Below are 115,343 nucleotides of genomic sequence, written 5' to 3' on the forward strand. Positions count from 1 at the left end.
GCCCTCCAGCAGATGGATATCAAGGACAGTTGAGCCCCTTGCCACCATCAGAGCCCATATCACTCCGCCTTCCGCAAACTTGGGGTCAAAAACCGCACCCAGGCGGTCATCGCCCTCCAGCAGATGGATATCAAGGACAGTTGAGCCCCTTGCCACCATCAGAGCCCATATCACTCCGCCTTCCGCAAACTCGGGGTCAAGCACCGCACCCAGGCAGTCATCGCCCTGCAGCAAATGGGCATCAAGGACGACTGAGCTCGTCCCCGGCTGGCTCGTAACAAGCCAGCCACAACCGCCTCCCAGAAGACTCTCTGGCCCCCCGCGGCAGCCGGAAACGGCCTCCCTGCACCATTTGCGGCTCGACAATTAGCACGGTCGTACTTTATGCTGCCAGCCCAGAGAGAGGAGAGCCGGATGAGCAAGGGACGTCTGACCCGCGACACCATTTTGCAGACTGCATTCGAGCAGGCGAGCCAGCAGGGGCTTGAGAGCCTCACCATAGGCTCCCTCGCAACGGCCTGCGAAATGTCAAAAAGCGGTCTGTTCGCCCACTTCCAGTCCCGCGACAACCTCCAAATCGCCGTGCTCACCCATTCCGCCGAGGTATTTCGGGAGCGGGTGATCCAGCCGGTGCGCCAACAGGGACACGCCACCCAGCAGGAGAAACTGCTCGCCCTGTTGCAGGCCTGGCTGGCCTGGAACCAGAGTTTTGCCGGCCGCTGCATGTTCCTCGATGCCTGGACCTCCGCCCAGGAGGGTGAGGTCCAGCAGGCGGCACGCGAGCTGGTCCGTTTCTGGCTCGACTACCTGGCACGCCAGGTAGTGCAGGGGCAGGCCAGAGGGGAGTGGCGCAGCGATCTCGACCCCTGGCGCGCCGTCTATCGCCTCTATGGCCTCTATCTCGGGGATCAGGTGTTCCATGCCCTGGGGCTCAGCGAGGATCCGGCCCGCCACTTCTGGCCCGAGGTGGAACAATTGCTGACCAGCTGGCGCTGACCCGACGGGCTCTTCCTTTTAAAAACTCGCAAAAAAGCACGACCGTTCGCACACAAAAGACACAGGATGACCATGAGCAGCAAGATCTACTTCAACACACGCCGCTTCAGCCCGAGCAAGTTGCTGCTGGGCCTCGGCACCCGCCTGCATCACGTGCTCGCGCCCACCCACGCCAAGCGCACCGCCAGCAAGCTGCTGCTCACCCCGCAGCGGGCGACCCGGGACGTCGCAGCCCCGGCCGGCGTGGTCGAGCAGGCCATCCACACCAGTGAAGGGACCCTGATGAGCTACCGGCTCGGCCAGGGGCCGGTCTGGCTGCTGATGCACGGCTGGTCAGGCAGTGCCAGCCAGTTCTATCCGCTGATGAGTCACATCGCCGCCCAGGGCTATACGGCCCTCGCCTACGATCACCCTGCCCACGGCCGGAGCGAAGGGAACAGGGGTCACCTGCCCCGCTTCGTGCGCGCTTTCGACGAGATCCTCGAGCGGGTCGGCCCCGTCCAGGGCGTCATCACCCACAGCATGGGGGGCGCCGTCACCCTCAGCAGCCGTCACCCGGCAATCGATGCGCTGCCGCTGCTGCTCATCTCCCCGGTGCTCGACTACGTGCCCCAGCTCTACGGCATGGTGGCGCGCTCCGGCTACTCCATCCGGCTGTTCGATGCGGTGGTCAAGGAGATAGAACACGAATACCAGCACCCGCTCAGCACGGTTGACCCCCTTGGCCGGCTCGCCCGGCGCAGCGGCGCCGCCCTCATCGTGCACGATGAGGAAGACCGCTTCGCTCCCCATGGCGACTCCCTGCGCGCGGCCCAGGATGGCCGCACCCGGCTGGTGAGCACCCGGGGGCTCGGCCATGGCCGTATTCTGGCAAGCCCTCCAGCCTTCGCCGCCTTCGATCAACTGAGCCAGACGCCCTTGGCAAACTGAAAATGAAACGGGCCGCAAAAATTGAGCGTGCGGCCCATTTTTATCCGGTATACAACGTCTTATAGTTGAATTGCGCGGTGGCAACCCGCCCTGGCGATCACGATAAGGCGCACCCTCATGGCCAGACCCAATACTGCTCTTCTGCTGACTGGTGGTGGTGCCCGCGCCGCCTATCAGGTCGGCGCACTCAAGGCGGTGGCCGAACTCTACCCCCGCAACATCGGCATCCCCTTCCCCATTTTGTGCGGCACCTCGGCGGGGGCTCTCAACATCACGGCGCTGGCGTGCTACGCCTCCTGTTTCCATCTGGGGGTGCGCAAGCTGGAGTGGGTCTGGCGACGATTCGAGACCCACCACATCTTCGACTTCCACCCTTGCCAACTGCTGTGGCGCACCCTCTATCAGGGCTCGGCCGGCCTCATCACCCCCCAGAGCAACCGAGCCTTTCACCTGTTTGACAACGCCCCCCTGCGCCGTCTGCTGGATCAGCTCATCGACTATCACCGCATCGATGACAACATTCTCTACGGCAGCCTGGAGGCCATCGCCATCACGGCCTCCGACTACGATGACGGCCTCTCCACCACCTTCTTCCAGGGGCGGGCCGAACATCAGCCCTGGGAGCGCGCCAGACGACGTGGCCTGCGAACCCTGCTCACCTCGGATCATCTGCTGGCCTCGTCGGCGCTGCCCTTTGTCTTTCCCGCCACCCCCATCGGCGATCGCGTCTACGGGGATGGCTCCATCCACCAGCTGAGTCCGCTCAGCCCCGCCATCCATCTGGGGGCGGAGCGGATACTGCTGGTGACCCTGGACTCCCCTCACAGGGAGAACCCGACTCCCCGCCAGGGGCACCTGACCAGCTCCAACATCGCGAGCCATCTGCTCAACACCGTTTTCTCCGACACCCTCAATTCGGATCTGGAGCGGCTCGGGCGCATCAACCAGACCCTTTCCCTCATTCCGGCACGGGAGCGCAGTCGGCTGAAACTGCGCCAGGTGGAGACCTGCGTGATCCGCCCCAGCCAGGATCTCGACCTCATCGCCCTCGAATACCTCCCACGGTTGCCGACCCAACTGCGCCGTCTGCTGCGAGTGCTCGGGGTCAACGGCGAAGAGAGCAGCAGCCTGGCCAGCTTCCTGATGTTTGACCCCGGCTATTGCCAGCGGCTCATCAAGCTGGGATACCAGGACGCGCTGGATCACCGCCAGCGCATTGAGGCCTTCCTCGACCTGCCGGGCAGCGGGAAGCAGGAGCAGTTTCGCGAAGAGGCCTGAGGGGCCTTCTCCCATGGCAAGGAGATCCTAGCGTCCCTCCAGCAGGCGCTGCTCCGCCTGTTCCATGGCCACGGCCGTGCCGAAAAGCACCAGGGTATCTCCCGCCGCCAGCACCAGCTCGCGCCTGGGATCCAGGCTGCGCTCCCCGCGATGAATCGCCTTGATGCGCACCTCTCCCAGGGCGAGATCCCGTACCCTGTGTCCCACCGCCCAGGCCTGGTCGTGCAGCAGCACGGGATGTAGCCGCTCGAGCTGTTGATCCGTCTCCAGATTGCCCGCACTCTTGCCGCCCCAGTAGAAACCGTGCAGAAAGCGATACTGGCTGCTGCGCTCGTGCTCCATGCGCCGGATCACCCGGCCGATGGGAATGTCGCAGTTGAGCAGCAGGTGGGAGACCAGCATCAGGGCTCCCTCCTGGGATTCGGGGATCACCTCGAAGGCGCCGGCCTGCTTGTAGTGTTCAAGGAAGCTGTCATCCCGGGTGCGTACCAGCACCTTGATCTCCCCCGCCAGCTCCCGGATCAGCGTCAGCATGGCATCGACCCGCTTGCGATCGTCGAAGGTGATGATCACCAGCCGCGCCCGCAGCAGACCGGCCGCCAGCAGGATGTCGCGCCGGCTGGCATCGCCGAACGCCACCTGCTCCCCCGCCAGCTTGGCCTCGCTCACCCGCTCGGGATCGAGATCCAGGGCCAGGAAGGGGATCTCTTCGAGCTTGAGAAAGCGGGCACAGGTTTGGCCGGTGCGTCCGAACCCGGCGATGATGACGTGCTGGTGTTTGCTCAGGCCCGACTGGGCCACCTCGGCGCGAGAGAGCAGGGCACTGTCGGTGAGGGAGTGGGCAAGTCCCAGCGCCCGCAACACCAGCCAGGGGGTGAGGGCGATGGAGATGACACCGATGCCGATGAGCAGAGAGACCAGCTGGTGATCCAGCAAGCCGTGATGACTCGCCAGCGCCAGCAGCACAAAACCGAACTCCCCGACCTGGCTCAACATGATGCCGGCGGCCATGGCGTCGCGCTTGCGCTCCCCCATCAGGCGGCCCGCCAGCAATATGAGCAGCGACTTGCACAGGATGAGCCCCGTCACACAGGCCAGCACCTGCCACCAGGCGCCCGCCACCAGCGCCCAGTCCATGGTCATGCCGATGGTAATGAAGAAGAGCCCCATCAACACGTCGCGAAACGGCTTGATGTCCACTTCGAGCTGATGACGATAGTGGGACTCCCCCAGCATCATGCCCGCCAGAAAGGCACCGAGCGCCATGGAGAGCCCCATCCACTGGGTCAGGGAGGCCGCCAGCAATGCCACCAGCAGGGCACTCAGTACGAAGAGTTCGTCTGAACGTGCGCGCGCCACCTCGAAAAACAGCATGGGCAGCAGCCACTTCCCCACCGCCAGCAGCACGGAGAGCGCAAACAACCCCTTGAGGGAGGCCCAGGCGACCTCCGCCAGCAGGGCGCTGCCCTGCACCTCGGGCTGGGCCAGGATGGGGATCATCACCAGCAGGGGCACCACGGCGAGATCCTGGAACAGCAGCACGCTCACCCCGAGCTGGGCTCGCCGGGTATGGAGCTGCTTGAGCTCGCCGAGCTGCTTGATCACCACGGCGGTGGAGGAGAGCGCCAGGGTGCCTGACACCACCAGCGCCTGGGCCAGGCTCAGCCCCCACCACCAGCCGAGCCCGAAAAACAGCAGTGAGGTGAGCAGCACCTGCAGGCTGCCGACCCCCAGCACCAGCTTGCGCATGGCGAGCAGACGCGGCAGGGAGAACTCGAGCCCGAGGGAGAACATCAGAAACACGATGCCAAGCTCCCCTATGGTCTGCATCATGGCCTGACCCGTGACGATGGCCACGCCATGGGGACCGAGCAGCATGCCGGCAAACAGATAGGCAAGGATCACCGGCTGGCCGAGGCGCCGGAAAATGGCCACCAGCACAACGGCGAAGATCAGCAGGATCAACACATCGGCGTACACCCATCCCTCTCCTTCATCTGCCCGGCGCCCTCTTCCCTGACGCAGCAAGCACAGCGCCCGCTCCCCATATGGCACGGCACTCGCTCAGCGGCAGGGATTTCCCCTCCCGTTTCATCCCGTTAAGCCTAGCCAGCCCCCTTGTTTTTCATCGGACATATTTTAGGCACAGGGCTTGCAAGAGCCTGCGCAATGAATGGAGAGGTGTAAGGGCTGTAACGTGGAAAACACATCGTCATTGAACGGCTTCGGACATGGCATAGAGCAGTGGGTACAGCAGATGGAGCGGCTTGCGCCGTTGACCGGGCAGGACCGCTATCAGCAGATAGAGCAGTTGCTGGGGCAACGGGATCTTGACGCCCTGCTGGCAATCTTTGCCGAGCGGGTGGCAAACATTGTCCGGATCTACTCGCTCCAGTTCGACTGTGGCCAGCCCCATCCCCTCATCTCGCACCCGCCCCAGGCCAGGCTGACCCTGCATGCCTATCGCTTCGAGCTGCGGGGACGACACGAGCAGTTGCTCGGCCAGTTGCACTACGAGCTGGAGCACCCCCTGAGCGACGGCCAGAGGCGGTTGCTTGAGCAATATCATCAGCTGTTCAGCCTCCCCCTGCCCCTCTATCTGCGGCTGGATCGGCTGGAGCAGCAGGTGCGGCTCGACCACCTGACCGGGCTTGGCAATCGCGCCTACTTCGACGAGGCCATCGGCAGGGCGGTGGAGCAACACAGCCGGGAACCCCACGGCCTGGTGCTGGTGCTGCTGGATCTCGACAGATTCAAGCAGGTCAATGACACCTGGGGCCACCCGGTGGGCGACCTGGTGCTAAGCCGCTTCGCCCAGTTGCTGCAGGGGTGCATTCGCGGGACGGATCAGGCGTTTCGCCTCGGCGGGGACGAGTTTGCCCTGCTGCTGCAACCCGCGGACCCCGAGGCCTGGCGCCCGGTCTGGCTGCGGTTGCAACATGTGCTCCACAGCCACAAGGAGCTCAGCGCCTTCTCGGTGGGGTGCAGCCTGGGAGCCGCCAGCTGGCAGTCGGGCATGAATGTGCAGCGCCTCTACGAGACGGCCGATACTCATCTTTACGCCCGCAAGAAAGCCGGGGGCTCCGGCCTGCCCGAATAGGGCATCACCCTTTCGCCTCCCGGCCCCCTGTCACTCTGCGATGTCACTCCGCATCCGGGATGACGGTGGGCCGCCACTCCCACGCCATCCCCTCTTCTGGCGCCAGAAATCCGTCGCAGACAAAGAGCCCGGCCACCAGTGCCACCTGTTCACCGTAGTAGAGGATGGGAATGCGCCCCCGTTGCCAGGAGGGCACCCCGTACTCTTGCAGCAGCTTCTTGAGCCGCCGGCTGCCCACCCGCCCCACCGGTTTCAGCATGACGCCGGGGGCGACCTGAAAACGCACAGAGAGCGGCTCGTCCCCCCTCGGTGTCCGCAACCCTTCGCCATCCGTTCTCCAGAGCCTGAACTGCCCGAGCCCGTCCGGCAGAGTGAGCGTCTCTTCCATCCCGATGGGCAGCACCTCCTCGCGGGGGGCGAGATCCGGCGCCACCAGGTACAGACGCCCCTGATAGCGGCGACACGCCAGCCCTTGCAGGCTCAGCCTGGGGTTGGCGTCATCGCGCGCCAGCGCCACCTCCTGCCACAGCAGGCCCAGCAGCTCGCGGGAGGGCATCTCTCCCCCCTGGCGGCGGATCCAGTGGCGCAGCAGGTTGTTGCGCCGCACGGGGGAGAGGGAGAGGAGTCCGTCAATGCGCAGCCCTTCCCCCTCACCCACCGCCTGCCAGTCCGCCTCGGCCAGCTCGCTGATGAGCGCCTCCTGCTCGGCACACAGGGCCATGGTGCGCGCCGTCGTCCGGGCCATGGCGGGCCAGCGGTCCTTGAGCAGGGGAATGATCTGCTGGCGCAGGAAGTTGCGGTCATAGCTCGGGTCCTCGTTGCTCTCATCCTCTACCCAGCCATAAGGAAGTGACTGCGCGGCTTGCGCTAGCTCGGCCCGGCTCATGTCGAGCAAGGGGCGCAACAGATGGCCTGCGGCAAAAGGCTGGCTCGCCACCATACCCGCCAGCCCGCGCAGACCGGCCCCCCGCTTGAGCGCCAGCAACAGGGTCTCCAGCTGATCGTCCTGATGGTGAGCGGTGAGCAGCCACTCCCCCTCCCCCAGGTGGGCGGCGAGTCGCTCATAACGCGCCGCCCGCGCCTGGGCCTCCAGGCTCTCCCCGTTGCCTCGACAGAGCTGCACCCGCTCCACGATGAGGGGCACCGCCAGTTGCCGGCACACCCCTTCGCAGTGAGCCACCCAGTCGTCGGCATGTGGGCTCAGGCCGTGATGAACGTGCAGGGCGTTCAGGGCGAGGCCGTGGGCGCGGGCAAAACGGGCCGCCAGCACCAGCAAGACGGTGGAGTCGAGCCCGCCGCTGAAAGCCACCAGCAGACCGCGGGAACCTTCCGGCGCGGGCAGGGTCTGACAAAAACGAGAATAAATACGAGAAATCATAGGCTTCCCCAATACGACCAGGCCGATCTTAGCAGAGTCGGGCTTATCAAGCGCTAACCCGGCTGCTAGAGTGAATCGCTCCCTGCGTGGGCAAGGAAGCCATATAACCCGAATTGGAATAAAACCATAATGAACAACAAGAAACACATCCTGGCCACCCTCGTCGGGCTGGCCCTGCTGGCCGGTTGCAGTCAGGCACCGAGCCAACCGGACAAACACTCCGGCCTTGCGCTGGCCAACATGGACACCAGCGTCAAGCCTGGTGACGACTTCTTCCGCTACGTGAACGGCCACTGGCTCGCCACGGCCAAGATCCCCGATGACAGGCCCGCCGACGGCGCCTTCTACCTGCTGCGGGACAAATCCCTGGCGGACGTGCGGGTGCTGGTGGAGGGGCTGGATGGCAAAGCCGCCGCCGGTACCCCGGCCCAGCAGATCCACGACCTCTACCAGAGCTATCTGGATCAGGCCGCCCGCAACGCCAAGGGCACCACGCCCCTGCTGCCAATGCTGAGCGAGATAGAGCAGATCAGCACGCCGCAGGATCTCGCCCGGGCCTTCGCCCAGAGCGCCCGCACCGGTGGCGGCTCACCCTTCGGTTTCTGGATTGACGCCGACGCCAAGGCCCCTGACAGCTATGCCGTCTACCTCTACCAGGCCGGCCTCGGCCTGCCGGATCGGGACTACTACCTCAAGCGCGACCCCAACAGCCAGGCGCTGCTGCACAAGTACGAGCAACACATCGCCGCCATGCTGACCCGCTTCGGTGAGACGGATGCCCAGGCCAAGGCGAAACGCATCCTGGCCCTCGAGACCAGGCTCGCCCAGATCCAGTGGGACAACGTGGCCCTGCGAGACAGAGAGAAGAACTACAACAAGGGACCGGTGAGCGAGCTGGGGCGCCTCGCCCCCGCCATCGACTGGGACGCCTACCTGGCCCAGGCCGGCCTTGCGGGGCAGCAGAGCCTGGTCATCGGCCAGCCCACCTACCTCTCGGCCCTGAACGAGGTGATGCAGCAGACCCCGGTCGCTGACTGGCAGGCCTACCTCAAGTGGCAGCTCATCACCGATTACGCCCCCTACCTCGACAGCCAGACCGATGCCCAGAATTTTGCCTTCTTCGGCACCGCTCTTAGCGGCACGCCCAAGCAGCGCGCCCCCTGGGAGCGGGCCCTTGGGGTACTGGACAACAACCTGGGGGAGGCGGTGGGCAAGCTCTATGTCGAGCGCTACTTCCCGCCAGCGGCCAAGGCCCGCATGGAGCAGCTGGTGGAGAACCTGCGCACCGCCTACGGCCAGAGCATCCAGGAGCTGGACTGGATGTCCCCGGCCACCAAGACCCAGGCCCTCGAGAAGCTCGCCAAGTTCAGACCCAAGATCGGCTACCCGGATAAGTGGAAGGATTACAGCGCCATCGCGATCCGCGCCGACGATCTGGTGGGCAACCTGCAGCGCGCCCGCGCCTTCGAATACGCCGACAACCTGGCGCGCCTCGGCAAGCCGGTCGATCGGGACGAGTGGCACATGTCGCCCCAGACGGTGAACGCCTACTACAACCCGAGCAACAACGAGATCGTCTTCCCGGCCGCCATTTTGCAGCCCCCCTTCTTCGACATGACGGCGGACGATGCGGTCAACTACGGCGCCATCGGCGGGGTGATCGGCCACGAGATGGGCCACGGTTTTGATGATCAGGGGGCCAAATCCGACGGTGACGGCGTGATGCGCGACTGGTGGACGCCGGCGGATCTCAAGGAGTTTCGCTTCCGCACCAGCCGGCTGGTGGCCCAGTACAACCGCTTCGAGCCCATCAAGGGCCAGTACGTCAACGGCCAGTTTACCCTGGGGGAGAACATCGGCGATCTCGGCGGCCTCACCATCGCCCACAAGGCCTACCTGCTCTCCCTGGATGGCAAGGAGGCCCCGGTGCTGGACGGTTTTACCGGCGAGCAGCGCTTCTTCCTCGGCTGGGCCCAGGTGTGGAAGGGCATGTATCGCCCCGAGCTGATGCAGATGCTGCTCGCCTCGGATCCCCACTCGCCGCCGGAATACCGGGTCAACGGCGTGGTACCGAACATCCCCGCCTTCTACGAGGCGTTCAAGATCCAGCCCGGCGACAAGCTCTATCTGGACCCGGCCAAACGGGTCAAGATATGGTGATGACAACCCGGGCAGGGGGCGGCCGACCAGCGGCCCCCTGCCCGCTTCCGACGTGGCAGGGAAGCGTCCCCTGCCCGTCACAGACACACAAGCAGCAACAAGGGTCCTCTCCATGAAAGCCTTATTCCTTACTCTCGGCCTGCTCAGCCTGCCCCTCGCCAGCCAGGCGGCGGACGGCTTCTTCAAACAGCTGACACTCCCCTCCGGCCAGGTGGTGACCGTCAGCGAAGGGCGCGGCGAGCCTGCCTCCACCGGCAGCTACGACGTGCGCCTCTACTCCGGTGCCAACCCGCAGTTTCCGCTGGATCAGTTCATCGACGGCAAGGTGCTGCCGCGCGATGGCAGCATCAAGGAGATCAAGCTGCTGGATCTCAACGGCGACAAGCAGCCTGAAGTCATCGTCGTGGTGGAGAGCGCCGGCAGCGGCAGCTACCTGAGCGCCGACGCCCTCACCATCAATCCCCAGGAGGGGCTGGAGAGCTTCAACCACGTAGAGGGACTGGCCCCCAGTGACGATGTGATTGAGGCCCTCAAGACCCCCCGCGACTGACCCCCCACGCCCCGTATCACGGGGCGTTTTTTTACCCCGCGCCTACCGATGCGGTGCCCACGGCCCCCCACAGGGCGGATGGACGACTGTTTTTTTCTGTGCCTATAATCGCCGCACCCTGCCATAACGAAACACAAGGAGGTAAAAAATGGTTATCCAAGCGTGTCCGATGTTCTCGGCTCGCCTGTTCGGCACATTCAAGTGCTCTTGCCTGCATACCATCGCGCTGCGATAGCGGGTTCGAGCAAAGCCGACTCCCTTCCATACCGAGACCTTTCTCGACTCTGCCGTTGTCGCCAGCGCTCCTGATGACAGGGATTTCCTATCCCGCGATTTAAGAGAGCAAGAGCATGACAACCCTGATGAGTACCCATTCCCTGCAGATGAGTGCGGGGCACCTTCCCTTATTTGACCACCTCGAACTCGGCATTCGCGCAGGCGACCGACTCGGCCTGATTGGCGCCAACGGCTGCGGCAAGAGCACATTGCTGGCGCTGCTGGCGGGCGAGCGCACGCCCCAGGCCGGCCGGGTCGTGCAGGCCGCCGCCTGCCGCTGCGAGTTCGTGGCCCAGCAACTGCCCGCCGGGCTTTCCACCCTCAGCACCCGCGCCGTGTTGCTGGATGCACTGGGCAATGACCCCGCCGCCGAATGGCAGGTGGACAAGCTGCTGGCCGAACTGCAGCTGGAGGCCCAGGCCACGTTGCCGGTCAGTGCACTGAGCGGTGGCCAGCACAGCCGGCTGCAGATAGGCCGCGCCCTGCTGCGCCAACCCAACCTGCTGCTGCTCGATGAGCCCAGCAACCACCTGGACTTGCCCGCCCTGCTCTGGCTCGAGCAGTTTCTGCTGGGCTGGCGCGGCGCCTTCGTGCTGGTCTCCCACGACGCTCGCCTGCTGGACCGCGTCACGGATCAGACCCTGATCCTGCGAGACGGCCAGTTGCACCGCTTCGCCCTGCCCTGCAGCCAGGCCAGGGCGGCACTGGCTGCCGAGGATGAGCAGGCCCGCCTGCGCCGGGCGGACGAGCAAAAGGAGATAGACCGCCTGAGCGCCAGCAGCAAGCGCCTCGCCATCTGGGGGCGGGAGCATGACAACGAGAAGCTGGTGCGCCAGGCCAAGTCCATGGAAAAACGCATCGCCCGCCTGCAGGAGGAGCAGAGCCAGGTGGCGGCGCTGACCCCCTGGCGGCTCGAGCTGCGCGGAGTGAGCCTGCCCGCCGACACCCTGCTGCGATTGGAGGCCCTCGACGTATCGCCGGCACCGGCACTGCCGCCGCTGCTGCGTGCCGAGGGGCTCTGGCTGCGGGCAGGGGACAGGGTCGCCCTGCTCGCAGCCAACGGCACCGGCAAGTCCTCCCTGCTGCGCCAGTGCTGGCGCGAACTGACTGACCTGAGTCCGCAGGCGGGCTGGTACTGCCACCCCGGCGCCAGCATCGCCTATTACGATCAGTCCCTGCAGCAGCTGGCTGACGACGCCACCCTGAGCGACGCGCTGTACCCCCTGGCCCCTCTGCCTGAGGTGACGCGGCGACAGGCGCTGATCCGGGCGGGCTTCCCCTATGCCCGCCACGGCCAGCAGGTGCACACCCTGAGCGGGGGCGAGCGGGCACGGCTGCTGTTCCTCGCCCTGTCCCTCGGCAGCCACCACATGCTCTGGCTCGACGAACCCACCAATCACCTGGATCTGGCGGGCAAGGAGGAGCTGGCCGACGCCATTGCGGCCTTCCCCGGGGGCGTGCTGCTGGTCTCCCACGACCGGGAGCTGATCGAGCGCAGCTGCAACCGCTTCTGGCTGATAAAGGACGGGCGCATCCAGGAGGCCCACAGTGCCGCGCGGGCCTATGCCGAGCTGCTGGGCGATGCCCCCTTGCCGCAGGCGGGCAGCCCGGCTCGATCAGGTGACCCGCAGACCGCGGCCTCCACGGGGGATGACGAAGAGGCGCTGCTGGCGCGCTGGTATGAGCTCGATGCCCTGCTCGCCGCCGATCTGGCCCGCAAGCCCAGGCACCAGACCCCGCGCCTGCAGCAGCAGTGGCGTGACGAGCTGGCGCGCCTTGCCGAGCGGCTCGGGTTTGCCTGACGCCAGCCCGGACCATCCATCTCTTGTTACGCAACACTCGCGGCCAACTCAGGTTGGCCGCAAGGAGCCACCATGACATCAACGCAACAACCTCACATCAGGCTGGATCCCGTCACCGACACCGACCTGCCTCACATCTATCGCGGCCTCTCCGATCCCCGGGTCGTCGCCTACTACGGCGTCAGCTACGACAGCCTGGCGGCATGCCGGGCACAGATGGATTGGTATGCCGAGCTGACCCGCACCGGCCGTGGCGCCTGGCACCTCATTCGCGACCGGCACACGGGCGAACCGCTGGGGGCCATCGGCTACAACGATGCCGACCCGACTCACCGGTGTGCCGAGCTGGGCTACTGGCTCTATCCCGAACACTGGGGCAAGGGGGTGATGAGCGCGGCGCTGCAACTCTGGCTCCCGCTCACTTACCGCACCACCGACCTGCACCGGCTTATGGCGGTGGTGGAGGAGCCCAACCACCCCTCCGCCCGCCTGCTGGAGCGGGCCGGTTTTCACTACGAGGGCACGGCGCGGGAGTGCGAGCGCAAGGGGGATGGCTTCATCTCCCTGCGCCACTACGCCATCTTGCGCAGCGACCTGCCCGCCAGCCTGTGACCCGCAACAAAAAGCCCCGCACTGCGGGGCTTTTTTTCGGGAGTTACTTGATGGCGCAAACACCCTCATCGGACGCCGAGCGGCGGCGTCTGCGCCGCCACAGGGAGAAGCCGCCATACCCCAGGCTCAGCACGACGGCATAGAGCACCTGGGTGGCGAGGGCCAGCAGCACCAGGGTGCAGAGCAGCACGCTGAGGCCCGCCAGCCCCTTGCCGGTCCCCGACAGCAAGCGCCAACCGGCCGCCATGCAGAGCAGATAGACCAGCACGAAGTTGCCATTGGCGTAGCGGATCAGCGCATCGAGGGGCAGGCGCAGCCAGAGGATCAGGGTGATGGAGACGAAACAGATGGCGAGCACCCAGGCAAGGGCATGCAGGGGAGCGCCCCGGGCCGAGAGGCGAGAGAGGGAGACCGGCAGTTTGCCCTCCCGCGCCATGCTCCAGATAAGGCGCGCAAAACCTTGCAGGTAGATGTTGATGCTGGCGAAGCAGGAGAGATAGCCCAGCACCGCCACCAGCCACTTGGCGGTGGGGCCGAACAGCAGGGAGAGCAGGGCCGGAATGGCGGTGGCATTGGTCGCCTCGTCCCCGTAGAGGTCATATTTGAGCACCACCAGCGAGTGTACCCAGTAGATGAGCCCCGCCAGCAGCACGCCCCCCAGCAGGGCAAGGGGGTAGTCCCGCTCTGGCCGCTTGAACTCCTCCCCCATGTGGGCGAAGGCCTCGAGCCCCACGAAACACCAGAACATCACCGCCAGCGCCGAGCCCATGGCGGGCCATTCGCTCGCCGTTGGCAGAGGCTGGGCGGCATCGCGCCAGCTGAGATCCCCCTTGACCCAGATAAGCAGGGTGAGCCCCAGAATGGCCAGGGCGATCAGCAGTTGCAGGTTGCCGGAGGAGCGCGCTCCCCGCAGCCCCAGCAGAAAGACCCCGAGCAGGGTGAGCAGCTGGATACCCCAGAGGGTCCACTCCCCCATGTCGAACAGGGCGTGCCAGAAACCGGCGGCGATGGTGAGGGCGGCAGGCAGGCCCACCGGCAGCACCGCCAGAAAGAGGAAAGCGGAGAAGCGCTCGGCGCCGTTGCCAAAGGCGAGGCCAATCAGATGGGGGGCGCCCCCCGCGTGGGGATAACGCCGCCCGAGGCGGGCGAAGGTAAAGGCGATGGGCAGCACCAGGGCAATCAGCAGCAACCAGGCCCAGAGCGACGCCCCTCCCGCCAGCGAGGCGGCGGTGGCCGGTACCACGAAGATCCCGGTACCGAGCAGGGAGGTGGCGAGCAGCCCCATCCCCTGCCAGAGCCCGAGATCCTTTTTCAACCCAGACATATCCTGTTGTCCCGTCTAGAAAAACATCCCGCCATGTTAGGCCGCCACCACCGCTTTGTTAAGCATTTGTGCCCATAAAAAAACCGCCCCGGGGGGCGGCTTTCTCACAGGGATGAACGCTGTCATCAGGCAATCAGCTTGTAGATGATGCCGGACATGGCGATGAGGCCGATGAGGGTGACGAAGCCGTTGCTGAGGTTGCCGGCATATTTGCGCATGGCCGGCACCTTGGCGATGGCGTACATCGGCATCAGGAAGAGCAGCATGGCGATGATGGGGCCGCCCAGATCTTCAATCATGCCGAGGATGCTCGGGTTGATGGTGGCCACGGCCCAGGTGGTCAGGATCATGAAGACCGCGGTCACCTTGTTCAGCTGCTTGACGTCGACGTTCTTGCCCTTCTCGCGCAGGGACTTGGCCATCAGGCCGTTCATGCCCTCTTGCGCACCCAGGTAGTGACCCAGGAAGGACTTGCTGATGGCAACCATGGCGATGAGCGGTGCCACGGTGGCGATCACCGGGTTGTCGAAGTGGTTGGCCAGGTAGGAGAGGATGGAGATGTTCTGCTCCTTGGCCGCCGCCAGGTCAGCCGGGGAGAGGCTCAGCACGCAGCTGAACACGAAGAACATCACCGTCATCACCATCATGACGTGGGCGCCCAGCAGGATGTTGCTGCACTTCTTCTCGGCGTTGGCGCCGTAGCGGCCTTTGTTGTCCACCGCGAAGGAGGAGATGATCGGGGAGTGGTTGAAGGAGAACACCATCACCGGGATGGCCAGCCACAGGGTCTTGATGAAGTCGCCGTTGAAGGCCTCACCCAGCGCCGGAGCTTCGGTGATGATGGCACCGTTCCAGTGCGGGATCAGGTAGAGCGCCAGGCCCATCAGGGTGACCACGAACGGGAAGACCAGCACGCTCATCGCCTTGACGATGACCTGGCCGCCCAGGCGAACGATCGCCATCAGACCCAGGATCAGCACCAGGGAGAGGATGGCACGGGGAGGTGCCGTCATGCCCAGCTGGTGCACCATCAGGCTCTCGACGGTGTTGGTGATGGCCACGGAGTACATCAGCAGGATGGGGTAGATGGCGAAGAAGTAGAGCAGGGTGATGAACTTGCCTGCGGTCTTGCCGAAGTGCTCTTCCACCACCTCGGTGATGTCGCCGTCACGGGTGGAGCCGGACAGCACGAAGCGGGTCAGGCCACGGTGGGCGAAGAAGGTCAGCGGCAGGGCCAGGATCAGCATGGCGACCAGCGGCCACAGGCCACCGACACCGGCATTGATCGGCAGGAAGAGGACACCGGCGCCGATGGCGGTACCGTACAGACCCAGCATCCAGACCACGTCGGCCTTGTTGATGCCACGGGAAGAGGCTTTGCTCAAGCTGCCTTCAACTGCAATGTTCATGTCAGACATAGGGGTGTTCCTGTCATCAAGGAAAGTGGGATCTTAACTTGTCAGTGGGCCTGGGCCCGGTTCCTTTCCCTGGAACTCCAGCTATTCGTCCTGTTTGTTCCTCCGCCCCGGCCATCCGGCCGCCACTCCCTGTGGCAACCTGATTGCAACAAACACGGGCGGGGAGTCGTAATACAGAGGGGATCGTGCTCGCTCGTTAACAACGGGATAACGCTCACCTCATCCGATGAGATGACTCTAGTTAAAAGGCACTATTAATCACAGCGTTTTTTTGAATTAATCAACCAAAGTTTGATTGGAATCGCCTTTCCGTCGCTTCAGATCACACTTGAATCGCCATATTGCGATTTTTTTTTAACATATAAACTTTTTGGTGTGATCCACCTCACCTTGAGACGCGCAACAATTTTGTCACAACCCCCTCATTGCCCCCCGATTGTCTCCCGTCGCCCCATGGCGTACCCTTTGTGTCCGCCCCTTTTCTGCGTACCGACCATGACCCTCTCCCGCACCGATCTCGCCGAGCTGGCCGTGTTTGCCGCCGTCGCCCGTCACCGCAGTTTCAGCAAGGCCGCCCTCGAGCTCGGGGTCTCCGCCTCGGCCCTGAGTCATGCCCTCAAAGGGCTGGAGAGTCGCCTGGCCGTCAGGCTGCTCAATCGCAGCACCCGGGCCGTGGTGCCGACCGAGGCGGGCGAACGGCTGCTGGCCCAGGTACTGCCGACCCTGGGGCAACTGGAGGCGGCACTGGCGGAGCTGACGCGCCACGCGGGCGAACCCGTGGGCAGGCTCAGGCTCTGTGCCCCCCGAGCCGCCATCCAGGAGGTGCTGGCCCCGGTGCTCATCGACTATTTGGTGCGCTACCCGCGCATGCAGGTGGAGGTGGAGGAGCTGGAGCTGATGCCCCGCCTCATCGAGGATGGCTACGACGCCGCCCTCTTCTACGGCGACCTGCTGCCCCAGGAGATGATCTCGGTTCCCCTGGGCCCGCAGCAGCGCTATCTGGTGGTGGGCTCCCCCGACTATCTGGCACGGCGTGGCACCCCTCGCCACCCCTCGGATCTGCGCCAGCACGACTGCATCGGTTATCGGCTCACGCCCCATCACCACTATCGCTGGGCCTTTGCCGCCGAGGGGGAACTGCTGGAGATCGAAGTGACGGGCCCGCTCACCACCAGCACGCCCGCGCTCTACCTGGGGGCGGCCGAGGCGGGGCTCGGGCTCGCCTACTGCCATGAAGGGGAGGTGTTCGACGCTCTGGCATCGGGGCGGCTGGTGAGCGTGCTGGATGACTGGAGCCCCAGCTTTGCCGGGTTCAACCTCTTCTATCCGGGCCGGCACCAGCTGGGGCAAGGGCTGCGAGCCCTGATCGACATGCTGAAGGAGTATCACAGGATCCGTTGATTGATGAGCTTTATTCAGCAATTCATCAAATGAAAGCCTGATTATCAATTAAACCATAAGAAACTAGACTGTCTGCTCGATTCCGGCCCTTTTCCCGAGTACAGATATGTCCGCCTACTTCCGCCTGCGTCAACGGGCCATGGCCCGCCGTTTCTGGGGCTATGCCCTCCCCTCCGTCATGGCCATGCTGGTCTCCGGCGCCTACTACCTGGTGGACGGCATCTTCGTCGGCCACTACGTGGGGGCCGCCGGCCTTGCCGGCATCAACCTGGTCTATCCGGTCATCATGGTGCTCATCGGCCTCGCTGCCATGATCGCCATGGGGGCCGCCACCGCCATCTCCTTCCAGCAGGGCGCCAGGAACCTCGCTCTGGCCCGCCAGGCCCTGGTCAGCGCCCTCTGGCTGCTGCTGATCCTGGGCACGGTAGCGCCGCTGCTGCTGCACCACTGGCACACCGATATCCTGCAGGCCCTGGGAATGGCCCCCGGCACCGACACCTGGCAGCAGGCCAGCGACTACCTCACCTGGATTGGCGGTGGCACCCTGCTGCTCGCCAGCAACCTGGCGGTGCCCTACCTGCTTCGCAACGACGGCCGCCCTCGCCTCGCCATGGTACTGGTGAGCGGCGGCGCCCTCCTCAACATCCTGCTCAACTACATCATGGTGGGCCGGCTCGGGCTCGGCCTCACCGGCACGGCCCAGGCCACCCTCCTCTCGGAGGCCGTGGTCAGCCTGCTCGGCCTGGGGTACTTCTTCACCCGCCACGCCCGGTTGCGGCTGACCTGGCGCCAGCTGGTGCCCCGCTTCCCGGCCATGCCCGGCCTGCTCTTTACCGGGCTGCCGAGCCTCATCGCCCAGTTCAATCTGGGGCTGCTGTTGCTGCTGCACAACAGCCAGCTGATGGTGCACGGCACGGTCAAGGATCTGGCGGGCTTCACCGTGGCGGGGTACACGGAGGCGGTCTTCATCGTCATCCTGCAGGGACTGGCGTTTGGCATCCAGCCCCTGGTGAGCCAGGCAGCCGGGGCCGGGCGCCATCGCGACCTCCAGTTCCTGATGGCGATGGGGCTCAAGATCACCCTGGTCTATGGCCTGGGGGTCTGGCTGATTGTCCAGCTGCTGCCGCAGCCGGTCGCCATGCTCTACACCGGTGATCAGGACGCAGAGCTGCTCGCCGCCGCCATCAGCAGTCTGACCCTCAACCTCGCTGCCCTGCCCCTGGAGGGGATCGTCATGTTCGGCATCGTGCTGTTGCAGGCCATGGCCCGCACCCGCCAGGCCCTCGTCATCTCCGTGGCCAAGACGGTGCTGCTGCTGCCCCTCATCTTCCTGCTGCCCCTCTGGTGGGGGCGCGACGGGGTCTTGATGGCACAGCCCGCCACCGTGCTGCTGCTGACGCCCCCCCTGTGCTGGCTGCTGTGGCGGGAGTGGCGGGCCCTGAGCCCTGCCGGAGGGCGTGCTTCCGTCCGTATGCAACGGGCGCTGACCGCCCCCTGAGACCCGCCCCCGGCGTCCCCCACAAACGTCGCCCATAAAAAAAGTCCCCGCATGCGGGGACTTTTTATTGGAAGCGGCAGATCAGCAGTAGCCGTAACCCAGCAGACGCTGGTAGCGCTGCTCCAGCAGTTGCTCGCTGTCGAGGGGGCGCAGGGCATCCAGATCCTGCTTGATGCGCGCTTTCAGGTACTTGGCCATCTTCTCCACGTCGCGGTGGGCACCGCCGAGGGGCTCCTCGACGATGTTGTCGATGAGCTTCAGCTCCTTCAGGCGCTGGGCGGTGATGCCCATGGCATCCGCTGCCACCGAGGCCTTCTCGGCGCTCTTCCAGAGGATGGAGGCGCACCCTTCCGGGGAGATGACGGAGTAGGTGGAGTACTGCAGCATGTTGACCCGATCGCCCACGCCGATGGCGAGGGCGCCGCCGGAGCCGCCTTCACCGATCACGGTGCAGACCACCGGCACGGTCAGGCCGGCCATGACTTTCAGGTTGCGGGCGATGGCTTCTGACTGGCCACGCTCCTCGGCACCCACGCCGGGGTAGGCACCCGGGGTGTCGATGAAGGTGATGATCGGCATCTTGAAGCGCTCGGCCATCTCCATCAGGCGCAGGGCCTTGCGGTACCCTTCCGGGCGCGGCATGCCGAAGTTGCGCTTGATCTTCTCCTTGGTCTCGCGACCCTTCTGGTGACCGATGATCATCACGGGCTCGCCGTCGAGACGGGCGATGCCGCCGACGATGGCCTTGTCATCGGCATAGGCGCGATCCCCGGCCAGCTCGTCGAAATCGGTGAAGATCTGCTCGATGTAGTCGAGGGTGTAGGGGCGCTGGGGATGACGTGCCATCTGGGATACCTGCCAGGCCCCCAGATCGCCGAAGATCTTCTTGGTCAGCTCTTCGTTTTTCTTCTCCAGCCGGCGAATGTCTTCGCTGAGATCCACGGCACTGTTGTGCTCGCTCACATGGCGCAGTTCATCGATCTGTGCCTGCAACTCGGCGATCGGCTGTTCAAAATCCAGAAAAAGACTCATAGGGACAATAGATCCTCTAATCAAAAACCAATTCAACCCGCTCTCGTCCAAGCAGGACTCGCAAGTCATCTATCAGTTGATCGGTGGGCGTCACCCGCCACTCGGTACCGAGCGTCAATCGCACCCGGGAACCGGGGCGACGATAGTTTACCTGAACCGGACAGACTCCGGCACGGGCGGGCTCCAAAATCTCGCACAAACGCGGGAAAAAGCGCTCGTCAATGCGTTGTTCATCGAGGGAGATGCGGATTGCCCTGGCAAAACGCTCCCTCGCATCGTTGATATCCAGCAACTCGCGGGCCGACATTTTAAGGCCACCGGAGAAGTCATCAAAGCTGACCTGTCCAGAAACCACTAAAATACGGTCTTTTTGCATCAATTCTTCGTATTTTTCCAGCGCTTCACTGAAAAGGGTCACATCCAGACGGCCGGATCTGTCGTCCAGGGTGAAGATCCCCATCTTGTTGCCGCGCTTGGTCACCATGCTGCGCGCCGCGATCACCAACCCCGCCGCCGTGGTCACCGTATCCCGGGAGGTGGGATGCAGATCGCACAGTCGGCCCGAGGTGTAGCGCCGCAGCTCGCTGCTGTACTGGTTGATGGGGTGACCGGTGAGGTAGAGCCCGAGGGTCTCGCGTTCCCCTTCCAGCCACACCTTGTCAGGCCAGTGCGGCACGTTGGCGAACGCCTTCTTGACGTCGTCGATCTCTTCGGTGAGCACACCGAACATGTCGACCTGCCCCACCGCCTGGGCCTTGGCGTGCTGCTCGGCGGCGCGCATCGCCTCCTCCAGGGTCGCCATCAGGGCGGCGCGGTGGGGGCCGAGCCTGTCCATGGCGCCGGAGAGGATGAGCTTCTCCATCACCCGCTTGTTGAGCTTCTTGATGTCGACCCGGTTGCAGAAATCGAACAGGTCGCGGAACGGACCGTCCCGATCCCGCGCGTCCAGGATCGCCTCGATGGGCCCTTCCCCTACCCCCTTCACCGCGCCGATGCCGTAGACGATGTGGCCGTCCTCGTTGACGCTGAAGCGGTAGCGACCGGTGTTGACGTCCGGCGGGATCACGGTCAGCCCCATGCGCTGACACTCGTCCACCAGGGTCACTATCTTGTCGGTGTTGTCCATGTCCGCGGTCATCACCGCCGCCATGAACTCCGCCGGGAAATGGGTCTTGAGCCAGAGGGTCTGGTAAGAGACCAGCGCATAGGCAGCGGAGTGGGACTTGTTGAAGCCGTAGCCCGCAAACTTCTCCACCAGATCGAAGATCTTCATCGCCAGTTCGCCGTCGACGCCGTTCTTGACCGCCCCCTCCTCGAAGCCCGCCCGCTGCTTGGCCATCTCTTCGGGTTTTTTCTTGCCCATGGCCCGGCGCAGCATGTCCGCGCCACCCAGGGTATACCCCGCCAGGGTCTGGGCGATCTGCATCACCTGCTCCTGGTAGAGGATGATGCCGTAGGTGGGCTCGAGTATGGGTTTGAGGCTTTCGTGCTGCCACTTCTCGTCCGGGTAGGAGATGGCCTCCTTGCCGTGCTTGCGCTCGATGAAGTTGTCCACCATGCCCGATTGGAGCGGGCCCGGACGGAACAGGGCCACCAGCGCGATCATGTCTTCGAAGCAGTCGGGCTGCAGCCGCTTGATGAGGTCCTTCATGCCGCGGGATTCGAGCTGGAACACCGCCGTGGTCTCGAAGCGCTGCAAGAGGGCGAACGACTTCTTGTCATCGATGGGGATGGCGGCGATGTCCACCGGCGGCTTGCCCTCTTTGGCAAGACGGGGGTTTATCATGCCAAGGGCCCAATCGATGATGGTGAGCGTTCGCAGCCCCAGGAAGTCGAACTTCACCAGCCCGGCGTACTCCACGTCGTTCTTGTCGAACTGGGTGACCGGGTGATGCCCCTCGTCGTCGCAATAGAGCGGCGCGAAGTCGGTGATCTTGGTGGGCGCGATCACCACGCCACCGGCGTGCTTGCCGGCGTTGCGCACCACCCCTTCCAGGCGGCGGGCCATGTCGATGAGGTCCTTGACCTCCTCGTCCTGCTCGTAGAGCTCCGGCAACTTGGGCTCGGCTTCGAACGCCTTGGCGAGGGTCATGCCGGGGTCGGGCGGGATCAGCTTGGAGATGCGATCGACAAAGCCGTAGGCGTGGCCCAGCACCCGGCCGACGTCCCGCACTACCGCCTTGGCCGCCATGCTGCCGAAGGTGATGATCTGGGATACCGCCTCCCGACCGTACATCTCGGAGACGTGATCGATCACCTCGTCGCGCCTGTCCATGCAGAAGTCGACGTCGAAGTCGGGCATGGAGACCCGCTCGGGGTTCAGGAAACGTTCGAACAGCAGGTCAAATTCCAGCGGATCGAGATCGGTGATCTTGAGGGCGTAGGCCACCAGCGACCCCGCCCCCGAGCCCCGGCCCGGACCGACGGGAATGCCGTTGTCCTTGGACCACTGGATAAACTCCATCACGATGAGGAAGTAACCCGGGAAGCCCATCTGGTTGATCACTTTGAGCTCGATGTCGAGGCGCTCGTCATACTCGGGACGGCGCTCGGCCCGCACCGCCGGATCCGGGAACAGGAAGGCCAGCCGCTCCTCCAGCCCTTCCTTCGACTTCATGACCAGGAAGTCTTCGGTGGTCATGTCGCCGGTGGGGAAGTTGGGCAGGAAATACTCGCCAAGGCGCACCGTCACGTTGCAGCGCTTGGCGATCTCCACCGTGTTTTCCAGGGCTTCCGGGATGTCGGCAAACAGCTCCGCCATCTCCTCCTGACTGCGCAGGTACTGCTGGGGGCTGTAGCGGCGCGGTCGGCGCTTGTCCATCAGGGTGTAGCCGTCGTGGATGGCGACCCGGATCTCGTGGGCGTCGAAGTCATCGGCGGTGAGGAACACCACCTCGTTGGTGGCCACCACCGGCAGTTCGAACTCGGTGGCAATGGCCACCGCCATGTGCAGGTAGACCTCCTCGTCCGGGCGGCCGGTACGCAGCAGCTCCAGGTAGTAGGCATCCGGGAAGTGGGTCTGGTAGAAGGCGAGGCAATGCTCCACCATCTGACGGTTGCCCTTGAGCAGGAACTTGCCCACATCCCCCTCGCGCCCGCCGGAGAGGACGATCACCCCCTTGGCATGTTCGCCAAGCCAGGCCTTGTCGATGACCGGACGCCCCTGCACATGACCGCGCTGATAGCCGCGGGAGATGAGCAGGGTGATGTTCTGGTAGCCGTCGTTGTCCATGGCGAGCAGGGTGAGGCGGAACTGCTCGTCCCCAAGCTCGTCGCTCTGCACCCAGAAATCCGCCCCGACCAGGGGCTTGATCCCCTTGCCGTGGGCAGAGCCGTAGAAGCGCACCAGGCCGCACATGTTCATCTGGTCCGTCAGGGCCAGGGCCGGCATGTTGTTGGCGGCGGCAGCGGAGACGATGGGACCGATCTTCTGCAGGCCGTCGACCATGGAAAAGTCGGAGTGCACCCTCAGGTGGATGAAACGGGGATCAGCCATGGTCACGCCCTCTCATTGCGCAAGCAGAAATCGTTCAGACAGATCGGCATCGGTTATTCGATCCCCAGGGCGCGGCGCACCGGCTTGAAGCTCTGACGGTATTCGGGCAGCGGGCCACGTTCGGCCAGAATGGCGAGGTGCTCCGCCGTCGGGTAGCCCTTGTGGCGGGCGAAACCGTACTCGGGATGGCGGCTGTCCAGCTCGGTCATCTCGGCGTCCCGGGTCACCTTGGCGAGGATGGAGGCGGCGCTGATGGCGGCCACCAGGCTGTCACCCTTGACCACGGCGCGGGCCTCCATCGACAATCTGGGGCAGCGGTTGCCGTCGATGAAGACCAGCTCGGGCGTCACCTTGAGCCCCGCCACGGCGCGCTGCATCGCCAGCATGGTGGCGTGCAGGATGTTGAGCTCGTCGATTTCCGCCGGGCTGGCGCGGCCGATGGCATAGGCCAGCGCCTTCTCTTTGATCTCGCCAAACAGGGCGAGCCGCTTCTTCTCGGAGAGCTTCTTGGAATCGGCGATGCCAAGGATGGGATTGGCAGGATCCAGGATCACCGCGGCGGTGACCACGTCACCCACCAGGGGGCCGCGACCCACCTCGTCCACCCCGGCAATCAGCTTGTCTTCGGGAATATCGATCGTCATCTCATAGCCTTGAATCAAAACCGGCCCCGCAGGGCCAGTATCAGCACAACATCACGCCTGACACACAGGCAGAGCCCACTAGCGTTCCAGCAGCGCGGCAACCGCTTCCGCTGCCTGCACATCCGCATTGCAGCGGATCTTCTCGTGCAACCGGGTGAAGGTGGCGATGAGCTCGCTGTTGTCATGGTCCAGCAGCTTGCTCACCTCTTCCACCAGGTTGGCCGGGGTGCACTCGTGCTGGATGAGCTCGGGCACCAGCATCTTGTCCGCCAGCAGGTTCGGCAGGGAGACATAATCCGTCTTCACCAGCCACTGGGCCAGCAAGTAGCTGAAGGGTTTGAGCTTGTAACCCACCACCATGGGCTTTTTCACCAGCATGGCCTCGAGGGCCGCGGTGCCGGAGGCGAGCATCACCACGTCGGCGGCAATCATGGCCTCGCGGCCCTGACCGTCCAGCAGCACCATGTCGAGCTCCGGGGCCACCTCGGCCTTGATGGCGAGGAACTGCTCGCGCCGTTTCTGGTTGACCAGAGGCACGATGAAACCGAGATCCGGGTTGTGCACCGTCAGGTGCTTGCACGCCTCGAGGAAGACCGGCGCCATGAAACCCACTTCCGCCGTGCGACTCCCCGGCAGCACCGCCAGCCAGCGACGGGCGGGATCGATGCCGAGGGCCTCGCGCACCGCCCCTTGATCCGGCACCAGCGGAATGTCGTCCGCCATGGTGTGGCCGACGAAGCGACAGGGGGCATCGAAACGGTCGTAGAAGGCTTTCTCGAATGGCAGGAAGGCGAGCACCATGTCGGTGGCGGCCTTGATCTTGTGAATGCGGCCCTGACGCCAGGCCCAGACGGAGGGGCTGACATAGTGGACCGTCTTGATACCGGCGCGGCGCAGTTTCAGCTCCACCCCGATATTGAAATCCGGTGCATCCACACCGACGAAGATGTCGGGGGGATTGGCGATGAAGTGGCGCAGCAGTTCGCGGCGCACCTGGAGGATGCGGGGCAGACGGCCCAGCACCTCGGTGATGCCCATGACGGAGAGCTCCTCCATCTCGAACAGCGCCTTCACGCCGAGAGCCTGCATCCGCGGCCCGGCGATCCCTTCGAACTGCGCATCCGGGTAGCGGGCTTGCAGTTCGCGCACCAGCCCTGCGGCCAGGATGTCGCCGGAGGTCTCTCCGGCGACGATGCCGATGCGAATGGGATCAGGCACGGATGATCCCGCGCTCGTTGTCCTTGAGGAAATCCACATAGAGCTGGATGGCCGGTTCGCTCTGGGCCATCTCGCTCAGCACGGGCAACACCTCTTCAATGGTCTTGCCGGAGCGGAAGATCTCCTTGTAGGCGCGCTTGACGGCAGAGATCGCCTCGGCGCTGAAGCCACGACGACGCAGGCCTTCGGAGTTGACCCCGAACGGCTTGGCGTAGTTGCCGGCGGCCATCACGTAGGGCGGCACGTCCTTGTTCAGGGCAGCGCAGCCGCCGACGAAGGCGTGGGAGCCGACGCGGCCGAATTGGTGAATGGCAGACAGACCGCCGAAGATCACGAAGTCACCGATGTGCACATGGCCCGCCAGGGTGGCGTTGTTGGCGAAGATGCAGTTGTCACCGATGATGCAGTCGTGGGCCACGTGAACGTTGACCATGAACAGGTTGCCGCTACCCACCTTGGTCAGGCTCTGGTCCTGGGTGGTGCCGCGGTGCACGGTGCAGTTCTCGCGAAACACGTTGTTGTCGCCGATCTCGAGGAAGGTGCGCTCACCGGCGTACTTCTTGTCCTGGCAATCCTCACCGATGGAGGTGTGCTGGAAGATCTTGTTGCCGCGACCGATCTTGGTCGGGCCCTTGATCACCACGTGGGAGCTCACCCAGGTGTTGTCACCGATTTCCACCTCGGCACCGATGACGGTGAAGGGGCCGATTTCAACCCCTTTGCCGATGACGGCAGACTCATGGACGATGGCGGTGTCGTGGATGATGGCAGTCTGATCGATCACGGTTATACCTCGCGCTTGGCGCACATCAGTTCGGCAGTACAGACCACTTCACCGTCGACGGTGGCGACACCGGTGAACTTGGCGATGCCGCGACGCTCCTTCAGGAACTCCACATCCAGCACCAGCTGATCGCCGGGGCCCACCGGGCGCTTGAAGCGGGCGTTGTCGATGGAGGCAAAGTAATAAAGCTCGTTGGGTGACGGCTTGCCCACCATGGTGAAGGCCAGGATACCGGTGGCCTGGGCCATGGCTTCCAGGATCAGCACGCCGGGGAAGACCGGCTTGGCCGGGAAGTGGCCCTGGAAGATCGGCTCGTTGAACGAGACGTTCTTGATGGCGCGCAGGGTCTTGCGCTCATCGCTGATCTCGTAGTTTTCCACCTTGTCCACCATCAGGAAGGGATAACGGTGGGGCAGCAGATCCATGATTTCCTGGATGCCCAGGCTCTTCTTTTCAGTAGTCAAAACAGTACCCTATACCAATCGTGATTATTCTTGATCCAGCTTTTTCTCAAGCTTGCTCAACCGCTTGTGCATCTCTTCGATACGCATCACCCGGGCGGCGGTCTTGCGCCACTCTTTATTGGTTTGCAGGGGGATGCCGGAAGAGTAGATACCGGGCTCGGTGATGGGACGCATCACCATGGCCATGCCGGTGACGGTGGCCTGGTCGCAGATCTCCATGTGCCCGTTAAAGACGGAGGCACCACCAATGATACAGTATTTGCCGACCTTGAGACTACCGGCCATCACGGTGGAGCCCGCCACGGCAGTGCCGTAGCCGATCTCGACGTTGTGGGCGATCTGGCACTGGTTGTCGATGATGACGTTGTCAGCGATGCGGGTATCTTCCAGCGCACCGCGGTCGATGGTGGTGCAGGCACCGATCTCGACCCGGTTGCCGATGGTCACGCCACCGAGCTGGGGGATCTTGATCCACTCGCCACGCTCGTTGGCATAACCGAAACCGTCTGCCCCGATCACGGTGCCGGCCTGTACCAGACAGTCCGTGCCCAGGGTCACGTTGTGATAGAGGGTGACGTTGGCCCACAACCGGGAGCGCGCTCCCAGTCGGGTATCCTTGCCAACGAAACAGCCCGGGCCGATGCGCACATCGTCACCCAGCACGACGCCGGATTCGATCACCGCATTGGCACCGATGGCCACTCTCTCGCCCAGTTGCACGTCCGCCGCGATGACGGCGCTCGGATGAATATCCATGGCCGGCTGCGGGGTGGTGTCCAGCAGTTGGGCAACCCGTGCAAAGCCCACGTAGGGGTCCTTGAGCACCAGGGCGTTGGTGGGGCAAAACGGCAGGTCTGCCTCGGTGATGAGCACGGCAGTGGCCTTGCTCTGCTCCAGAAAATGCCGGTACTTCTTGTTGGACAGGAAGGCTATCTCCCCCTCCCCGGCTTTTTCCAGTGTCGCGACCTTGCGAATTTCCCGGGTCCCATCCCCATGGACCTCGGCCCCCAGTTGCTGGGCCAGCTGTGCGAGAGTGAATGCCATCAATTAGTTGCTCTTGCTAACCTGAGAAATAACCTGGCCGGAGATGTCCAGCTTGCTGGCTGCATACGGGGCGGCGTTGCGCTCCAGCACCAGATCGTAGCCATTGCTCTTGGCGATGGCGTCGATGGCAGCCTGCACCTTGGTCAGGATCTTGTTGCGCTCTTCGGACTGACGGCGACCGTTGTCCTGTTCAAACGCCTGACGCTTCTGGTTGAACTCCATCTGCAGCTTGGCCAGCTTCTCCTGGCTCTGCTTCTTCTGCTCGGCGCTCATGAAGGCTTCGTCCTTCTTGAACTTCTCGACCAGTGCCTGACCGTCGGACTCCAGCTTCTGCAGTTCACGCATGCGCGGTTCGAACTCGCCTTTCAGCTTCTTGGCAACGGCTTCACGCTGGGGCAGCTTTTGGAAGACTTCGCCCATGTCGACCACGGCAATCTTGGTCTCAGCGAAGGCAGAACCCATGCCGGCAGCCATCAGTGCAAAGCTCAAACCAGCTACTTTCAACGCTTTATTCACACTTACTCCTTGGTCCCTCGGTCGAGGGCTACCTGATTTACCTGATTGTGCAAGCGATCCACGAGATCGTCTTGTTACCTGGTGAGGCACGCAAACGCGCGACCCATCATGCTTCCCCCCCGCCATGGCGGGGGGGCGTCCGCTCCCCTTAGAAGGTACGGCCGATGTTGAAGGAGAAGACTTCGGTGTCGTCCCCTTCGTATTTCTTGATTGGTCTTGCCAGCACGAACACCAGCGGGCCCATGGGAGAGAGCCACTGCAGCGACAGGCCGGTCGACATCCGGATGTTGCTCGGGTCGGAGTAGTCCATCAGATAGTTGCAACCACTGAAGCAACGGTTCTGATACTGGCTGTAGTCGAAGTGGGTATCCCACACGGAACCGGCGTCGATGAAGAAGCTGGTCCGCAGCTGGGGCTGATAGGTCTCGGAGGCAAAGGGCGTCGGCACGATCATTTCCAGCGAGGCCACCGCCAGGGCGTTGCCCCCGACCGAGCTGTCGGTGCCCTGGATGACGTCGTTGCCGCCCAGGTTGTAGTAGTAGAGCGCCTTCGGACCGACTGTATTGCTCTTGAAACCACGCAGGGTGTCGAAGCCACCGGCGTAGTAGTTCTCGAAGAACGGCAGGACGTGCTCGTAGTCGCCATTGGTGCCGTAGCCATCGCCGTAGGAGGCCCGGGCCTTGGCCAGCATGACCCACTTGTGATCGGCATCAAACGGGAAGTAGTGGGCATCTTCGGCGTTGAGCTTGAAGTACTGCAGATCCATGCCGGGCACCGTCACCTTGGCGTTCACCCGCTGGCGGTCACCCGCAGTCGGGAACTGACCCTTGTTGAGGGTGGAGCGGGTCCAGCCGGCGGTGACGTCCACGGTGTTGAACACCATGCGGTTGTCGCCATCCAGATTGCCGCTGTAGACCTTCCAGAACTCGTCCACCTGTACATAGGGGTTGGGCTGGGACAGTTTGTTGTTCTCGTAGCCCAGGCTGAAGTCGAGACGGTTGTTCTCGTTGACCGGGAAGCCGCTGGAGAGACGGAAACCGACGGTGGTGTTCTCGTAGTCCACGATGTTGGCGTCGGCCGCACTGAACTTGTTGTAGTAGAGACGGCCGCCCAGGCTCACCCCGTCCACGGTGAAGTAGGGGTCGTTATAGCTCAGGTCGACGCTCTTGGAGTAGTCGTTGGTGCTGGCGTTGATGCCGATCTTCTTACCGGTCCCCATGAAGTTGTCCTGCTGCAGACCCGCCTGCAGGCTCAGACCCGACTCGGTGCCGTAGCCGATACCGGCGTTGATGGACCCCGCCGGCTGCTCCTTGACCTTGAAGTCCAGATCGACCTGGTCATCGCTGCCCGGCACCCGCTTGGTGTCCACTTCCGCGGTCTCGAAGAAGCCGAGGCGGTTGAGACGGGTCTTGGACTGCTCGACGTTGTCGGAGGAGAGCCAGGTGCCCTCCATCTGGCGCATCTCGCGACGCAGCACTTCGTCCTTGGTGGTGACGTTGCCGCTGAAGTTGATGTTGCGCACATAGACCCGGGGACCCGGCTCCACGTTGACGATGAGCTCCACTTCCTTGGTCTGGTCGTTGATCTGGGGGAAGGTGACCACTTTCGGATAGGCGTAGCCGTAACGGCCGAGGAACTTGGAGAGCACCTCTTCGGTATGGGTTACCTGGCTGGCGGAGTAGACGCTGCCCGCCTCGATGGGGATGAGGCCCTTCATTTCGCCGCCGCGGTCGATGAGGTCGCCCTTGAGCTGGATGCCGGAAACCTTGTACTGCTCCCCTTCCTTGACGTTGAGGGTGACGTAAACGCCCTTCTTGTCCGGGGTCATGGAGACCTGGGTGGACTCCTGGGTGAAGCGGATGTAGCCGCGGTCCATGTAATAGGAGCGCAGCACTTCGATGTCACCGGCCAGCTTCTGCTTCTGGTAGCGCTGATCGCCGGTGAAGTTCCACCAGGGCACGTCGTCCTTGAGGGAGAGCTGGGCCAGCAGCTTCTCTTCCGGGAAGACGTTGTTGCCGACGATGTTGATCTGCTGGATCTTGGCCGCTTCCCCTTCCACGAAGGTGAACTTGAGGTCGACCCGGTTGCGCGGCAGCGGGGTGACGATGGCCTTGACCTTGGCGGAGTACTTGCCCACGCCGTAGTAGAAATCTTCCAGCCCTTTCTCGAGGGAGCTCAGCACGGTGCGATCCAGCGGATCACCTACGCGGATCCCGGAGGATTCCAGGCTCTGGGTCAGTTGCTCTTCCTTGATGTCCTTGTTGCCGGAGAACTCGATGCTGGAGATGGTCGGGCGCTCCTTGACCACCACTTGCAGCACCTGACCGTCGCGATAGACCTTGACGTCCTCGAAGTTCCCGGAGGCATAGAGCTTCTTGATGGCGTTCGCCAAGGACACGGAGTCGACGGAATCACCGACCCGCACCGGCAGATTCAACAGGGCGGCACCCAGGGTCACCCGCTGCAGGCCCTCGACCTGAATGTCTTGCACCACAAAAGAGGCCGGGGCAGCCTGAGCCAGGAAGCTGGCCCCCAGCAGGCAACTCAACACCAATGCTTTTTTAACAGCCATTTTGTTCTTATGTGTCCTTGTTGATGCTCTGGCCTCAGAGGCGAGCGAAATCATTAAACAGCGCAATGCCCATCAGTAACATCAGAATGGCGGCGCCTATCCTGAACCCAACTTCCTGAATTTTTTCCGATACCGGCTTGCCGGTGATCGCCTCGATGAGGAAATAGACCAGATGGCCACCATCGAGCACCGGCAGGGGGAACAGGTTGATGATCCCCAGGTTGACGCTGATGAGCGCCAGGAATCCGAGGAAATAGACCAACCCGTAATCGGCGCTGCTGCCGGCCCCCTTGGCGATGGAGATGGGGCCGCTCAGGTTGTCCAAAGAGACGATGCCACCGATCAGCTTGCCTATCATGTCGAAGGTCAGGGTGATCAGGCTCCAGGTCTTCTGGACCCCATGCCACAGGGCTTGCAAAGGCCCATACTGTAACAGAGTTCGATACTCATCCGGTAATGGAACCAGTTGCGGCGACAAGCCCACAAAACCGACCAGCTGGCCCTTCACTTTCTTTCCGTCCGGGGTCAGGGTCAGGGTCATCTCGCTGCCCCCGCGCTCCACCGTCACCTGCAGCGGCTGCGCCGGTGACTGCTGGACACGCTCGACAAACTGGGCCCATTCGGTGATGGCCTCTCCATCGACCCCCTTGATGCGATCCCCTATCTGAAGGCCAGCCTTCTCGCTGGCGCTCGACGGCACCACGGCCTCCACCACGGGCAGCACCTTGCCACCGAGGGGCACTATCCCGAGGCTCCCGATGGGTGACTCTTTGTCCGGATCGAATTTCCAGCCGGCCAGCTGCAGGGTCTTGTCCACTGCATAGCTGGTGTTGGCCGCCTTGAGCTTGAGCTGCACCGAGTCATCACCAAGGTGGCTGATGAGGGCATAGGTGACGCTCTCCCAGTCACCGGTCTCCTCGCCGCCGACGCCGACGATCTCCATGCCTGGCAGGATGCCGGCCTCTGCCACGATGGAGGCAGGACGCACCTCGCCCACCACGGGTTTGACGCTCGGCACCCCTATCATGAACATCAGCCAGAAGGCGAACAGGGCGAACACGAAGTTCGCCATGGGGCCGGCCGCGACGATGGCCATCCGGGCCCAGACGCTCTTGTGGTTGAAGGCCTGCGCCTCCTCCCCCGGCTTGAGTTCGTCGACCCGGCCATCCAGCATCTTGACGTAGCCGCCAAGGGGGATCAGGGCCAGCACGTATTCGGTGCCATCCTTGCCAAGGCGACGCCAGATGGCCTTGCCAAAGCCGATGGAGAAGCGCTCCACCTTGACGCCGCAACGACGAGCCACCCAGAAGTGGCCAAATTCATGCACCGCCACCAGCAGCCCGAGGGCCACGATGAAGGCGCCGATATTCCACAGAAGCCCGCCCATCAGCCGCGTACCTCGCGGTCATGTCCAGTCCTGCGCTCGAGAGCATGGAGAGGGGCTGGCTGCCACCACAGTCCGTTCATACGGCAAGCTCCTTTATCAGTTGCTGGGCACGGGCTCGGGCCGTACCGTCCAGGGCGATGAGATCCGCCAGAGAGCCAGCGGCACTGCTGCCCAGCTCGGCCATGACGGATTCGTTGACTCTGGCAATATCCATAAATCCGATCCGCTCTGCAAGAAAAGCCGCGACGGCCTCCTCGTTGGCGGCATTGAGGGAGGTGGTCGCCCCCTGCCCCTGCTGGCACGCCCTCATGGCCAGCGCCAGACAGGGATAGCGCTCATAGTCGGGCCGGATAAAGCTGAACTCTCCGACACTGAAGAAATCCAAAGGTTCCACACCGGACTCGATCCGTTCCGGATAGGCCAGAGCGTGGGCAATGGGAGTACACATGTCCGGGTTGCCGAGCTGGGCCAGCACGGAGCCATCCTTGTACTGCACCATGGAGTGAATGACGGACTGGGGGTGGATCACCACCTGGATCTGCTCGGGCGCCGCGTTGAACAGCCAGCGCGCCTCGATGTACTCCAGCCCCTTGTTCATCATGGTGGCGGAGTCCACCGAGATCTTGGCCCCCATGGACCAGTTGGGATGGGCAATGGCTTGCGCCGGAGTGACATGGTGCAGTTCACCCACATCGGCATAGCGGAAAGGTCCACCGGAGCCGGTCAGCAGGATCTTGCTGATCCCCGCCCCGGCCAGATCGCAGAAACCGGGCTGGCGCTGCACGTCGACCGGCAGGCACTGGAAGATGGCGTTGTGTTCGCTGTCGATGGGCAGCAGCTCGGCGCCGTGCTCGCGCACCGCCTCCATGAAGAAGGCTCCGGACATCACCAGCGCCTCCTTGTTGGCCAGCAGAATGCGCTTGCCGGCGCGCACGGCAGCCATGGTGGGTGCCAGACCCGCCGCACCGACAATGGCCGCCATCACGCTGTGGGCATCGGGGTGAGCAGCCACGTCGCACAGGGCTGCCTGACCGGACAACACCCGGGTGGTGCTGCCGTGAGCCTTGAGCCGACCCGCCAGATCACTGGCGGCGCCTTCGTCCACCATGACAGCGAACCGGGGGGAGAATTCGAGACAGTCGCGCAGCATGGCGTCCACGCTGCGGGCAGCGGTCAGCGCCAGCACCTGCCAGCGCCCGGGGTTGTGGCGCAGTACCTTGAGGGTGCTCTGACCGATGGAGCCTGACGCTCCCAGGATCACCAGGTTTTGCATCAAGACTCCTGATTGGGTAACAGACTGATGGAGCGGGACGCTCCCGGGATCATCAGTGCGCGAAACATCAAAACTCCGGACCGAGCAACAGGTAGCTGAGCAGGAAGACGGGCAGCGCCGCCGTCAGGCTGTCGATGCGATCGAGAATGCCCCCATGACCCGGCAACAGGGTGCCGGAATCCTTGATGCCGGCTTCCCGCTTGAACATGCTCTCGGCCAGATCGCCGAGCACGGAGGCCAGCACCGCCAGCAGGGAACAGAGCAGCACGGTGCCCATCTTGGCAGGCACGAAGCCCATGAACCAGGTCACGCCGATGGCCAGCAGGCTGGCGGTAAACAGCCCACCCAGCATGCCTTCGATGGTTTTACCCGGGCTCACGGCCGGCGCCAGCTTGTGTTTGCCGAACGCCTTGCCGAAAAAATACGCGCCAGAATCTGCCGCCCAGACCAGTCCCATCACGAACAGCAGGATCCAGGCCCCCATCATGGGGTCGTGATAGAAGTTGTAACCGCGAATGGCCACAAGGGACCAGAAGAAGGGAACCAGGGTCACCAGACCAAACAGGGATTTGAGCCAGATGGATTCACGCCACAGCCTGGCGCTTTGCGGGTAGCGCAGCACCAGCAGCAGCCCCAGCAGCCACCAGCTGACGGCAGTCCAGAGCACGCCCATCACCAGCGGATGCAGTTGGGGGATCCAGAGTTGCTCCACGGGCACCCAGAACAGGCTGGCCCCCAGCAGCAGACAGAACACCAGCGGCAACCACTGTTGCGGCTGGGCAGTGACGAAGGCACTCCACTCACGGCTGGCCAGCAGAAAGACCAGGGCGGCGAGCAGGGCAAAGAATTTCAACGGCAGAAAAAACAGCGCCCCCAACACCAGGGGTACTAGCAGTAATGCGGTAATAATTCGTTGTTTTAGCAAAAGAAACCTCTCTCTTGGGAGCGGGGTTTAGCCGGTCTGTTGCGCGGCGATCAATTCCCGGATCTGTTCACCCGTACACCCGAAGCGACGCTCGCGAGCAACGAAGGAGGCAACTGCCCCACTGAACTCGGCCTCGTCAAAATCGGGCCACAGGACCGGGGTAAAATAGAGTTCGGCATAGGCGAGCTGCCAAAGGACAAAGTTGCTGATGCGATGATCCCCGCCTGTGCGGATCAACAGATCCACGGGGGGCAGATCAGCCATGCAGACATGACGACCCAATGCCGCCTCATCGACCGCCTCGGCATCCAGTTCACCCGCCGCCACGGCCCGTGCCAGGGTCCGGGCCGCCTGGGCGATGTCCCACTGACCGCCATAGTTGGCGGCGATATTGAGGGTCAATCCCTGATTGTTGGCGGTCAGGGCCTCGGCCTTGGCGATCTTGGCCTGCAGCCGCTCGCTGAAGCGGGCAGTGTCGCCAATCACCCGAAGGCGAATGCCGTTGCTGTGCAACTTGCTCACCTCGCGACCCAGCACCGTCATGAACAACTCCATCAGGGCGTTTACTTCCCCTTCCGGACGGCGCCAGTTCTCGCTGGAAAACGCAAACAGGGTCAGCGCCTCCATCTTGGCACGGGCGGCAAAGGCCACGGCCTCACGCACGGATTTCACGCCCGCCTTGTGCCCGGAAACCCGCATCTTGCCGCGGTTCTGGGCCCAGCGACCATTGCCATCCATGATGATGGCGACGTGACGGGGCAAGGACGAGCTGGCGCTATCGCCTAGCGCTGCCAAAAGCGACATTCATTTCTCCCACAAAGACAAAAGCGCCGTGCAGGGGCACTACACGGCGCTCGTAATATACCTGTCGGAGGCTTAGATTTCCATTAGCTCCTTTTCCTTCACAACCAGGGCGTCATCCACCAGCTTGATGAAGGTATCGGTCAGCTTCTGGATCTCTTCCTGGGCGCGACGGTCGTCGTCTTCGGAGATCTCTTTCTCTTTCAGCAGGGCTTTCAGATCGGCGTTGGCATCGCGACGGATGTTGCGAATGGCAACCCGGGCACCTTCGGCTTCGGCACGGACGATCTTGGTCAGATCACGGCGACGCTCTTCGGTCAGCGGCGGCAGCGGCACGCGCAGAGTCTGGCCGTTGCTGGACGGGTTCAGGCCCAGATCGGAGGTCAGGATGGCTTTTTCCACCGCCTGGATCATGGAGCGATCGAAGATGGAGATGGAGAGAGTACGGGCATCTTCTGCCACCACGTTGGCCAACTGCTTCAGAGGAGTGGCAGCACCGTAATACTCCACCTGGATGCCGTCGAGCAGGCTCGGGTGAGCACGGCCGGTACGGATCTTGGACATCTGGGTCTTCAGCGACTCTACGCTTTTGCCCATGCGGTCCTTGGCGTCGTTTTTAATCTCGTTGATCACAGTGGTTTTCCTTTTGGCGAACGAGCCGACAGGCGGCTCGTATCTATCTTGTTGACTGGCGTAATGGACAAGCGAGCCTGGGGCTCACACTTGCCTTACTTGCTGGCCTGGTGGATCAGGGTACCTTCCGGCTCACCCATGATCACGCGGCGCAGCGCGCCCGGTTTGTTCATGTTGAACACCCGGATCGGCAGATCGTGGTCGCGGGCCAGGGTAAAAGCAGCAAGATCCATCACTTTGAGTTCTTTTTCAAGAACTTCATCATAACTCAGTTCCTGATAGAGCACGGCATCCGGGTTCTTGACCGGGTCATCGGTGAACACGCCATCGACCTTGGTGGCTTTCAGCACGACGTCGGCTTCGATCTCGATACCGCGCAGGCAGGCTGCCGAGTCGGTGGTAAAGAAGGGGTTGCCGGTACCGGCAGAGAAGATCACCACCTTGCCGGCGCGCAGCTGGCTGATGGCTTCGGCCCAGCTGTAGGAGTCGCAGACCCCTTGCAGGGAGATGGCCGACATCAGGCGGGCATTCACATAAGCACGATGCAGGGCATCACGCATGGCCAGGCCGTTCATGACGGTCGCCAGCATGCCCATGTGGTCACCCACCACGCGATTCATGCCTGCCTTGGCAAGGCCGGCACCACGGAACAGGTTGCCGCCACCGATGACCAGACCGACCTGAACACCCAGCTCAACCAGCTCTTTGATCTCTTGGGCCATCCGTTCCAGCACCGCCGGATCAATGCCGAAACCCTCGGATCCTTGCAGGGCTTCACCACTCAACTTCAGAAGAACACGTCTGTATGCAGGCTTGGGATTGGTACTCATGTCACTGATTCCTGGTCATATAAAGACCGCGACATAAGTCGCGGTCTGGGGAAACGGAAAAACCGGTTCGATTAGGCCTTCTGAGCGGCCGCGATCTGGGCTGCTACTTCAGCAGCGAAGTCGGTCTCTTGCTTCTCGATGCCTTCGCCCACTTCGAAACGGGTGAAGGAAACAACGTCAGCGCCTTCTTTCTTCAGCAGCTCGGCAACGGTCATGGAAGGATCTTTCACGAACGGTTGACCAGTCAGGGAAACCTCACCGGTGAACTTCTTCATGCGGCCTTCAACCATCTTCTCGGCGATCTCTTTCGGCTTGCCGGAGTTGATGGCGATGTCGATCTGGATTTCGCGCTCTTTGGCAACGACTTCGGCAGACACGTCTTCCGGTTTGACGAATTGCGGGCTGTTGGCAGCAACGTGCATGGCCAGATCTTTGGCCAGCTCGTCGGTACCGCCAACCAGCTTGGTGATAACACCGATGCGGGAGCCGTGAACGTAGGTGCCCAGGTTGTCACCTTCAACCAGCATCACGCGACGCAGGTTCATGTTCTCACCGATCTTGGCGATCAGGTTGGTGATGGTCAGCTCGACGGACTCGCCGTTGCCGAAGTCGGCGGCTTTCAGCGCGTCAACGTCAGCGATTTTCTGGGTAGCAGCGATCTCGACGATCTTCTGACCCATGGCCAGGAAACCGGCATCCTTGGAAACGAAGTCAGTCTCGCAGTTCAGCTCGATCATGACGGCAACGTTGCCTTCGGTACGGGCGAAGATCACACCTTCAGCGGCGATACGGCCAGCTTTCTTGGCGGCCTTGGCCTGACCGGATTTACGCATGTTCTCGATAGCCAACTCGATATCACCGTTGGCTTCTTCCAGCGCTTTTTTGCAATCCATCATGCCAGCGGCGGTGCGCTCGCGCAGTTCTTTTACCAGGGCGGCAGAAATGTTTGCCATGTCCAGTATCCTCGGTCTTGAATTGACAAGAAACAGGGGCCACAAGGGCCCCTGCTAACCAATTACATCAGCTTGGTTAATAAGGGCTTTTCAGTCCTTATCAATTACTCAGCTTCAACGAAGCCATCTTGTTCGGCTTGAACAACGATGTCCTGCTCGCGGGCTTCCAGAACGGTGTCAGCAGCAGCGTTCAGGTACAGCTGTACGGCACGGATAGCGTCGTCGTTACCCGGGATGACATAGTCAACGCCGTCCGGGTTGGAGTTGGTATCAACGATGGAAACTACCGGGATACCCAGGTTGTTGGCTTCTTTGATAGCGATGTGCTCGTGGTCGGCATCGACAACGAACAGAACGTCAGGCAGGCCGCCCATGTTCTTGATACCACCCAGGCTCTTCTCCAGCTTTTCCATTTCGCGAGTACGCATCAGCGCCTCTTTCTTGGTCAGCTTGTCGAAGGTACCGTCTTCGCTCTGGGTTTCCAGATCTTTCAGGCGCTTGATGGACTGACGAACGGTTTTCCAGTTGGTCAGCATGCCGCCCAGCCAGCGGTGGTTAACATAGAACTGGTCGCAACGCTCAGCGGCTTCTTTGACGGCTTCAGACGCGGCACGCTTGGTACCTACGAACAGTACCTTGCCTTTCTTGGCAGCTACGGAGCTGATGAAGTTCATGGCATCGTCAAACATCGGAACGGTTTTTTCCAGGTTGATGATGTGAACTTTGCTGCGGGCGCCGAAGATGTAGGACTTCATTTTCGGGTTCCAGTAACGAGTCTGGTGACCGAAGTGAACGCCGGCTTGCAGCATGTCGCGCATAGAAACTTTAGCCATTTTATACCTCTGTATTGGGGTTAGGCCTCCACACATCCCATATAACCGACCCGTTAAGGCACCCCGGCATATGTGTCGATGTGTGTGTGTTGTTGAGTAAGGGTGATGGCATGAGGACACGAGTTCCCCATTCCGGCGCGCTTTATACCATAACTTTGGTCATGACACCACCAGCCCGGGTGCTAAAAATGGATCCCGGACCATGGTGCGACCGCCTGATGACGTTGCGATGACGATCACACTGGAAGTAAACGGGGGTTGGGGATAAAATTTCGCCCTGATTGCAAACGCATCTATTTTTCATTACCTGGTTGTTGGGCATCGGCAGGATGCGCAATCAGGCCCCAAGAGAGATCCCATGTCCATTAAAATCAAGACACCGGAAGAGATTGAAAAAATGCGTGTCGCCGGCCAGCTGGCCGCCGACGTGCTGGTCATGATCGCCCCCCACGTCAAGGCGGGCGTCACCACAGACGAACTGAATACCCTCTGCCACGACTACATCGTCGACGTGCAGCAGGCCATCCCCGCGCCGCTCAATTACCACGGCTTCCCCAAGTCCATCTGTACTTCGGTGAACGATGTCATCTGCCATGGCATCCCGAACCACAAGAAACTGCGGGAAGGGGACATCATCAATCTGGATATCACCGTCATCAAGGATGGTTATCACGGCGATACCTCCGCCATGTTCATCGTGGGCCAGACCACCCCCCTGCGTCGCCAGCTCTGCAAGGTGGCCCAGGATAGCCTCTATGCCGCCATCAAGCGGGTGCGCCCGGGCATGTGCATCACCGAGATCGGCGCCGTCATCCAGCCCATCGTCGAGCAGGCAGGCTTCTCCGTGGTACGCGACTACTGCGGCCATGGCATCGGTGCCGAGTTCCACGAAGAGCCGCAGATCCTGCACTACCGCAACGGCGGCAAGCTGGAGCTGAAAGCGGGCATGTGCTTCACCATCGAGCCCATGGTCAACAGCAAGAAGTACCACTGCAAGGTCAATCCGAAGGATGGCTGGACCGTCACCACCAAGGACGGCGGCGACTCCGCCCAATGGGAGCACACCCTGCTGGTGACCGAGGATGGCTGCGAGGTCCTGACCCTGCGCCCCGACGACACTATCGAGCGTTTTATCCGCCACGTTTGACATTCAACCCCGGCCGCGCGCCGGGGTTGCTCTTTACCCGGCCCGACCGAGAGTGTGACATGCCATGGATGCCAGCCTGCTTTCTCCCCATCTGCTCCCAGACGATCAGCTCACCCGTGACAACTGCAAGGAGTACCTGAGCCGCTTTCTCGCCTGGCTGCACGAGCGCTTCGACGCCGGTGACAACATCATCGAACTGGTCGCCACCCGCTCCGAATACATGGACGCGCTGCTGACCAGGCTCTGGCACAAGTTCGGCTTCGACAGGACCGAGCTCACCCTGATCGCGGTAGGCGGCTATGGCCGCGGCGAACTCCATCCCCACTCCGATATCGACCTGCTGATCCTCTATGAAGGAGATGAACTGGACGAGGTGCTGGGGCTTCGCATCGGCGAGTTCATCACCCTCTTGTGGGATCTCAAGCTGGAAGTGGGGCAGTCGGTGCGCAACGTGGCCGAGTGCATCGAGCAGGGCCGCAACGACATCACGGTTGCCACCAACCTCATCGAGGCCCGTTACATCACGGGTCGCCTGGCGGGATTCGAGCAGTTGCAGGCGGCCACCCAGCCCCAGCACTTCTGGCCGAGCGAAGCCTTCTTTCGTGCCAAACGCGAAGAGCAGGCCCTGCGCCACCAGCAGTTTCTCGGCACCGCCTACAAGCTGGAGCCGGATCTCAAGAACAATCCCGGGGGGCTTCGCGACATCCAGACCCTGGCCTGGGTCGCCCGCCGCCACTTCGGCGCCACCACCCTGTTCGAGATGACCAGCCACGGTTTTCTCAACCGGGCCGAGTACCGGGAGCTGCTCGACTGTCAGAACTTCCTGTGGAAGGTGCGCTTCGCCCTGCACATGGCCATCAACAAGGGGGATAACCGTCTCTTGTTCGACCGCCAGCGCACCGTGGCCCAGATGCTGGGGTTCGAGGGGGAAGGCAACGGCCCGGTTGAGCAGATGATGAAGCGCTTCTACCAGACGGTTCGGCGGGTGGCCGAGCTCAACGAGATGCTGCTGCAACTCTTTGACGAGGCCATTCTCGGCAACACCGCCATGGACGTGCGCCGCATCAGCGACGAATTCCAGCTGCGCGGCCGCCTCATCGATGCGGTGGACTCCGAGCTGTTCGGCCGGGATCCTGCCGCCATCCTGCGACTCTTCTACCAGATAGCCCAGCACCCGGAGATTGCCGGCATCCACTCCGCCACCTTGCGCCAGTTGCGCGAGGCCAGACGCACCCTCAACTGCTGGCTGCAAGATCTACCCGAGTGTCGCCGTCTCTTCATGGCGCTCCTGCGCCACCCCAACGGCATCGGCCAGCCGCTCACCCTGATGCACAAGTACGGGATCCTCGCGGCCTACCTGCCCCAGTGGAACCTCATCGTCGGCCAGATGCAGTTCGACATGTTCCACGCCTACACGGTGGACGAACATACCCACAGGCTGCTGCAGAACATCCATCGCTTCCCGAATCCGGCCAGCCGCCAGACTCACCCGCTCTGCCACGAGGTGTTCACCCAGTTGCGCAAGCCCGAGCTGCTCAGCATCGCCGCCCTCTTCCACGACATCGCCAAGGGCAGGCGCGGCGATCATTCCGAACTCGGGGCCGTGGATGCGCTGGAGTTCTGCCAGTTGCACGGGCTGGATCGCTACGAGAGCCGACTGGTCGCCTGGCTGGTGCGCCACCATCTGCTGATGTCGGTCACCGCCCAGCGCCGCGACATCTACGACCCGGATGTGGTCACTGACTTCGCCCAGAAGGTGCGGGATGAATTGCACCTCGACCTGCTCTATTGCCTGACCGTAGCCGACATCTGTGCCACCAACGACAGTCTGTGGAACGACTGGAAGGGCACCCTGCTGCGCGAACTCTACTTCGCCACCCAGAAGGCCCTGCGCCAGGGGTTGGAAAACCCGCCGGACATGCGCCTCAAGATCCGTGAAAACCAGCGCCAGGCCAGGCAGATCCTGATCCAGCGCGAGGTGCCACAGGAGGCGGTCACAGCCCTCTGGAACGACTTCAAGGCCGATTACTTCCTGCGCCACAGCCCGGAGCAGATCGCCTGGCACTGCCGCAAGATCATCGCCCACGGTGACAACCCGGCCCCCCTGGTGCTCATCGGCAAGCATCCCATACGGGGCGGTAGCGAGGTGTTCATCTATTGTCGCGATACCCCCAACCTCTTTGCCACCGTGGCCTCGGCGCTGGATCAGAAGAACCTCAGCATCCACGACGCCCAGATCATGAATTCGCGCAACGACTACGTGCTCGATACCTTCATCGTGCTGGAGCCAAACGGCGAGCCCATCAGCCCCAACCGTACCGCCACCATCAAGAAGGCGCTGGAGAAAGCCCTTCAGGAGCCGGGCAAGCTGGTGCTGCGCAGCAAGCCCCTGTCCAGACGCCACCGCCAGTTCAGCGTGCCGACCAGGGTGGTCTTCCTGCCCCACAAGGGGGAAAACCGCCACACCCTGCTGGAGCTGACGGCCCTGGACACTCCGGGCCTATTGGCCCGTATCGGTGCCGTGTTCCAGCAGTGCGGCCTCTCCCTCCATGCCGCCAAGATCACCACCATCGGTGAGCGGGTGGAGGACTTCTTCAGCCTCACCACCCTGGCCGGAGAGCCGCTGAACCCGGAGGAGCAGCAAGCCCTCGAGGAGAGGCTGGTCAATCAGCTCAACCCCCAGGAACCGCTTGGCGAGAGCGCCTGACACGCTCGGATGAAGCCTCGAAAGAGGCTTTTTGACGTATTGATTCCTCAATCAGAACAAATGGTTGGACCACTCAAGTACAATAAATCGCCCTGATTCTGAAGAAATCGGCGAGAGCCCTTAAAAACGATTGGAAAAGTGTGATACAACAAACAGAATTTTATAAAGGAAACCTGTCATGACCCAGTTGCAACAGACCATCGAAGCGGCCTTCGAGCGCCGTGACTCCATCACCCCCGGCTCCGTCGATGCCGCCACCAAGGCCGCCATTCTGGAAGCCATCGACCTGCTGGACTCCGGCAAAGCCCGGGTTGCCGAGAAGATTGCCGGCGAGTGGGTCGTCCACCAGTGGCTGAAGAAGGCCGTGCTGCTCTCCTTCCGCATCAACGACAACGGCATCATCAAGGGCGACGATGCCCAGTACTACGACAAGGTTCCCCTGAAGTTCTCCAACTACACCGAAGAGCAGTTCAAGGCTGCCGGTGTACGCGTCGTGCCGCCCGCGACCGCGCGCAAAGGCTCCTTCATCGCCCCGAACACCGTGCTGATGCCCTCCTACGTCAACATCGGCGCCTTCGTCGATGAAGGCACCATGGTCGACACCTGGGCCACCGTGGGCTCCTGCGCCCAGATCGGCAAGAATGTGCACCTCTCCGGCGGCGTCGGCATCGGCGGCGTACTGGAGCCACTGCAGGCCAACCCGACCATCATCGAAGACAACTGCTTCATCGGTGCCCGTTCCGAGGTGGTTGAAGGGGTGATCGTCGAGGAGGGCTCCGTCATCTCCATGGGGGTCTTCATCGGCCAGTCCACCCGCATCTATGACCGCGAAACCGGTGAAATCCACTACGGCCGCGTCCCGGCCGGCTCCGTGGTCGTTTCCGGCTCCCTGCCCTCCAAGTGCGGCAAGTACAGCCTCTACGCCGCCGTCATCGTCAAGAAGGTGGATGCCAAGACCCGCGCCAAGGTCGGCATCAACGCCCTGCTGCGCTCCATCGACGAGTAATCCACGACGATGTCATCAAGGGCACCTCTGGTGCCCTTTTTCATGCCCGCTCTCATGGGTGGGCGCCAACTCCCCCCTGCCCCACCAGCACTGCACACCCCCATGAGACGATACCGCTTATGCCAGTGCTGGCAAGGCGTTCACCCCTCCCCCTTGGCTCGTTGATTAAAGAAGACCTTTTTGACACCAACTTGAATTTGGCGCGCCTGTCACAGGCAAGGCGTCCGGACTCGGGTAAGATAGAGGGGTCAGGATCGTTTCAAACCAAGGAAGCCCGATGTACGAGAATCTCAAGAGCCTGGGGATCCAGGAACCCACCTCGGTGGACAGCTACACCCTGCGCCAGGAAGCCAACCACGACATCCTCAAGATCTATTTCAAGAAGCAGAAGGGTGAATTCTTCGCCAAGAGCGTCAAATTCAAATACCCTCGCCAGCGCAAGACCATGCTGGTCGACTCGGGGACCCATGAGTACAAGGATGTCACCGAGATCAACGCCAACCTCAAATACGTGGTGGATGAGCTGGACAATCTGACCCAGGGCGGCCAGCCTTCCGCCGATCCGGACATCAAGCAGAAGATACTGCGCGACTTGCGTCATCTGGAAAAGGTGGTGCAGAACAAGATCAGCGAGATAGAACGGGATCTCGAAAAGCTTTAAGCCGGTCTGATGCAGCAAAGGCGCCCAGGGGCGCCTTTTTCATTGGGTCACACCATGCTGGCACCGCCAGGAAAGCCCCCGCACATGTCCCGCCACCAAACGCAACCCAGCAAAAAGGGAGGCTTGCGCCTCCCTTTTCGGAACTCGGATATCGGAGCGACAATCAGTTGCTCTTCATCCAGATGTCCATTTCAGTTTTCAGGTTGTCGGACTTGGTGCCGAAGATGGCTTGTACACCGGAACCAGCCACCACCACACCGGCGGCACCCAGCTTCTTCAGACCAGCCTGGTCAACCTTGGCCACATCCTTCACACCGACACGCAGACGGGTGATGCAGGCGTCCAGAGAGGCGATGTTCTCTTTGCCACCGAAGGCGGAGACCAGTGCAGCAGACATCTCGTCCTTGCTTTGACCGGCAGAGGACTCTTGGGCAGCTTCGTCTTCACGACCCGGGGTTTTCAGGTTCATGGCACGGATGACCACGGTGAAGACCACGTAGTAGATGACTGCGTAGACCAGGCCCAGACCCACCAGCAGCAGCATGTTGTCGGCACGCGGAGATTGCACCACGAAGTCGATGAAGCCGTTGGAGAAGGTGTGACCGTGAACGACACCCAGCATGTTGGTCAGGACATAGGCCAGACCTGCCAGCAGGGCGTGGATGGCGTACAGTACCGGGGCCACGAACAGGAAGGAGAATTCGATAGGCTCGGTGATACCGGTCAGGAAGGAGGTCAGGGCAGCAGAAGCCATGATACCTACGATCTTGGCGCGGTTTTCCGGCTTGGCGGAGTGCGCAATGGCAAACGCGGCAGCAGGCAGACCGAACATCTTGAACAGGTAGCCACCCGCCAGTTGACCGAAGCCGTTGCCGGCAGCACGGGAAGCGTCATCAGCAGTCAGGAAGCAGGTCATGATGCCGTGTACGGTTTCACCGGCGGCGTTGACGCAGGTACCAGCCTGATAGAAGAACGGCACGTTCCAGATGTGGTGCAGACCGAACGGGATCAGGGAGCGCTCAACCACGCCGTAGATACCGAAGGCCAGGACCGGGTTCTGGTTGGCAGCCCAGTCGGAGAAGGCACCGATGGCACCACCAATCGGCGGCCAGATGAAGGAGAGCACGACACCCAGACCGATGGAAACAAAACCGGTGATGATGGGCACGGCGCGCTTGCCAGCGAAGAAGCCGAGGTACTCTGGCAGCTGGATCTTGTAGAAGCGGTTGAACGCCCAAGCAGCCACGCCACCCGCGAGGATACCACCCAGCACACCGGTATCGATCTTCTCGACACCCATCACAGGCGCCATCACAGTCAGGGTGGCGGTCATGATGCCGTAGCCGACGATGGCGGACAGGCCGGAAACACCGTCGTTATTGGTGAAGCCAAGGGCGACGCCCACGGCGAACAGCAGAGCCATCTGGCCGAATACGGAACCACCGGCCTGCTCCATCAGTTGGGAGACGATTTCCGGCAACCAGCTGAAGTGGGCAGCACCCACTCCCAGCAGAATACCTGCAACGGGCAAGACCGATACGGGCAGCATCAGCGCCTTACCGACCTTTTGCAGATTAGAGAAAGCATTTTTTAACATGTGTGCGCTCCTGAATGGATTTTTTTCCGACAACGACTCAGGGCAGTTTATTGATGACGATATGCTTCATCCGTCACTGCGCCAAGTGCGTTTTCCGGGTTGCTTATTTTGACCAGCAGAATATAACCCAGCGGGGGTGGAAATGCCTCTGTCGGAAACAAGGGAATAATAAATTTGGAGGAGAGATCACAAGATAATAAATAAGCAGAGAGGGGACTATCTTGAATATTATTTCGTATTGTTATAGCTTCACCGCAAAAAGAAATAAATCACTTCAAAATAAATCACAAAGAAACCAAATAATACCCAACGATACTCACTGTAACTGAATGTAACTTATTGCGGATTTATATTATCCAGTCTACCGATTAAAAAGGCCTCCAACAAGGGAGGCCTCCAATAAATATCGATTTTAATAAACCGAGATATTTAGTTCTTCTGTGAACGTTTCACTGCATCAATAAAGACCGATTTCGCCTTGGTTGAACCGGCACGCTCGGCTTCATTCACGAGTTGCATCGCCTTGTCGATGTCACCGGCCTTCACCGCTTTCTCGATCTGGGCGTTGTAGAAGCTCTCGGTCTCGCTCAGCATGGCGGGAGCCGGTGTGCTGGGGGTCTCTGCCACCGCAGCCGTGGTCGCAGCCGTCGCAGCCACGGCCGCCGTGGCGGGCTTGGCCTGACTCATCGCTACCTTGTCCGAATATTCCGGCTTGAACACGGCTTCCAGGCCTTGTCCCTTGGCCATGTCCGTGACCTTGATCTGTATCAGACCCCAGGGGGAATGGGGGATCACAGGGTCCTTGATATCCGGCTCGACCGTGCCGTTGGCACGAGCAAAGGCCTTGGCAGGGTGCAGTATGGTGGTGCTGCCGGACAGCTCGTCGGCCGGCGCATAGACCACCATATAGGTTTCAGTGGCGGGATTGCCCGGCATGCTGCGATCCACAAACACACTCCCCTCAATCCTGTCATTATCGAGCAGGTGGGCGGGTTGATACGTGAAGACCGACTCACCCAGCACACGGGTCACCTTGAACTGGGCATCCAGCATGATCACCTTGGGAACCAGGACCGTCTTGCTGACCTGGGAGGCCAGGGTGATGGCCAGATTGCCGGTATTGGCCGGCAGACGATAGGCGGCAAAATAGCTCATTCCCTCGTCAAACTGATAACTGGGCTGCTTGCCGTCGATGGCCAGCAGCGTCTCGCCTTCCGGCAGGGAGACATAATTGAATTCGTTGAACCCTGTGCAACAACTGGTTGCCTGGGAGAGCGCCTGCTTGGCCTGATCGGCATTACTCAGAATGGAGGCGTGCTCCTGCACGGGCACCACCATGCTACCGGAACAACCGGCCAGCAGCGCGGTAACCATGGCCGCGATAGACATCTTTACCAGTTTCATTCTTCTTATCTCCATAACCCAGTTGCCACATCATGCGAAACAAAACTGCCCCCATAAGGGGGCAGTGACTAACTTAACTTAAACAGCCGCTTACCACCAGGCTTCCGCTTGAACACCAACTTGGTAGGTGTCTTTGGAGGTACCACTTTCGAAGCTGTTCTTGCTGCCATTCTTGTCAGCTTCGGTATCAGCCAGATAGGAGGCGAATACACGGATTTCCGGACGCGCCCAGAAGCTGGAGCCGGCAGACCAGGCCTGCGCCAGGGTCAGCTTGTAACCGCCATCTTTCTCAGATGCTGCGCCATTGGTGTAGCTGGTCTTGTCCTTGAACACACCACCTTCGAAGATGGTCTTGTTGAAGTCATCCCACTTGTACATCGGACGGATAACGGCAGACATGGTTTCGGTCTTGTCGTGGCCATCCCACATCTCGTTGCCTACACCGTAGACCAGCTGGTGGCCCATCTCCCAGGAGTTACCCAACGGGATGACGCCGTGGTTGATGAAGCGGTAACCATCGGCACCGTCTTTGGCCTCGGCACCGTACCAGGAACCGTCACCGTAGAAGGCCATGGTCTTGGAGTAACCTTCGGTACCGTACTGCAGCACGGTCTTGTTGAAGCCACCCATTGCATCCTGAGTCAGCTCGGTAGTTAGCATCAGACCATCTTGGGCATTTTTGTAGTTAAGCCCGTCATTCTTTTGCTCCTCTGTCGGGTTGGCAATCGCATAGTCGGCACCAACCTCCAAAGAACCACCTTGCCACAACGGGATGCCAGCATAACGAACATCCAGCGTATTGACATTCAAATCGCGTACTTCACCAAAGTCGGATGTTCTATCGTTGCGAACCCAAGCCAAGGAAAGCTTACCTGGACCGGCCTGGATGCCTTCGATACCGGCGCCGGCACCGGAGATGTTCCAGTAGTAGAAGTCAGAGATGTGGATGTCGTGACGTTGGTAGAAACGCTTACCGGCCCACAGGGTGGCCTCCGGCGCGAAGCCCAACACGCCTTTGGCTTGCACGTTGAACTGACGCAAAGCAAATTTGGCGTCTGAGCCCTGCTCACCATCGTGACACAGGCCATCATTACCATAACCTGCGTCGTTACAGGTGCCTTCCCAGTCGTTGGAGCCGTTGGAGGTCATGGCAAACATGGAGTCTACGTAGAAAGTCTTGCCATCTTTGTTGAAGACTTCCTGACCCAGCTGGACTTCGCCGTAGGTATCATTTTCGTTACCCAGACGACCAACCTTGTTGACGTTGTATTTGACCATGTCCCCGTCACCGGAAACACCGACACCTGAACGGAAGTAGCCGTGGAAATCAACGGCGAAGGCGGCTTGGGAAGCCAGGGCTGCGGTTACTGCTGCAGCGATCGGGAGCCACTTTGCTTTCATTTTCATTTTCCTTATTCCCGCTGAGAGGAGTGTGATCCTGATATTCAAGTTCTTATCACCGGAAAAACGTTTTGGTGATAACCGAGGTCGATTATATGTACCCAAATTCCCTGCAAACATGAGCTGATTCACAAAACGATGACAAATCGCACGCCGCCAACAACCACAGCAACAACAGCTCATTAAACTTAAATTTGTTGGCCAAAGTCTCCAGTAGCGAGCAAAAATAAGAAAATAAACACCAAAGAAAGCGCTTTCAAATATTAATTCGCGACGAGATTTAAGTTATAAATCCGTGTCGCAGTAGCAAAAACATGACTGAAATCGCTTTCAATGCGGAACTTTTAATTTTTCAATTTGTCGTGGGTGATGATGAATATGGCCAACCGGTTATCATCATTGGCGAGAAAAATAACCGGACGAAAGAGAGGATATATTTGGGGGCTGAGGCGTGACGCCCCAAAAACAAAACACCCCCGTCAGCACACTCACGGAGGTGAATTTATTCTCGGGTAGAAGGGGCTGGCTACAGTCTATTTTCCCAGGTTTTCAACCAGGCCAGCGCTGCCACTTCAGGCTCATCTTCTACCGTCGCATCGATTTCCAGGTGCACAACCAGTGGCTCGGCAGCCAGCTCCTGCAACAGGGCATCCAGCGTTCGCCCCGCTCCGCAGAAGTGTTCATAGCTGCTGTCTCCCATGGCGATGAGGGCATAGCGCCATCCCTTCATATAAGGAGCACGATCGGCCAGGGCACTGGCAAAGGGCTGCAAATTGGGCGGTATATCCCCCTGCCCCGTGGTGGCGGTCACGATGAGCAGAAAGCGTGAGGCATCGATGTCGGTCAGCGCCGCGTCATCGAAGATCTGGCAGACATGGCCATTGGCTTGCAGGTGATCAGAGAGGGTCTCGGCCACCAGCATGGCAGAGCCGTAGACGGTGCCGACCAGGATGTCGATCTCGGCCATCAGCGACTCCTCAGGGACAGACATTGGGCCCGGCAAGACCGGGATGGGTAGGAAGAGCCCCCCTGAACGGGCGGGGGCACGCGATTGCGCAGGCGATATCTCGTTGAGCCATAAGTCATTCCTCTGACGTACCTGGGCTACAGCATGCCACAGCCCTGTCAGAGGCAACAGATGGAAAGAGGCTCAGGCGCCGTAGTCTTGCTCGCTGGCAGGCCAGCCCAGACGGGCGAACAGACCCAGCACCTCGGGGCCCAGGGGCGCCTGGATCCGCATCGGCACCTTGAGCACCGGATGCTCGAAGCTCAGACGGTGCGCGATCAACAGCAGGCGGTCGCACCCGTAGTGCTCGCGAAAGAAGCGGTTGTGCCGGCCATCCCCGTGGGTGGTATCACCAACGATGGGGTGAAACAGGTGATCCAGATGGCGGCGCAGCTGGTGCTTGCGCCCCGTCTTGGGAAAGAGGCGGACCAGGCTGTAGCGACTGGTGGGATGCTTCTTGGAGACGGCGAAGGGCAACTCGACCTGATGCAGACGACGAAACGCGGTCACCGCCTCCTGGGCGGGGCGATCCGGGTCGCTGAAGGCATCGGCAATCTTGTCCAGCTGCTCCTTGAGCGGATAGTCGATGAGCCCCTCTTCGGGGGCCCATCCCCGCACCAGTGCCAGGTACTCCTTGTGGACCTGACGGGCAGCAAAGGCCTCGGTCAGGGTGCGGGCCACGGCAGGATCGAGAGCAAACAGCAGCACACCCGAAGTGGGCCTGTCCAGTCGGTGCACGGGGTAGACATGACGACCCCCGATCAGATCCCGGGTCATCTGCATGGCGAAACGGGTCTCGGCCTTGTCGAGCCAACTGCGGTGCACCAGGAGACCGGACGGTTTGTTCACCGCCACCAGCCAGTCATCCTGATAAAGCAGTGTCGGCTGCAAGGCATCCGCTGTCCGGGTCTGCTCGTCCATCATTGTTCGACCACTTTGCCGGAGAGCAGCAGATCGAAACGGGCGATCAGACGAAGCAGGGCCTCGACCTCCGCCAGCTCCTCTTTATAGACCTCACTCGCCATGGGATAGAGGGAGACGCTGGTCGGCAGCGGTGCCTGCAGCAGCACCAGCTGCTCCATGCGCGGGATCAGCACGAACTGCAGCCACTGATCGAAACTCAGGGTATCGACACAGAACGGCAGCTCGCTTGCCAGCGCCTCGCTCCCCGGATGGTCGGCTTGCCAGCGTTCCAGACGTTGCAACTCGGCAGTCAGCTCTCCCAGCAGACCGGCAACCAGCAGATATTGATTCATCTCGCTCACTTCCTCATCGCGGGCCCGGTCTGCGACGGGGCCCCACTCAATACGGCCATCAAAAAGGGGCGCTACTATACACCGACCCCGCAATGGCTGCCATGTTGCCGTCACCTTCATACCCTGCATCACCGCCTCTGGCTATCTGGTGCAGCCCCCTTATAATCGCCCCCATTATCTTCAAGCGGGATCTCTTCATGTCTTCCATCAACACCCTGACCGAGTTTCTGACCCAGGCCGATACCCAGTTCCAGCTGTTCGATCTGGGCCGCCAGGTGCGCCCGCTCCCCAGCGACCTCTTCGTGCGCATCGAGCAGCAGCAGGAGCCCTACCCCTGGCCGTTGCAGCAGCACGCCTGGCTCGGCGTGCACTTCTTCCAGCCAACCGAATCCAGGCACTACCTCTGGTTCCTCAAGTTCGCCCTCGATGAACGCGGCCTGCTCATCTCCAGCGGCCCCAAGCATTTCATGGATCAGGTGGTAGAGACTCTGGGCTACAAGCTCACCGGTGAACTGGACGAAGAGAAGGCCCAGCGTCTGGCGGACAACCCTTACACCTTCCGCCCGGCCGAGGCCAAGATGGCCAGTGTGCACGCCAAGCTGGCCCGCCAGCTGGAACAAGCCCCTTCCGCTTACTACGAGGCCCTCTGCCACTATCTGGCGGCGCCGGGGGAAGAGGGGTGGCAGACCCTGGGACTGCAAGGGTTTGCAGATCTCGCGGAGCGGCTGCAGGTTGAACGCAACCTGGCACTGGTCTGCAAGGCCTTGCCCGTACTGCCGCAGGCCCCCCTCTACGCCCTGTGCCAGAGCCTGGAGAACGCCCCCCTGCCTCCTGCCCTGCAAGGCGCATTGCTGGAGCGCATCGGCAAGGAGCAGGAGTGCGCCGAGCCTGACCCCGAAACCCTGGCCTATCTGTGCCGGGCACTGGCCTCCTGCCCGGGCAACGGACTGCGCACCAACAAGCTGCTGACCCTGCTGCAAACCCGGCCAAGCCCGGCCCTGCTCCTCGCCATCGCTGGCCGCCTCTGGCCCGATCTGAAACACCCCGAACTGCTCGGCCTGTTTCTGGAGCAGCTCGCCCTGCAACCCACCCAGTTCTTCAACCAGGTATTTGCCGAGCTCGTCACGCTACCGACCCAGCGCAATGATATGCTGGCAAAACTGCGTGACCCCGAACGCAGCGAGGCCCTGGGTCTGGCCATCGGTCGCCTGTTCGCTTCCACCTAGGCCCGACACAACGGCCCTGTTGCCTGAGGTGAACAGGGCCCCACACACATCACAGAAGGAACCCGCTGATGGGAGAAATGCTTGGGATCTTGCTGCTCGGCCTCGTTGGCTGGGCCTTCTGGCAACAGCGCCGCCAGGCGGAGCTGGCCTGGCAATACATGCGCCGCTACTGCCAGCACCACGACCTGCAACTGCTGTCGCTGGCGCGGACACACCGTGCCCTGGGGCACAAGCCCCTGCGCCTGCTCACCTACTACCAGTTCGAGTTCTCCAGCGACGGAGAGAGCCATTATCAGGGGCAGCTCTGCATGCAGGGGCTGCATGTCGCCGGTGTCGAGCTGCCACCCCATCGTCTCCCCTCCTAGATTTGAGAGCACGGGGGCTGGCTATACTCTTCCACAGCCCCCTTCCAAGGAGTACCGACATGGAATTGCTCACCCATGACATGGCCGCCCTGTTTGCCCAGCTGGGGCTGGCCAGTGACGACATCAGCCAGCAGCGTTTTATCCGCGACCATCCCATCAATCGCCATACCCAGTTGCCCGACGCGCCGTTCTGGACGCCTTCCCAGGCAGACTTTCTGCGCGATGCCCTCAGCCACGACGCCGACTGGGCGGAAGCCATCGACCAGCTGGATGTGATGCTGCGCCAGGGGACCTGATCCCCCCACTCCCGGCGGCCAGCGTTGGGTCGACGCGGAGCCGCCAATCCCCTCCCTCTCGCCACCCACGCCCTTCGCTCCGCTTTCCTGATGGACAGGCTTTGATTAAGCTCTGTGCCACTATTCACCCGCAGCAAGACGGCCGTGCAGGAGCCAAGATGTCAGCCCAAGAGATCATCCAGATAGCCAACGAACTCAGTGCCAGGGGAATCACCCCCTCTACCGCCATGGTCAAGGCCCGCCTCAGCCATCCCGTGCCCATGGCCGAGCTGCTCAAGGTGTTGAGCCAGTGGAAACAACAACCCCAGCCCGCGTCGACAGCGCCCGCCCCCGCCAGTGCCCCCGAGGCATCCCCCTTGGCCACGGAACGCGTCACTCTTCAGCAACTGAGCGAACAGCTCGCCCGGCTGGAGCAGAAGGTCGATCGCCTCACCGACCTGCTGCTCAACCAGAAGCCGGATTGACCCATCGCCATGTATATCCTCGAACTCACCTTTGAGTGCTACCGCGATACCTCCCTCGGGGAGGCAGAGCGGGCCATCGTCCACTACCTCGACATGTTGCGCTATCAGGGGCAGATCCTGGGGCGGGAGTTTCCCACCAGCATGCACGAAGGCTATTTCGTCAGTCGGGTGGTCTGCCCGGAGCAGGACAGCCTGCACCCTGACAACCAGAGCGAGCTGGTCGCCCTTGCCGAGCAAGGTCTGCACCAGGCGGGCCTGCTCGCCCCCAAACTCCACCTGCAAGGGGCGGATCTGCTCTCGGACAGCACGGACCCGTGCGCAGAGCAGGGGGAGCGTCCCAGCTGGATGCTGCTCTACACCAGCTTCCTGCACAGTTGCTCTCCCCTGCGCTGTGGCGATCACTTCGCCCCCATCCCGCTCTATCGGCTGCCCGCCGTCGCCAACGGTGACCACAAGCAGATCATCAAGTGGCAGGAAGATTGGGAGGCCTGCGATCAGTTGCAGATGAACGGCTCCATCGCCGAGCACGCCGCCCTGCACGAAATCGGCGAGGTGGGCAGCCGCCTTCATCGCCGGGGCAGCGATCTCGCCAGACGGCTGGAGCTCCTGAGCGGCATTCCCACCTATTACTATCTCTACCGGGTAGGCGGCCTGAGCGCCGCCGAAGAGCGGGCTCGCCCCTGCCCTGGCTGTGGTGGCCCATGGGCGCTGGCCGCCCCCCTGCACGAGATCTTCGACTTCAGGTGCGAGCCTTGCAGGCTGGTGTCCAACCTCTCCTGGGACTTCAAGGAGTAGGTGCCCACCGCGCACAATGGCGCATTAAAAAGAGAGGGCCTTGCCAGGTGGCAAGGCCCTCTCTTTTGGGGCATCACTGGGGCAAGGTTTCCAGTCGCGCCAGAAAGGCCGGCAACGAGGGGGCCAGCGTCAGGCGCCGCCCGGAGTCCAGCCACTCCAGCCACACCTGGCCGCTCTCGTTATCGAGGGACACCAGCGTCATCTCGTTGCGGGTCGTGGCAATGAAGAGTGAAGGGGATCGCTTCAACTTGCGCAGCATCAGCAGGTGGCCGATGAGGTTCTCCTTGAGCAGATCCAGATCGGCGTCGTTCCACGGCAGGATGAGTTCGATGCGCAGCCCCTTGAAAGAGCAGGGCAGAGGGCGGCTGAACCAGTGGCCAAACAGGGCGATGGCGCTGGGATGCAGGGTCAGTTCCAGGGCGTTCGCCATGGCCGTGAAGTCGGCTGCCAGCTCCCGCTGGAACGGACGCCAGGCGACTCGCCCCTCCCTGGGTTCATCCAGCTCGCAAGGAGAGCGCCAATCGGCCTCCCAGTCACACAGGGGCAGCCCCCGCCTTCCTTCGCCATCGCGCTGCCAGCGTAAAAAGAACTGCTCCAGAGCAGACAGGACTTGATCCGACATCGATATTCCCCACAATAGCGGCCTCTGATGGCCGCAAGTACCTGATCGAAAAATCGGGCCATTGCACCATCAAACCCCTTATCAGACAAGCGTGAGCAAACCAGCATGAGCAAACAAGAGAGATACGCCGGCGCCAGTGCGCTGCAAGGCCTGAGCCTGGGGCAGCAGTCCGCCTACATCAGCCAGTACACCCCGAGTCTGCTGCAGCCCGTGCCACGCAGCCTGAACCGCGACGATCTTGGCCTGAGAGGTGAACTGCCCTTCCAGGGGTGCGACGTCTGGACCCTGTATGAACTCTCCTGGCTCAATGCCAAAGGCAAGCCCGTGGTTGCCATCGGGGAGGTCTTTGTGCCGGCCACCAGCCCGAATCTCATCGAGTCCAAGTCGTTCAAGCTTTACCTGAACTCCTTCAACCAGACCCGCTGCGACTCCCTGGAGGCAGTGCAAGCGCTGCTGGTTCAGGATCTGAGTGGCTGCGCTGGTGCCCCGGTGAGCGTCACCCTCTTCACCCTCGACCAGGCCCCCCACCAGATAGCCCAGCTGCCCGGTGAGTGCATCGACAACCTGGATATCGAGGTGGATGGCTACGAGTTTGACGAGACCCTGCTGCAAGGGGCCGCCGGTCGCGAGATCGTGGAGGAGACCCTGCACAGCCACCTGCTCAAGTCCAACTGCCTTGTGACCAGCCAGCCGGACTGGGGATCCGTGGTGATCCACTATCGCGGCCCGCGCCTCGACCGGGAGAAGCTGTTGCGCTACCTCATCTCGTTCCGCCAGCACAACGAGTTCCACGAGCAGTGCATCGAGCGCATCTTTACCGATCTCAAACACTTCTGCGCCCCGGAACAACTGACCGTCCATGCCCGTTACACCCGCCGCGGCGGCCTGGACATCAACCCTTTCCGCAGCGACTGGGAGCCGGTTCCGGCGAACCTGCGCCTCATTCGCCAGTAATCACCGGCGCCGCCATCCTGCGGGCTGCGGCCCGCTGCGCATCACCTCAGTAAACTCTGGACGGGCGGGGGTGGGCTTGGATAACATGCCTGCACCTCCGTGCCGTTCTTAATCCAATGAATCAACTGTTTTTTCTGGCAATGATGATGTCCTCCCTGTCGGCTCCTGATCTGGATCTGGCCAAGGAGCAGTTGTCCATCGACCTGCAGCAGGCCCAGACCCTGGTGCTGACCGATCCCGCCAGATGTGCCCAGATTGCCACCTCCTTCCTCGAACGCACGGCCAACAATCCCAAGCAGATCATCAGCAACCGTCAGGAGTACGGCTATCGCGAGCCGATGCTGAACTACGGTACCGCCACCCAGACCACGGGCGCCTATCTGCTCAAGGGGGAGTGTCTGCAGCAGCTAGGGCAGTTCGCCCAGGCACAGGAGTCCTTCGAGCAGGGCATCGCCATGGCCGAGAAAGAGCAGCAGTTCGAGCTGCAGGCCCATGGGCTCTATCTGCTGGTTCGAAGCCGCAACCTGCAACAGCATACCCATGGCGCCGCGTCCCCCCTGCTCGACAAACTCGACAAACTGCTGGCCAATCCCGACCTCAAGGAGAGCCAGTTGCAGGTCTACAGCCGTCTGCTACGCGTCAACGCCAGCGTAGAGGAGCGGCAATTCGATCTCGCCAAACAGCAGCTGGCCGAGACCCGCAAATGGGCGGATCACGCCAAACACCCTCTGGCCAGGGCCTGGACCAGCGCCGTGGGCGGGGATCTCTATCAGGCGCTGGGTCAGCCCCAGCTTGCACTGGGGGAGTACATCGAAGCACAACAGCAAGCCAAGCCCCTGCAGGATCCCCTCTTCCTCGGCCTGCTCTCGAACCAGATGGTCAGCCTCTATCAGGAAGAGCAGGAGCCACAAAAAGCGCTGCAATACGCCAGCGAGGCGGCCAACTATTTTCATGCCCTCGGCAATTCCTCCATGCTGAGCGACGCCCTGATCGTGCTCGCCCGTCTCAACCGGGATCAGGGCGAGATGAACATGGCGCTGGTCTATTTCTTCAATGCCCTCGACCTGCTGGACGAGAGCAGCAACCGTACCCGCATCGCCCATCTCAAGTTCGAGATAGGCAAGACCTACCTGCAGACCGGCAACCTCAACCTGGCGCGAAACTACCTGAACGCCGCACGCCAGTCCCATGAGCTGGGGGATGACAAGGAGTCGCTCATCGACACCCTGCTGTTGCTGGGAGAGTTGCACCTCAAGCAGCAGGAGGCGGGCATCGCCATCCTGCAGTTGGAGAACGCTCTCACCCTGGCCAACCGGATTGGGGACATCCGGCGCCAGTTCGAGATCTTCCGCCTGCTCTCCGTCGCTTATGAGCAGAAGGGTTACCTCCAGCAGGCCCTGGAGAGCTACAAGAATTACCACCAGCGCAGCGAACTGGTTCGCCAGCAACAGCTAGCGCTGGAGCAGGAGGCTGTGCGCGACAACTACGCCCAGGTGGAGCGGGTGCAACAGGTCAAGGAGCTGGAGCAGCAACTCGACGCCAGCCAGCACCAGCAGGAGCGATACCTCTGGACCAGCGTCAGCACCGGGCTGCTGCTGGCACTCTTCATCTATCTGTTCTTCACCCTCTGGCTGAAACTGCGGGTCGCACGCCTTCATGCCAAACAGCTGGGAGAAGCCCTGCTGGTAGAGCCGCGCAGCGGCCTGGCCAACTGGCAGCGACTGATGAGCCGCTGGCCGCGGGAGATGGCCAAGCGCCAGCAGAAATCCGAGCGCTGGTACCTGAGCGAACGCCCCACCAGCGAATTTGACGACAAGCTGCACTACCTGCTGTTCCGGGTTCCCTTCCTGATCAACAGCCTGGAGCAGCACGGCTATCAGGTCAGCCGCGAGATAGAGCAGGCCTTCGGCCGTTACGTCAACGAACTGACCCCGCAGGATGGCCGCATCTACGACCTGCGCGAAGGCCACCTGCTCTATGTGGTGCCCCAGCGCCACGTGGCCCAGTTGCATCAGCTGGCCCAGACCCTGCTCGACACCCTGGCAGCCTTCCCCTGCGAGCACCCGCTGGACAGGCGCATCAGCCTCGGCATCGTCAGCCATCCCTTCCTGCCCAAGGCAGCCATGGCCCTCGATCACCACGGCCTGTTCGATCTCTGCTACCTGGCCCTCTCGGGTGCCATTCAGCTCAGCGAAAAATGCCAGCAGAGCGTCTGGCTTGAGCTGGCCGCCATCGATTGCCAGCAGGCCGCATTTTTTAACGGAGATGTGTGGCAATGCTGCTTGATGGCAATTGACAAGGGACTGGTAAAAGTAAATTCTTCTCATGAAAAGCAATGGGTTAACTGGCTTGCGCTTTCACGGATGAAGGTTGCGGACAATCCTTGACAAAAAGGTACTCAACGGGGTCTTTGATTGGCTTTCTGTTGCTGGACGAAACAAAAACGATAATGACAACAGGGCGACCTGAAGAATGAATGATATGGCTGCCGTAACAGGACAACTGGCAAGACTCAGGGAATCTCTCCAGCAGAAACAGCAGGAGCTTGACGGCATGGCGAGCTTCTCCGATGCCGAACGCACCCGCAGTATCCAGTTCATCGGCAAGTTGATGCAAGCCTGTCGCGGCCACGATCGCGAGCTCGACAACCGGCTCGCCAAGCTCAAGCAGAAACTTGAAGGCAACCCTCCGCTCACCTCCATCGATGCCGATCTGATCGCCATCGAGAAGCTGTTGCAGCAGCACAGCCACACCATGGAAGAGTCCATCAGCCTGACCCGGGCAGCCATCGATCTCGGCAGCAAACAGCTCAAAACCATCAAGGGGTTTCCGGAAGATACCCGCCGCGCCCTCAAGGAGTTTCTCGCCAGCCCGGAGAGTTACGGCATCGGCGATCACCAGAAGAAGGTGATCCGGCTGCTGGAGTTCTACCAGCAGGCGATCAAGATCCAGCTGCTGCCGCGCAAGCCGCTGATCCCCCCTTCGGCGGAGATCCCCACCGAGCTCTCCAGCCCGGCCCCTACCGACTCCTTTGACATCAAGGCACATGCCCAGATTTCAGACGAGTTGCAGCGTCTCATCACCGAGCTCGACTTTGCCGGCGCCGTGGGCGAGAGCCTCGCAGACATCCGCCGCCAGTTGCTCGGGGGCATCACCCCTGCCCTGCTGGCCGAAGTCTGCCTGCAGATCATCGAACTCATCATCGAGGGTACCCGGGAAGAGCGCAAAGCCTCCCAGGCGTTTCTCAGCACCCTGAACGAGAGTCTCTCCTCGGTCCATTACAGCTTTACCGAATCCCTGGATGAAGGGCGGGCGCTGCAAAATGCCGCCCATCTCAGCGGACAGGCGCTGGAGCGGGAACTCGCCGCCATCGATCGCGCCATGGCAGCCCATGACTCGCCACAGATACTCAGGGGCGCCATTTCTGGGCATCTGGACACCATCCGCCGGCTGCAGCAGGAGCGGGAGGAGATGGCCAACCGCGAGCGCCACCTGCTCACCCACCTCTCCAACATGGAAGCCAAGCTCAGGTTGATGAAGGACGAAACCGCCGAGTACAAGAAGCGGCTCAGCATCCAGAAACACAAGCTCTTCCTCGACAGCCTGACCCAGGTACACAACCGGGCGGCCCTGGACGAGCGGCTCGAGCTCGAATACAAACGCTGGCTACGCTATGGCACCCCCCTGTGCCTGGCCATCATCGACATCGACCACTTCAAGCACATCAATGACAACTACGGTCACATGGCCGGCGACAAGGCATTGAAGGTGGTTGCCAAGGCCCTGCAGAACGCCTTGCGCGACACCGACTTCATCGCCCGCTTTGGCGGTGAGGAGTTCGTGGTCTTGCTGCCGAACATCAATCCGGACAAGTACCAGAAGCCGCTGGAGAACCTGCGTCAGACCATCAAGAGCATCCCGTTCCGCTTTCGCGATGCCAGGGTCGAGATCACCATCTCCATCGGTGCCACCCTGTTTCGGACCGGCGACCATACCACGGATGCGTTCGAGCGTGCCGACAAGGCGCTTTACAGTTCCAAGCACTCCGGCCGGGATCAGGTCAATCTCGCCTGAATCCGCTTTGAGGAGCGGCTAAAAAAGCGGCAAACGCACAGTCCCCCTATTCCCCTGCCCACCCCCTTGCCTCTACTATCGAAACCGAGGGATGCCAAAGCATCCCGTTTTCTCCCCAGGGAAAGCACAACGATAACAAGCGAGTGAAAGGGGAAATTATGATTACACACATCAATCCCGTGGGCAGCATGGACCTGCTGTCCCAGCTCGAGGTGGATCGCCTCAAGCAGACGGCCTCCAGCGATATCTATCAACTGTTTCGCAACTGCTCGCTGGCGGTCCTCAACTCCGGCAGCCATACCGACAGTTCCAAAGAGATACTGGAACGTTTCAAATCCTTCGATATTCACGTGATCCGGCGCGAGCGCGGGGTCAAGCTCGAGCTGTTCAACGCCCCCGAGCACGCCTTCGTCGATGGCGAGATCATCCGCGGCATCCAGGAGCACCTGTTCTCCGTGCTGCGGGACATTCTCTATGTGTCGACCCAGCTCGAGTCCAATCGTCTGGTCAACCTGACCAGCTCCACCCATATCTCCAACGTGGTGTTCGCCATCCTGCGCAACGCCAAGGCGATCCTGCCCGGCGCCGATCCCAACCTGGTGGTCTGCTGGGGCGGCCACTCCATCAACGAGGTGGAATACCAGTACACCCGGGCGGTGGGTAGCGAGCTGGGTCTGCGCGAGCTCAACATCTGTACCGGCTGCGGTCCGGGTGCCATGGAGGGCCCCATGAAGGGGGCCGCCGTCGGCCACGCCAAGCAGCGGGTGCGCAACGGCCGTTACATCGGTCTCACCGAGCCTTCCATCATCGCCGCCGAACCGCCGAACCCCATCGTCAACGAGCTGGTGATCCTGCCGGACATCGAGAAGCGGCTGGAAGCCTTCGTGCGTCTGGGTCACGGCATCATCATCTTCCCGGGCGGGGTCGGCACTGCCGAGGAGCTGCTCTACCTGCTCGGCATCATGATGCACCCGGCCAACGATCGCCAACCCATCCCCATCGTGCTGACCGGCCCGAAAGAAAGTGCCGACTACTTCCGCGCCATCGACGACTTCGTCAAGGCGACCCTGGGGGAAGCCGCCACCAGTCTCTACCGGATCATCATCGGCGATGCGCCCGAGGTGGCCCGCGTGATGAAGGAGGCGATGCCGAAGATCCGCGAATACCGCAAGTCGGTGGGAGATGCCTACTCCTTCAACTGGTCCCTGCGGATCGAGCCCGAGTTCCAGCTACCGTTCGAGCCGGATCACGCCAGCATGGCCAGCCTGGATCTGCATCGCAACCAGCCGCCCCAGCTGCTGGCAGCCAACCTGCGCCGCGCCTTCTCAGGCATCGTCGCAGGCAACGTCAAGGAAGGGGGCATCAGGGCCATCGAGAAGAAGGGTCCCTTCAAGCTGCACGGCGACAAGGAGCTGATGCACCTGATGGACAGGTTGCTGGAAAGCTTCGTCAAGCAGCAGCGCATGAAGCTGCCGGGCAGTCAGTACGTTCCCTGCTACGAGATAGTCAAATAGTCGGGACATCACAATGCACCGGAGGGGCCCATGGGCCCCTCTTTCATTGACTGGTCTTCTACGGGGTTAGCAGGAGACGCCACCATTGTTACAATGGCTTCCCCGACGCCCGGAGTGCCCCATGCCACACCTGCTCATCATCGATGCCCTCAACCTCATCCGCCGACTGCACGCGGTGCAGAGCCAGCAGGGACTGACCCCGGCCCAGGCCCTGCTCGCCACCCGTGCCAACCTCATCAACACCTGTAAGAAGCTCCTGGCAGCCAGCGAGCCGACCCACGCCATCGCGGTCTTTGACGGTGAGGTCCACAGCTGGCGCAAGACGCTCTATCCCCCCTACAAGGAGGGCCGCACCCCCATGCCGGATGAGCTGAGAGAAGGGCTTGCCGACCTGCAGGACGCCTTCTGGGAGTGCGGTGTGGATGCCCTGCTCTCCCAGACCGACGAGGCGGACGATCTCATCGCCACCCTGGCAAGCGGCATTGCCCAGCACGGCGCCAGCGCCACCATCATCTCCACCGACAAGGGGTTCTGCCAGCTCATCTGCCCGCAGATCCGGGTGCGGGATTACTTCAACAAACGCTGGCTGGATGCCGCCTTCGTCCAGCAGCAGTACGGCGTTACACCGACCCAGCTTGTGGACTTCTGGGCCCTGACCGGTATCGGCGGCTCCAACATCAAGGGGGTGCCCGGCATCGGCCCCAAGACCGCCACCCAGTTGCTGCAGCAATACGGGGACCTGGCTGCCATGCTGGAGGCCTGTGAGCGGGAGGAGGCCACCAGACCCCTGCTCAAGCTGCGCCAGCACCGGGAAGAGGCCCTGCTGGCCCAACGCCTGGTCCGGCTGCAGCACGATATCCCGCTCGGGTTCAACCTGCGGGAGATCCGCTATCCTCCCGTCCCTGATGCCGGGGCGTGATCCCCAGCACACCATTTCCCAAGACAGGCCGTACCTGTTGACATAAATGGGTAAAATGTAAAGAAACATGGAGGATGTGGTGCAAAAATGGTATAAAGCCGACGAATCCTCCCCCTCTGTTCCCTAGAAGTGGATACGCCTCATGTCAAAAAGAAAGATTACCGTCATCCCGGGCGACGGCATCGGCCCCAGCATCATCGAATCCGCCATCCAGATCCTGACCCACGCGGGTTGTGACTTCGACTACGAATACGCAGACGCCGGTCTGGTAGCCCTGGAAAAACATGGTGAGCTGCTGCCCCAGGCCACCCTCGATCTGATCGAGAAGAACAAGGTCAGCCTGAAAGGCCCGCTCACCACTCCGGTCGGCGGCGGCTTCACCTCCATCAACGTCTCCCTGCGCAAGAAGTTCAATCTCTACGCCAATGTGCGCCCCGTCCTCTCCTTCAAGGGCACCAAGAGCCGTTACGACAACATCGACATCATCACGGTGCGCGAGAACACCGAAGGCATGTACTCCGGTGCTGGCCAGAAGCGCAGCGATGACAACCAGAGCGCCGAGGCGATGAGCATCATCACCCGGGAAGGGGCCGAGCGCATCGTCACCTTCGCCTTCGAGCTGGCGCGCCAGGAAGGACGCAAGAAGGTCACCATCATCCACAAGGCCAACATCCTCAAGTCCACCTCCGGCCTGTTCCTGGAAGTGGCCCGTCAGGTCGCGGCCCGCTACCCGGACATCCAGAACGAGGAGATGATCGTCGACGCCGCCTGCATGAACCTGGTGATGTACCCGGAGCGCTTCGATGTGATGGTCACCACCAACCTGTTCGGCGACATTCTCTCGGATCTCTGTGCCGGTCTGGTGGGGGGGCTGGGCATGGCGCCGGGCGCCAACATCGGTGAAGGGGCCGCCATCTTCGAAGCGGTGCACGGCTCTGCGCCGGACATCGCCGGCAAGAACATCGCCAACCCCACCTCGGTGATCCTCGCCTCCATCCAGATGCTGGAATATCTCGGCATGCAGGACAAGGCGGAGCGCATTCGCGAGGCCGTGCGGGCGACCATCGAGTCCGGTGATCGGGTGACCCGTGACCTGGGGGGCACAGCGTCCACCAGCGAATTCACCCAGGCCATCATCGACCGTCTATAAATGGAATCCAACCATATGATTTTAAAAGGGAGCTTCGGCTCCCTTTGTTTTATGCCAACGCCTCCCTACCTCCCTCGCCAGATGAATACTATGTTGATATGAGGGATAAGGAGATCCACCATGCGTGCTACTTTCATCTTGCTGATTGTCAGCAGCAGTGCCACGGCATTAGACAGGCCAGTCGACAATGCCTGGTTGACGCCGCCCCCCCAGCACGAGGCGCCAGCCAAGCAGACCTGGCAATCCACCCTGGATACCAACGATCTGCTCAAACAGCCCAAGCCGCTCTCTCTGGGGGTGGATATCACCACCGACAGCAACGGCAATCGGCAGGTCACCCCCTATCAGAAGCTGAACCTCACGGCAGAGAAGAGCGTCAGCCTCTCCTTCGAAAAGCAAAAGCCCAGGATCAAGTTCAACGCTGGCGGCATCAACACCTCGGTCAAGCTTCGCGGGGATGGCGTCAAGATGCAGTTCAACCCCAGTGACAAGACCATTCCCCTGCAAATTGAGCTGAAGATCACCGACGACGAGTCCATGATGCGTCTGGACTACCGCTTCTGATGACCCAGACACAAAAAAACCGGACGTCGCCGTCCGGTTTTTTCATGCCCTGTTCCCGATGCTGCTTCAGGACTTGGGGGACAGCTTGGAGACCCAGAACTTGTTGTAGACGTGCACCGTGATCTCTTCGCGATCGTGATAGAGCTGCTTGGCCTGAATGATGAAGCCGCTGTCGATCTCCGCCAGCAGTCCGCGCAGCACCTCGATGTTGTGCACCGCCTCGGCATAGCGCTTCTTCATCGGCAGCTTGAGGTTGAACATGGCTTCCTGACAGTCGTTCTCCCTGAACCAGTCGGCCACCATGTGGGTCACTCGCGCCGGTTTGTCCACCATGTCGCACACCAGCCAGTAGGTATTCTTCTTGCTCGGCCGCCACACGAAACCATCGTCACGGATGTGCTTCACCTGACCTGTGTCCATCAGGGATTGGGCCATCATGCCGTTGTCCACCGCCGTCACCATCATGCCGCGACGCACCAGCTGATAGGTCCAGCCACCCGGGCAGGCGCCGAGATCCACAGCCTTCAGGCCGGAGCACAGGCGCAAGTCCCACTCTTCCTTCGGCACGAAGACGTAGAACGCCTCTTCCAGCTTGAGGCTGGAGCGGCTCGGGGCATCGGCCGGGAAGCGCAGGCGCGGGATCCCCATGTGGAAGGCGGAGTTGTTGAAGGAGTAGGAGTACCCCAGCATCAGGTGGTCATTGGCCAGGAAGAAGGCGTGGAACACGGGACGGTTCGGGGTCTCCTTCTTGGTCAGGATCTCGTTGCTGCGCAGCGCCTGGCGAAGCGGCACGGTGAACTTGCGGCAGAAGGCGGAGAGCTCCTTCGCCTCGTTGGTGTCGGCCGTCTCCACCCGCAGATCCCCGCAGATGGCGTAGCCACTCGCCGCCTCCAGGATGGGAGAGACCCGATCGCTTATTTCCAGATCTTTCAGCTCGTGGGTCACCACCAGCATCTGGCGAATGAAGATGAGCTCGCGGAACGGCAGCTTGCGCGCCAGCAGATCGGCCTGCTCCTCGTCATACAACTCGAAGATCACATAGCCGCTGTCGTCCTTGACCCGGGCAAAGCCGTAGCACTGCATGTTGCCGGCACGCTCGGTGATCTCTGCCGCCGCCTCTTTCTCAAAACCCGGGCGGCAATAAAGCAGCAGATTATTCATTCTTTCCTCCAAGACGACAGCCGGCCCACATCAGAGCCGCCCATCCCAACATAAAACAGAGGCCACCGGCCGGGGTGATGAGCCCCAGCCCCTTGCTGCCAAGCAGCACCATGGCGTAAATACTGCCGGAGAATCCCAGGATCCCCAGCACAAAGACGGCGCCCGCGAAGGTGATCACCTTGCCGCGCACACCGCACAACCCCAGCACCAGCAGGGCCAGGGCGTGGAAAAACTGGTATTGCACGGCGGTGTTGAACGCCGCCAGCAACGAAGGGGCGATGCCGGCCGCCGCCAGCCCATGAGCGCCGTAGGCCCCGAGCATGGTGGCCGTCAGGCCGAAGAAGCCCGCCAGCACCAGCCAATGTCGTTGGATCTGCATCTTCTCTCCTTGCACGCTTCTTCTATCGACCCGCTCGAGATGGTCAGGAGCGGCCCACCGCCGCGATAAAACCCTTGATCCGCTCCGCGGCCAGTCGCAGGTTCTCCTGCTCGCTCATGCCGCTCGCCTTTCTCGGTTTGAAACCATGATCCCCGTCGGTCAGCCAGTGGACCGATACGGCGGGTGAGAAGGGGAAATCGGCCAGCTCGGCGCGAGAACCGAAGGTATCGCGCTCCCCCTGCAGCAGCAGCGTGGGCGTCGTGATCAGCTTGAGCACCTCGCCCCGCCATGCGTCGGGCTTGGCCGGGGGGTGGAAAGGATACCCGAGAACGATCAATCCTGCAGCATCCATCTCGTCGTCCCCCTCGCAAAACAGCTCGGCCGCCATCCTCCCCCCCATGGACTTGCCCGCCAGAAACAGCCGGGGATGGGCAAACTGACGCACCATCTCGCGCCAGTGGGCGAGCAGCACGGGTTGTCTGTCCGGCGGCCTGCGTTTGCCGTCCTGAGCCCGTTTGGTCATGTAGGGGAAGTTGAAGCGCACCACCTCGATCTCCGGCCCCGCCAGCAGTCGCGACAACTCGGCCAGGAAGCTGTGCTCCATGCCCGCCCCCGCGCCGTGGGCCAGCAGAATGCGAACGGGGGCGTCACTCGCCCCCTCTCTTGTCAGGTCAGTCACCAGGTCAACTCCTCAGGCATCGGCAAGGCGGGCACGCCTGCGGGCCTCTTCCTGCTCCACCAGTTCCAGCATCCAGTCACGGAAGGCCACTATCTTGCCCTGATCGGACTGCTGCTCCTGACACACCAGATAGAAAGCGTTCTTGCTCACCAGCACCTGCTCGAACGGGCAGATGAGACGACCCGCCTCGATCTCCGGCTGGGCCAGCACACTGTGGCCGAGCGCCACCCCCTGACCGTGGATCGCCGCCTGGATCACCATGGTGGAGTGGCTGAAGATGGGCCCCTGATTGACATTGGGGGCATCGATATCGAGCTGGCGGAACCAGGCCTTCCAGTCGCGCCGGGAGGTGTCGTGCAGCAAGGTGTGGCGGGTCAGATCGTCCGGGGTGCGCAGGGGCTTGGGGCCGGTCAGCAACAGGGGCGAGCAGACCGGGATCAGGTACTCGGTGTGCAGCTTGTCCGAACGAAGACCCGGCCAGTTGCCGCGGCCGTAGTAGATGGCCACGTCCACGTCGTCGGTCAGCGACCCCTCGTCCATGTCCACCGCCTTGATCCGCACATCGATGTCCGGGTGGCGTTCGCTGAACTTGACCAGGCGGGGCACCAGCCACTGGATGGCGAAGCTCGGCTGCAGGGAGACGGTGAGCGCCCCCTTGGCGCTGCGGGCCAGCAGCTTGTCGGTCGCCTCGGAGATGGAGGCGAAGATGTCCTTGATGTCGAGGAAGTAGCTCTGCCCCTCCTCGGTCAGTAGCAGGGAGCGATTCTTGCGGCGAAACAGCTTGATGCCGAGATACTCCTCCAGCGCCTTGATCTGGTGGCTGATGGCTGCCTGGGTCACGAACAGCTCTTCTGCTGCGCGGGTAAAGCTCAAGTGACGAGCCGCGGCTTCAAACGCTTTCAGTGCATTGAGCGGAGGTAAACGACGAGACATGGAATCGGCCGACGATGAATTTTTCTAATGGGGCGCATTATAAATTGTCGGTTGCGGGTCGACCAGTGAATAAACATAATTCGCCACGCAATTCGTTGTCATATGGCTCACACCTTCTCTTCCATGTTGGTTTACATGTGGTTTTTGTGAGTGAGTCGACAGTGATTGTGGTGTTGTGTTTCTTCCTCTGCGGGAAGAAGGGCTAAATCAGGTCGATTTAACCCAGTCTGTCATCTGAATGTGTTTGGCGCCTCCGGTTGGATGGCGCCTTTTTTCTTATCCTCCCCTACACCCGGAACTGGCCCACCAGTTGCTGCTGCTTGTCCGCCAGTTGCGACAGCTCGCGCCCGTTGTCGGCGGAGGTCGCCGCTTCCGCCCGAATGGTATGGCTCACATCGCGAATGTTGCTGACGTTGCGATTGATCTCGTCCGCCACTCCGCTCTGCTCCTGCGCGGCCCTCGCGATCTGCTCGTTCATCTGGTGGATGGTGCCGACAGCCTGGATGATCTGCTCCAGCACGCTGACCGACTGCTCCACCTTGGTGAGGGTCAGATCCGCCTGGTGATGACCGGTCAGGATCGCCTTCACCACCGCCTCCGTCCCTGACTGCAACTGGCCGATGAGGTTCTGGATCTCGACGATCGCGTTCTGGGTTCGGCCCGCCAGGTTGCGCACCTCGTCGGCGACCACCGCAAAACCGCGCCCCTGCTCACCGGCTCGGGCCGCCTCGATGGCCGCGTTCAAGGCCAGCAGGTTGGTCTGCTCGGCAATCCCCTGGATCACCACCAGGATGTCGTTGATGTTGTCGCTGTTGGCAGAGAGGTGCTCCACCACTGGTTTGGCATCGCTTATCACCGTCATCAGTCTGGACATGGCCTCCTGGGTCTGCGCCACCACGGACTTGCCCTCCTGGGCCGCCGTGTCGGCCTCATCGGCCGCCGCCACCGCCGCATTGGCATTGCCGGCGACCTGCAGGGCGGTAGCGCTCAACTCTTCAAACGCGGTCGCCACCAGATCCACCTCCTGATACTGGGACTGCATGCCGGCGCTGGTACGGGCTGCCCCTTGCGCCGCCAGGGCCGCACTGGCCCGGGTGCCCGCAACGGTGTCGATCACCTGGCTGATGGTGGATTGCAGCTTGTCCAGGAACTTGTTGAACCACTTGGCCAGCTCGCCTATCTCGTCATCCCTGCGCAGATCGATGCGCTGGGTGAGATCCCCCTCCCCGCTGGCGATGTCCTTGAGGCGTGCCACCACGGCGCGGATGGGCGCCACGATGCGCTGGGCCATCAGCCAGATGCAGAGCAGAGCGAGCGCCGAAATCCCGCCACCTATGGTGAGCTGGGTGGCCACGCTGCGCTGGGCCTGCTCCTCAAGCTCCCCTTGCAGTTGCAGGGCCGAGGCGAGCACCACGGCGCGGGGCAGCTCGATATAGATGCCCCACTTGCGATCCGTACCGCGCATGCTGACCGGCACGAAGGTCTGCAACAGTGCGCCATCCGGGCTCCAGCGCGTCACCACATCTCCCTTGGTCAGCCACCCCTTGAGATCCTGCGCCAGCCCTTGCTGCTCCAGCAGATTGCCAAGGGCGACCGGGAACCCTTCCACGCCGGCCACCCGCCCTTCACTGCTGAGCAGGAGCACCTTGCCCTGCCCCTTGTAGAGGGTCCGGCCCATCTCTTCCACCAGGCTCTGCAGGGTCCCCAGGGAGATGTCGACCCCCACCATGCCAAGCAGGGAGCCCTGGTCCAGCAGCGGCACGGTCACCGAGGTCATCAACACCTGCTGGGTCCCCACCTCGTCCACATAGGGTTCGAGCAGACAGAGCGCCTTGCTGCGGATGCTGCAACTGTACCAGTCGTTCTCAAGGCCGCCGTGTCCGGAGGGCTTGTCGTTGGCCAGCATCGCCTCGTCCATCACCTCCAGGTTGACCTTGCCGTCGACCCTGGCCCAATAGCTGGAAAAACGCCCCTTGTCGTTGGCGCCAAGCGCCGTCGACCCCTGATAGTTGTCATCCTCCCCGTCGAGCTGGTTGGGTTCGAATACCGCATAGACACCGAGCAGGTTCGCTGACGACTCCGCCGCATCCTGCAACTGCTGGTTGACGGCATTGCGCAGCGCCTCGGAGTGAACGAAGTTGTCGGCCGCGTTCTTGCGCTGGAACAGAATGCCCTCGGCAAGCAGGGTCGCCCTGAAGTAAGCCTCATCGAGGTAGCTGGTCACCCGGGCTGCCTGGGTCGCCCCCATGGCCTGCATCCAGTTTTCTGCCGCGTGCTGCCCCTCCAGGGTGGTGGAGGTGAGCACCTGCTCCTGCATGCGGGCCGCGTTGAAAAGAGAAGAAGCCACCAGCGCGACGGCACTGGCCAGCAGACAGCAACCGGCGATCAGGGTGATCCGTCCCTGAACAGAAAGAGAACTCATGCCACTATTTCCTAACGTCTACAGATGTGAACACTGTATCGGTTTTTGATACAAAAACTTAACTAAATCAGCAGAGATCCAGGCTTAATTGATTGATTTCACCCGCTCCGGGCAAACCAACGACCAGACCGAGCAGGCGAATGGGCTTTCCTTGAGCCCGTTGCAGTCCCTCGTGCAGCAGATCGTGGAAACGTGCCGCCTGATAACTCCCCTTGCGGTAGACGGTGGTCTGGTGAAAATCGGCAAACTTCAGCTTGATCCCCTGCCCCATCAGCATCTCCGCAGAGCAGGCCTTGGCAAAACGCTGCTCCAGCTCGGGAATGAGCCGGCTGAGCACCTGCCAGCAGGCGTCCTCGTCCAGCACGTCGCTGGCGAGCGTCGTCTCCACACCGATGCTCTTGCGCACCCGCCTGGCCTGCACCGGCTGATCGTCATGCCCCCAGATGCGGCCGGCCAGCATCTCCCCGAGCTTGCCGAAACGGGCGATCAGCTCCTCGTTGCCGAGCTGACGGGCATCTTCGCACGAATACAGCCCGAGGGACTCCAGCCGCTCTGCCGTCTTGCGGCCGATGCCGGGCAACTTGCCAAGGGGGAGCTGGCGCACGAACTCGTCCACCTCCTGGGGGCGGATGACGAACAGGCCGTCAGGCTTGCGCTGCTCGGAGGCGAGCTTGGCCAGAAACTTGTTCGGCGCCACACCGGCCGAGGCAGTCAACCCAAGCTCGACGCTGATGGCGGCACGGATCTCCGCCGCCATCATGGTGGCGCTGCCACCGCAGCGGGGACTCTGGGTCACGTCGAGATAGGCTTCATCGAGGGAGAGCGGCTCCACCTGCTCGGTGTAGCGCAGGAAGATGGCGCGCAACTGGCGCGAAGTTTCTTTGTAGACGGCCATCCGCCCGGGGATCAGCACCAATGGCGGACAAAGCTTTCTGGCCAGGGCGCTCGGCATGGCGGAGCGCACCCCGAAGCGGCGCGCCACGTAGTTGCAGGTGGAGATGACCCCGCGTCGGTCGGCGGCGCCACCGATGGCGAGCGGCACCTCCCTGAGGGCCGGGTTGTCCCGCATCTCCACCGCGGCGAAGAAGCAGTCCATGTCGATGTGAATGATCTTGCGCATGGCTGTGTCTGTTGCTGTGTCGACAGCCTCCCGAACAGATCATAGGGATAGACCCTGGGCATCCGGCGAGGAGACATGTCGAAAGCCAAAAATACTGTATGGATAACCAGTTGGACGTTCCATGCTACCCCACCCCTGTCATTTCTACCAGTCTGCGCGCGGGCGCGGCGGCATAGACTCTCAAGGCCACATCCACACGAGACTCAAGGAGGAGAAGCATGAGCATCATCCGGGCGGGGCTCTGCCTGCTGCTGTTGCCGCTAGCGACCATGGCCAAGGATCACCCGACAGCCGAATGCAGCTGGCTGTACAAGCGCATCGAGATACTGGAAACCGCCATCAGGCAGGGGGATGAACTGGGCACCAGGGAGGAGCTGGCAAAGCGAAAGAAAGAGTTCAAAGCAAAGTCGTGCAGCCAATATGACTACTGACCCCATGCCACTTATAAAAACGAGCCGACCCAGGGGTCGGCTCGTTTCGTTGGAAGGCTGCCTTCAGAGCGATATCCGCCGTTAGATGATGCGGTTGTCCACCAGCATCTTGCGACGGGCCTCTTCCTTGGCCATCTTCTTCTTGCGGTTGTCGCAAGGCTCGGGGCAGTCGCACTCCTTCTCGATCCCGATGGAACCCAGGCCGCCACAGGAGCCGGAGATGGACTTGCGCTGGAAAATGTAGCCGATGGCCATGGCCACCACGACCATCAGAAACACCCCGAAGGTGATCAGAAAGATCTGCATGTAGTTACCCCTTACTTCTTGACCAGATATGGTTTGAAGGCATCCGAATAGGCCTCTTCGAACCCGTCATCCGTCTTGGTGATGGTGAAGATGGCCAGCCCCCGTTCCTTGGCATAGGCCAGGCTCTTCTCCGGCCCCATGACCATGAACACGGTCGCCAACCCGTCTGCAGTCATGCAGGAGGGGTGGATGACGGTCACCGACACCAGGCGGTGCTGGATGGGCTTGCCCGTCAGCGGATCCATGGTGTGGGAGAAGCGCTTGCCGTCCAGCTCGTAATAGTTGCGGTACTCGCCCGAGGTGGCCACCCCGTTGTCACCGGGCAGGATCACCTCTTGTACGGAACCGGCATTGACGGTCGGCTTCTCGATGGCGACACGCCAGGGATGCCCCTTGCCGTTGACGCCGTTGATGCGCAGCTCGCCGCCGATCTCCACCAGATAGTTGCGCGCCCCCTGGGACTCCAGGTACTCGGCCACCTTGTCCACGCCAAACCCCTTGGCAATGGCGGAGAGATCCACGTAGAGGTCCGGGATGTCCTTTTGCAGGGTATCGGCATCGGCAGAGGTTATCACATGCAGATTGCCAAGGCCCGTCTTCTGCCGGGTCTGGGCGATCAGCTCGTCGGACGGCACCTTGGTCGGTCTGGCATCCGGCCCAAAGCCCCACAGATTGACCAGAGGACCGACGGTGACGTCCAGCGCCCCACGGCTCTCGCGGCCAATGTGAATGGCCTCGGTCACCACCCGCGCGGTATCGCGGGAAACCACCACAGGGGTATTGCTCTTGTGCTGGTTGAAGCGTGACAGCTCGGAATCCGGGCGATAGGTCGACATCTGATCGTTGACCCGCTCCAGCAAGACGTCGACCTCGGCTTGCAGCCTGGCGGCATCCTGAACGGCGCTATCCGCCACCTTGATGGAGTAGTAGGTACCCATGGTGCTGCCGGTGATGTGGATCTCCGGCTTCGATTGGACCGTTTCCTGACCGCACCCAGTCAAGAAAAAGGCTAGCCCGAAGGCTAGCCAGGTCTTTACAACGCTGTGCATGGATTAACCACCGAAGTCATCCAGCAGGATGTTCTCGTCTTCAACACCGAGGTTTTTCAGCATGTTGATGACGGCGGCGTTCATCACGGGAGGCCCGCACATGTAGAACTCGCAATCCTCAGGCGCCTCGTGGTTCTTGAGGTAGTTCTCGAACAACACGTTGTGGATGAAGCCGGTGTAGCCATCCCAGTTGTCTTCCGGTTGCGGATCGGACAGGGCGACGTGCCACTGGAAGTTGTCGTTCTCGGCCTGCAGCATGTCGAAGTCTTCGACATAGAACATCTCGCGCTTGGAACGGGCACCGTACCAGAAGCTCATCTTGCGCTTGGTCTTCAGACGGCGCAGCTGGTCGAAGATGTGGGAGCGCATCGGCGCCATACCCGCACCACCACCGACGAACACCATTTCGGCGTCGGTGTCCTTGGCGAAGAACTCGCCGAACGGACCTGAGATGGTCACCTTGTCACCAGCCTTCAGGCTGAAGATGTAGGAAGACATCTGGCCGGGAGGGGCAGTCCAGTTGCTGGGCGGCGGGGTTGCGATCCGCACGTTCAGCATGATGATGCCGAACTCTTCCGGATAGTTCGCCATGGAGTAGGCACGGATGATCGGCTCGTTGACCTTGGACTCCAGCTCGAAGATCTTGAAGCGATCCCAGTCGCCACGATACTCCTCGGGAATATCGAAGTTCTTGTACTGCACGTGGTGAGCAGGCGCTTCGATCTGGATATAACCACCGGCGCGGAACGGCACGCTCTCGCCATCGGGGATCTGCAGCTTGAGCTCCTTGATGAAGGTGGCCTTGTTGTCATTGGAGATGACGGTACAGTCCCACTTCTTCACGCCGAAGATCTCTTCCGGCAGCTCGATGTCCATGTCGGAACGGACGGTGACCTGACAGGCCAGACGCTCGCCATGACGGGCTTCGCCCTTGCTGATGTGATCCAGCTCGGTCGGCAGGATGTCGCCGCCGCCGGATTTCACGCGCACCTTGCACTGACCACAGGAGCCACCGCCACCACAGGCGGAGGAGACGAAGATACCACTGCCGGCGAGCACGCCAAGCAGCTTGCCACCCGCCGGGCTGGTCACAGCCTTGGCCGGGTCGCCGTTGATGCTGATTGTCACGTCACCGGCGGTCACCAGCTTGGACTTGGCGAACAGAATGACTGCCACCAAGGCCAGCAGGATCACGGTGAACATGACCACACCCAGAATAATTTCCATCTATATTTCCTTTCCGATTACAGGGAAATACCAGAGAAGGACATGAAGCCCAGCGCCATCAGACCCGCGGTGATGAAGGTGATGCCGAGGCCGCGCAGGCCTTCCGGAACATCGGAATATTTCATCTTCTCGCGGATCCCTGCCATCGCGACGATAGCCAGCATCCAGCCTGCACCCGAACCCACGCCATAGACCACGGACTCAACGAAGTTGTAGTCACGCTGCACCATGAAGGAGACACCACCGAAGATGGCGCAGTTCACGGTGATGAGCGGCAGGAAGATACCGAGGGCGTTGTAGAGGGCCGGGAAGTACTTGTCCAGCGCCATCTCCAGGATCTGCACCAGGGCCGCGATCACCCCGATGAAGGTGATGAAGCTCAGGAAACTCAGATCCAGACCGGATACCAGGGCACCGTCTTTGAGCACGTAGTTGTAGATCAGGTTGTTGGCCGGGACGGCAACGGTCTGAACCACGATAACGGCAATCCCCAGCCCCATGGCGGTCTTGACCTTCTTGGACACCGCCAGGAAGGTACACATCCCCAGGAAGAAGGAGAGCGCCAGGTTCTCGATGAAGATCGAGCGAATCAACAGACTGATATAGTGTTCCATACCTTAATCCTTCGCCTCCACCTGCTTGGGATCCTTGGTGCGCACGCCCCAGATGATCAGACCAATGATGAAGAACGCACTCGGCGGCAGCAGCAGCAGGCCGTTGGGCACATACCAGCCACCATTGTTCACCAGCGGCAGCAGCTCGATGCCGAACCAGGTGCCGGAACCCAGGATCTCGCGCACGGTGGCCACGGTCAGCAGCACGGCGCCATAACCCAGACCGTTGCCGATACCGTCCAGGAAGGAGGGCAGCGGGGCACTCTTCATGGCGTAGGCTTCGGCACGACCCATCACGATACAGTTGGTGATGATGAGGCCGACGAACACCGACAGCTGCTTGGAGATGTCATAGGCATACGCCTTGAGCACCTGGTCAACCACGATAACCAGCGAGGCAATCACCGCCATCTGGGCGATGATCCGCACGCTGTTCGGGATCTGGTTGCGGATCAGAGAGATAAACAGGTTGGAGAAGGCGGTGACCGCGGTAACGGCCAGCGTCATCACGAACGCCGTCTTCATCTGGCTGGTAACGGCCAGCGCGGAACAGACACCCAGCACCTGCAGTGCGATGGGGTTGTTGCCGAGCACAGGCGTCAACAGCAACTTTTTCATTTCGCTCTTGTCAGCCATTGTTGATTTCTCCTGCACGTACCTTGGCCAGGAAGGGACCGAAGCCCTTGGGGCCCATCCAGAAGTCGAAGGTGTGCTGTACACCATTACCGGTCAGGGTTGCACCAGACAGGCCGTCGATTTCATGCTCGGAACCAGCCGGAGCATGGCCCTTGATCACCCGCAGCGCAGGCTGACCGTTCTGGTCGAACAGCTTCTTGCCGACGAACAGCTCGCGCCAGGCCGGGTTCTCGATCTCGCCACCCAGACCCGGGGTTTCACCGTGGTCATAGTAGGTGATGCCCTTGATGGTCTGACCGTCGGCCGCGACCGCTACGAAGGCATACATGGTGGACCACAGACCCTGGCCGTAGATCGGCAGGATGATGTTGTCGACCTTGCCTTCGGCATCTTTCGCGAAGAACACGGGAACCAGCTTGGAGATCTGACGCAGGCCGGCCTTGTCGTCGGCCGGGGCCAGACGGATGCTCTTGGCCGGATCCTTGGCGGCAACCTTGGTGTCGAAGTTGTCGGCGTCGCCGTCAACGAACTCACCGCTGGTCAGATCCACCAGACGCGCTTCAATCTTGTCGCCATAGAGCTGGGCCAGATCACGCTTGGCCACGGCGCTGATGTCGACGCCGGCGACGGACAGGATGTTGCTTTGCTTGTCCAGTGCCTTGTTTTCCAGCTGGGCCGGACGCAGACCCACGGCAGCCACGGAGACCACGATGGAGCAGACCAGACACAGACCGGTCACTACGGCGAGGGTGCCGGTAGTAGAGTCTTTATTAAACGCCACGTGCGATCCTCCGCTTGATGTTCGCCTGCGCCACGAAATGGTCAAACAAGGGGGCAAACAGGTTGGCGAACAGAATGGCCAGCATCATGCCTTCCGGGAAGGCAGGGTTCACTACCCGGATCAGCACCACCATCACGCCGATCAGGGCGCCATACCACCACTTGCCCTTGTTGGTGAAGGCAGCGGAGACGGGGTCGGTCGCCATGAAGGCCATGCCGAACGCGAAGCCACCCAGCACCAGGTGCCAGTGCCACGGCATGCTGAACATGGGGTTGGTATCGGAACCGATGACGTTGAACAGCAGGGAGGTCGCGACCATGCCGACCATGACGCCGGCGATGATGCGCCAGGAGGCGATGCGCATGTAGACGATCATGGCCGCGCCGATGAGGATCATCAGGGTGGAAACTTCACCGATGGAACCGGGCAGGTTGCCAAGGAAGGCATCCATCCAGCTGATGGCTTCACCGGTGGCACCGTTGATCAGCGCCATCTGGCCGCCCTGGGCCCACTGGCTCAGTGCGGTTGCGCCGGAGAAGCCGTCAACGGCAACCCAGACCGCATCGCCGGAGATTTGACCCGGGTAGGCGAAGAACAGGAAGGCACGACCCGCTAGCGCCGGGTTCAGGAAGTTTTTGCCGGTACCACCGAACACTTCCTTGGCCAGCACCACACCGAAGGTGATACCCAGGGCAGCTTGCCACAGGGGCAGCTCGGGCGGCACGATCAGGGCGAACAGGATGGAGGTCACGAAGAAGCCTTCGTTGATCTCGTGCTTGCGCACCATGGCGAACAACACTTCCCAGAAACCACCGACGATGAAGACGGTGATGTAGATCGGGAAGAAGTGCGCCGCACCGATCAGCATCTTGCTGCCGATGCCGGCGACGGCCGGATCCAGCGAGGCACCGAACAGGGTGGCCAGGGCGTATTGCCAGGAATCGGCACCGGCCGCGCTGCCCATGTGGGCGATAGCGGCGATAGACTGGTTGCCGACGTTGTACATGCCCCAGAACATGGCCGGGAACACAGCCAGCCACACCATGATCATCATGCGCTTCAGATCGATCGCATCACGGACGTGGGCGGCATTGCGGGTCACGGAACCCGGGGTATAAAACAGGGTGTACGCCGCTTCGAACAAGGCATAGTACTTTGCGTACTTGCCACCCGGCTCGAAGTGATGTTCCATATTTTCAAGAAGTTGCTTGAAACTCATCGCTTAACCTTCCAGTTCGATCTTGGTCAGGCACTCACGCAAGACGGGGCCGTACTCTGTCTTGCCGGGGCAGACGAAGGTACAGAGCGCCAAATCTTCCTCATCCAGCTCCAGGCAGCCGAGCGCCTGCGCGCTGTCGGTGTCACCGGAGATCAGATCCCGCAGCAGCAGGGTCGGCAGGATGTCGAGCGGCATCACGCGCTCATAGTTGCCGATAGGCACCATGGAGCGATCACTACCGTTGGTGGTGGTAGTGAAGTTGATGAGTTTGCCCTTCATCAGGTGAGAGAGGGTGGTACGGGTGATGGAGAACTTGTTGGCACTGGGTTTGACCCAGCCCATGAACTCTTTCTCACGGCCTTCGCCCAGCACGCTCACCTGATTGTGGAAGCGACCCAGGTAGTCATGAACCCCTTCGGCCTTGGCACCGCTCAGCAGGGAACCGGAGATGATGCGGTTTTCGTCCGCACGCAGCTCGTTGTTGGTCAGCTGGCTGAGGCTGGCACCCAGACGGGTACGCAGCAGACGCGGCTTGATGACGTTCGGGCCAGCCAGGGAGATCACCTTGTCGGTGAAGATCTGGCCGGTGGTGAACAGCTTGCCGTAAGCGATCACGTCCTGATAGTTGATGTGCCACTGCACCTTGTTGGCACCGACCGGATCCAGGAAGTGGATGTGGGTGCCCGGCAGACCGGCGGGATGCGGACCGACGAACACTGCTTCCTTGACCTGGGCCAGGGAGGAGTGCGGCAGGCTGGCTTCGCCCTTGCAGACGTGGACGGTACCATCGGTCAGGCGGGTCAGCACGGCCAGACCGTCGAGGAAGGCCTGGGCCTGCTCCTTGATGATCAGCTCCGCACTGGCGGCCAACGGGTTGGTGTCCATGGCGGTAACGAAGATGGCGCGCGGGGTGGAGCCCACGGCCGGCACCTTGCTGAACGGGCGGGTACGCAGCGCGGTCCATTGGCCTGATGCGACCAGGATCTCCTGCACCTTGCTGCGCTCGAGCTGTGCCAGCTCGGCGGAGGCAAAATGCTCAAAGGTCACCTGCTCGTCGGACCCATCGATGTCGATGACGACGGACTGGAGAACACGCTTGGCACCACGGTTGATCTCAGAAACCACACCGGTGGCAGGGGCCGTGAATTTAACGCCGGGATTCTTCTTATCTTCGAAGAGCTCCTGACCTTTAATGACGCGATCACCTACTTTGATAAACATAGTAGGACGCATCCCCACGAACTCTTCGCCGAGTGTAGCAACACGGGTGATGGCCGGGCCATCGTAGATTACTTGCTCCGGAGCACCCAGCACGGGGATGTCCAGTCCTCTTTTAATTGTAATCATACTCACTTGCACTACCGTTAAGGGAAGACAGGTTGGTTAGCGCCGAGAAATACATCACGACGAGTTGTTGAATGAGCCCGTCAACATCGCGGAAAGCTGTCGAAGAAATAAACAAATCAGCAACATACAGGATCATTCAAAAGCGCCTGAGTTTACCACCTTAGGCGAGTTAGCCGCCACGCCAAATGGGGAAAATCCCCGCCCTATCACAAAATTAACCTTCACTGAATATTTCGCGCACGTCCTTGCAAACCGTGGTTTTAAAGGACTTTTCGCAAAACTAACCATATAGAGGTATTTTTCAGGCGTAAGGAAAAGGATTAGAAAAAATAATGCTACACCCCTCATCCCTGGCGGCACACCATTCGTGATAGCGCTGTTAATGGCCCGAGGAAGGCGCCATCAGAAGGTCCAACGGCTCACGCAAAGGGGGATTTGCTGACGCAACCCGGCGTCTTTGGCGCCTGCTCCCTGGCCTGCCACTCGGATTCGGTATAGGTATGCAGCGCCAATGCATGAATGGCTCCCGCCAGCTCGTCGGCCAGCACCCCGTTCACCTGACGATGGCGCCCCAGCAAACGCTGTCCCTCAAACGCCTGGCTCACCACGACTACCTTGAAGTGGCTTTCGGAGCCCGGTGCCACCCTGTGCATGTAGCTCTCATTGATCACTTCCAGGTGGCTCGGGGAGAGCGCGGCGGCCAGCTTGGCCTCTATCTGTTGTTGCATGCTCACGGTAAGGACTCCTCGTTGAATATCCGGCCATTGTAGCCAGGGTTGTGCGCCCGATGCATCAGGTACGAAGGATCCGCTCGCTCTCGCCGCACCGGACTGGTGAATTTCTCCGTCGCCGCTAGAATAGCGCCACTTTCCTGCCCGCCGGACAACACGATGCGGGCGGTCGTCATCCATTCAGCCACACGTTGGACTTCTTTATTATGCAAACCCTGCTCGACATGGCCCACTGCCGCCTGACCCTGTACCGTTACCCACGGCAGAACCAGGATCCTCTGCAGGCCTGGGACGCGGCGGACGAGTACCTGATCAACCAGCTCGCCGAGTCGCCCCTCGAGCCGGACGGCCCCGTCATCATCATGAACGACGGCTTCGGGGCCCTGACCGCCTTCCTGCACGGCCACTCCCCCGTCTGCGTGACCGACTCCCACATCAGCGAACGGGCCACCCTGGCCAACCTGGCGGAGAACGGCCTGGACAGTGGAACTGTCACCCTGCAGGATGCCCTGGCCCCCCTGCCCCAGGCCCCGGCCCTGGTGGTGATCAAGGTCTCCAAGTATCAGGCCCTGCTGGAGCAGCAACTGCTGGCCCTGCGCCAGGTGGTCACCCCGGCCACCCGGGTGCTGGCCGCCGGCAAGGCCAAGGACATCCACACCTCCACCCTCAAGCTGTTCGAGAAATATCTGGGGGAGACCCGTACCTCGCTCGCCTGGAAGAAGGCGCGCCTCATTCACTGCACGCCGGCGGCCGAGCGTCCCCCGCTGGCCAACCCCTTCCCGACCGTCTGGCCGCTGGAAGGCACCACCATGCAGATCCACAACCACGCCAACGTGTTTTCGCGCACCAGCCTGGATATCGGTGCCCGCTTCATGCTGGACAACCTGCCGATCCATAGCGCCCGCAGGGTGATCGATCTGGGCTGCGGCAACGGCGTGCTGGGGCTCTCCCTGCTCGCGCGGGACAGCGAGGTGGAGGTGACCTTCATCGACGAATCCCACATGGCGGTGGCCTCGGCCCGTCTCAACGTCGAGCACAACCTGCCCGATGCCCTGCCCCGTGCCCACTTCATGGTCAACAACTGTCTCGATGACGTTCCCGTCGGGGCGGCAGACAGGATCCTCTGCAATCCCCCCTTCCATCAGTTGCAGGCGATCACCGATCACATCGCCTGGCAGATGTTCAGCGACGCCCACCGGGTGTTGCCTCAGGGGGGCGAACTCTGGATAGTAGGCAACCGTCATCTGGACTATCACAACAAACTCAAGCGCCTGTTTGGCAACGCACAAGTCGTTGCGTCGAACAGCAAATTCGTTATTTTGAAAGCCATCAAACGCTAAAGATAAAGCTAAAGGAAACCCATGATGAAAAAGTCACTCTTGCTGCTGGCCGCTCTGGTATTGGGCGGTTGTGCTACTCACTGGCCCGAGAGCGCCCTGCTCAACCCGCAAGTCATCCCCTCCAACCAGCAGTACTACTCCGGCAACCGCATCACCATGGAAGGGGTGGACAAGCGTGAAGCCGCCTATGTTTTCTCCATCAAGAAAAAAGAGAAGGCCCCTGTGCTGGTGAACAGCAGTCAGCCTCTCAACAGCCTGCTGGCTGAAAAACTGGCGGAAGGGCTGCGCAGCCAGGGCCTGGAAGTGGGCAACAGCGGCACCACCAACCTGACGCTGGCCATCTCCACTGCCGCCGTCACCGTGGAAGAGAAGACCTTCACCTATGTCACCAAGTCCCGCGTCAGCCTGCAGGTGATTGCCGACTTCCAGGGCAGCAAGCTGACCAAGCAGTTCAACATGTCCTCCAGCAAGGAGGGCCCGGGCGAACCGAGCATGGCCGATCTGGAATCCACTCTGAACCAGCAACTGGGCAGCGTGCTGCAGCAGATCATGGCCGACGAGGCGCTGCGCGGTTATCTGAAGGGTCAGCCGAGCTGAGCGAGGACATATAAATGAAGAAACTCTGGTTACTGGTCACCCTGATCGCCCCCCTGGCTTTTGCCGGTCAAAAAGTCCAGATGGAGACCAACCATGGCACCATCGTCGTGGAGCTGGCCCCCAAACAGGCACCCCAGACCGTGAAGAACTTCCTGCGCTACGTGGCAGACGGCAGCTATGACGGCAGCCTGTTCCACCGGGTGATCCAGAACTTCGTGGTGCAGGGTGGGGGCTACAACCAGCAGTTCCAGCCCCTGCCGACCTTCGATCCCGTGGTCAACGAGTCCAGAGGCGGCCTGCCCAACAAGCGCGGTACCATCGCCATGGCCCGCACCCAGGCGGTCGACAGCGCCACTCGCCAGTTCTATTTCAATCTGGTGGACAACGACAACCTCAACGCCAATGCCGGCGCCGGTTACACCGTGTTCGGCCAGGTCGTGAAGGGGATGGAGGTGCTGGACAAACTGGCCCAGGTCCAGACCGGCTACAGCTCCATCCTGCGTGCCAACGACGTCCCCACCAGCCCCATCATCCTGAAGAAAGTGGTGCTGCTCGCGGACAAATAACGCGGCCCGGATCACATTCCACCGCGTCCCTGAACGGGTCACCAATCTCTTTTTCTATACTCTGCTCCCCGATGTGTGCCACGCATCGGGGAGCAGAACCAGAAGGAGGAGCCGGTGACCTGTCATGATTACATAACCCAACACGCCGGCCCGCTGGCCCAGGCGGTTCGCCATTTTCTGGCACGCAAGATTCCCTACCAGCAGTTGGAAGACTTGAGCTGGCAGCTCCTCTCCCATTGGCAGGCGCTCTGCGTGATCCCCATGGACAAAACCCCCGCCAACGCACAGGAAGGTGTGTTCTGGCATCTGCTTCACAGCCTGCACCTGTGGGATGAGCAGCGCCTCCTCTGTGATGACGCGCTGCGCCTGCAACTCATGGCCTGCGCCAATTTTCTCGCCGACGAGGGCCCCTGCCCGCACCACTGCATCGGCTCGCGCCCCTGAAACCTGCCGCCCGCCACTCGGCTTGCCTTGGCTACGCCTGCCGAACCTGACAAAATGACCCCCTTTTCCCAGAGGAGTCAGGCTGTTGAACAATCTCCGCCCGCCCAGCCACACACCGGGCCGCGCCACCCGCTGGCGAGATGCTCTCGCCGTCTATCTGGAAGCGCGGGTACTCATCCTGTTCGCCATGGGATTCTCCTCCGGCCTGCCCTTGCTGCTGGTCTTTGGCACCCTCTCGTTCTGGCTGCGCGAAGCGGATGTCAGCCTGACCGACATTGGCTACATGAGCTGGGTAGCGCTGGCCTACGGTTTCAAGTGGCTGTGGTCGCCCCTGGTGGATCGGCTGCCCCTGCCCCTGCTGTCACGGCTGCTTGGGCGGCGACGCAGCTGGATGCTGTTCTCCCAGGTGCTGATCGCCCTCTCCCTGGTGGGGATGGCCTATTGCGATCCCAAGACCCAGCTCGCCCAGCTGGCCCTCTTCGCCCTGCTGGTGGCCTTCTCCTCTGCCACCCAGGACATCGTCATCGACGCCTATCGCATCGAATCCGCTCCCGAGCGGCTGCAGGCGGCCATGGCCGCTTCCTATATGACGGGGTATCGACTCGCCATGATCATGGCGGGAGCGGGGGCGCTGGCGCTGGCGGCCTGGCTCGGCAGCAACAACGGCTATGACTATCGCGGCTGGCAGCTCACCTATCTGCTGATGGGAGGGCTGATGTCTCTTGGCATCCTCACCACCCTGATGAGTCACGAGCCGCAGATCGATCTCAAGAGTCAGGACGAGCAGCAGATGGCGCGCAAGGCCACCCTGCTGGCACGGGGTTGGCCACCCACGCTGGCCGGGCTGGGGGCCTGGACCTACGAGGCCATCTGGTGTCCCTTCGCCGACTTCTTTCGCCGCTACGGCTCCTCGGCCCTGCTGATCCTCGGGCTTATCGCCTGCTATCGCATCTCGGACGTGGTGATGGGGGTGATGTCCAACAGCTTCTATGTGGATCTGCAGTTCAGCAAGACGGAAGTGGCCACCATCACCAAGGTCTATGGCGTCATCATGACGCTGGTGGGAGCCGCGCTCGGGGGCGTGCTGGTGATGCGCTTTGGCACCCTGCGCATCCTGTTCCTCGGCGCCGTGCTGACCGCCAGCACCAACCTGCTGTTCGCTCTCCTCAACGAAGTGGGCCACAACCTGGAGCTGCTGACTCTGATCATCTCGCTGGACAACCTCAGCGCCGGCATCGCCACGGCTGCGTTTGTGACCTATCTCTCGAGTCTTACCAACGTCGCCTTCTCCGCCACCCAGTACGCCCTGTTCAGCTCCATCATGCTGTTGCTGCCCAAGTTGCTGGCGGGGTTTTCTGGTCGGGTAGTGGAGCAGATCGGCTACAGCCACTTCTTCATCGGCACCAGTCTGCTCGGCATTCCGGTGATGATCCTGATCATCATGGTTGCCAAACGAGGCAGCACCTTGTCACCACAAACGAGCAAATAGCAAGCGTTTGCTAATTTTTGGGGGTGATTAGATTCACAAATCCTGACAAAGTTCCCTGGTGCTTGTTTATCCGTTGAATTTATTTGGCTAGAATCCCTCCCGCTCCTTGTGGGCAGGCTACGGAAAACCTCAACTAACGCACAAGAGACCAATAAAATGGCCAAATTTACCAAGACTCTGATCGCTGCCGGTCTGCTGGCTGCCTCCGCCACTCCGGCCTTCGCTGCCGACTACAGCGGCGACATCCACAAGAACGACTACAAGTGGTTCCAGTTCAACGTGATGCACACCATCGATCAGCTGCCCTACGCTGAGTCCGAAGGTGGTTACAACGATACCTACTTCGAAATGGAGTTTGGTGGCCGTTCCGGTATCTTCGATCTGTACGGTTACGTCGACGTATTCGACATCTTCCAGAACCGTCACGACGACAAGCACAACCAGGACAACCTGTTCATCAAATTTGCACCGCGCATCTCCATCGATGCCATGACCGGCAAAGATCTCTCCTTCGGCCCGGTGCAGGAAGTCTACATCGCCAACCTGATCAACGTCGGTGGTCCGGATGGTCTGTTTGAAGCCATGACCGGTCTGGGTGCAGACGTCATGGTGCCCTGGTTCGGCAAAATGGGCATGAACCTGTATGCCCGTCACGTCAATGAAGGCGGTGGCGAGCAGGGCTGGAACGGCTATCAGTTCTCCATGAACTGGTTCAAGCCTTTCTACACCTTCTCCAACGGCAGCTTCGTAGCCTATCAGGGTTACCTGGATCACCTGTTTGATGCCAAGGACACTTCCACCGACGGTACCGCCATGTTCAACGGCCTGTACTGGCACTCCGACCGCTACGCCGTCGGTTACGGTCTGAAGTACTTCAACGACATCTACGGCATCCAGAACGGTTCCTACGGTCTGAAGACCACTGGTTTCGGCCACTACTTCTCCGTAACCTACAAGTTCTAATCGAACTCGTCACACGGACACAAAAAAACCGGAGCAGCTGCTCCGGTTTTTTTTATGCCCTCATGCTGGCAGTGGGGGGAGAGCCGCGCCCTCCCCGTTCGCCATCAATCGCGGAAGTTCTGGAACTGCATCGGCTGGCCCAGTTCGGCGCCACGCACCAAGGCCATGGTCTCTTGCAGATCGTCGCGCTTCTTGCCGGTGACCCGCACCTCGTCGCCCTGGATGGCGGCCTGCACCTTGATCTTGGAATCCTTGATGAGCTTCACCAGCTTCTTGGCCACTTCCTTGTCGATCCCCTGCTTGAACTTCACGGTCAGGTGGAAACGCTTGCCGGAGTGGACGCTGTCACCCACGTCCATGGAACTGTTCTCGATCTGGCGCTTGAGCAGGGCGCCACGCAGGATCTCGACCATCTGCTTGAGCTGAAAATCGGCGTCGGCTTCCAGCTTCACTTCTTCCTTGTTCAATTCGAAGCTGGCTTCCACACCACGAAAATCGAAACGGGTCGCCAGTTCACGGTTGGCGTTATCAACGGCGTTCAACACCTCGTTCATTTTGACTTCAGAGACAATATCGAATGACGGCATAGCCGGGCTCCTCATGCTGTACTTCAGGTTGTGCTGACAGGTGGGCAAATCTACCAGAAAACGGGCAAATTTGCTGATTTCGATGGGATTGCTCTGCTAGAATCCCCTGCGCACAGGAATGGTGAGACCCGTTAGAACCCGTCCAGGAGCGGTCGCGAGAGGTCCGACACTCGGTGAAGTGCAGCCCAGGAACCCGTATGGTCATGCATACATGAGGCTCCCTGGCTGCGCATGAACCTTGAGCACGACCCGGCAGCCAGCTCATGCACCGGTTCCAGGTATTCACCAAGCGACATCTTCCCTTATCCCGGGTTGGCGGTTGACAGGATGGCAGCCCTTCCCATGATCGAGCCTCTTCATGCCAAGCGGATTACGCGACAACAACCTGAAAACACGCCGTCACCCTGTCTCTCCCGAGTGGACCTTGCTGGGCTGCGGCGCCCTGGGCGGCGTCTTCGCCTCCCTGTTGACCCAAAGCGGCCAAGCAACCCGCCTCCTGCTGCGCGAGCGCCATCGTGCCACCTTGCACCCCGGCGTCGACTTTACCTCCCTTGAGGGGCATACCCAGCTCCTGGCCATCGAACGCGCCTTCATCGACAAGCCGGGCTGCATCAAACGCCTGCTGGTGATGACCAAGGCGGGGCAGGTGATATCGGCCCTCACTCCTCTGGTCGGGCAACTGGCGGCAGGAGTGCCCATCGTGCTGCTGCACAACGGCATGGGGATCGCCGATCAGGTGGTTGCACTCTTCCCCGACAATCCGGTGATCGCCGGCGTCACCAGCCATGGCGCCATGCAGAGCGGCCACTTCGTGTTCCGCCACACCGGCAAGGGGGAGACCTGGTTGGGCCCAATCAACGAAGCGGCCCGTGCCCATGCCCACCTCGCCGACGAGCTGGCCAGCGCCCTGGGTCAGGCCGGTTGGGATGAGCAGATCCTGACACGCCAGTGGCAGAAACTCGCCGTCAACTGTGCCATCAATCCCCTCACCGCGCTCTACAAGCTCAAGAACGGCGAATTGGCCGGTCCGCGTTTTGCCGATGCCCTGCAGCAAATCTGCGTGGAAGTGGCTGACGTCATGCGGGCCGAAGGTCAGCCTACCGGCAGCGAAGAGCTGTTGCGCCGTGTCATGATGGTGGTGGAGCTCACCGCCGACAATTACTCTTCCATGTATCAGGACATGGAACAGGGCCGCGAGACCGAGATAGAGGCCATCACCGGCTTCCTGCTGGGCAAGGCCGCCCTTCACGGTATCGCGGTACCGGTCAATCAGGGCCTCTATCAGGCCGTCAAAGAGAAGCGCTGAGCAGAGCAGCTGGCAAGCAAGGAGTGCAGGATGAGCGTACTGGTACTGGTGGCCCCCGGGTCGGAGGAGATAGAGACGGTTGCCATCGTCGATACCCTGGTTCGGGGTGGCATCGATGTGGTGCTGGCCTCCTGCTGCCCCACTGGAGCGCGCCAGATCCGCGCCTCTCGCGGGGTGCAACTGGTGGCGGATTGCCATCTCGACGAGCTGACCACCCGTGACTTCGATGCCATGGTCGTGCCGGGCGGTCTGCCCGGCAGCGAAGTGATCCGCGACACCCCCCTCGCCATCGACCTGCTACGGGAGCAGGCAGGCCTCGGCCGCTGGCGCGCCGCCATCTGCGCCGCCCCCGCCGTGGTACTGCACCATCACGGCTTGCTGGGGGATGCGAGCACCACCTGCCATCCGGGCTTTCAGGCCCGTCTGCCCGAGACACAATTGAGCACGGCGCGGGTCGTGACCGATGAAGCCCATCGCCTGATCACCAGCCAGGGCCCAGGCACCGCCATCGAGTTCGCTCTCGAGATAGTACGGGTACTGCGAGGTGACGAGGCCGCTCACGCGGTGGCCGGTCCCATGGTGTTGCCCCCTTCGGTGTTGCCATAATCGCACCAATCACTTCTCTGAAAACGGCAGAGCCCCCTTGCTTGGTCTATGTTGGCTGCTCTTGTGCTAGATAAAACAATCCGGGCTTCCCCGGCCTGGCACCGGCTGTTAACATGCGCCCCTTATGCCTGTTATGTGCTCTGGGGTGGCCGTCACGCCGCCCTGACCCTGCCCTGTGCGGCCTCTGCCGCCTGACTCCGGTTATGCCGACCGGCCGGTTTACCCGGCCATCAACAGCCAATGCAACCCTGTGATCCCCGCCATTCCCCCTGATTTGCGGGCCTGTGACCATGGCTCCTCAACGAGCGAGAAAATCCCCATGCTGGAACGAGCAAGACAAGAGTGGTTCTCCAACATACGGGGCGATCTGCTGTCGGGCATCGTCGTCGCCCTGGCGCTGATCCCGGAGGCCATCGCCTTCTCCATCATTGCGGGCGTCGACCCCAGGGTCGGCCTCTATGCCTCCTTCTGCATCGCCGTGGTCATCGCCTTCGTCGGCGGTCGTCCCGGCATGATTTCCGCCGCCACCGGCGCCATGGCGCTCCTGATGGTGACCCTGGTCAGGGAACATGGCCTGCAGTATCTGCTGGCGGCCACCCTGCTCACCGGCCTCTTCCAGATAGCGGCGGGCTACCTCAGGCTCGGCAGCCTGATGCGATTCGTCTCCCGCTCCGTGGTGACCGGCTTCGTCAACGCCCTGGCCATCCTTATCTTCATGGCCCAGCTGCCCGAGCTCACCAACGTCACCTGGCAGGTCTACGCCATGACCGCGGCCGGGCTTGGCATCATCTATCTGTTCCCCCTCGTTCCCGTGGTGGGCAAACTGCTCCCCTCCCCCCTGCTGTGCATCGTCATCCTGACGGCGGTGGCCATCACCCTGGGCATCGACATCCGTACCGTGGGCGACATGGGTGAGCTGCCCGATACCCTGCCGGTCTTCCTCTGGCCCGACGTGCCCCTCAATCTGGAGACCCTGGCCATCATCTTCCCCTACTCAGCGGGGCTGGCGGTGGTGGGACTGCTCGAGTCCATGATGACGGCAGCCATCGTCGACGAGATGACCGACACCCCAAGCGATCGCAACCGCGAGTGCAAGGGTCAGGGGATCGCCAACATCGGCGCTGGTCTGCTGGGAGGCATGGCGGGGTGCGCCATGATTGGCCAGTCCGTCATCAACATCAAATCCGGTGGCCGCGGCCGCCTCTCCACCTTCGTGGCGGGGACCCTGCTCATCCTGATGGTGGTCTTCATGGATGAGTGGATCCGTCAGATCCCCATGGCAGCCCTGGTGGCCGTGATGATCATGGTCTCCATCGGCACGTTTTCCTGGGAGTCGGTACGCAACCTGAAGAGCCACCCCCTCTCCACCAACCTGGTGATGGTAACCACCGTCGCCGTGGTGGTCGCGACCCACAACCTGGCACTCGGGGTATTCGTGGGGGTGCTGCTCGCCTCCCTCTTCTTCGCCCACAAGGTTGCCCGCGTCATGCTGGTCAAGAGCGACAGCGAGCGCAGCGGCGCTGTGCGTACCTATCTGGTGCGGGGCCAGGTCTTCTTTGCCAGCGCCGAGCAGTTCCTGGCCGGTTTCGATTTCAGGGAGGAAGTGGAGAAGGTGGTCATCGACCTGACGCACGCCCACTTCTGGGACATCACCGCCATCACGGCCCTCGACAAGGTGGTCATCAAGTTCCGCCGTGAGGGGAAAGAGGTGGCGGTCATCGGCCTGAACAACGCCAGTGCCACCCTGGTCGATCGCTTTGCCATCCACGACAAACGCCAGGAGGGAGAGCCCCTGCTGGCCGAGCATTGATCCCGGCGCGCCCCATTAGGGCGCTGCCTGCAAGCCATAAAAAAAGCCCGTCTCTCCCCATGAGATGGGCTTTTTTTGGGCTGTTGGCTCACAGTCAACACACGCGCCTCGGCTTGCCCATACTCAACCGATGCGGCAATACGGGGTCATGACCTGCCGTCAGGGTGCAAGAGGGGCCATGAAAGCAGGAACAGGGTGCCACCCCGCCCGCCGGGTTGGCAAACCGCGCTGCCGCCGTGGGCCTCGGCAATGGCCTTGACCACGGCGAGTCCGAGCCCGCTGCCGCCACTCTTGCGTGAGCGTGACGGATCCCCCCGGCGAAACGCCTCGAAGAGATGGGCGGCGACCTCCTCGCTGATGCCAGGCCCCTCATCTTCCACACTCAGGATGCACTGGGTGCCCGAACGATGCAGGCGCACGGTCAGCATGCCCGGCACCGCGTGCTTCTGGGCATTTTCCAGCAGCGCCATCAGGGCCTGACGGATGCGAAGTGCATCGCAACAGACCCAGAGTTCGGCATCGAGCTCCCGTTTGAGGGTGAAACCGCTCGCGGCCAGAGGAGTGGCAAACGCCTCAAGCACCACGGCAAGCTCGTCGGCCAGCCTGATCGCCTCTCGTTGCAACTCCAGGTGGCCGCTGTCGTTGAGACTGAGCACCCGCAAATCTTCGATCAGGTGGGTCAATCCCTCCACCTGGCGCAGCAACCCTTCAAAGAGCTCACGCTCTGGCGGAAATACCCCTTCGGCCAGCCCCTGCAAGCGGCCACGCAAGATGGTCACCGGGGTGCGCAACTCGTGGGCGATGGCGGCATTCCAGAACTCCCGCTCGCGGGTCATGCTCTGCAGTCGCTCGGCCATGGTGTTGAAGTCCCGCACCAGTTGCGCCGTCTCCCCGATCGCCTGTTCATCCAGCGGCACGCGCGCATCGAGTTTGCCCTCTGCCACCTCTCGCAGGCTGTTCGCCACCGAATTGAGCGGGGTCAGGATGCGCCGAGAGAGGCGCACCGCCACGTACAGCGCCATCCCCAATGCAATGAGAATGGTCGAGCCAATCCAGATCATCTCGACCCTGGAGGGCATCCAGCTCTCGGAGATGCTGCCAGGCACATAGGTCACGGCAATGGCGTAGAACACATAGGTGCCTATCACCGCGAGGCAGATGATGCCGAGCGCCATCAGCCCCAGGGAGCGGATGATTTGCCTGCGCAGGCCGGGTGCCGATGTCACGCATCGCCCCCGAAGCGATAGCCGACGCCCCAGACACTGGCGGGCACCCCCTGGATGCCCTGTGCCTCCAGCTTCTTGCGCAGCTTGCTGATGTGGCTGTCCACCGTGCGCTCCTGGGTATCCCCCTCCGGCAGGCAGTGGGTCAGCAGTTCGGCGCGGCTGAACACCCGCTTGGGTGCCCGCATCAGGGAGGCGAGCAACTTGAATTCGGTCAGGGTCAGATCCAGCATCTGTTGCCTCTCATCGCGGCAAATGCTGGCCTCGTGGCTCTCCAGATCGATCTGGAAGGGGCCGACCCGCAGCACCCGGGCCGTGGTCTGCTTCGCAGCCTGGCTGCGTCTGAGCACCGCCTGTACCCGAGCCACCACTTCGGCCGGGTTGAAGGGTTTGACCACATAGTCATCCGCCCCCATGCGCAGCCCCATCAGCTTGTCGAGGTCCTGATCCAGAGCGGTCAGCATGATCACCGGCGTGTCGCCACGGGCCCGGATCTCGCTGAGCACCTGCCAGCCATCGAGCTGCGGCATCTGCACATCCAGCAACAGGAGATCGGGTTTGCATGTCTGGTGCATGGCCAGGGCTTCGCGGCCATCGGCGGCATGCAGGGTGCGCAATCCGTGGCGTTGCAGGTAAGCGGCGAGGATGTCGGCTATCTCGGCTTCATCCTCTGCAATCAGTACCAGTGACTGGGCCGCCGGGTTGGCGGAAGCAGGAAGATACGACATGGTCGGCCTCGAAAATGGTGGGTTTGAACTTTATCACCGCCTCCATGGATTCTCCACAAAGCCTCGAATCATTCGCAATAGCCCCTCTCCATAATGCCCGCTCGATGTGCTCTCGCGGCAACACCATGCCCGGGAGACGGTTTAACGAGGTGAATATGATGTTTGTCAAACAGCGGTATGCGGGCGCTTTGCTCGCCGTCATTGCCGTATTCGGATTGGCAGGTTGCGATGGGGCGACGCAAGCGCAAGATGCGCCGGCCCTTCCTCAGGTGTCGGTGATGACGCTGGCAGGTCAGGACCTGGTCATCAGCGAGGATCTGCCCGCCCGGGTAGCCGCGGTGCGCAGCGCCGAAATTCGGGCCCAGATCAGCGGCATCGTGCAGCGCCGCCTGTTCGAGCAGGGTGCCGAAATCGGCGCAGGCACCGTGCTGTTCCAGATAAATCCGGCCCCCTTCAAGGCGGATGTCGACAGCGCCGCCGCAGCATTGCAGCGGGCCCAGGCCGTGCTGGCCCGCGCCCGAATCCAGATTGACCGTCTGGTGCCGCTGCTGCGCACCGAGGCCATCAGCCGCCAGACCTATGACGATGCCGTCTCCCAGCGGGATCAGGCGGCCGCCGACGTGGCTCAGGCCAGGGCGACTCTGGCCCGGCACCAGCTGAACCTGCAATTTGCCAGCGTGGAAGCCCCCATCGCCGGGCGCATCGATCAGGCACTGGTGAGTGAAGGGGCCCTGGTGTCCCCCACCGACGCCACCCCCATGGCCAGGATCCAGCAGATCGATCAGGTCTACGTCGATGTGCGTCAACCGGCCTCTGTGCTCGACACCCTGCGCCAGCAGGCTGGCTCGACGGCACCGGAACTGGCGGTGGACATCCTCGGCAGCGACGGCAAGCCGCTCGGCATGCAGGGGCACATCCTCTTCTCCGGCATCGAGGTGGATGCCGGTACCGGTGACGTACTGCTGCGGGTACTGGTGGACAACCCGGAGCGGCGGCTCTTGCCCGGCCTCTACGTACAGGCGCGCATTCCCCGTGCCCGCTATGCCAACGCCCTGAGCGTGCCTCAGCAGGCGGTGGTGCGCACATCGGGCCAGACCAGCGTATGGGTGGTGGATGGCCAGGGGCAGGCACAACTGGTTCCGGTCAACACCGCTGAACTGGTGAATAGCCAGTACCGCATCGCGTCCGGACTCAGCGCCGGACAGCGGGTGGTGATCGAGGGGATCGACCGCCTGACCCCGGGGACGCAAGTCATTGCCCATCCCTGGCAATCCCCCGCAGTCAGCCAGCAGGCTGACGCCGGTAACCGTTGAATCGGAGACATTTCATGCCGCAGTTTTTCATTCATCGCCCGGTGTTTGCCTGGGTGATCGCCCTCTTCATCGTGCTGGCGGGGGTCATCGCCATCCCCAAGCTGCCCATCTCCCGCTATCCCTCGGTGGCGCCGGTGTCGGTGACCCTCTATGCCACCTATCCGGGCGCCACGCCGCAGACCCTGAACGATGCGGTGGTGAGCCTGATCGAGCGCGAGCTGTCTGGGGTGAAGAACCTGCTCTACTTCGAGTCGTCGGTAGATGCCTCCGGCAGCGCGCAGATCACCGCCACCTTCAAGCCGGGCACCGATCCGGAGCTGGCCCAGATGGACGTGCAAAACCGCATCAAGGCGGTCGAGCCTCGCTTGCCACAGGCGGTGCGGCAAACCGGCCTGCAGGTGGAGTCCGCCTCGTCCGGCTTTCTGATGATGGTCGGCATGACTTCACCGGATGGCCGCTTCGATGAGGTCGCGCTGAACGACTACATGGCGCGCAATATCGTGCAGGAGCTGCGCCGCATCGACGGCGTGGGGCGAGTGCAGCTGTTCGGCGCCGAGCAGGCCATGCGCATCTGGGTGGATCCGGGCAAGCTCGCCGCCTACGGGTTGACCATCAGCGAGGTGGCGCAGGCCATTGAGCAGCAGAACGTGCAGATTGCACCGGGGCGCCTCGGCGACGAACCCGCCCTGCCTGGCCAGCGACTGACGGTTCCCCTCACGGTAGAGGGGCAACTGACCACTCCCGAGGCGTTCGCCGCCATCGTGCTGCGGGCCGGAAGTGATGGCGCCAAGCTGGTGCTGGGTGACGTGGCCCGGGTCGAGCTGGGGGCGCAATCCTACGCCTTTTCCAACCGCGAGAACGGGGTGGCTGCCACCAGCGCCGCCATCCAGCTCTCCCCCGGCGCCAACGCCGTGCGCACCGCCGATGCGGTGCGCACCCGTCTCGCTCAGCTCGCCCCCACTCTGCCGGCGGGCATGGCCTATTCGATCCCGTTCGACTCGGCCCCCTTCGTCAAGGTCTCCATCGACAAGGTGATCCATACCCTGCTGGAAGCCATGGTGCTGGTGTTCCTGGTGATGTTCCTCTTCCTGCAGAACCTGCGCTACACCCTGATCCCGGCCATCGTCGCCCCCATAGCGCTGCTTGGCACCTTCGCGGTGATGCTGCTCGCCAGCTTTTCCATCAACACCCTCACCATGTTCGGCATGGTGCTGGCCATCGGCATCATCGTCGACGACGCCATCGTGGTGGTGGAGAACGTCGAGCGCCTGATGGCCACCCAGGGGCTATCGCCCCGAGAGGCGACATCGCGGGCCATGAAGGAGATCACCGGGGCGGTGATCGGCATCACTCTGGTGCTCACGGCGGTGTTCATCCCCATGGCGTTCGGCAGCGGCTCCGTGGGGGTCATCTACCAGCAGTTCACCCTGTCGATGGCGGTGTCAATCCTGATTTCCGCCTTCCTGGCCCTGACCCTGACGCCGGCGCTCTGCGCCACCCTGCTGCGTACGATCAGCCCGGATCACCATGAGAAGCGCGGTTTCTTCGGCGCCTTCAACCGGGGCGTCGAGCGGCTCACCGCAGGCTACGGCGTTCGGGTCACCCGGCTGGTCGGGCGCAGCGGACGCATGATGGCTACCTTCGCCGCCCTCTGCGCCGTGCTGGCCATTGCGGCCACCCAGCTGCCCTCCTCCTTTCTGCCGGACGAGGATCAGGGCTACTTCATGACCTCCATCCAGTTGCCGACCGGCGCCACCAGCGAGCGCACCCTGGCCGTCATCAAGGAGTTCGAGGCCCATGTGGCCTCTCGCGAGGCGCTCGACACCAACCTGGTGGTGCAGGGCTTCAGCTTCTCCGGCGCAGGCCCCAATGCCGCCATGGCCTTCACCATGCTCAAAGAGTGGGACCAGCGTCATGGTGCCACGGCTGCCGAAGAGGCTGAGCTGGCACAGGCCGCCATGGCCAACAGCAAGGAAGGCACCGTGATGAGCCTGCTGCCGCCCGCCATCGACGAACTGGGCACCTCTTCCGGTTTCACGCTCTTCCTGCAAGACAGGGCCAACCAGGGGGAGGCCGCGCTGCTGGCCGCCCAGGCGCAACTGCTGGCACTGGCGGCCCAAAGCGAAGTGGTGAGCGATGTCTATCCCGACAGCCTGCCCCCCGGCGAGAGCATTCACCTCGAGATCAACCGGCAGAAGGCCGAGGCCATGGGACTCTCGTTCACCAGCGTGAGCAGCACCCTGTCGGCGGCGATGGGATCGCTCTATATCAACGATTTCCCCAACGGCGGGCACATGCAGCAGGTCATCCTGCAGGCCGACGCCAAGGCGCGCATGCAGCTCGATGACGTACTCGGCCTGCGGGTGCGCAATGCCAGCGGCGGCATGGTGCCCCTGCGGGAGGTGGTGACGCCGACCTGGCGCCAGTCGCCGCAACAGATGATGCGCTTCGAGGGCTTCCCCGCCGTGCGTCTCTCCGGGAGTGCCGCCCCCGGGGTGTCCAGTGGCGCCGCGATGGCGGAAATGGATCGCCTGGTGGCGCAATTGCCGCCAGGCTTCGCCCTGGCCTGGACGGGACAGTCGCTGCAGGAGCGCCAGTCGGCGGCCGAGGCCCCCCTGCTGATGCTGCTGTCGGCGCTGGTGGTCTTCCTGGTGCTGGCCGCGCTCTACGAGAGCTGGTCCATTCCGCTCTCCGTGATGCTGGTGGTTCCCCTGGGCCTGCTCGGCGCCGTGGCGGCGGTGATGCTGCGCGGCATGCCCAACGACGTCTTCTTCAAGGTGGGCATGATCACCATCATCGGTCTGTCGGCCAAGAACGCCATCCTCATCGTGGAGTTTGCCCGCCAGTTGCACGGCGAAGGGCGCTCGCTGCTTGACGCTGCGGTGACCGCCGCCCGCCTGCGCCTGCGCCCCATCCTGATGACGTCGCTCGCCTTCACCCTCGGCGTGGTGCCGCTGATGCTTGCCAGTGGTGCCAGCGCGGAGACCCAGCATGCCATCGGCACCGGCGTGTTCGGCGGCATGATCAGCGGCACCCTGCTGGCCATCTTCTTCGTGCCGGTCTTTTTTGTCTTCGTCATCGGCACCCAGACGCGCATTCAGGCCTGGCGGACACAGCGAGCACAGCACCGATCATGCTGACCGCTGCGCGGGTTTGCTGGCCCTGAGGAGGCGATGATCATGCAATGCATGCCTGGCACCATTTTGCGTTCCTTCGAAGAGGATGAGCGCGCCATGGTGCCGGGCCTGTGGTTCATGGCCGGTGCTGCGGGGCGACCCTATCGCGGGTTGCCTCTCCAGGATTTGTGACCAGCCCTCCGTCGCCGGTGCATCCTTGGTCTTCTCCAAGATGGCGATCTGCTATCTGGCACAGGGGGCTTGCACCATCCCGGGTCGGTGCCGACCCAGCAGGAACCCGGCCTCAGCATCGCTCTGACGGCCGACTCCCTTGGCCTCATCGACTGCATGCTGTCTGCCATCACCAGTCAAGGCTGGACACTCCTGGTGCCTGAACCGCTGGAGAGGCCCCCGCAAGGTTGATGACAGCCTGAGTCTTATTCAATACAGCATGAAATCGAAGTCAATTTAAGTGTTGCTCAGAAATCGACACATCGCAATCACCTCCGATATATTGCAGATCTACTCCGATACTTTCCCTCTGATAGTCAGCCTCAAGAGAAAAATAAAATAAACCATTAAAAACAACACCATGAACTCTTTTCATTTAAAGATAACTCTTTCTTGCACATCCCATCAGCTGGTCATCAGGACACGTTTTCTGTGATTTGAAACACAAACTTTGATCATCACAGGGGATAAGCATTGCATTGGAAATCGATTTCAAGAAAATGAAGCCAGCATGATTTGTCTTGGCATCGATTGCATAGCGTCTGTTTGAGTCTTGACGGTTCATCGCGGTGGATATTTTTCCCATTGATTGGAGTGGTCAGTATGAATGCATCAAAAAAAGGACTTTTGGCGTCGTTGATCGCCGCTGCCCTGCTTGGCGGGTGTGGTGGGGCCGATAATATCGACTCGAATAGTGGCAACAACGGTGGTAATAACGGTGGCACCACGCCCCCTGGCGACAGCACCCTGATCCTGTTCGGGGTCGGTGCCAATGGGGGTACAACCCCCAGCATCCAGTCAGAGAAGGACAACTGGAGCTTGCAACCGGTCACCGCTTCTCCCGTCGCCATGACCAGCATCAGCGCCGTGCTCATCAACAATGCCGGTACCGATGACACCGCCGATGTGCAGGTAGCCGGTGACGGAGATGGCACCTTCATGCTCAAATCCGCCACCCCTCTGAACCTGAGCAAATACGCCTCCGGTTTCATCGAGTTCCAGCTGCGGACCAAGAGCAAGGTGCCGGAAGTGCTCAATGCCTCCATCGACAACGAGTATCCCAACCGCAGCAGCCTGCCCATTGCCAGCGCCCTGACCGGTTCCGGCGACTGGGAAACGCTCACGCTGCCCATCAACTGCATGAAGCCCTTCCCCGGTGCCACGGCCATCAACCTCGCCACTGTGGGCACACCGTTCCACCTGGCCACCAAGGAAGCCTTCAACTACGAAATCACCAACATCAAGTACCTGCTCACCACCTCGGCCAAGCCCGTTGTCGACCCGGTCACCTGTGAAGCGCCTGGCGGCGCTACCGACCCGGGCACAGACCCAGGCACAGACCCAGGCACCGACCCGGGAACCGATCCCGGTACCGATCCAGGTACCAATCCGGACACAGGCTCCGGCGTCAACAATGCCCCCGCGCTGGTGGCCACCGATGCCGCACTCTACTACTCCGGTGACAAGAGCCAGGCCCAGGACCGCAGCGCCCATTACCCGGCAGCCAGCTTCGGCGGCACCCTGACCGATGAAAACCAGGTCATCACCATGGACCTGCCAGGCAATGGCGCCGCCTTCCTCGGGACCGACAGCGCCAATGGGGATCTCTCCGCCTATCAGGACGGCGCCATGCTGCTCGACCTGAAAGTCTCCAGCTACGGTGACTCCCCCAACATCCAGATCCGCATGGACGGTACAGCAGGCCCGGACTTTGGCACCTTCTTCACCATGGACAGCAACATCGTGCCCGATGACGACACCTGGTACCGCTGCATCCTGCCGGTCGCCTCTCTCATTCCGGCGGCCAACACCGGCTCGGTGCAAAAGGCGCTCTACCTGAGCGGGGCCTGGGACTCCATGGCCGGTCTGCGCTTCGCCTTCACCAACGTGGCCCTGAAAACAGCCATCCCGGCAGACTTTGACAGCAATCAGCCCTGCCAGCAGATCAAGTGACAAGGCATTGAATCTTCGAGAAATCGATTGAAAATAATTTTCTACGGATTGGAGCAATAAGATGAAATTGAAGTCACTCGCCTTGTTTGTCGGGGCATGTTGCGGGCTGGCAGTGCCCGCAGTATCGAATGCCGCCGAGAGTTTTGGCTTCCACGGTTATATTCGTGCCGGCTCGATGTTTGACGCCAAGGACAACTTCGCCAAGGCGGGGTACGAATATGAGATGGACAAGACCATGGGGCGCCTGGGCTCCGAGCTGGACAACAGCTGGGAAGCGGGCCTGAACAAGTTGTGGGATCTGGGCAGCAACAAGTCGGTCAACATCCACTTCAAGGTGGAGTCCGATGCCGACGGCCTGCAAACCCGAGCCGCGCCTCGCGAAAGCGGTGTGTCAGAAACCTATGTGGAGCTGGGTGGCATCACCCCGACCGGGACCATGTGGGGTGGCCTGCGCTATTACGACCGCGAGAACTACATCTGGACCACCGACTATTTCTACACGGACTACTCGGGAACCGGCGTCGGCATCAAAGCCATGGAGATGGCAGGTGGCAAGTGGGACTTTGCCTATATCAACAGCAACGACACCAGCCACTCCGACCGCGCCAATGGCACTGAAGCCACCATGCACACCCTCCACACCAGCGCCCTCTACGGTGCCTGGGACATGGAGATTGCACTCAAGCAGATGCCCAGCAACGAGTTCACCGGCGATAACAAGCAATATGCGACCAAGGGGGCAGAAGGAACCGTCATCTATTCCCGCGACGACTTCTTCTTCATGCCGGGGGGCTTCTCCAAGTTCATCGCCCAGGCAGGACGTGGGCTGGGTTCAGGGGACTTGCTGGGTGCCAACCTGACCAATACCGCCATGTATCGCAAGGGCTCCCTGTATCAGAAGACACTGCAGGACAAGGCGGATGGCTATAAACCCTACCAGTCCAAGGTGATGGAAGGCGATCAATCCTACCGCCTCTTCCTCTGGGGCGGCTGGTATGGCGCCAATATTCATCTGCTGCCGACCCTCTCCTACCAGTACAACGACTACGAGCTGGGTGGCCATGACTCCTGGTATGCCGCATCTCTGCGCCCGGTATTCCCGATCAATGAGTTCTTCTCCATCCAGACGGAAGTCGGATATGTGAAAAACAACCTGATCATCGACAACGTCGAACGGGGTGGCACCTCTCACAAGGTCAGCATAGTGCCGACCTTCACCGTCAATACCGGCATGGGGCCCTCACCGGAGATCCGCATTCTGACGACCTATGTCGATCACAACAACGAGACCCCCTGGCAGGAAGACCGGGAAGATTTCCTGGTCGGTGTGCAGGCGGACATGTGGTGGTAGGTTAGGTCGCGATACTTATCTGCACTATAATCTCGGGTCCCTTGGGGGACCCGCATTGCATACGAGGAAACACGATGAAGGGAACGAAGCAGTGTCTGCCTTTCCTGGTCAGTCTGCTGATGGCCGGATGCGCCGGCATGGGCCCGGAGCATTCGCCAGGTTCGGCAGTCTCCGCCCTGCAGCAACAGGTTGAGCAAGGTCGGGAACAATTGTCGAACAAGGTGGCGGTCGAGTCGTTCAAGGAACTTCGCTTCCAGTCCCTCGGGCAGGAGAGCCGCTGGGTCGATGTGAGCACCGACAGCCAGGTCTATGCATTTGATTCAGGCAAAAGCTATGTCATGGCCTTCTCGCTGCCCGAAGTCAGCCAGGCAACTCGCGTCAAAATAACCATTCCGGTCGACTATACCGTCTTCCTGCCCAGCATCCTGTTGCTGGACGAGCAATACAACGCCGTTCAAACCATTCCCGGTTCCACATTCAGTTATGACGGTCGTTCGTTAATTTCAGGGCAGAACATTCAGGGGGAATTCACCATTCCGGCCCCCATCGGCAGCGCTCGGGCCGCCTATATGGTGATCTATTCCACGGCGAAGGACATGCAGGGCAGTACCCGGCTCAACCCGGACGATCTACAGCGCGCCATGCAATATGATCGCACCACGGATGTCGCCCGCCTCATCAATGTGGAAGTGCCTCACTCTGCTACCGGACGCCTATATTTGACGCTGGACGCAGAGCCCGCTGCAAATGCGACGCAGATCGCAAAAACCATATCGCCCGTGATGGTCTCACCAGATAAATCGTTGGGTGAACTGGATTATTATCAGCATATTCGCACTGCCGTTCAGAGCAAAAACTATGAGCAGGCGCTCGCCTGGGTCAAAGCCGCCGAGCAAGCCGGTTTTACCAAGGCAAAAGAGGTCTTTTTTGCCGCCCAGCAGTAGCATTCCCTCCCCTGGCAAGGCGCATCATCGCTTGTCACCACCAGGGGAAACGGGTATCCTAACTTGCTGATTTATTAAGAAGATATTCATATAACACTGGCCATGACCAGGGGTTTTCACAGTCGAGTACGGAGGGGGGATGTCGAAGTCAGCTCAGGAGAAAAAAGCCACTGTCTATGATATCGCCCGCCGAGCCGGTGTCTCGGCAAGCACTGTATCCCGGATATTGAACGGCTCGGCCAAAGTGGCCGCAGATAAACGTCAGGCGGTGGAAGATGCCATTCAGGAATTGAATTTTCGTCCCAACCTGATGGCGCAATATTTGAAAACGGGTCAGTCCATGACCCTGGGTGTTTTGACCCAACATGTGGAGAGTCCATTTTCCAACGAAATGTTGCGGGGTGTTGAACACACTCTTCAGGGCATGGAGTATGTGCCGCTGATTGTCAGCGGTCACTGGAATGCGGAAGAAGAAGTTGAGCGGTTGCGTCTGCTGGTGGCCCGACGGGTTGATGGCCTTATTATTTTGACCGGCCACGTCAATCAGCAAACACTGCTCGAGTTTTCCCAGCAAATACCGATTGTGGCCACAGGTCACAATATCATGACCGAGCGGGTACACTCCTTCAGCATCAATAACCGGCTGGGTGGCTACATGGCGACTCGCTATTTATTGGATCTGGGTCATCGTGACATCGCCCATATCGTCGGTTTGCCGGATCATAACGATGCCATCGAGCGTCATCATGGCTATCGCCAGGCCCTGGTGAGCGCAGGTATTGAATATGACCCCTCCCTGGTCATCCAGGGGGATTTCGCCGAAGTCGGCGGGCTCAATGCCGTCAAGAAGCTGGTGGAGAGCGGCCGGAAATTCTCCGCCATCTTCTGCGCCAACGATCAGACTTGTTACGGGGCCATTCTGGGGCTCAAGCAGTGCGGCTTGCGGGTGCCTGAGGATGTCTCTCTCATCGGTTTTGACGACCTGCCCTTCTCCACCTTTTCCAACCCGCCATTGACCACGGTACGCCAGCCCATCTACGAGATGGGTGTCAAGATGGTCAAGACTCTGTTGGGTTTGATCGAGAACACGGAGCTGAACTCGGACGAACTGCCCGAGTTGAGCATTGTGGTGCGTGATACCACACTGCCGTACAAGGGGTGAACACAGACCGGGGCGGTTCCCTGCGCAGCATCAGCGCAAAGCGGCCTTCGGGCCGTTTTTCTTTTGTCAGCCACCTGCCCAGCGAATGACTTGCTCCTGCCACGTCTTCCACCTTGACTCTCTGACATAGCACAGAGACCACACACAACCTGGCATCCCTCTTCTGCGGGCCCCCAATCCGGCCTGGCCCGATGACACCAGCCAAAGCCTGGCAATCACAACCCGATGAACCCGGCCGACCTGAATGAAACAAGGCGCCTGAAGGCGCCTTGGGGAGTGTGCAGATCCCTGCGGGAGCGTGGCCACCGTCAAGGCGCTGCGAAGGGGGATTCCGTCCCGGTGACCGCGCTGGTTGCCAGCGTGGGGAGAGGCTCGTCCGCTTCACACAGACTGGCTCTTCTCGTGGCCGCCTTCTGGGGGGGATACCAGCTTGCCAACCCCTGCTGGATGCGCGCGGCGGCCGCTTCCGGCGTCATGGTGCCGAGCACCACGGATTGCGATACCTCCGCAAGCTCTGTGGTAAGCGATGGCTCACCCCGGGTGAGGAACTGCGCCCCCAGACGCAAGGTGGAATCGCAGGTATCCCGCCAGCCCATCATGGTGCTCGCCACCGGGTCCTTGAGCTCGAAGAAGTGGTTGGAGAGGGAGAAAAAACCGGGCACCGAATTGGAGAAACGCTCGGCAAAGTCGGCGCTTGCCATCCACTCCACCAGTTTCAGGGCGGCCTCCTTGTTCGGGCTGGCGGCATTGATGCCGATCCCCATGTCGGTGTGATCGGTGAAATAGCAGGTGTCCCCCTCCCGTGCGACGGGGGGCGGGAAGGCACCAAAATTGACCTTGCCGGTGAACTGGGCCAGCGACCAGGAGCCCGCCACTATCATGGCGGCCTTGCCCGCAGCAAAGGCATCCACCGCCTGTGCTTCGGTGGCATCGGCCGGATGGTCCCCTATGTAGGGCCGCCAGCTCGCCAGCTCACGAAACGCCGCCACATAAGGGGCATCGGTCACTCGCGCCTGACCGTTGATCAGCGCCAGGCGGCCATCTTCCCCATGCCAGTAATTGGGACCGATATTCTGATAACCAAGCTCGGAGACCACCCAGCTGTCGTGAGCCGCCAGTGCCAGCGGCAGATAGCGGCCATCCTGCTTCACCTTCTCCAGCACGGCGAAGAAGTCGGCACGGGTTCGCGGCGGTGTCAGCCCAAGGGCGTTGAAGATATCGACATTGAAGTAGAAACCCTGGATCACGGAGGCAATGGGCAGGCAGAAGGTCTGGGCCCCGGAGTCGGTCTGCCAGGCGGCCTTGGCAAAGCTCGGGAAGTTCTCCATCCCGGGCAGGTCCGTCAGATCCAGCAGATGCCCCTGCTGGAACAGCCGCAGGGACTGATCATAAGGACGGCAAGTGATGAGATCCCCTGCCTTCCCCGCCGCCAGCCGCTCGGCAAGCTCCCGATCGTAATCCGCCGAGCGCTGCGAATGCAGCTTAAGGGTGATCTCGGGATGGATCGCCTGAAAACGGGGCAGAAACTGCTCCTTCCAGAGCGCCTCGTCATCCACGCGCCAGGTTTCCAGCACCAGCTCCTGGGATACCGCCGCCGTACTCAGCCCCCAGACCAGCAGGGTACTCACAGATTTCCACATCGCCTCTCTCCTACACCTTGAAACGGGCCACCAGACTCTGCTGCTGGCTGGCCAGCCCCGACAACACCTCACCACTGCTCGCCGATACCCGGGACGCCTGCTCGGTCTCGTGAGCCACGTCTGCGATGGCCGCCACGTGCTGGGCCACTCCCTGACTCACCGAAATCTGCTCCGCTGCGGCATAAGCCATGTGATCCGCAATCTCCTTGATGGCCTCCATTCGCGAGGCGATCCCCGCCAGGGCACTCTCGACATCCCGGGTCTGCTGCACACTCTGCTGGGTCTGCTCATGGCTCTGGGCCATCACGCTCGCCACATCGCGGGCGCATCCCTGCAGGTTGTCGATCATCACCTGGATCTCCTGGGTCGCCCCTTGTGAACGGGTAGCCAGCGCCCGCACCTCCTCGGCCACCACGGCAAAGCCCCGCCCGGCCTCCCCGGCACGGGCCGCTTCGATGGCCGCATTGAGGGCCAGCAGGTTGGTCTGTTCAGCCATGCCACGGATCACCTCGAGAATGTTGCCAATGTTGCTGCTGTAGCCTTCGAGCTTGCGGGTGATCGCCATGGCCCCGGCGATGTCGGTCGCCAGTTGCTCGATGCCATCCCGATTGGCCTGCATCAGATGACGTCCGCGCCGGCTCTCGTCATTGGCCTCCCCCACCTCCCGACGAACATGATCGCTCGAGCGCGCCACTTCGGTCGCACTGGTCTCCAGCTCGAAGATGGCGGCCGCCACCTGATCGGTCTGGGCCTTCTGCGCCTGCACCTGCGACATCACCTGCTCGCCGATCTCCGCGGTCTTGCGCGTCTCGCTCACCAGGTACTCAGAGCCGGTCTGGACCTCCATCAGAAGCGTCTTGGTGTGGTGGGCCAGCTGGTCGATGGAGTTCGCGACCTCACCAAGCTCGTTCCTGGCGGGGTAGCGAACCCGCAGCGTCATGTCCCCTTGTGCCATCAGACCGAGAACCCGATTGATCCGCACCAGCGGCACCTGGATGCTGCGGGCCGTACTCCAGGCAACAATGAGGGCGATGAGCACGGAACACAGGGCCACCATCACGATCCAGGTGCGGGCGCTGTCAACCGCGACGTCGGCACTCAGCCTGTCCTCCTGCATGCTCTGGTTGCTGATGGCGATAAGCCTGTCCAGGACCTCCCCCAGTTGCTGGCTCTGCGCCTCCTGCTGTTCACGCAAGCCATGGAGTTGCTGGCTGATTTGCTGACGGCGCACCAGGGTGGCAATCAGCCCCTTGTCGCCAAATACCAGTTGGGGAATGCGCGCCACATGGCGGGTGAACCTGGCCTTGACGTCATCGGGGACAACAATCCGCTCCAGACGCTGGTTCGCAATGTCGATGTCTTTGGCCAGCACCCCCTGTAGCGCCACCAGATCCGTGTTGCCGTCGGCACGCAGGATCAGCTTGAGATCCCGTGCAATACCGCTGGTGATGAGCTCCGCCTTGTTCTGCAAAGAGCGCCGACCCGCCGTGTAACGCACCAGCAGGTCTGCCGCCGAACGGTAGTTGTCGTCCAGGTGCAGCAGCTCGCTCCGCATCCGTGCGAGCACCCGTTCCAGCTCGACCGACTCTTCGTGCAGGCTCATCAACTGCTCAGAGAGGGTAAACAGCCGGGGGGCCTGGTCGGTGACCCGGGCGAGTTGCCGCTCACTCTCGGTATCGAGTGTCAGGGCCGCGAATGCCTTGATGTGCTGCTCATAGCGGACCTTGTCATGGGCAACACGCTGACGGGACTCGGGGAACGCCGACGTCTCCCGGATGGCGAGATGCGCCAGGCTGTCCCTGTCAGCCATCAGCAACGCGGCGCGCAGCCGGCTGGCGGTCAGGGCCTGAGGCGTCGCCTCTTCGGTCACCTGCTGGAAACGACCGTGAATGGAGGTCGTTTTCAGGTAACTGATGGCCCCGAGCAATAGCAACAGGACCAGCAGCAGCGTAAAGCCCAATCTGATCCGCTGTACGATCGACATCCTTCTCTCCCACCTCTCCCTCCGCATCGGGGCGGAGCCGGTTATCAAGGCACCAGGAGCCCGACAGGCATCCTGGTGCATCTGGCTGACGGCTTATCGACTCAACCTGCCCTGGCAATCGAGCCTGACCACTTCTCCTGAGGCCCCCAGCAGAGAAGCCGGTACCCAGCGTACGGTCGCCATGTCGATGCGTGCCTGTCCACTGGTGCCCAGGATGAAGGGGGTATTGACCTTCGCGAAGTCCATGCCCTCTTCGAGGCAGCGCAGGGGCAGACTCAGGGTCACCCACTTCTGCGGGGGCAACTGGCGCAAGGCCGGAGCAATCTCGATGGACTTGCCGCAGGGCCAGCCACACTGCAGCCCCAGCGTCATGTCCCCTGCTGGCGCCTGCTGCACCCGCAGCGTCACCTGCAGCTCGCTCTCTCCCTTCAGGTAGGTGCGACGATCCGCCCCCTTGACCTGGGTGGTCTGCAACTGGATCGTGGCCCCGGAGTCGACACCCGGCGTGTTAGCCCCGAGGAAGGTGACCGCTCGCGCATCCTGCTGGCGCAGGTAGTCGATGGGCTGAACCTTGATGAAGGTCATCTCCGTCACGCTGTTGCCGGAGACTTCAGTCCCCGTCCAGTTGCTGGCATCCCCCATGCGCAGACGGTGTTCTTCACCCGCCTTTGGCCCGAACAGCTCGAGCACCTTGTCAGCGGCGCTCAGTTTGGCGGGGTCGCTCTCGTTGCAGCCGAAGGTACGTTTATCCAGGGTCAGGGTATTGAGGTTGCTGACCCGGGCCGCCACAGGGGAAGGCTTGCCGTAGCTGAGCCCGTAGCCATAGGGGAAGAGCGGTGCGTACTCACCCGCAGGATCCTGCTCGAAGGCTGGACGCTGCCAGCCCGGGATATGGGTGGGCGTGCGATTGATGGTGGTGGCGCACTTGCTGAAGGGCCACGAGAAGGAGAGGCGTCCCTGGAAGTCATGGGCCACCTTGCCCTTGGCATCCCTGAACAGCAGATCGGTGATCCCCTCCCCCTCGGTGCCCGGCAGCCAGGCGGCGACAAAGGCGGAAGAGAGATTGAGCTCCTCATTGACGTAGAGCGGACGTCCGGAGAAAAGCACGGTCACCACAGGGATGCCGGCCGCCTTCAGCCGCTTGAGGGTCAACAGGTCCTCGTGATAGCTGCTCTTGAGATCCCCATAGGCAAGGGTCTTGTTGTCAGGAATGTCGCCGAACCACTCGGCATAGGGATCCTCCCCCATGACCAGGATGGCGACATCGGGCTTGGCTCCCGCAAACTCACCGGATCCCGTGCTCACCTGCACATGATCCGCACCGACGGTGGCGGTCACCGCATCCAGCACGCTCTGGGCACCGGGGAAATCACCGCGCCCGTTCTCGCTGCCTTGCCAGGTCAGGCTCCAGCCCCCCACCTGCTTGCCCAGATCGTTGGCGGCGCTCCCAGCCACCAGCACCCGGCTCTGCCGGCTCAGGGGCAGGAGCCTGCCCTCGTTCTTGAGCAACACCAGCGACTTGCGTACCGCCTCCCGGGCCAGCGCCTTATGCGTCACGGCACCAAGTTCACCCTGCTTGCCCGCCAGCTCACGGGCCGACGGCATGGGTTTCTCCCACAGCCCGGCCCGCATCTTGACCCGCAGGATACGCGTCACGGCATCGTCGATCCGGCTTATCGGGATCTGCCGGCTCGCCACGCCATCGAGCAGGCTCTGGCGAAACTCCATCCAGTCCTTGCGCGCCGTGACCATGAAGATGTCGACCCCGGCCAGCACCGCAGACAGGCAGCTCCCCATGGTGCAACCGGCGATCTCGCTGTGACCGTTCCAATCAGAGACGACAAGGCCATCAAAGCCCATCTTGCCCTTGAGCACGTCGGTCAGCAGATAGCGGCTGCCGTGCAGCTTGCCGTTGTACTCAACCCCATCTTCTGGCAGCACGTCGCGGTTGAGCTCGTTGTGCCAGCTATTGAACGAAGCCATCACCACCTGGGCACCGGCATCCAGCCCCGAGAAGTAGCCCACCGCGTGCAGGTTGCGCAGGTCCTCTTCCGAATAGAAGTTCTGACCCCGGTCGACCCCGTTCAGGGTACCGCCGTCCCCCACGAAGTGTTTCACGTTCGAGATGACATGGCGCTGGCCGCGCAGATCCGTCGCGGAACCTTGCAGGCCACGCACCATCTCGCCGGCATAGTGATAGACGATGGCGGGATCTTCGGAATAGCCCTCATAGGTCCGGCCCCAGCGATCATCCCTCGGCACCGCCACCGTCGGGGCGAAGGTCCAATCCAGCCCGGTGGCGGCCACTTCCCGCGCCGTCACCTGGCCGATACGGTAGATGAGATCCGGATCCCGCGCCGCCCCCAGGCCGATATTGTGCGGGAAGAGGGTCGCCGCGAAGACGTTGTTGTGGCCGTGCACCGCATCGGTCGCCCACATGAAGGGGATGCGATACCCCCTGCCCTCAAAGCCCGCTTCCGCCGCCTGCCAATAGGTGTCGGCCTGGTGTGCCCAGTCCTGGGCCGACGCGTGTTTGTTGTTGCCGGGCCAGCCCCCCCCCCCGTTGAGGACGGAGCCAATCTTGTAGCGCGTCACCTCCTCAGGTGTCACTTCACGAAAGTCGGGCTGGATCATCTGGCCAACCTTCTCCTCCAGGGTCATCCGGGAGAGCAGAGCCTGGATCTGGCGCTCCATCCCCTCGTCCCTGGCAATGGCGCTGTGGATCTGCGGCCAGGTGGAAAAATAGGGCATGGTCGACAACTCATCCGCCATCCCGGCACTCCAGATGCCGCACCCCACGAATAGGCAGGTCATAGACCTGGTGAGACCTGTAGTTTTACGCATTTTCCTTATGACTCTCCGGATGTTCTCGTTCATCGCCTGGACTCATCGTTCATGGCGAGTCGTCTTGAAAAACAGTCTAATTTGAAATCGATTGCAAGAATATTAAATGGTAAACAGAAATCTCTTCGTCATTCCAGCAGTATCTTTGTCATGCCATGACAAAGATCCCGCTGAAAGAGAAAATAGTGATGCAACTCACAAACTCGGGGGCTTGTCTCATCAGCAGAATACCCAGGAAGGAACAGAGAGAACGGGTAGACTCATTGCAGGAAGACCAACAAAATAAAGTTAAAACAATAATTTAAATGCAATCAATCACATTGATTTGCCGCGTGAGCTGTCTGGAACGACACAGATATGGCCAAACGGCTGGGGAGTCAGAGGAATGTTGAAAGGATTCAATGGAATTCAATTCAAGTGCATGAATATATCAATAAACGAAAATTTGCCGTCTCCATCACATTTCATAAAAGCAAACTTGATCTGCCAAAAAATTTACTGTTACCTGAATCGTGAAATCGATTTCCACTCAAGGATTGTGTGTGAATCTTGACAGTGAAATGCGGGCCGCAGGATGACTCGGTCATTTTCTGCGTGAGTGCGAAAATCGACGCCATTATTTCCGTCTGTGATCAAAGGGGTAACAATGAAAACATCTCGGCTTAGTGCCCTGACGCTTGCCATGTCTTGCGTCATTGGCTTGCATGGCTGCTCACTGCCCAGCGCAGGAGCATCTGGTTCAGCGACCTCCTCGGCATCTGCCGGACCTGTGGGTGAATTGCTGACCAATGGGGGCTTCCAGGGAACCGATGGATGGTGGACGGCCGGGGGGACCCTGAACGCCGAGAACCAGATGGGCTGTATCACCTTCACCGAGTCGGGCTCCAATCCCTGGGATGTCATCCTGGGTCAGTCCAATCTCGGCCTGGTGCAGGGGCAAACCTACAAACTCCATTTCACTGCCATGGCCAAGAGCGACATCAACGTCAAGGCCCTGATCCAGCATGATGGCGCCCCCTACACCAACTACATGGTGCAGGACCTCGCCCTCGGCAGCACGCCCAAACCGTTCGATATCCAGTTCACACCTTCTGCCACTGACGAGAAGACCCAGTTCCAACTTCAGATGGGCACCCAGACACCGACCACTGTCTGTATCGGTGAAGCCACGCTATCGGGCCCCTCCTTGATCAAGAAATCGGAGCTGGGCAGCGTGCGCGTCAACCAGGTCGGCTATCTGAGCAAGGCTCTGAAACGGGCGACCATCGCCACCGACAGCAAGGACTCGCTCCCCTGGACCCTGCGCAATGCCCAGGGTGAGACCATCGCGGAAGGCAAGACCACGCCCTTTGGCCTGAATGCCGCATCCGGCGAGAACGTACAGATTGCCGACTTCAGTCAGGTCACCACCCCGGGCACCGGCCTGGTACTGGAGGTCGCCGGCCAGAAGAGTCATCCGTTCAGCATCGGCGATGACATCTATCACACCATGAAATTCGATGCCCTCTCCTTCTTCTATCAGCAGCGTAGCGGCATCGACATCGAAGCCAAATATGTACAGCGCCCCGACCTTGCTCGCCCGGCAGGACACAAACCCGAGAACGTAACCTGCTTCAACAAGCTGGACGCCAAGGGCAACCAGTGGCCTGGCTGTGACTTCACGCTGGATGTGACCGGCGGCTGGTACGACGCCGGCGATCAGGGCAAGTACGTGGTCAACGGGGGGATCTCGGTATGGACCTTGATGAACCTTTATGAACGGGAGCAGTTGGCGAAAGAGGGTGACAAGAGCGCCTTTGCCGACGGCAAGGTCAAGATCCCGGAACAGCACAACGGCTACAACGATCTGCTGGACGAGTCCCGCTGGATGATGGAGTTCTTCCTCGCCATGCAGGTGCCCGAAGGCAAGAAGGCCTGGGTGCCGGTAGGCGATCAGTCCAAGCAGCTCGACAGCCTGAAACTGACCGAGATCGATGCCTCCGGCATGGTCTTCCACAAGGTCGCCGACGAAGCCTGGACCGGGATGCCGCTCCCGCCCCACAAGGATCCACAACCCCGTTTCCTGAGCCACCCCAGCACGGCTGCGACTCTGAACCTGGCGGCCACCGCCGCCCAGTCCGCTCGCGTATGGAAGGATCTGGATCCGGCCTTCGCACAGCGCAGCCTGCAGGCAGCAGAACGAGCCTGGAAGGCGGCCAACCGCCATCCGGACGTCTATGCCTATGACAACTTTGTGGGATCCGGTCCCTATGATGACACCAACCTGAAGGACGAATTCTACTGGGCTGCCGCCGAGCTGTTTGCCACCACCGGCAAAGCCGAGTACAAGCAGGCCGTCCAGCAGTCCCCTCTCTATCTGGCTGCCCCCAAGGGGGATCGCAGCGCAAGCGGTGATCTCTACTGGCAGGATCTCAGCAGCGCAGGGACCATCACGCTGGCCATGGTGCCTAACAAACTGGGCAAACAGGAAGTGGAGAAGGCACGCGCCGCTATCATCGCCGCAGCTGACGGCTACCAGAAGAGCGTGGCGACGGAGGGTTACCTTATCCCCTATCAGGCGACCGAATACCCCTGGGGCTCCAACTCCAACCTGATGAACCGCAGCATCTTCCTCGGGTTGGCCCATGACTTCACGGGAGAGCGCAAATACCTGCAGGCCATGTCCGATGCCATGGACTATGTGCTCGGCCGCAACCCCCTCGACCAGTCCTATGTGTCGGGCTACGGCAGCCGTCCGCTGAAGAATCCGCACCACAGGTTCTGGGCTCACCCCATCGACCCCGCGTCTCCCCTGGTTCCGCCAGGTGTACTCTCGGGCGGGCCAAACTCCATCAACTTCAGCGATCCCGTTGCCTCCACCCTCAAGGGCAAGTGTACCGGCCAGACCTGCTGGAAAGATGAGATTGGTGCCTGGACGCTGAACGAGGTCACCGTCAACTGGAATGCCCCCTTCTTCTGGACGGTCAGCGTACTGGATGAAGGTGGATTGACCCGCTGATCACCCTTCCAATGCTCCGTCCCCGTGACGGAGCATTGTTTTACTCCCCTGCCGACCTTGCCCAGGACAGCTCCCGCACCTGTCGCCGCCCTCCACTTTACGTTTTCAATTCCCCTTTTCCGTCATCATTCAGAGGCTGACGGCAGCAGAACCCTCTCTTATCGATCATTTCATCTGACCGCACCTTCGCAACCCTGCCTTTACATGTCCGTCTCTTGGCCACCTTATTTGCGCATCCACTTGATCCCTCATTTGCCATCAGATCTGCTGACGCCATCTGGGCATCACCCGCTCCCCGCCTCTTCTACAGTGCCCCCCGCGCGAAGCAGGCGGGAAAGCAGGATACCCGGCTCCTGAATCGGGTTTCGTGACCCTCAGCGAGAACCACAAGGCAACCCCAGGCTGAGCCCGCCATCTGAGCAAGACACTGTACAGAGCCCCTTAGCCGCCACCATGACCCCCTGCCACCAGGGGGTGAGGGAGCACGGCGATGGGCTCGGTTATCCGGGGTTGCTGGCATGGGCGCCGGATCGGCACCATGCCGAAAGCGCCCCCTGCATCATGCAGGGGGCAGGAGCAGCATGAAAACCACGACAAACTTGAAATCGATATTTCAACAAGCCAAGTCGAACAAACATGGCGAAAGCCACATCACAAAAACAACGACAACTTACTGATAAATAACGATATTTTATCTTGACCACCTTATATCAAATATCCATCAAGTGATCGCGATCACAATTACAAAACCCGATTTGTGAAATCGATTTCCCACTTTGTTGCATCGATCTATAGTGAGCCCAGCTTAATAACTGAGGAATGATCATGAAAAAAATCATGTTGTGCTGCTCTGCCGGGATGTCCACCAGCCTGCTGGTGAAAAAAATGCTGGTAGAAGCCGAAAAACGGGGCCTGGCTGCCGAGATCAAGGCTTTTGGCGCATCGGAGTTCGATGACCAGATGCCCCATTACCAGGTGGTCTTGCTGGGACCGCAGATCAAGTACATGCAACCGGAGTTGCAAGCCAAGGCGGCGACTCACGGCATCAAGGTACAACCTATCGACATGATGGATTACGGCATGCAGCGCGGCGACAAGGTGCTGGACTACGCCCTCTCCCTGATTGGTTAAGCGTGCTCACAAGGAAGGACACACACTATGAGTTCACTCTATGGGATGCTGGTCAAGTTGATCGAACAACGGATCGGCCCATTGGCAGGAAAACTGGGCCAGCAACGCTATGTTCTGGCCATCCGTGACGGTTTTATTGCCGCGCTGCCGTTCATGATCGTCGGCAGCTTCATGCTGGTCTTCATTTTTCCACCCATCTCCAGCGAAACCACCTGGGGCTTTGCCAGAGCCTGGCTCGATTTTTCCAACACCTATCGTGCCGAACTCATGTTGCCCTTCAACATGAGCATGGGGCTGATGACGGTCTTCATTTCGGTGGGCGTCGCATCCAGCCTGGCCAAGCAGTACTCCCTGGACCCCATCACCACGGGCCTGCTGTCGCTGATGTCGTTCATGCTGGTGGCGGCGCAATATAAAGACGGCACCATCTCCACCCAGTATTTCTCCGGTCAGGGCATCTTTACCGCTCTCATTTGCGCCATCTATTCGACCGAGGTCTACGCCTGGCTCAAGCGCAACAACATCACCATCCGTCTGCCCGAGCAGGTGCCGATGGGAGTGGCGCGCTCCTTCGAGGTGCTGATCCCGGTCCTGGCGATTATCCTGACCCTGCACCCCTTCAACATGCTGCTGCAGGAAACCACTGGCATGATCCTGCCCGAGGCGATCATGTCCATGCTCAAACCGCTGGTGGCGGCTTCCGACAGCCTGCCTGCCGTCTTGCTGGCGGTGCTGTTGTGCCAGATCCTCTGGTTTGCCGGCATCCACGGCACCATGATCGTCACCGGCATCATGAACCCCTTCTGGATGGCAAACCTGGCCAGCAACCAGGCCGCATTGGCCGCCGGCCAAGCCATTCCCCACACCTTCCTGCCCGGTTTCTGGGATCATTTCCTCTTTATCGGCGGCGTGGGCTCCACCTTGCCACTGGCATTCCTGCTGATGCGCAGCCGCGCCGTGCACCTGCGCACCATAGGGCGAATGGGCGTGGTCCCCGGGTTCTTCAACATCAACGAGCCGATCCTGTTTGGTGCTCCCATCATCATGAACCCGGTCTTCTTCCTGCCCTTCATCCTGGTGCCGGTGATCAACGCCATCCTGGCCTGGTTCGCGGTGGATCTGGGTCTGGTTGAGAAGGTCGTGATGCTGACCGCATGGACCACACCGGCCCCCATCGGCGCCTCCTGGGCGACCAACTGGGCCTTCAGTCCGGTCATCATGTGCTTCATCTGCATGGGGATCTCCGCCCTGATGTATTACCCCTTCGTGCGGGCTTACGAACGCACCCTGCTCAAGCAGGAAGCCGAGACGGCTGAAGCGGAAGAAGCCGCCAGATCAGAAAAAGCAGACACAATCACACCGATTCAGAGTCAGGCGTAAGCGCCAGGCGTGCGGGCGCCACGCCGCCTGCACGCCGGTCATCAAGAGGAAACTGCAATGCAATATACATTCCCCGAAGGCTTCTGGTGGGGTAGCGCCTCGTCGGCCGCACAATCGGAAGGGGCTGCCAATGTGGGTGGCAAGGCACCGACTATCTGGGATCACTGGTTCGAGACGGAGCCACACCGTTTCCATGGTCAGGTTGGCCCGGCCAACACCTCCACCTTCTACGATCGTTATCGTGAAGACATCGCATTGATGGAACAGATTGGCCACAACAGCTTCCGCACATCCATCTCCTGGGCCCGGTTGCTGCCGGATGGCCACACCGTCAACCAGGAGGCCGTCGACTTCTACAACAAGGTTATCGATGAGCTACTGGCCAAGGGGATCAAACCCTTCATCGGCCTGTTCCACTTCGACATGCCGATGTACTGGCAGGAGCAGGGGGGCTGGGAGAGCCGCGAAACCGTGGCGGCTTATGCCGAGTACGCAGCGCTCTGCTTCAAACTGTTCGGTGATCGCGTCGCCTGCTGGATGACCTTCAATGAACCCGTTGTGGTAGTGGAAGGAGGGTATCTGTATGACTTCCATTACCCGAACCAGATGGACTTCAAACGGGCAGCCCAGGTGGCCTATCACATGATGCTGGCCCACAGTCTGGCGGTGAAGCGTTATCGCACACTCTCCCTGCCCGGCCAGATCGGCATCGTCCTGAACCTGACCCCCTCCTATCCGCGCTCTTCAAACCCGGCAGACTTGAAGGCCTCGTTCATTGCCGACCTGTTCTTCAACCGCGCCTTCCTCGATCCTGCGGTGAAGGGGGTTTATCCCCAGGAGCTGATCGATATCCTGCGCGAGCACGATCAGATGCCCGTGGTGCAAAGCGGCGACTGCGAACTGCTGGCCGCCGGCAAGATCGATCTGCTCGGCATCAACTACTACCAGCCGCGGCGAGTGAAGGCACGCATGACGGCCATCAACCCGGACTCCCCTTTCCTGCCTGACTGGTTCTTCGAGAATTACGAGATGCCAGGCCGCAAAATGAACCCTTATCGCGGCTGGGAAATATATGAGCGCGGTATTTATGACATATTGATCAACCTGCGCGACAACTATGGAAATATCCCAAGCTATATCTCAGAAAATGGTATGGGTGTCGAAGGGGAACACAGATTCATTGGTGAAGATGGTCAGGTAAAAGACGATTATCGTATCAACTTCATTCGCGGCCACCTCCAATGGATTCATACCGCCATTGCCGAAGGAAGTAATTGCCGTGGTTATCACCTGTGGACCTTTATTGACAACTGGTCCTGGATGAATGCCTACAAGAACCGTTATGGATTCATCAGCCTTGATTTGGAAAGCCAGCAGCGCACCGTCAAGAAAAGTGGTGAATGGTTCGCCAACGTCTCTCGTAATAATGGATTTTAAGGAGTCATAAATGATGGATCTTGAAGAAGCAGTCATGGGCATCATCGTCAATGCCGGCCAATCTCGCAGTCTCTGTTTCGAAGCCCTGCGTCAGGCTCGTGCTGGCCAGTTCAGCGAAGCGGATGCCTTGCTGCTCCAGGCCACCGACGCGGGGAAGGCTGCCCATGCCGTACAAACCAAACTGATTGAAGCCGATGAGGGCGAAGGCAAGACCAAGATGACACTGGTCATGGTACATGCCCAGGATCACCTGATGACCTCCATTCTGTGCCGCGAACTGGCCACCGAACTGGTCGAGATCTATCGCCGCCAAGCCAGCTGATTTTAACTCATCGGATCGGGAGTCCGTGCTTTTGCCACCGTTATATACGGTGGCTTTTTTTATTCTGGTTATACCAGCCAGCCGTCATGTATTTCATACCTTTTTCAGGCAATTTCAAAAGTATGAAACTGTCATGACGCGATACCAGTATAAGTTTCAATATCTGTTTATGGCTATTCTGATGCTGCTTGTAGTCATCAATAAAACACTCATTAATAAACACACAGGAATGTGGATAATATGCGTAAACTTGGACTGATGTCAGTATTGCTGATGGCGGGAGGATTATATTCCACTCAGGCATCGGCATGGTGGTGGAGCAATCAGGATTGGCAGGTCTCTGATGGTTGGCGCAATGGCGGGTCAGAATTCGACTGCACCTGGCGCGCCGCCAACGTCTGGATGGAGTCCGGCATGGCCATCCTCCATGCGAAATCCGACAAAGGAAACAAGAGCTGCGCTGAGCTGCGAACCTACAACTACACCCGCAAGGGTCGTTATGAGGTGCAGATGCAGGCAGGATCGGTGCCCGGCACCATCAGCTCCTTCTTTACCTATACCGGAGATGCAGGCACCAGCTCTCACTATGAAGTCGACATCGAGCTGATGGGGGGCACCAACCTGCTCCATACCAACGTCTGGATCCAGGGGCGTCAGTATCCCCAGGACATCGACCTGGGCAAGTACGGTATCTCCATCTGGAACATGGAGCGTTACGCCTTCAACATCGACGAGGCGGGAGTCACCTGGCAGGTCTTCAGCCGCACCCAGAACAAATGGGTGAGCGTGCGCCGCGAGAGCCGCCCCGTCACCAGCTGGATGCAGACGTTTGTGAATAACTGGATCAGCGCCAACCCGAGCTTCCCGCCCAGCTCCTACAACGGCCAGCCCGTCTACGCCAAATACAAGTACGCCAATGTGACGCCCTGGGAGTGATCGCGATGGTCAACTAAATCCGGGCACACGGCGGCATACCCAAAACCGAAGACACAAAAAAGCCCAACTGAATAAATCAGTTGGGCTATATAGATGGCGGAGGAGGTGCCCGCCGCAATCAAGTCCAACACACTCCATCCATATCCAGAAAGTCATTTGCTATCAGTAAATTAGAAGTTAGCACTGTCCAATCCATCCCAATCACATATTACCACTGCGCATGCCTGGTGGCATACTGTGTGGCATATTCAATTTTCAAGGAGGTTACCTCATGGCAATCCTCACCGATACCAAAGCCCGCAACATCAAGCCTGAAGATAAGCCCCTTGCTCATGGTGGCGTCACCGGGTTGACGCTACACCCCTCTACCATCAAGGGCAGAGGAAAGTGGGTGTTCCGCTATGTCAGCCCACTGACGAAGAAACGACGTAACGCTGGCCTCGGGACTTACCCCGAGATCTCTATCGCTGACGCTGCTCGAGACGCCCAGGCAATGCGGGAACAGCTGGCGAATAATCTGGACCCACTAGAGATCCGGCTGCAGGAGCAGAACAAGCCGAAGATCCCGACGTTGGAAGCATCCGCCAGACTCGTCTACGAAAGCTTGTTACCTGGTTGGAAGAACCCAAAACACGGCAAGCAATGGATCAC

General features: G+C 61.3%; 102 protein-coding genes and 1 pseudogene (1 of these 103 only partly in view). 53 read left to right on the forward strand and 50 right to left on the reverse strand.

Features of this window, described 5'->3' with window-relative positions:
* Positions 1-40: 40 nt before the first annotated feature.
* From OKC41_RS07155 to OKC41_RS07170, 4 genes and pseudogenes are all read left to right on the forward strand, one after another.
* Positions 41-144: pseudogene (locus OKC41_RS07155) on the forward strand (LuxR C-terminal-related transcriptional regulator); the annotation flags it as partial.
* Positions 145-414: 270 nt separating this feature from the next.
* Complete coding sequence (locus OKC41_RS07160) at positions 415-996, forward strand: TetR/AcrR family transcriptional regulator (protein ID WP_125117452.1); 582 nt, start codon at positions 415-417, stop codon at positions 994-996.
* A gap of 72 nt (positions 997-1,068) precedes the next feature.
* Positions 1,069-1,926: an alpha/beta hydrolase gene (locus OKC41_RS07165; RefSeq protein ID WP_201894459.1), complete on the forward strand. Its 858-nt coding sequence runs from the start codon at positions 1,069-1,071 to the stop codon at positions 1,924-1,926.
* A gap of 117 nt (positions 1,927-2,043) precedes the next feature.
* Complete coding sequence (locus tag OKC41_RS07170; RefSeq protein ID WP_128273901.1) at positions 2,044-3,204, forward strand: patatin-like phospholipase family protein; 1,161 nt, start codon at positions 2,044-2,046, stop codon at positions 3,202-3,204.
* A gap of 27 nt (positions 3,205-3,231) precedes the next feature.
* On the opposite strand, the gene OKC41_RS07175 is transcribed toward OKC41_RS07170, so the two are convergent.
* A complete protein-coding gene (locus OKC41_RS07175) occupies positions 3,232-5,184 on the reverse strand; it encodes a monovalent cation:proton antiporter family protein (RefSeq protein WP_180344789.1) in 1,953 nt (650 codons plus the stop codon).
* A 193-nt stretch (positions 5,185-5,377) separates the two neighbouring features.
* On the opposite strand from OKC41_RS07175, the gene OKC41_RS07180 reads away from it, so the two are divergent.
* Positions 5,378-6,304, forward strand: a complete 927-nt coding sequence (locus tag OKC41_RS07180) for a GGDEF domain-containing protein (RefSeq protein ID WP_201894460.1) — start codon at positions 5,378-5,380, stop codon at positions 6,302-6,304.
* Positions 6,305-6,347: 43 nt separating this feature from the next.
* Here the strand turns inward: OKC41_RS07180 and tilS are convergent, their stop codons facing one another.
* The gene (gene tilS, locus OKC41_RS07185; RefSeq protein WP_201894461.1) at positions 6,348-7,682 is read right to left on the reverse strand and encodes a tRNA lysidine(34) synthetase TilS; all 1,335 of its coding nucleotides are present in this window, start codon (positions 7,680-7,682) and stop codon (positions 6,348-6,350) included.
* Between the two features lie 129 nt (positions 7,683-7,811).
* On the opposite strand from tilS, the gene OKC41_RS07190 reads away from it, so the two are divergent.
* The 4 genes from OKC41_RS07190 to OKC41_RS07205 all read left to right on the forward strand — a co-directional run bounded on the left by OKC41_RS07190 (position 7,812) and on the right by OKC41_RS07205 (position 13,082).
* Positions 7,812-9,842 carry a M13 family metallopeptidase gene (locus OKC41_RS07190; RefSeq protein ID WP_201894462.1) on the forward strand — a complete coding sequence of 677 codons (2,031 nt, stop codon included), beginning with the start codon at positions 7,812-7,814 and terminating at the stop codon, positions 9,840-9,842.
* A 112-nt stretch (positions 9,843-9,954) separates the two neighbouring features.
* Positions 9,955-10,392 carry a PliI family lysozyme inhibitor of I-type lysozyme gene (locus OKC41_RS07195; protein WP_201894463.1) on the forward strand — a complete coding sequence of 146 codons (438 nt, stop codon included), beginning with the start codon at positions 9,955-9,957 and terminating at the stop codon, positions 10,390-10,392.
* A 350-nt stretch (positions 10,393-10,742) separates the two neighbouring features.
* Entirely contained in the window at positions 10,743-12,470 is a 1,728-nt protein-coding gene (locus tag OKC41_RS07200; RefSeq protein WP_201894464.1) for an ABC-F family ATP-binding cassette domain-containing protein, read from the forward strand.
* Between the two features lie 72 nt (positions 12,471-12,542).
* A complete protein-coding gene (locus OKC41_RS07205) occupies positions 12,543-13,082 on the forward strand; it encodes a GNAT family N-acetyltransferase (RefSeq protein ID WP_201894465.1) in 540 nt (179 codons plus the stop codon).
* A 43-nt stretch (positions 13,083-13,125) separates the two neighbouring features.
* Here the strand turns inward: OKC41_RS07205 and yjeH are convergent, their stop codons facing one another.
* The gene (gene yjeH, locus OKC41_RS07210) at positions 13,126-14,406 is read right to left on the reverse strand and encodes an L-methionine/branched-chain amino acid transporter (RefSeq protein WP_041211297.1); all 1,281 of its coding nucleotides are present in this window, start codon (positions 14,404-14,406) and stop codon (positions 13,126-13,128) included.
* A gap of 125 nt (positions 14,407-14,531) precedes the next feature.
* Positions 14,532-15,824 (reverse strand): HAAAP family serine/threonine permease, encoded by a 1,293-nt coding sequence (locus OKC41_RS07215; RefSeq protein WP_049636279.1) that lies wholly within the window; start codon positions 15,822-15,824, stop codon positions 14,532-14,534.
* 495 nt (positions 15,825-16,319) lie between these two features.
* On the opposite strand from OKC41_RS07215, the gene OKC41_RS07220 reads away from it, so the two are divergent.
* Together OKC41_RS07220 and OKC41_RS07225 are read left to right on the forward strand one after the other, a co-directional pair.
* Positions 16,320-17,225 (forward strand): LysR family transcriptional regulator, encoded by a 906-nt coding sequence (locus OKC41_RS07220; protein WP_039039436.1) that lies wholly within the window; start codon positions 16,320-16,322, stop codon positions 17,223-17,225.
* Positions 17,226-17,331: 106 nt separating this feature from the next.
* Positions 17,332-18,723 (forward strand): MATE family efflux transporter, encoded by a 1,392-nt coding sequence (locus OKC41_RS07225; RefSeq protein WP_201890147.1) that lies wholly within the window; start codon positions 17,332-17,334, stop codon positions 18,721-18,723.
* An 81-nt stretch (positions 18,724-18,804) separates the two neighbouring features.
* On the opposite strand, the gene accA is transcribed toward OKC41_RS07225, so the two are convergent.
* The 17 genes from accA to rpsB form a co-directional block, all read right to left on the reverse strand.
* A complete protein-coding gene (accA, locus tag OKC41_RS07230) occupies positions 18,805-19,755 on the reverse strand; it encodes an acetyl-CoA carboxylase carboxyl transferase subunit alpha (protein ID WP_201894466.1) in 951 nt (316 codons plus the stop codon).
* Between the two features lie 16 nt (positions 19,756-19,771).
* Positions 19,772-23,251: a DNA polymerase III subunit alpha gene (gene dnaE, locus OKC41_RS07235; protein WP_042015569.1), complete on the reverse strand. Its 3,480-nt coding sequence runs from the start codon at positions 23,249-23,251 to the stop codon at positions 19,772-19,774.
* 53 nt (positions 23,252-23,304) lie between these two features.
* Positions 23,305-23,895 carry a ribonuclease HII gene (rnhB, locus tag OKC41_RS07240; protein WP_201894467.1) on the reverse strand — a complete coding sequence of 197 codons (591 nt, stop codon included), beginning with the start codon at positions 23,893-23,895 and terminating at the stop codon, positions 23,305-23,307.
* Between the two features lie 78 nt (positions 23,896-23,973).
* Positions 23,974-25,113, reverse strand: coding sequence for a lipid-A-disaccharide synthase (gene lpxB, locus OKC41_RS07245; RefSeq protein WP_039039432.1), 1,140 nt, complete (start codon positions 25,111-25,113; stop codon positions 23,974-23,976).
* On the reverse strand, positions 25,106-25,897 hold the full coding sequence (lpxA, locus tag OKC41_RS07250; protein ID WP_010673415.1) for an acyl-ACP--UDP-N-acetylglucosamine O-acyltransferase: 792 nt from the start codon (positions 25,895-25,897) through the stop codon (positions 25,106-25,108). The genes lpxB and lpxA overlap by 8 nt, the downstream gene beginning before the upstream one ends.
* Before the next feature lie 2 nt (positions 25,898-25,899).
* A complete protein-coding gene (gene fabZ / locus OKC41_RS07255) occupies positions 25,900-26,361 on the reverse strand; it encodes a 3-hydroxyacyl-ACP dehydratase FabZ (protein WP_010673414.1) in 462 nt (153 codons plus the stop codon).
* Between the two features lie 24 nt (positions 26,362-26,385).
* Positions 26,386-27,405, reverse strand: a complete 1,020-nt coding sequence (gene lpxD / locus OKC41_RS07260) for a UDP-3-O-(3-hydroxymyristoyl)glucosamine N-acyltransferase (protein WP_039039449.1) — start codon at positions 27,403-27,405, stop codon at positions 26,386-26,388.
* 3 nt (positions 27,406-27,408) lie between these two features.
* The gene (locus tag OKC41_RS07265) at positions 27,409-27,921 is read right to left on the reverse strand and encodes an OmpH family outer membrane protein (RefSeq protein ID WP_029313943.1); all 513 of its coding nucleotides are present in this window, start codon (positions 27,919-27,921) and stop codon (positions 27,409-27,411) included.
* 148 nt (positions 27,922-28,069) lie between these two features.
* Positions 28,070-30,493: an outer membrane protein assembly factor BamA gene (gene bamA, locus OKC41_RS07270; RefSeq protein ID WP_201894468.1), complete on the reverse strand. Its 2,424-nt coding sequence runs from the start codon at positions 30,491-30,493 to the stop codon at positions 28,070-28,072.
* A 34-nt stretch (positions 30,494-30,527) separates the two neighbouring features.
* Positions 30,528-31,880 (reverse strand): sigma E protease regulator RseP, encoded by a 1,353-nt coding sequence (gene rseP, locus OKC41_RS07275; RefSeq protein ID WP_039039430.1) that lies wholly within the window; start codon positions 31,878-31,880, stop codon positions 30,528-30,530.
* Between the two features lie 76 nt (positions 31,881-31,956).
* Positions 31,957-33,153 (reverse strand): 1-deoxy-D-xylulose-5-phosphate reductoisomerase, encoded by a 1,197-nt coding sequence (gene ispC / locus OKC41_RS07280; RefSeq protein WP_042864260.1) that lies wholly within the window; start codon positions 33,151-33,153, stop codon positions 31,957-31,959.
* A gap of 67 nt (positions 33,154-33,220) precedes the next feature.
* The gene (locus tag OKC41_RS07285) at positions 33,221-34,078 is read right to left on the reverse strand and encodes a phosphatidate cytidylyltransferase (protein ID WP_039039428.1); all 858 of its coding nucleotides are present in this window, start codon (positions 34,076-34,078) and stop codon (positions 33,221-33,223) included.
* Between the two features lie 27 nt (positions 34,079-34,105).
* Entirely contained in the window at positions 34,106-34,882 is a 777-nt protein-coding gene (uppS, locus tag OKC41_RS07290; protein ID WP_039039427.1) for a polyprenyl diphosphate synthase, read from the reverse strand.
* Between the two features lie 72 nt (positions 34,883-34,954).
* Entirely contained in the window at positions 34,955-35,512 is a 558-nt protein-coding gene (gene frr, locus OKC41_RS07295) for a ribosome recycling factor (RefSeq protein WP_010673406.1), read from the reverse strand.
* Between the two features lie 95 nt (positions 35,513-35,607).
* Positions 35,608-36,342 (reverse strand): UMP kinase, encoded by a 735-nt coding sequence (pyrH, locus tag OKC41_RS07300; protein WP_010673405.1) that lies wholly within the window; start codon positions 36,340-36,342, stop codon positions 35,608-35,610.
* Between the two features lie 71 nt (positions 36,343-36,413).
* Entirely contained in the window at positions 36,414-37,295 is an 882-nt protein-coding gene (tsf, locus tag OKC41_RS07305; RefSeq protein WP_010673404.1) for a translation elongation factor Ts, read from the reverse strand.
* Between the two features lie 104 nt (positions 37,296-37,399).
* Positions 37,400-38,128 (reverse strand): 30S ribosomal protein S2, encoded by a 729-nt coding sequence (gene rpsB, locus OKC41_RS07310; protein WP_010673403.1) that lies wholly within the window; start codon positions 38,126-38,128, stop codon positions 37,400-37,402.
* A 358-nt stretch (positions 38,129-38,486) separates the two neighbouring features.
* Here rpsB and map point away from each other — a divergent pair, with 358 nt between their 5' ends.
* From map to OKC41_RS07330, 4 genes are all read left to right on the forward strand, one after another.
* Complete coding sequence (map, locus tag OKC41_RS07315) at positions 38,487-39,275, forward strand: type I methionyl aminopeptidase (RefSeq protein ID WP_010673402.1); 789 nt, start codon at positions 38,487-38,489, stop codon at positions 39,273-39,275.
* A 64-nt stretch (positions 39,276-39,339) separates the two neighbouring features.
* Positions 39,340-41,982, forward strand: coding sequence for a bifunctional uridylyltransferase/uridylyl-removing protein GlnD (gene glnD / locus OKC41_RS07320; RefSeq protein ID WP_201894469.1), 2,643 nt, complete (start codon positions 39,340-39,342; stop codon positions 41,980-41,982).
* Positions 41,983-42,160: 178 nt separating this feature from the next.
* Positions 42,161-42,988, forward strand: a complete 828-nt coding sequence (dapD, locus tag OKC41_RS07325) for a 2,3,4,5-tetrahydropyridine-2,6-dicarboxylate N-succinyltransferase (RefSeq protein ID WP_010673400.1) — start codon at positions 42,161-42,163, stop codon at positions 42,986-42,988.
* Positions 42,989-43,265: 277 nt separating this feature from the next.
* The gene (locus OKC41_RS07330; RefSeq protein ID WP_039039426.1) at positions 43,266-43,649 is read left to right on the forward strand and encodes a DUF3461 family protein; all 384 of its coding nucleotides are present in this window, start codon (positions 43,266-43,268) and stop codon (positions 43,647-43,649) included.
* 163 nt (positions 43,650-43,812) lie between these two features.
* Here OKC41_RS07330 and ptsG read toward each other — a convergent pair whose 3' ends face one another.
* The 3 genes from ptsG to OKC41_RS07345 all read right to left on the reverse strand — a co-directional run bounded on the left by ptsG (position 43,813) and on the right by OKC41_RS07345 (position 48,051).
* A complete protein-coding gene (gene ptsG, locus OKC41_RS07335; protein WP_010673398.1) occupies positions 43,813-45,246 on the reverse strand; it encodes a PTS glucose transporter subunit IIBC in 1,434 nt (477 codons plus the stop codon).
* 429 nt (positions 45,247-45,675) lie between these two features.
* Positions 45,676-46,650, reverse strand: coding sequence for a MalM family protein (locus tag OKC41_RS07340; protein ID WP_264787481.1), 975 nt, complete (start codon positions 46,648-46,650; stop codon positions 45,676-45,678).
* 90 nt (positions 46,651-46,740) lie between these two features.
* On the reverse strand, positions 46,741-48,051 hold the full coding sequence (locus OKC41_RS07345; protein ID WP_317853257.1) for a maltoporin: 1,311 nt from the start codon (positions 48,049-48,051) through the stop codon (positions 46,741-46,743).
* Between the two features lie 314 nt (positions 48,052-48,365).
* Between OKC41_RS07345 and OKC41_RS07350 the strand changes: the two genes are divergently transcribed.
* Positions 48,366-48,506: a hypothetical protein gene (locus OKC41_RS07350; protein WP_010673395.1), complete on the forward strand. Its 141-nt coding sequence runs from the start codon at positions 48,366-48,368 to the stop codon at positions 48,504-48,506.
* 71 nt (positions 48,507-48,577) lie between these two features.
* On the opposite strand, the gene OKC41_RS07355 is transcribed toward OKC41_RS07350, so the two are convergent.
* The 3 genes from OKC41_RS07355 to OKC41_RS07365 form a co-directional block, all read right to left on the reverse strand.
* Entirely contained in the window at positions 48,578-49,018 is a 441-nt protein-coding gene (locus tag OKC41_RS07355; protein ID WP_041214685.1) for a flavodoxin, read from the reverse strand.
* 183 nt (positions 49,019-49,201) lie between these two features.
* Positions 49,202-49,981: a tRNA pseudouridine(65) synthase TruC gene (truC, locus tag OKC41_RS07360; protein ID WP_010673393.1), complete on the reverse strand. Its 780-nt coding sequence runs from the start codon at positions 49,979-49,981 to the stop codon at positions 49,202-49,204.
* Positions 49,978-50,313: a YqcC family protein gene (locus OKC41_RS07365; protein WP_010673392.1), complete on the reverse strand. Its 336-nt coding sequence runs from the start codon at positions 50,311-50,313 to the stop codon at positions 49,978-49,980. The genes truC and OKC41_RS07365 overlap by 4 nt, the downstream gene beginning before the upstream one ends.
* A 197-nt stretch (positions 50,314-50,510) precedes the next feature.
* Here OKC41_RS07365 and OKC41_RS07370 point away from each other — a divergent pair, with 197 nt between their 5' ends.
* The 5 genes from OKC41_RS07370 to OKC41_RS07390 all read left to right on the forward strand — a co-directional run bounded on the left by OKC41_RS07370 (position 50,511) and on the right by OKC41_RS07390 (position 53,459).
* Positions 50,511-51,539, forward strand: coding sequence for a DUF3549 family protein (locus OKC41_RS07370; protein ID WP_270671823.1), 1,029 nt, complete (start codon positions 50,511-50,513; stop codon positions 51,537-51,539).
* Positions 51,540-51,607: 68 nt separating this feature from the next.
* Complete coding sequence (locus OKC41_RS07375) at positions 51,608-51,904, forward strand: DUF3301 domain-containing protein (protein ID WP_039039421.1); 297 nt, start codon at positions 51,608-51,610, stop codon at positions 51,902-51,904.
* 59 nt (positions 51,905-51,963) lie between these two features.
* Positions 51,964-52,200, forward strand: a complete 237-nt coding sequence (locus OKC41_RS07380; RefSeq protein ID WP_270671824.1) for a DUF2789 domain-containing protein — start codon at positions 51,964-51,966, stop codon at positions 52,198-52,200.
* A 158-nt stretch (positions 52,201-52,358) separates the two neighbouring features.
* The gene (locus tag OKC41_RS07385) at positions 52,359-52,664 is read left to right on the forward strand and encodes a DNA-binding protein (RefSeq protein ID WP_048208177.1); all 306 of its coding nucleotides are present in this window, start codon (positions 52,359-52,361) and stop codon (positions 52,662-52,664) included.
* A gap of 9 nt (positions 52,665-52,673) precedes the next feature.
* Positions 52,674-53,459 (forward strand): Zn-ribbon-containing protein, encoded by a 786-nt coding sequence (locus OKC41_RS07390; RefSeq protein WP_045523591.1) that lies wholly within the window; start codon positions 52,674-52,676, stop codon positions 53,457-53,459.
* Between the two features lie 73 nt (positions 53,460-53,532).
* Here the strand turns inward: OKC41_RS07390 and syd are convergent, their stop codons facing one another.
* Entirely contained in the window at positions 53,533-54,081 is a 549-nt protein-coding gene (gene syd, locus OKC41_RS07395; protein ID WP_042864267.1) for a SecY-interacting protein, read from the reverse strand.
* A gap of 105 nt (positions 54,082-54,186) precedes the next feature.
* Here syd and queF point away from each other — a divergent pair, with 105 nt between their 5' ends.
* From queF to OKC41_RS07430, 7 genes are all read left to right on the forward strand, one after another.
* Positions 54,187-55,035, forward strand: a complete 849-nt coding sequence (gene queF / locus OKC41_RS07400; RefSeq protein ID WP_048208179.1) for an NADPH-dependent 7-cyano-7-deazaguanine reductase QueF — start codon at positions 54,187-54,189, stop codon at positions 55,033-55,035.
* A 116-nt stretch (positions 55,036-55,151) separates the two neighbouring features.
* Complete coding sequence (locus OKC41_RS07405; RefSeq protein ID WP_270671826.1) at positions 55,152-57,422, forward strand: hypothetical protein; 2,271 nt, start codon at positions 55,152-55,154, stop codon at positions 57,420-57,422.
* Positions 57,423-57,507: 85 nt separating this feature from the next.
* Positions 57,508-59,109 carry a diguanylate cyclase gene (locus tag OKC41_RS07410; RefSeq protein WP_043152479.1) on the forward strand — a complete coding sequence of 534 codons (1,602 nt, stop codon included), beginning with the start codon at positions 57,508-57,510 and terminating at the stop codon, positions 59,107-59,109.
* 158 nt (positions 59,110-59,267) lie between these two features.
* Positions 59,268-60,623, forward strand: a complete 1,356-nt coding sequence (gene ppnN / locus OKC41_RS07415; protein WP_010673382.1) for a nucleotide 5'-monophosphate nucleosidase PpnN — start codon at positions 59,268-59,270, stop codon at positions 60,621-60,623.
* Between the two features lie 121 nt (positions 60,624-60,744).
* Positions 60,745-61,542, forward strand: a complete 798-nt coding sequence (gene xni, locus OKC41_RS07420) for a flap endonuclease Xni (protein WP_042015872.1) — start codon at positions 60,745-60,747, stop codon at positions 61,540-61,542.
* A 142-nt stretch (positions 61,543-61,684) separates the two neighbouring features.
* Positions 61,685-62,692: an isocitrate dehydrogenase gene (locus OKC41_RS07425; protein WP_010673380.1), complete on the forward strand. Its 1,008-nt coding sequence runs from the start codon at positions 61,685-61,687 to the stop codon at positions 62,690-62,692.
* A gap of 120 nt (positions 62,693-62,812) precedes the next feature.
* A complete protein-coding gene (locus OKC41_RS07430; protein WP_041211281.1) occupies positions 62,813-63,256 on the forward strand; it encodes a hypothetical protein in 444 nt (147 codons plus the stop codon).
* A 66-nt stretch (positions 63,257-63,322) separates the two neighbouring features.
* On the opposite strand, the gene rlmM is transcribed toward OKC41_RS07430, so the two are convergent.
* The 6 genes from rlmM to dinB form a co-directional block, all read right to left on the reverse strand.
* Positions 63,323-64,417 (reverse strand): 23S rRNA (cytidine(2498)-2'-O)-methyltransferase RlmM, encoded by a 1,095-nt coding sequence (gene rlmM / locus OKC41_RS07435; protein ID WP_042864272.1) that lies wholly within the window; start codon positions 64,415-64,417, stop codon positions 63,323-63,325.
* Positions 64,410-64,796, reverse strand: a complete 387-nt coding sequence (locus OKC41_RS07440; RefSeq protein ID WP_201894473.1) for a DUF423 domain-containing protein — start codon at positions 64,794-64,796, stop codon at positions 64,410-64,412. Before OKC41_RS07440 ends, rlmM begins: the two co-directional genes overlap by 8 nt.
* A 43-nt stretch (positions 64,797-64,839) precedes the next feature.
* Positions 64,840-65,475: an alpha/beta fold hydrolase gene (locus OKC41_RS07445; protein ID WP_201890140.1), complete on the reverse strand. Its 636-nt coding sequence runs from the start codon at positions 65,473-65,475 to the stop codon at positions 64,840-64,842.
* 12 nt (positions 65,476-65,487) lie between these two features.
* Positions 65,488-66,408, reverse strand: coding sequence for a transcriptional regulator GcvA (locus OKC41_RS07450; protein ID WP_029313926.1), 921 nt, complete (start codon positions 66,406-66,408; stop codon positions 65,488-65,490).
* A gap of 286 nt (positions 66,409-66,694) precedes the next feature.
* A complete protein-coding gene (locus OKC41_RS07455) occupies positions 66,695-68,830 on the reverse strand; it encodes a methyl-accepting chemotaxis protein (protein WP_201894474.1) in 2,136 nt (711 codons plus the stop codon).
* A gap of 67 nt (positions 68,831-68,897) precedes the next feature.
* Positions 68,898-69,950, reverse strand: a complete 1,053-nt coding sequence (dinB, locus tag OKC41_RS07460) for a DNA polymerase IV (RefSeq protein ID WP_201894475.1) — start codon at positions 69,948-69,950, stop codon at positions 68,898-68,900.
* A gap of 218 nt (positions 69,951-70,168) precedes the next feature.
* Here dinB and OKC41_RS07465 point away from each other — a divergent pair, with 218 nt between their 5' ends.
* Entirely contained in the window at positions 70,169-70,381 is a 213-nt protein-coding gene (locus OKC41_RS07465) for a hypothetical protein (protein WP_128343629.1), read from the forward strand.
* Between the two features lie 81 nt (positions 70,382-70,462).
* Here the strand turns inward: OKC41_RS07465 and nqrM are convergent, their stop codons facing one another.
* The 9 genes from nqrM to OKC41_RS07510 form a co-directional block, all read right to left on the reverse strand.
* Positions 70,463-70,687, reverse strand: a complete 225-nt coding sequence (gene nqrM, locus OKC41_RS07470; protein ID WP_010673371.1) for a (Na+)-NQR maturation NqrM — start codon at positions 70,685-70,687, stop codon at positions 70,463-70,465.
* Positions 70,688-70,698: 11 nt separating this feature from the next.
* Positions 70,699-71,736, reverse strand: a complete 1,038-nt coding sequence (locus OKC41_RS07475) for an FAD:protein FMN transferase (protein WP_029313924.1) — start codon at positions 71,734-71,736, stop codon at positions 70,699-70,701.
* Positions 71,737-71,739: 3 nt separating this feature from the next.
* On the reverse strand, positions 71,740-72,963 hold the full coding sequence (gene nqrF, locus OKC41_RS07480; protein WP_010673369.1) for an NADH:ubiquinone reductase (Na(+)-transporting) subunit F: 1,224 nt from the start codon (positions 72,961-72,963) through the stop codon (positions 71,740-71,742).
* 17 nt (positions 72,964-72,980) lie between these two features.
* Positions 72,981-73,577, reverse strand: coding sequence for an NADH:ubiquinone reductase (Na(+)-transporting) subunit E (gene nqrE / locus OKC41_RS07485; RefSeq protein ID WP_005303538.1), 597 nt, complete (start codon positions 73,575-73,577; stop codon positions 72,981-72,983).
* A 3-nt stretch (positions 73,578-73,580) separates the two neighbouring features.
* A complete protein-coding gene (locus OKC41_RS07490) occupies positions 73,581-74,213 on the reverse strand; it encodes an NADH:ubiquinone reductase (Na(+)-transporting) subunit D (RefSeq protein ID WP_005303545.1) in 633 nt (210 codons plus the stop codon).
* Positions 74,206-74,994, reverse strand: a complete 789-nt coding sequence (locus tag OKC41_RS07495; RefSeq protein WP_029313922.1) for a Na(+)-translocating NADH-quinone reductase subunit C — start codon at positions 74,992-74,994, stop codon at positions 74,206-74,208. The genes OKC41_RS07490 and OKC41_RS07495 overlap by 8 nt, the downstream gene beginning before the upstream one ends.
* Positions 74,984-76,213 carry an NADH:ubiquinone reductase (Na(+)-transporting) subunit B gene (locus OKC41_RS07500; RefSeq protein ID WP_010673367.1) on the reverse strand — a complete coding sequence of 410 codons (1,230 nt, stop codon included), beginning with the start codon at positions 76,211-76,213 and terminating at the stop codon, positions 74,984-74,986. The genes OKC41_RS07495 and OKC41_RS07500 overlap by 11 nt, the downstream gene beginning before the upstream one ends.
* Positions 76,214-76,216: 3 nt before the next feature.
* Positions 76,217-77,560, reverse strand: a complete 1,344-nt coding sequence (locus tag OKC41_RS07505) for a Na(+)-translocating NADH-quinone reductase subunit A (protein ID WP_201894476.1) — start codon at positions 77,558-77,560, stop codon at positions 76,217-76,219.
* Between the two features lie 419 nt (positions 77,561-77,979).
* Positions 77,980-78,288, reverse strand: coding sequence for a BolA family transcriptional regulator (locus tag OKC41_RS07510; RefSeq protein WP_010673364.1), 309 nt, complete (start codon positions 78,286-78,288; stop codon positions 77,980-77,982).
* Between the two features lie 209 nt (positions 78,289-78,497).
* Here OKC41_RS07510 and OKC41_RS07515 point away from each other — a divergent pair, with 209 nt between their 5' ends.
* From OKC41_RS07515 to OKC41_RS07540, 6 genes are all read left to right on the forward strand, one after another.
* A complete protein-coding gene (locus OKC41_RS07515; RefSeq protein ID WP_236274681.1) occupies positions 78,498-79,631 on the forward strand; it encodes a methyltransferase in 1,134 nt (377 codons plus the stop codon).
* 24 nt (positions 79,632-79,655) lie between these two features.
* The gene (locus OKC41_RS07520; protein ID WP_039040711.1) at positions 79,656-80,228 is read left to right on the forward strand and encodes a YajG family lipoprotein; all 573 of its coding nucleotides are present in this window, start codon (positions 79,656-79,658) and stop codon (positions 80,226-80,228) included.
* 14 nt (positions 80,229-80,242) lie between these two features.
* Entirely contained in the window at positions 80,243-80,794 is a 552-nt protein-coding gene (locus OKC41_RS07525; RefSeq protein WP_010673361.1) for a peptidylprolyl isomerase, read from the forward strand.
* Between the two features lie 114 nt (positions 80,795-80,908).
* Complete coding sequence (locus OKC41_RS07530) at positions 80,909-81,238, forward strand: hypothetical protein (RefSeq protein ID WP_042864276.1); 330 nt, start codon at positions 80,909-80,911, stop codon at positions 81,236-81,238.
* A gap of 187 nt (positions 81,239-81,425) precedes the next feature.
* Positions 81,426-82,727 (forward strand): MFS transporter, encoded by a 1,302-nt coding sequence (locus OKC41_RS07535; protein WP_223942916.1) that lies wholly within the window; start codon positions 81,426-81,428, stop codon positions 82,725-82,727.
* A gap of 156 nt (positions 82,728-82,883) precedes the next feature.
* Positions 82,884-83,690, forward strand: coding sequence for an outer membrane protein OmpK (locus OKC41_RS07540; RefSeq protein WP_039040713.1), 807 nt, complete (start codon positions 82,884-82,886; stop codon positions 83,688-83,690).
* 104 nt (positions 83,691-83,794) lie between these two features.
* Here OKC41_RS07540 and OKC41_RS07545 read toward each other — a convergent pair whose 3' ends face one another.
* Positions 83,795-84,277: a YajQ family cyclic di-GMP-binding protein gene (locus tag OKC41_RS07545; RefSeq protein WP_010673357.1), complete on the reverse strand. Its 483-nt coding sequence runs from the start codon at positions 84,275-84,277 to the stop codon at positions 83,795-83,797.
* A 358-nt stretch (positions 84,278-84,635) separates the two neighbouring features.
* Between OKC41_RS07545 and OKC41_RS07550 the strand changes: the two genes are divergently transcribed.
* From OKC41_RS07550 to OKC41_RS07560, 3 genes are all read left to right on the forward strand, one after another.
* Complete coding sequence (locus OKC41_RS07550; protein WP_048208192.1) at positions 84,636-85,583, forward strand: ketopantoate reductase family protein; 948 nt, start codon at positions 84,636-84,638, stop codon at positions 85,581-85,583.
* Positions 85,584-85,613: 30 nt separating this feature from the next.
* The gene (locus OKC41_RS07555) at positions 85,614-86,189 is read left to right on the forward strand and encodes a DJ-1 family glyoxalase III (RefSeq protein ID WP_201894478.1); all 576 of its coding nucleotides are present in this window, start codon (positions 85,614-85,616) and stop codon (positions 86,187-86,189) included.
* Positions 86,190-86,508: 319 nt separating this feature from the next.
* Positions 86,509-87,999, forward strand: coding sequence for a SulP family inorganic anion transporter (locus OKC41_RS07560; protein ID WP_201894479.1), 1,491 nt, complete (start codon positions 86,509-86,511; stop codon positions 87,997-87,999).
* Between the two features lie 146 nt (positions 88,000-88,145).
* Here the strand turns inward: OKC41_RS07560 and OKC41_RS07565 are convergent, their stop codons facing one another.
* Together OKC41_RS07565 and OKC41_RS07570 are read right to left on the reverse strand one after the other, a co-directional pair.
* Positions 88,146-89,225, reverse strand: coding sequence for an ATP-binding protein (locus OKC41_RS07565; protein ID WP_270671828.1), 1,080 nt, complete (start codon positions 89,223-89,225; stop codon positions 88,146-88,148).
* A complete protein-coding gene (locus tag OKC41_RS07570) occupies positions 89,222-89,950 on the reverse strand; it encodes a response regulator (protein ID WP_041211259.1) in 729 nt (242 codons plus the stop codon). The genes OKC41_RS07565 and OKC41_RS07570 overlap by 4 nt, the downstream gene beginning before the upstream one ends.
* Positions 89,951-90,105: 155 nt before the next feature.
* On the opposite strand from OKC41_RS07570, the gene OKC41_RS07575 reads away from it, so the two are divergent.
* Genes OKC41_RS07575 through OKC41_RS07585 form a run of 3 tightly spaced genes read left to right on the forward strand, consistent with a single transcriptional unit; the run spans position 90,106 to position 94,571 of the window.
* Positions 90,106-91,263 (forward strand): efflux RND transporter periplasmic adaptor subunit, encoded by a 1,158-nt coding sequence (locus tag OKC41_RS07575; RefSeq protein WP_270671829.1) that lies wholly within the window; start codon positions 90,106-90,108, stop codon positions 91,261-91,263.
* Positions 91,264-91,277: 14 nt separating this feature from the next.
* Positions 91,278-94,403: a multidrug efflux RND transporter permease subunit gene (locus OKC41_RS07580; RefSeq protein WP_103244413.1), complete on the forward strand. Its 3,126-nt coding sequence runs from the start codon at positions 91,278-91,280 to the stop codon at positions 94,401-94,403.
* 39 nt (positions 94,404-94,442) lie between these two features.
* Entirely contained in the window at positions 94,443-94,571 is a 129-nt protein-coding gene (locus OKC41_RS07585) for a hypothetical protein (protein ID WP_261925305.1), read from the forward strand.
* A 271-nt stretch (positions 94,572-94,842) separates the two neighbouring features.
* Here the strand turns inward: OKC41_RS07585 and OKC41_RS07590 are convergent, their stop codons facing one another.
* Positions 94,843-94,986 carry a hypothetical protein gene (locus tag OKC41_RS07590; RefSeq protein ID WP_180343568.1) on the reverse strand — a complete coding sequence of 48 codons (144 nt, stop codon included), beginning with the start codon at positions 94,984-94,986 and terminating at the stop codon, positions 94,843-94,845.
* A gap of 251 nt (positions 94,987-95,237) precedes the next feature.
* Here OKC41_RS07590 and OKC41_RS07595 point away from each other — a divergent pair, with 251 nt between their 5' ends.
* The 4 genes from OKC41_RS07595 (at position 95,238) to OKC41_RS07610 (ending at position 100,020) form a co-directional block, all read left to right on the forward strand.
* The gene (locus OKC41_RS07595) at positions 95,238-96,563 is read left to right on the forward strand and encodes a putative glycoside hydrolase (RefSeq protein WP_270671831.1); all 1,326 of its coding nucleotides are present in this window, start codon (positions 95,238-95,240) and stop codon (positions 96,561-96,563) included.
* A 61-nt stretch (positions 96,564-96,624) separates the two neighbouring features.
* Positions 96,625-97,914: a carbohydrate porin gene (locus OKC41_RS07600; RefSeq protein ID WP_039041336.1), complete on the forward strand. Its 1,290-nt coding sequence runs from the start codon at positions 96,625-96,627 to the stop codon at positions 97,912-97,914.
* Between the two features lie 74 nt (positions 97,915-97,988).
* Entirely contained in the window at positions 97,989-98,858 is an 870-nt protein-coding gene (locus OKC41_RS07605; RefSeq protein WP_039041337.1) for a MalM family protein, read from the forward strand.
* A 139-nt stretch (positions 98,859-98,997) separates the two neighbouring features.
* A complete protein-coding gene (locus tag OKC41_RS07610; protein WP_039041338.1) occupies positions 98,998-100,020 on the forward strand; it encodes a LacI family DNA-binding transcriptional regulator in 1,023 nt (340 codons plus the stop codon).
* A gap of 308 nt (positions 100,021-100,328) precedes the next feature.
* Here the strand turns inward: OKC41_RS07610 and OKC41_RS07615 are convergent, their stop codons facing one another.
* The 3 genes from OKC41_RS07615 to OKC41_RS07625 form a co-directional block, all read right to left on the reverse strand.
* Positions 100,329-101,660, reverse strand: a complete 1,332-nt coding sequence (locus OKC41_RS07615) for an ABC transporter substrate-binding protein (protein WP_201894484.1) — start codon at positions 101,658-101,660, stop codon at positions 100,329-100,331.
* Positions 101,661-101,670: 10 nt separating this feature from the next.
* Positions 101,671-103,644: a methyl-accepting chemotaxis protein gene (locus OKC41_RS07620; RefSeq protein WP_201894485.1), complete on the reverse strand. Its 1,974-nt coding sequence runs from the start codon at positions 103,642-103,644 to the stop codon at positions 101,671-101,673.
* 93 nt (positions 103,645-103,737) lie between these two features.
* Positions 103,738-106,416 (reverse strand): glycoside hydrolase family 3 protein, encoded by a 2,679-nt coding sequence (locus OKC41_RS07625; RefSeq protein ID WP_201894486.1) that lies wholly within the window; start codon positions 106,414-106,416, stop codon positions 103,738-103,740.
* Positions 106,417-107,170: 754 nt separating this feature from the next.
* Here OKC41_RS07625 and OKC41_RS07630 point away from each other — a divergent pair.
* The 8 genes from OKC41_RS07630 to OKC41_RS07665 form a co-directional block, all read left to right on the forward strand.
* Positions 107,171-109,486, forward strand: coding sequence for a glycoside hydrolase family 9 protein (locus tag OKC41_RS07630; protein ID WP_327790100.1), 2,316 nt, complete (start codon positions 107,171-107,173; stop codon positions 109,484-109,486).
* A gap of 490 nt (positions 109,487-109,976) precedes the next feature.
* Entirely contained in the window at positions 109,977-110,186 is a 210-nt protein-coding gene (locus OKC41_RS07635) for a hypothetical protein (RefSeq protein ID WP_270671834.1), read from the forward strand.
* A gap of 125 nt (positions 110,187-110,311) precedes the next feature.
* Entirely contained in the window at positions 110,312-110,617 is a 306-nt protein-coding gene (locus OKC41_RS07640; RefSeq protein WP_201894487.1) for a PTS sugar transporter subunit IIB, read from the forward strand.
* Between the two features lie 27 nt (positions 110,618-110,644).
* Positions 110,645-111,997, forward strand: coding sequence for a PTS cellobiose transporter subunit IIC (locus tag OKC41_RS07645; protein ID WP_010673338.1), 1,353 nt, complete (start codon positions 110,645-110,647; stop codon positions 111,995-111,997).
* Positions 111,998-112,054: 57 nt separating this feature from the next.
* Entirely contained in the window at positions 112,055-113,434 is a 1,380-nt protein-coding gene (locus OKC41_RS07650; RefSeq protein WP_201894488.1) for a glycoside hydrolase family 1 protein, read from the forward strand.
* A 10-nt stretch (positions 113,435-113,444) separates the two neighbouring features.
* Positions 113,445-113,756, forward strand: coding sequence for a PTS lactose/cellobiose transporter subunit IIA (locus tag OKC41_RS07655; RefSeq protein ID WP_010673336.1), 312 nt, complete (start codon positions 113,445-113,447; stop codon positions 113,754-113,756).
* Between the two features lie 240 nt (positions 113,757-113,996).
* Entirely contained in the window at positions 113,997-114,692 is a 696-nt protein-coding gene (locus OKC41_RS07660; protein WP_201894489.1) for a family 16 glycosylhydrolase, read from the forward strand.
* A gap of 271 nt (positions 114,693-114,963) precedes the next feature.
* Positions 114,964-115,343 carry the 5' portion of a tyrosine-type recombinase/integrase gene (locus OKC41_RS07665; RefSeq protein WP_270671836.1) on the forward strand. 829 nt of this gene lie beyond the right edge of the window, so 380 of the gene's 1,209 nt are visible here — the first part of the coding sequence; the start codon lies at positions 114,964-114,966; its stop codon lies beyond the right edge, outside the window.

The organism is Aeromonas sp. QDB17 (genome assembly GCF_027705305.1).
Lineage (GTDB): Bacteria > Pseudomonadota > Gammaproteobacteria > Enterobacterales > Aeromonadaceae > Aeromonas > Aeromonas caviae.

Bases quoted from the DNA above. Each gene is read 5' to 3' on its own strand.
- OKC41_RS07660 (WP_201894489.1), top strand. From the start codon at position 113,997: ATGCGTAAACTTGGACTGATGTCAGTATTGCTGATGGCGGGAGGATTA.
- rseP (WP_039039430.1), bottom strand. From the start codon at position 31,880: ATGGGCGGGCTTCTGTGGAATATCGGCGCCTTCATCGTGGCCCTCGGG.
- OKC41_RS07580 (WP_103244413.1), top strand. From the start codon at position 91,278: ATGCCGCAGTTTTTCATTCATCGCCCGGTGTTTGCCTGGGTGATCGCC.
- OKC41_RS07590 (WP_180343568.1), bottom strand. From the start codon at position 94,986: ATGAAAAGAGTTCATGGTGTTGTTTTTAATGGTTTATTTTATTTTTCT.
- OKC41_RS07165 (WP_201894459.1), top strand. From the start codon at position 1,069: ATGAGCAGCAAGATCTACTTCAACACACGCCGCTTCAGCCCGAGCAAG.
- OKC41_RS07455 (WP_201894474.1), bottom strand. From the start codon at position 68,830: ATGAGTTCTCTTTCTGTTCAGGGACGGATCACCCTGATCGCCGGTTGC.
- OKC41_RS07355 (WP_041214685.1), bottom strand. From the start codon at position 49,018: ATGGCCGAGATCGACATCCTGGTCGGCACCGTCTACGGCTCTGCCATG.
- OKC41_RS07430 (WP_041211281.1), top strand. From the start codon at position 62,813: ATGCGTGCTACTTTCATCTTGCTGATTGTCAGCAGCAGTGCCACGGCA.
- OKC41_RS07160 (WP_125117452.1), top strand. From the start codon at position 415: ATGAGCAAGGGACGTCTGACCCGCGACACCATTTTGCAGACTGCATTC.
- OKC41_RS07375 (WP_039039421.1), top strand. From the start codon at position 51,608: ATGGGAGAAATGCTTGGGATCTTGCTGCTCGGCCTCGTTGGCTGGGCC.
- OKC41_RS07640 (WP_201894487.1), top strand. From the start codon at position 110,312: ATGAAAAAAATCATGTTGTGCTGCTCTGCCGGGATGTCCACCAGCCTG.
- OKC41_RS07365 (WP_010673392.1), bottom strand. From the start codon at position 50,313: ATGAATCAATATCTGCTGGTTGCCGGTCTGCTGGGAGAGCTGACTGCC.
- yjeH (WP_041211297.1), bottom strand. From the start codon at position 14,406: ATGTCTGGGTTGAAAAAGGATCTCGGGCTCTGGCAGGGGATGGGGCTG.
- OKC41_RS07645 (WP_010673338.1), top strand. From the start codon at position 110,645: ATGAGTTCACTCTATGGGATGCTGGTCAAGTTGATCGAACAACGGATC.
- OKC41_RS07490 (WP_005303545.1), bottom strand. From the start codon at position 74,213: ATGGCTGACAAGAGCGAAATGAAAAAGTTGCTGTTGACGCCTGTGCTC.
- nqrM (WP_010673371.1), bottom strand. From the start codon at position 70,687: ATGCAGATCTTTCTGATCACCTTCGGGGTGTTTCTGATGGTCGTGGTG.
- OKC41_RS07535 (WP_223942916.1), top strand. From the start codon at position 81,426: ATGGGATTCTCCTCCGGCCTGCCCTTGCTGCTGGTCTTTGGCACCCTC.
- OKC41_RS07525 (WP_010673361.1), top strand. From the start codon at position 80,243: ATGAAGAAACTCTGGTTACTGGTCACCCTGATCGCCCCCCTGGCTTTT.
- OKC41_RS07340 (WP_264787481.1), bottom strand. From the start codon at position 46,650: ATGAAACTGGTAAAGATGTCTATCGCGGCCATGGTTACCGCGCTGCTG.
- OKC41_RS07475 (WP_029313924.1), bottom strand. From the start codon at position 71,736: ATGCACAGCGTTGTAAAGACCTGGCTAGCCTTCGGGCTAGCCTTTTTC.
- OKC41_RS07505 (WP_201894476.1), bottom strand. From the start codon at position 77,560: ATGATTACAATTAAAAGAGGACTGGACATCCCCGTGCTGGGTGCTCCG.
- dapD (WP_010673400.1), top strand. From the start codon at position 42,161: ATGACCCAGTTGCAACAGACCATCGAAGCGGCCTTCGAGCGCCGTGAC.
- ispC (WP_042864260.1), bottom strand. From the start codon at position 33,153: ATGCAAAACCTGGTGATCCTGGGAGCGTCAGGCTCCATCGGTCAGAGC.
- OKC41_RS07620 (WP_201894485.1), bottom strand. From the start codon at position 103,644: ATGTCGATCGTACAGCGGATCAGATTGGGCTTTACGCTGCTGCTGGTC.
- OKC41_RS07200 (WP_201894464.1), top strand. From the start codon at position 10,743: ATGACAACCCTGATGAGTACCCATTCCCTGCAGATGAGTGCGGGGCAC.
- OKC41_RS07515 (WP_236274681.1), top strand. From the start codon at position 78,498: ATGCAAACCCTGCTCGACATGGCCCACTGCCGCCTGACCCTGTACCGT.
- OKC41_RS07655 (WP_010673336.1), top strand. From the start codon at position 113,445: ATGATGGATCTTGAAGAAGCAGTCATGGGCATCATCGTCAATGCCGGC.
- OKC41_RS07545 (WP_010673357.1), bottom strand. From the start codon at position 84,277: ATGCCGTCATTCGATATTGTCTCTGAAGTCAAAATGAACGAGGTGTTG.
- tsf (WP_010673404.1), bottom strand. From the start codon at position 37,295: ATGGCAAACATTTCTGCCGCCCTGGTAAAAGAACTGCGCGAGCGCACC.
- OKC41_RS07570 (WP_041211259.1), bottom strand. From the start codon at position 89,950: ATGTCGTATCTTCCTGCTTCCGCCAACCCGGCGGCCCAGTCACTGGTA.
- uppS (WP_039039427.1), bottom strand. From the start codon at position 34,882: ATGTCGCTTTTGGCAGCGCTAGGCGATAGCGCCAGCTCGTCCTTGCCC.
- tilS (WP_201894461.1), bottom strand. From the start codon at position 7,682: ATGATTTCTCGTATTTATTCTCGTTTTTGTCAGACCCTGCCCGCGCCG.
- ptsG (WP_010673398.1), bottom strand. From the start codon at position 45,246: ATGTTAAAAAATGCTTTCTCTAATCTGCAAAAGGTCGGTAAGGCGCTG.
- OKC41_RS07405 (WP_270671826.1), top strand. From the start codon at position 55,152: ATGAATCAACTGTTTTTTCTGGCAATGATGATGTCCTCCCTGTCGGCT.
- syd (WP_042864267.1), bottom strand. From the start codon at position 54,081: ATGTCGGATCAAGTCCTGTCTGCTCTGGAGCAGTTCTTTTTACGCTGG.
- OKC41_RS07190 (WP_201894462.1), top strand. From the start codon at position 7,812: ATGAACAACAAGAAACACATCCTGGCCACCCTCGTCGGGCTGGCCCTG.
- OKC41_RS07195 (WP_201894463.1), top strand. From the start codon at position 9,955: ATGAAAGCCTTATTCCTTACTCTCGGCCTGCTCAGCCTGCCCCTCGCC.
- nqrE (WP_005303538.1), bottom strand. From the start codon at position 73,577: ATGGAACACTATATCAGTCTGTTGATTCGCTCGATCTTCATCGAGAAC.
- glnD (WP_201894469.1), top strand. From the start codon at position 39,340: ATGGATGCCAGCCTGCTTTCTCCCCATCTGCTCCCAGACGATCAGCTC.
- OKC41_RS07390 (WP_045523591.1), top strand. From the start codon at position 52,674: ATGTATATCCTCGAACTCACCTTTGAGTGCTACCGCGATACCTCCCTC.
- queF (WP_048208179.1), top strand. From the start codon at position 54,187: ATGAGCAAACAAGAGAGATACGCCGGCGCCAGTGCGCTGCAAGGCCTG.
- OKC41_RS07170 (WP_128273901.1), top strand. From the start codon at position 2,044: ATGGCCAGACCCAATACTGCTCTTCTGCTGACTGGTGGTGGTGCCCGC.
- OKC41_RS07610 (WP_039041338.1), top strand. From the start codon at position 98,998: ATGTCGAAGTCAGCTCAGGAGAAAAAAGCCACTGTCTATGATATCGCC.
- OKC41_RS07585 (WP_261925305.1), top strand. From the start codon at position 94,443: ATGCAATGCATGCCTGGCACCATTTTGCGTTCCTTCGAAGAGGATGAG.
- ppnN (WP_010673382.1), top strand. From the start codon at position 59,268: ATGATTACACACATCAATCCCGTGGGCAGCATGGACCTGCTGTCCCAG.
- OKC41_RS07605 (WP_039041337.1), top strand. From the start codon at position 97,989: ATGAAGGGAACGAAGCAGTGTCTGCCTTTCCTGGTCAGTCTGCTGATG.
- bamA (WP_201894468.1), bottom strand. From the start codon at position 30,493: ATGGCTGTTAAAAAAGCATTGGTGTTGAGTTGCCTGCTGGGGGCCAGC.
- accA (WP_201894466.1), bottom strand. From the start codon at position 19,755: ATGAGTCTTTTTCTGGATTTTGAACAGCCGATCGCCGAGTTGCAGGCA.
- map (WP_010673402.1), top strand. From the start codon at position 38,487: ATGTCCATTAAAATCAAGACACCGGAAGAGATTGAAAAAATGCGTGTC.
- OKC41_RS07520 (WP_039040711.1), top strand. From the start codon at position 79,656: ATGAAAAAGTCACTCTTGCTGCTGGCCGCTCTGGTATTGGGCGGTTGT.
- OKC41_RS07615 (WP_201894484.1), bottom strand. From the start codon at position 101,660: ATGTGGAAATCTGTGAGTACCCTGCTGGTCTGGGGGCTGAGTACGGCG.
- OKC41_RS07550 (WP_048208192.1), top strand. From the start codon at position 84,636: ATGCCAAGCGGATTACGCGACAACAACCTGAAAACACGCCGTCACCCT.
- OKC41_RS07225 (WP_201890147.1), top strand. From the start codon at position 17,332: ATGTCCGCCTACTTCCGCCTGCGTCAACGGGCCATGGCCCGCCGTTTC.
- OKC41_RS07180 (WP_201894460.1), top strand. From the start codon at position 5,378: ATGGAGAGGTGTAAGGGCTGTAACGTGGAAAACACATCGTCATTGAAC.
- OKC41_RS07510 (WP_010673364.1), bottom strand. From the start codon at position 78,288: ATGCAACAACAGATAGAGGCCAAGCTGGCCGCCGCGCTCTCCCCGAGC.
- OKC41_RS07630 (WP_327790100.1), top strand. From the start codon at position 107,171: ATGTCTTGCGTCATTGGCTTGCATGGCTGCTCACTGCCCAGCGCAGGA.
- rlmM (WP_042864272.1), bottom strand. From the start codon at position 64,417: ATGAATAATCTGCTGCTTTATTGCCGCCCGGGTTTTGAGAAAGAGGCG.
- OKC41_RS07215 (WP_049636279.1), bottom strand. From the start codon at position 15,824: ATGTCTGACATGAACATTGCAGTTGAAGGCAGCTTGAGCAAAGCCTCT.
- OKC41_RS07575 (WP_270671829.1), top strand. From the start codon at position 90,106: ATGATGTTTGTCAAACAGCGGTATGCGGGCGCTTTGCTCGCCGTCATT.
- OKC41_RS07500 (WP_010673367.1), bottom strand. From the start codon at position 76,213: ATGAGTTTCAAGCAACTTCTTGAAAATATGGAACATCACTTCGAGCCG.
- OKC41_RS07555 (WP_201894478.1), top strand. From the start codon at position 85,614: ATGAGCGTACTGGTACTGGTGGCCCCCGGGTCGGAGGAGATAGAGACG.
- OKC41_RS07625 (WP_201894486.1), bottom strand. From the start codon at position 106,416: ATGGCGGATGAGTTGTCGACCATGCCCTATTTTTCCACCTGGCCGCAG.
- OKC41_RS07650 (WP_201894488.1), top strand. From the start codon at position 112,055: ATGCAATATACATTCCCCGAAGGCTTCTGGTGGGGTAGCGCCTCGTCG.
- OKC41_RS07350 (WP_010673395.1), top strand. From the start codon at position 48,366: ATGACTGAAATCGCTTTCAATGCGGAACTTTTAATTTTTCAATTTGTC.
- xni (WP_042015872.1), top strand. From the start codon at position 60,745: ATGCCACACCTGCTCATCATCGATGCCCTCAACCTCATCCGCCGACTG.
- OKC41_RS07380 (WP_270671824.1), top strand. From the start codon at position 51,964: ATGGAATTGCTCACCCATGACATGGCCGCCCTGTTTGCCCAGCTGGGG.
- OKC41_RS07220 (WP_039039436.1), top strand. From the start codon at position 16,320: ATGACCCTCTCCCGCACCGATCTCGCCGAGCTGGCCGTGTTTGCCGCC.
- pyrH (WP_010673405.1), bottom strand. From the start codon at position 36,342: ATGAGTACCAATCCCAAGCCTGCATACAGACGTGTTCTTCTGAAGTTG.
- OKC41_RS07465 (WP_128343629.1), top strand. From the start codon at position 70,169: ATGAGCATCATCCGGGCGGGGCTCTGCCTGCTGCTGTTGCCGCTAGCG.
- truC (WP_010673393.1), bottom strand. From the start codon at position 49,981: ATGATGGACGAGCAGACCCGGACAGCGGATGCCTTGCAGCCGACACTG.
- OKC41_RS07540 (WP_039040713.1), top strand. From the start codon at position 82,884: ATGGCCAAATTTACCAAGACTCTGATCGCTGCCGGTCTGCTGGCTGCC.
- OKC41_RS07205 (WP_201894465.1), top strand. From the start codon at position 12,543: ATGACATCAACGCAACAACCTCACATCAGGCTGGATCCCGTCACCGAC.
- OKC41_RS07635 (WP_270671834.1), top strand. From the start codon at position 109,977: ATGGGCTCGGTTATCCGGGGTTGCTGGCATGGGCGCCGGATCGGCACC.
- OKC41_RS07330 (WP_039039426.1), top strand. From the start codon at position 43,266: ATGTACGAGAATCTCAAGAGCCTGGGGATCCAGGAACCCACCTCGGTG.
- nqrF (WP_010673369.1), bottom strand. From the start codon at position 72,963: ATGGAAATTATTCTGGGTGTGGTCATGTTCACCGTGATCCTGCTGGCC.
- OKC41_RS07600 (WP_039041336.1), top strand. From the start codon at position 96,625: ATGAAATTGAAGTCACTCGCCTTGTTTGTCGGGGCATGTTGCGGGCTG.
- OKC41_RS07425 (WP_010673380.1), top strand. From the start codon at position 61,685: ATGTCAAAAAGAAAGATTACCGTCATCCCGGGCGACGGCATCGGCCCC.
- OKC41_RS07410 (WP_043152479.1), top strand. From the start codon at position 57,508: ATGAATGATATGGCTGCCGTAACAGGACAACTGGCAAGACTCAGGGAA.
- OKC41_RS07385 (WP_048208177.1), top strand. From the start codon at position 52,359: ATGTCAGCCCAAGAGATCATCCAGATAGCCAACGAACTCAGTGCCAGG.
- OKC41_RS07560 (WP_201894479.1), top strand. From the start codon at position 86,509: ATGCTGGAACGAGCAAGACAAGAGTGGTTCTCCAACATACGGGGCGAT.
- OKC41_RS07450 (WP_029313926.1), bottom strand. From the start codon at position 66,408: ATGTCTCGTCGTTTACCTCCGCTCAATGCACTGAAAGCGTTTGAAGCC.
- OKC41_RS07370 (WP_270671823.1), top strand. From the start codon at position 50,511: ATGTCTTCCATCAACACCCTGACCGAGTTTCTGACCCAGGCCGATACC.
- OKC41_RS07345 (WP_317853257.1), bottom strand. From the start codon at position 48,051: ATGAAAGCAAAGTGGCTCCCGATCGCTGCAGCAGTAACCGCAGCCCTG.
- dinB (WP_201894475.1), bottom strand. From the start codon at position 69,950: ATGCGCAAGATCATTCACATCGACATGGACTGCTTCTTCGCCGCGGTG.
- rpsB (WP_010673403.1), bottom strand. From the start codon at position 38,128: ATGGCTAAAGTTTCTATGCGCGACATGCTGCAAGCCGGCGTTCACTTC.
- dnaE (WP_042015569.1), bottom strand. From the start codon at position 23,251: ATGGCTGATCCCCGTTTCATCCACCTGAGGGTGCACTCCGACTTTTCC.
- OKC41_RS07440 (WP_201894473.1), bottom strand. From the start codon at position 64,796: ATGCAGATCCAACGACATTGGCTGGTGCTGGCGGGCTTCTTCGGCCTG.
- lpxD (WP_039039449.1), bottom strand. From the start codon at position 27,405: ATGGCATTCACTCTCGCACAGCTGGCCCAGCAACTGGGGGCCGAGGTC.
- rnhB (WP_201894467.1), bottom strand. From the start codon at position 23,895: ATGACGATCGATATTCCCGAAGACAAGCTGATTGCCGGGGTGGACGAG.